This is a genomic window from Cyclobacterium plantarum, assembly GCF_011290685.1.
Classification (GTDB): domain Bacteria; phylum Bacteroidota; class Bacteroidia; order Cytophagales; family Cyclobacteriaceae; genus Cyclobacterium; species Cyclobacterium plantarum.
The window spans coordinates 1-105,544 of record NZ_JAANYN010000013.1; the positions used below are offsets into that span (position 1 = coordinate 1).

The 105,544-nt window shown below is 42.6% G+C and carries 96 protein-coding genes, 2 tRNA genes and 1 rRNA gene; 60 read left to right on the forward strand and 39 right to left on the reverse strand.

All coding sequences use genetic code 11. The features are described from left to right. Window positions 1-587: 587 nt before the first annotated feature. Entirely contained in the window at window positions 588-1,184 is a 597-nt protein-coding gene (locus G9Q97_RS21485; protein ID WP_166150778.1) for a hypothetical protein, read from the forward strand. A 197-nt stretch (window positions 1,185-1,381) separates the two neighbouring features. On the opposite strand, the gene G9Q97_RS21490 is transcribed toward G9Q97_RS21485, so the two are convergent. Both G9Q97_RS21490 and G9Q97_RS21495 read right to left on the reverse strand, forming a co-directional pair. Next, window positions 1,382-1,966 carry a flavodoxin family protein gene (locus G9Q97_RS21490; protein ID WP_166150780.1) on the reverse strand — a complete coding sequence of 195 codons (585 nt, stop codon included), beginning with the start codon at window positions 1,964-1,966 and terminating at the stop codon, window positions 1,382-1,384. Window positions 1,967-1,995: 29 nt separating this feature from the next. Further along, window positions 1,996-2,211, reverse strand: a complete 216-nt coding sequence (locus tag G9Q97_RS21495) for a hypothetical protein (RefSeq protein ID WP_166150782.1) — start codon at window positions 2,209-2,211, stop codon at window positions 1,996-1,998. A 352-nt stretch (window positions 2,212-2,563) separates the two neighbouring features. On the opposite strand from G9Q97_RS21495, the gene hemH reads away from it, so the two are divergent. Next, window positions 2,564-3,595 carry a ferrochelatase gene (hemH, locus tag G9Q97_RS21500; protein WP_166150784.1) on the forward strand — a complete coding sequence of 344 codons (1,032 nt, stop codon included), beginning with the start codon at window positions 2,564-2,566 and terminating at the stop codon, window positions 3,593-3,595. 34 nt (window positions 3,596-3,629) lie between these two features. On the opposite strand, the gene G9Q97_RS21505 is transcribed toward hemH, so the two are convergent. After that, on the reverse strand, window positions 3,630-4,214 hold the full coding sequence (locus tag G9Q97_RS21505; protein ID WP_246255818.1) for an HD domain-containing protein: 585 nt from the start codon (window positions 4,212-4,214) through the stop codon (window positions 3,630-3,632). Between the two features lie 155 nt (window positions 4,215-4,369). On the opposite strand from G9Q97_RS21505, the gene G9Q97_RS21510 reads away from it, so the two are divergent. The 4 genes from G9Q97_RS21510 to G9Q97_RS21525 all read left to right on the forward strand — a co-directional run bounded on the left by G9Q97_RS21510 (window position 4,370) and on the right by G9Q97_RS21525 (window position 8,153). Next, the gene (locus G9Q97_RS21510) at window positions 4,370-5,086 is read left to right on the forward strand and encodes an HAD-IA family hydrolase (RefSeq protein WP_166150786.1); all 717 of its coding nucleotides are present in this window, start codon (window positions 4,370-4,372) and stop codon (window positions 5,084-5,086) included. A gap of 5 nt (window positions 5,087-5,091) precedes the next feature. After that, entirely contained in the window at window positions 5,092-6,414 is a 1,323-nt protein-coding gene (locus G9Q97_RS21515) for a DUF5690 family protein (protein ID WP_166150788.1), read from the forward strand. 165 nt (window positions 6,415-6,579) lie between these two features. Beyond that, window positions 6,580-7,281, forward strand: a complete 702-nt coding sequence (locus G9Q97_RS21520; protein WP_166150790.1) for a M48 family metalloprotease — start codon at window positions 6,580-6,582, stop codon at window positions 7,279-7,281. Window positions 7,282-7,520: 239 nt separating this feature from the next. Continuing rightward, entirely contained in the window at window positions 7,521-8,153 is a 633-nt protein-coding gene (locus tag G9Q97_RS21525; protein WP_166150792.1) for an LON peptidase substrate-binding domain-containing protein, read from the forward strand. Here the strand turns inward: G9Q97_RS21525 and G9Q97_RS21530 are convergent. After that, window positions 8,142-8,867 carry a hypothetical protein gene (locus G9Q97_RS21530; RefSeq protein ID WP_166150794.1) on the reverse strand — a complete coding sequence of 242 codons (726 nt, stop codon included), beginning with the start codon at window positions 8,865-8,867 and terminating at the stop codon, window positions 8,142-8,144. The two genes, G9Q97_RS21525 and G9Q97_RS21530, sit on opposite strands and share 12 nt — an antisense overlap. 108 nt (window positions 8,868-8,975) lie before the next feature. Between G9Q97_RS21530 and G9Q97_RS21535 the strand changes: the two genes are divergently transcribed. Then, window positions 8,976-9,048: transfer RNA gene (locus G9Q97_RS21535), tRNA-Lys, on the forward strand. Window positions 9,049-9,252: 204 nt separating this feature from the next. On the opposite strand, the gene G9Q97_RS21540 is transcribed toward G9Q97_RS21535, so the two are convergent. Further along, complete coding sequence (locus G9Q97_RS21540) at window positions 9,253-9,609, reverse strand: helix-turn-helix domain-containing protein (RefSeq protein ID WP_166150796.1); 357 nt, start codon at window positions 9,607-9,609, stop codon at window positions 9,253-9,255. Between the two features lie 43 nt (window positions 9,610-9,652). Then, entirely contained in the window at window positions 9,653-9,922 is a 270-nt protein-coding gene (locus G9Q97_RS21545) for a type II toxin-antitoxin system HigB family toxin (RefSeq protein ID WP_166150798.1), read from the reverse strand. Window positions 9,923-10,136: 214 nt separating this feature from the next. Between G9Q97_RS21545 and G9Q97_RS21550 the strand changes: the two genes are divergently transcribed. Continuing rightward, window positions 10,137-10,946, forward strand: a complete 810-nt coding sequence (locus tag G9Q97_RS21550) for a DUF4412 domain-containing protein (RefSeq protein ID WP_166150800.1) — start codon at window positions 10,137-10,139, stop codon at window positions 10,944-10,946. A 523-nt stretch (window positions 10,947-11,469) separates the two neighbouring features. On the opposite strand, the gene G9Q97_RS21555 is transcribed toward G9Q97_RS21550, so the two are convergent. From G9Q97_RS21555 to G9Q97_RS21570, 4 genes are read right to left on the reverse strand one after another with little or no spacing between them, the layout of a single operon-like run. Then, window positions 11,470-12,210, reverse strand: a complete 741-nt coding sequence (locus tag G9Q97_RS21555) for a 3-keto-disaccharide hydrolase (protein WP_317168795.1) — start codon at window positions 12,208-12,210, stop codon at window positions 11,470-11,472. After that, window positions 12,211-12,645: a c-type cytochrome gene (locus G9Q97_RS21560; RefSeq protein WP_166150802.1), complete on the reverse strand. Its 435-nt coding sequence runs from the start codon at window positions 12,643-12,645 to the stop codon at window positions 12,211-12,213. It lies immediately after the preceding gene. Between the two features lie 17 nt (window positions 12,646-12,662). After that, window positions 12,663-13,718, reverse strand: coding sequence for a sugar phosphate isomerase/epimerase family protein (locus G9Q97_RS21565; protein WP_166150804.1), 1,056 nt, complete (start codon window positions 13,716-13,718; stop codon window positions 12,663-12,665). 15 nt (window positions 13,719-13,733) lie between these two features. Further along, a complete protein-coding gene (locus G9Q97_RS21570; RefSeq protein WP_187357743.1) occupies window positions 13,734-14,900 on the reverse strand; it encodes a Gfo/Idh/MocA family protein in 1,167 nt (388 codons plus the stop codon). Window positions 14,901-15,137: 237 nt separating this feature from the next. Here G9Q97_RS21570 and G9Q97_RS21575 point away from each other — a divergent pair, with 237 nt between their 5' ends. The 3 genes from G9Q97_RS21575 to G9Q97_RS21585 all read left to right on the forward strand — a co-directional run bounded on the left by G9Q97_RS21575 (window position 15,138) and on the right by G9Q97_RS21585 (window position 18,816). Then, window positions 15,138-16,418, forward strand: coding sequence for a nucleoside permease (locus G9Q97_RS21575; protein WP_166150806.1), 1,281 nt, complete (start codon window positions 15,138-15,140; stop codon window positions 16,416-16,418). A gap of 128 nt (window positions 16,419-16,546) precedes the next feature. Then, a complete protein-coding gene (locus G9Q97_RS21580) occupies window positions 16,547-18,226 on the forward strand; it encodes a GMC oxidoreductase (RefSeq protein ID WP_166150808.1) in 1,680 nt (559 codons plus the stop codon). Window positions 18,227-18,255: 29 nt separating this feature from the next. After that, window positions 18,256-18,816: a gluconate 2-dehydrogenase subunit 3 family protein gene (locus G9Q97_RS21585; RefSeq protein WP_166150810.1), complete on the forward strand. Its 561-nt coding sequence runs from the start codon at window positions 18,256-18,258 to the stop codon at window positions 18,814-18,816. A 32-nt stretch (window positions 18,817-18,848) separates the two neighbouring features. Here the strand turns inward: G9Q97_RS21585 and G9Q97_RS21590 are convergent, their stop codons facing one another. Together G9Q97_RS21590 and G9Q97_RS21595 are read right to left on the reverse strand one after the other, a co-directional pair. After that, window positions 18,849-19,046 carry a hypothetical protein gene (locus tag G9Q97_RS21590; RefSeq protein WP_166150812.1) on the reverse strand — a complete coding sequence of 66 codons (198 nt, stop codon included), beginning with the start codon at window positions 19,044-19,046 and terminating at the stop codon, window positions 18,849-18,851. Next, window positions 19,043-19,630, reverse strand: a complete 588-nt coding sequence (locus G9Q97_RS21595; protein WP_166150814.1) for a methyltransferase family protein — start codon at window positions 19,628-19,630, stop codon at window positions 19,043-19,045. Before G9Q97_RS21595 ends, G9Q97_RS21590 begins: the two co-directional genes overlap by 4 nt. Before the next feature lie 32 nt (window positions 19,631-19,662). Here G9Q97_RS21595 and deoC point away from each other — a divergent pair, with 32 nt between their 5' ends. Next, window positions 19,663-20,337, forward strand: a complete 675-nt coding sequence (gene deoC / locus G9Q97_RS21600; protein WP_166150816.1) for a deoxyribose-phosphate aldolase — start codon at window positions 19,663-19,665, stop codon at window positions 20,335-20,337. Here deoC and G9Q97_RS21605 read toward each other — a convergent pair. After that, the gene (locus G9Q97_RS21605; protein WP_166150818.1) at window positions 20,222-21,499 is read right to left on the reverse strand and encodes a Na/Pi symporter; all 1,278 of its coding nucleotides are present in this window, start codon (window positions 21,497-21,499) and stop codon (window positions 20,222-20,224) included. The genes deoC and G9Q97_RS21605 overlap by 116 nt on opposite strands. A gap of 311 nt (window positions 21,500-21,810) precedes the next feature. On the opposite strand from G9Q97_RS21605, the gene G9Q97_RS21610 reads away from it, so the two are divergent. From G9Q97_RS21610 to G9Q97_RS21625, 4 genes are all read left to right on the forward strand, one after another. Next, window positions 21,811-22,941 carry a hypothetical protein gene (locus G9Q97_RS21610; protein WP_166150820.1) on the forward strand — a complete coding sequence of 377 codons (1,131 nt, stop codon included), beginning with the start codon at window positions 21,811-21,813 and terminating at the stop codon, window positions 22,939-22,941. After that, window positions 22,941-23,393, forward strand: coding sequence for a nucleoside deaminase (locus tag G9Q97_RS21615; RefSeq protein WP_166150822.1), 453 nt, complete (start codon window positions 22,941-22,943; stop codon window positions 23,391-23,393). Before G9Q97_RS21610 ends, G9Q97_RS21615 begins: the two co-directional genes overlap by 1 nt. Window positions 23,394-23,510: 117 nt before the next feature. Beyond that, a complete protein-coding gene (locus G9Q97_RS21620; RefSeq protein ID WP_166150824.1) occupies window positions 23,511-24,116 on the forward strand; it encodes a superoxide dismutase in 606 nt (201 codons plus the stop codon). A gap of 208 nt (window positions 24,117-24,324) precedes the next feature. Next, a complete protein-coding gene (locus G9Q97_RS21625) occupies window positions 24,325-26,760 on the forward strand; it encodes an outer membrane beta-barrel protein (RefSeq protein ID WP_317168796.1) in 2,436 nt (811 codons plus the stop codon). 93 nt (window positions 26,761-26,853) lie between these two features. Here the strand turns inward: G9Q97_RS21625 and G9Q97_RS21630 are convergent, their stop codons facing one another. The 3 genes from G9Q97_RS21630 to xerD form a co-directional block, all read right to left on the reverse strand. Further along, complete coding sequence (locus tag G9Q97_RS21630; RefSeq protein WP_166150826.1) at window positions 26,854-27,318, reverse strand: MaoC family dehydratase; 465 nt, start codon at window positions 27,316-27,318, stop codon at window positions 26,854-26,856. A 68-nt stretch (window positions 27,319-27,386) separates the two neighbouring features. Continuing rightward, a complete protein-coding gene (locus G9Q97_RS21635) occupies window positions 27,387-27,872 on the reverse strand; it encodes a Clp protease ClpB (protein ID WP_222852057.1) in 486 nt (161 codons plus the stop codon). A 101-nt stretch (window positions 27,873-27,973) separates the two neighbouring features. Further along, the gene (xerD, locus tag G9Q97_RS21640) at window positions 27,974-28,879 is read right to left on the reverse strand and encodes a site-specific tyrosine recombinase XerD (protein ID WP_166150828.1); all 906 of its coding nucleotides are present in this window, start codon (window positions 28,877-28,879) and stop codon (window positions 27,974-27,976) included. A 128-nt stretch (window positions 28,880-29,007) separates the two neighbouring features. Here xerD and aroQ point away from each other — a divergent pair, with 128 nt between their 5' ends. The 13 genes from aroQ to G9Q97_RS25115 all read left to right on the forward strand — a co-directional run bounded on the left by aroQ (window position 29,008) and on the right by G9Q97_RS25115 (window position 38,218). Next, window positions 29,008-29,436: a type II 3-dehydroquinate dehydratase gene (gene aroQ, locus G9Q97_RS21645; protein ID WP_166150830.1), complete on the forward strand. Its 429-nt coding sequence runs from the start codon at window positions 29,008-29,010 to the stop codon at window positions 29,434-29,436. Window positions 29,437-29,441: 5 nt separating this feature from the next. Then, complete coding sequence (locus G9Q97_RS21650) at window positions 29,442-30,497, forward strand: aminotransferase class V-fold PLP-dependent enzyme (RefSeq protein WP_166150832.1); 1,056 nt, start codon at window positions 29,442-29,444, stop codon at window positions 30,495-30,497. 12 nt (window positions 30,498-30,509) lie between these two features. Then, window positions 30,510-31,091: a MarC family protein gene (locus tag G9Q97_RS21655; protein ID WP_166150834.1), complete on the forward strand. Its 582-nt coding sequence runs from the start codon at window positions 30,510-30,512 to the stop codon at window positions 31,089-31,091. A gap of 131 nt (window positions 31,092-31,222) precedes the next feature. Further along, window positions 31,223-31,297 (forward strand) — tRNA-Pro (locus tag G9Q97_RS21660). A gap of 65 nt (window positions 31,298-31,362) precedes the next feature. Further along, window positions 31,363-31,671, forward strand: a complete 309-nt coding sequence (locus G9Q97_RS21665; RefSeq protein ID WP_166150776.1) for a hypothetical protein — start codon at window positions 31,363-31,365, stop codon at window positions 31,669-31,671. 168 nt (window positions 31,672-31,839) lie between these two features. Beyond that, complete coding sequence (locus tag G9Q97_RS21670; RefSeq protein WP_166150836.1) at window positions 31,840-32,046, forward strand: hypothetical protein; 207 nt, start codon at window positions 31,840-31,842, stop codon at window positions 32,044-32,046. Continuing rightward, window positions 32,036-32,347 (forward strand): hypothetical protein, encoded by a 312-nt coding sequence (locus tag G9Q97_RS21675; RefSeq protein ID WP_317168797.1) that lies wholly within the window; start codon window positions 32,036-32,038, stop codon window positions 32,345-32,347. The genes G9Q97_RS21670 and G9Q97_RS21675 overlap by 11 nt, the downstream gene beginning before the upstream one ends. A gap of 578 nt (window positions 32,348-32,925) precedes the next feature. After that, window positions 32,926-33,159, forward strand: coding sequence for a thioredoxin family protein (locus G9Q97_RS21680; protein ID WP_166150838.1), 234 nt, complete (start codon window positions 32,926-32,928; stop codon window positions 33,157-33,159). A 124-nt stretch (window positions 33,160-33,283) separates the two neighbouring features. Continuing rightward, window positions 33,284-33,634, forward strand: coding sequence for a gamma-glutamylcyclotransferase family protein (locus tag G9Q97_RS21685; RefSeq protein ID WP_166150839.1), 351 nt, complete (start codon window positions 33,284-33,286; stop codon window positions 33,632-33,634). 3 nt (window positions 33,635-33,637) lie between these two features. Continuing rightward, a complete protein-coding gene (locus G9Q97_RS21690) occupies window positions 33,638-34,261 on the forward strand; it encodes a MarR family winged helix-turn-helix transcriptional regulator (protein WP_166150841.1) in 624 nt (207 codons plus the stop codon). 394 nt (window positions 34,262-34,655) lie between these two features. Further along, window positions 34,656-37,046, forward strand: a complete 2,391-nt coding sequence (locus G9Q97_RS21695; protein ID WP_166150843.1) for a TonB-dependent receptor — start codon at window positions 34,656-34,658, stop codon at window positions 37,044-37,046. Then, entirely contained in the window at window positions 37,046-38,008 is a 963-nt protein-coding gene (locus G9Q97_RS21700) for a PepSY-associated TM helix domain-containing protein (protein WP_246255819.1), read from the forward strand. The genes G9Q97_RS21695 and G9Q97_RS21700 overlap by 1 nt, the downstream gene beginning before the upstream one ends. Before the next feature lie 6 nt (window positions 38,009-38,014). Further along, window positions 38,015-38,218, forward strand: coding sequence for a PepSY domain-containing protein (locus tag G9Q97_RS25115; protein ID WP_246255820.1), 204 nt, complete (start codon window positions 38,015-38,017; stop codon window positions 38,216-38,218). 250 nt (window positions 38,219-38,468) lie between these two features. On the opposite strand, the gene G9Q97_RS21705 is transcribed toward G9Q97_RS25115, so the two are convergent. Then, a complete protein-coding gene (locus G9Q97_RS21705; RefSeq protein WP_166150845.1) occupies window positions 38,469-41,321 on the reverse strand; it encodes a ligand-binding sensor domain-containing protein in 2,853 nt (950 codons plus the stop codon). A 252-nt stretch (window positions 41,322-41,573) separates the two neighbouring features. Here G9Q97_RS21705 and G9Q97_RS21710 point away from each other — a divergent pair, with 252 nt between their 5' ends. From G9Q97_RS21710 to G9Q97_RS21725, 4 genes are read left to right on the forward strand one after another with little or no spacing between them, the layout of a single operon-like run. Beyond that, a complete protein-coding gene (locus G9Q97_RS21710; RefSeq protein ID WP_166150847.1) occupies window positions 41,574-44,654 on the forward strand; it encodes a SusC/RagA family TonB-linked outer membrane protein in 3,081 nt (1,026 codons plus the stop codon). Between the two features lie 5 nt (window positions 44,655-44,659). Next, a complete protein-coding gene (locus G9Q97_RS21715; RefSeq protein ID WP_246255821.1) occupies window positions 44,660-46,135 on the forward strand; it encodes a RagB/SusD family nutrient uptake outer membrane protein in 1,476 nt (491 codons plus the stop codon). A gap of 12 nt (window positions 46,136-46,147) precedes the next feature. Next, complete coding sequence (locus G9Q97_RS21720) at window positions 46,148-47,638, forward strand: PKD domain-containing protein (protein ID WP_166150849.1); 1,491 nt, start codon at window positions 46,148-46,150, stop codon at window positions 47,636-47,638. 5 nt (window positions 47,639-47,643) lie between these two features. Continuing rightward, window positions 47,644-48,768, forward strand: coding sequence for a glycoside hydrolase family 16 protein (locus G9Q97_RS21725; RefSeq protein ID WP_317168798.1), 1,125 nt, complete (start codon window positions 47,644-47,646; stop codon window positions 48,766-48,768). A 907-nt stretch (window positions 48,769-49,675) separates the two neighbouring features. Here G9Q97_RS21725 and G9Q97_RS21730 read toward each other — a convergent pair. The 3 genes from G9Q97_RS21730 to G9Q97_RS21740 form a co-directional block, all read right to left on the reverse strand. Then, window positions 49,676-51,685 carry a protein-disulfide reductase DsbD family protein gene (locus G9Q97_RS21730; protein ID WP_166150851.1) on the reverse strand — a complete coding sequence of 670 codons (2,010 nt, stop codon included), beginning with the start codon at window positions 51,683-51,685 and terminating at the stop codon, window positions 49,676-49,678. Between the two features lie 93 nt (window positions 51,686-51,778). Then, entirely contained in the window at window positions 51,779-53,170 is a 1,392-nt protein-coding gene (locus tag G9Q97_RS21735; RefSeq protein WP_166150853.1) for a dipeptidase, read from the reverse strand. A gap of 56 nt (window positions 53,171-53,226) precedes the next feature. Further along, window positions 53,227-54,162 carry a hydrogen peroxide-inducible genes activator gene (locus tag G9Q97_RS21740; protein WP_166150856.1) on the reverse strand — a complete coding sequence of 312 codons (936 nt, stop codon included), beginning with the start codon at window positions 54,160-54,162 and terminating at the stop codon, window positions 53,227-53,229. Window positions 54,163-54,285: 123 nt separating this feature from the next. Here G9Q97_RS21740 and G9Q97_RS21745 point away from each other — a divergent pair, with 123 nt between their 5' ends. The 4 genes from G9Q97_RS21745 (at window position 54,286) to G9Q97_RS21760 (ending at window position 59,428) form a co-directional block, all read left to right on the forward strand. Further along, entirely contained in the window at window positions 54,286-55,314 is a 1,029-nt protein-coding gene (locus tag G9Q97_RS21745; RefSeq protein ID WP_166150858.1) for a Fe(3+) ABC transporter substrate-binding protein, read from the forward strand. 32 nt (window positions 55,315-55,346) lie between these two features. After that, window positions 55,347-56,981: an ABC transporter permease gene (locus G9Q97_RS21750; RefSeq protein ID WP_166150861.1), complete on the forward strand. Its 1,635-nt coding sequence runs from the start codon at window positions 55,347-55,349 to the stop codon at window positions 56,979-56,981. A 20-nt stretch (window positions 56,982-57,001) separates the two neighbouring features. Next, entirely contained in the window at window positions 57,002-58,039 is a 1,038-nt protein-coding gene (locus tag G9Q97_RS21755; protein WP_166150863.1) for an ABC transporter ATP-binding protein, read from the forward strand. Between the two features lie 192 nt (window positions 58,040-58,231). Beyond that, window positions 58,232-59,428, forward strand: coding sequence for a redoxin domain-containing protein (locus G9Q97_RS21760; RefSeq protein WP_246255822.1), 1,197 nt, complete (start codon window positions 58,232-58,234; stop codon window positions 59,426-59,428). Window positions 59,429-59,535: 107 nt separating this feature from the next. Here G9Q97_RS21760 and G9Q97_RS21765 read toward each other — a convergent pair whose 3' ends face one another. From G9Q97_RS21765 to G9Q97_RS21775, 3 genes are read right to left on the reverse strand one after another with little or no spacing between them, the layout of a single operon-like run. Continuing rightward, window positions 59,536-61,071, reverse strand: coding sequence for a P-loop NTPase family protein (locus G9Q97_RS21765; protein WP_166150865.1), 1,536 nt, complete (start codon window positions 61,069-61,071; stop codon window positions 59,536-59,538). A 3-nt stretch (window positions 61,072-61,074) separates the two neighbouring features. Then, a complete protein-coding gene (locus tag G9Q97_RS21770) occupies window positions 61,075-62,175 on the reverse strand; it encodes a vWA domain-containing protein (RefSeq protein WP_166150867.1) in 1,101 nt (366 codons plus the stop codon). A 53-nt stretch (window positions 62,176-62,228) separates the two neighbouring features. Further along, window positions 62,229-62,708 carry a GNAT family N-acetyltransferase gene (locus tag G9Q97_RS21775; RefSeq protein ID WP_166150869.1) on the reverse strand — a complete coding sequence of 160 codons (480 nt, stop codon included), beginning with the start codon at window positions 62,706-62,708 and terminating at the stop codon, window positions 62,229-62,231. Window positions 62,709-62,836: 128 nt separating this feature from the next. On the opposite strand from G9Q97_RS21775, the gene G9Q97_RS21780 reads away from it, so the two are divergent. After that, entirely contained in the window at window positions 62,837-63,616 is a 780-nt protein-coding gene (locus tag G9Q97_RS21780; RefSeq protein ID WP_166150871.1) for a type III pantothenate kinase, read from the forward strand. Window positions 63,617-63,707: 91 nt separating this feature from the next. Continuing rightward, window positions 63,708-64,079 carry a DUF805 domain-containing protein gene (locus G9Q97_RS21785; protein ID WP_166150873.1) on the forward strand — a complete coding sequence of 124 codons (372 nt, stop codon included), beginning with the start codon at window positions 63,708-63,710 and terminating at the stop codon, window positions 64,077-64,079. 16 nt (window positions 64,080-64,095) lie between these two features. Here G9Q97_RS21785 and G9Q97_RS21790 read toward each other — a convergent pair whose 3' ends face one another. The 3 genes from G9Q97_RS21790 to G9Q97_RS21800 form a co-directional block, all read right to left on the reverse strand. Then, window positions 64,096-65,667, reverse strand: a complete 1,572-nt coding sequence (locus G9Q97_RS21790; RefSeq protein WP_166150875.1) for an Rne/Rng family ribonuclease — start codon at window positions 65,665-65,667, stop codon at window positions 64,096-64,098. A gap of 178 nt (window positions 65,668-65,845) precedes the next feature. After that, window positions 65,846-66,667, reverse strand: a complete 822-nt coding sequence (locus G9Q97_RS21795) for a tetratricopeptide repeat protein (protein ID WP_166150877.1) — start codon at window positions 66,665-66,667, stop codon at window positions 65,846-65,848. Window positions 66,668-66,687: 20 nt separating this feature from the next. After that, window positions 66,688-66,996, reverse strand: a complete 309-nt coding sequence (locus tag G9Q97_RS21800; protein ID WP_166150879.1) for an HU family DNA-binding protein — start codon at window positions 66,994-66,996, stop codon at window positions 66,688-66,690. 162 nt (window positions 66,997-67,158) lie between these two features. On the opposite strand from G9Q97_RS21800, the gene mutY reads away from it, so the two are divergent. The 5 genes from mutY to G9Q97_RS21825 all read left to right on the forward strand — a co-directional run bounded on the left by mutY (window position 67,159) and on the right by G9Q97_RS21825 (window position 76,499). Continuing rightward, window positions 67,159-68,241: an A/G-specific adenine glycosylase gene (gene mutY / locus G9Q97_RS21805; protein ID WP_166150881.1), complete on the forward strand. Its 1,083-nt coding sequence runs from the start codon at window positions 67,159-67,161 to the stop codon at window positions 68,239-68,241. A gap of 50 nt (window positions 68,242-68,291) precedes the next feature. Then, window positions 68,292-68,756: a single-stranded DNA-binding protein gene (gene ssb, locus G9Q97_RS21810; protein ID WP_166150883.1), complete on the forward strand. Its 465-nt coding sequence runs from the start codon at window positions 68,292-68,294 to the stop codon at window positions 68,754-68,756. Between the two features lie 57 nt (window positions 68,757-68,813). Next, window positions 68,814-70,163, forward strand: coding sequence for a gliding motility-associated protein GldE (gene gldE / locus G9Q97_RS21815; RefSeq protein WP_166150885.1), 1,350 nt, complete (start codon window positions 68,814-68,816; stop codon window positions 70,161-70,163). Between the two features lie 365 nt (window positions 70,164-70,528). Continuing rightward, on the forward strand, window positions 70,529-75,022 hold the full coding sequence (gene gltB / locus G9Q97_RS21820; protein ID WP_166150887.1) for a glutamate synthase large subunit: 4,494 nt from the start codon (window positions 70,529-70,531) through the stop codon (window positions 75,020-75,022). 1 nt (window position 75,023) lies between these two features. Further along, window positions 75,024-76,499, forward strand: a complete 1,476-nt coding sequence (locus G9Q97_RS21825) for a glutamate synthase subunit beta (RefSeq protein WP_166150889.1) — start codon at window positions 75,024-75,026, stop codon at window positions 76,497-76,499. A 306-nt stretch (window positions 76,500-76,805) separates the two neighbouring features. Here G9Q97_RS21825 and G9Q97_RS21830 read toward each other — a convergent pair whose 3' ends face one another. From G9Q97_RS21830 to G9Q97_RS21840, 3 genes are all read right to left on the reverse strand, one after another. Next, the gene (locus G9Q97_RS21830; RefSeq protein ID WP_166150891.1) at window positions 76,806-77,405 is read right to left on the reverse strand and encodes a TIGR04282 family arsenosugar biosynthesis glycosyltransferase; all 600 of its coding nucleotides are present in this window, start codon (window positions 77,403-77,405) and stop codon (window positions 76,806-76,808) included. A gap of 118 nt (window positions 77,406-77,523) precedes the next feature. Then, window positions 77,524-77,949 (reverse strand): DUF4890 domain-containing protein, encoded by a 426-nt coding sequence (locus G9Q97_RS21835; RefSeq protein ID WP_166150893.1) that lies wholly within the window; start codon window positions 77,947-77,949, stop codon window positions 77,524-77,526. Between the two features lie 89 nt (window positions 77,950-78,038). Then, a complete protein-coding gene (locus G9Q97_RS21840) occupies window positions 78,039-79,364 on the reverse strand; it encodes an NAD(P)/FAD-dependent oxidoreductase (protein WP_166150895.1) in 1,326 nt (441 codons plus the stop codon). 168 nt (window positions 79,365-79,532) lie between these two features. On the opposite strand from G9Q97_RS21840, the gene G9Q97_RS21845 reads away from it, so the two are divergent. The 4 genes from G9Q97_RS21845 (at window position 79,533) to G9Q97_RS21860 (ending at window position 81,480) form a co-directional block, all read left to right on the forward strand. Beyond that, window positions 79,533-80,240 carry a YebC/PmpR family DNA-binding transcriptional regulator gene (locus G9Q97_RS21845; RefSeq protein ID WP_166150897.1) on the forward strand — a complete coding sequence of 236 codons (708 nt, stop codon included), beginning with the start codon at window positions 79,533-79,535 and terminating at the stop codon, window positions 80,238-80,240. A 30-nt stretch (window positions 80,241-80,270) separates the two neighbouring features. Further along, a complete protein-coding gene (gene yjjX / locus G9Q97_RS21850; RefSeq protein WP_166150899.1) occupies window positions 80,271-80,840 on the forward strand; it encodes an inosine/xanthosine triphosphatase in 570 nt (189 codons plus the stop codon). Window positions 80,841-80,927: 87 nt separating this feature from the next. Next, window positions 80,928-81,242, forward strand: a complete 315-nt coding sequence (locus G9Q97_RS21855; protein ID WP_166150901.1) for a thioredoxin family protein — start codon at window positions 80,928-80,930, stop codon at window positions 81,240-81,242. Beyond that, on the forward strand, window positions 81,223-81,480 hold the full coding sequence (locus G9Q97_RS21860) for a DUF6952 family protein (RefSeq protein ID WP_166150903.1): 258 nt from the start codon (window positions 81,223-81,225) through the stop codon (window positions 81,478-81,480). Before G9Q97_RS21855 ends, G9Q97_RS21860 begins: the two co-directional genes overlap by 20 nt. A gap of 93 nt (window positions 81,481-81,573) precedes the next feature. On the opposite strand, the gene G9Q97_RS21865 is transcribed toward G9Q97_RS21860, so the two are convergent. Then, complete coding sequence (locus G9Q97_RS21865) at window positions 81,574-82,542, reverse strand: NTPase (protein ID WP_317168800.1); 969 nt, start codon at window positions 82,540-82,542, stop codon at window positions 81,574-81,576. Window positions 82,543-82,637: 95 nt separating this feature from the next. Here G9Q97_RS21865 and G9Q97_RS21870 point away from each other — a divergent pair, with 95 nt between their 5' ends. Continuing rightward, a complete protein-coding gene (locus tag G9Q97_RS21870; protein WP_166150907.1) occupies window positions 82,638-83,534 on the forward strand; it encodes a M28 family peptidase in 897 nt (298 codons plus the stop codon). A 2-nt stretch (window positions 83,535-83,536) separates the two neighbouring features. Here the strand turns inward: G9Q97_RS21870 and G9Q97_RS21875 are convergent, their stop codons facing one another. The 3 genes from G9Q97_RS21875 to G9Q97_RS21885 all read right to left on the reverse strand — a co-directional run bounded on the left by G9Q97_RS21875 (window position 83,537) and on the right by G9Q97_RS21885 (window position 88,836). Further along, window positions 83,537-85,252, reverse strand: a complete 1,716-nt coding sequence (locus tag G9Q97_RS21875; RefSeq protein ID WP_166150909.1) for a capsule assembly Wzi family protein — start codon at window positions 85,250-85,252, stop codon at window positions 83,537-83,539. Between the two features lie 7 nt (window positions 85,253-85,259). Beyond that, window positions 85,260-85,922, reverse strand: a complete 663-nt coding sequence (locus G9Q97_RS21880; protein ID WP_222852058.1) for a hypothetical protein — start codon at window positions 85,920-85,922, stop codon at window positions 85,260-85,262. A 388-nt stretch (window positions 85,923-86,310) separates the two neighbouring features. Next, on the reverse strand, window positions 86,311-88,836 hold the full coding sequence (locus G9Q97_RS21885) for a bifunctional UDP-N-acetylmuramoyl-tripeptide:D-alanyl-D-alanine ligase/alanine racemase (RefSeq protein WP_246255823.1): 2,526 nt from the start codon (window positions 88,834-88,836) through the stop codon (window positions 86,311-86,313). A 157-nt stretch (window positions 88,837-88,993) separates the two neighbouring features. Here G9Q97_RS21885 and G9Q97_RS21890 point away from each other — a divergent pair, with 157 nt between their 5' ends. Next, window positions 88,994-89,353, forward strand: a complete 360-nt coding sequence (locus tag G9Q97_RS21890; RefSeq protein WP_166150911.1) for a hypothetical protein — start codon at window positions 88,994-88,996, stop codon at window positions 89,351-89,353. An 80-nt stretch (window positions 89,354-89,433) separates the two neighbouring features. Here the strand turns inward: G9Q97_RS21890 and G9Q97_RS21895 are convergent, their stop codons facing one another. From G9Q97_RS21895 to G9Q97_RS21910, 4 genes are all read right to left on the reverse strand, one after another. Then, window positions 89,434-90,000 (reverse strand): DUF3244 domain-containing protein, encoded by a 567-nt coding sequence (locus G9Q97_RS21895; RefSeq protein WP_166150913.1) that lies wholly within the window; start codon window positions 89,998-90,000, stop codon window positions 89,434-89,436. A gap of 394 nt (window positions 90,001-90,394) precedes the next feature. Then, window positions 90,395-90,766: a hypothetical protein gene (locus G9Q97_RS21900; RefSeq protein ID WP_166150915.1), complete on the reverse strand. Its 372-nt coding sequence runs from the start codon at window positions 90,764-90,766 to the stop codon at window positions 90,395-90,397. A 100-nt stretch (window positions 90,767-90,866) separates the two neighbouring features. After that, on the reverse strand, window positions 90,867-93,050 hold the full coding sequence (locus G9Q97_RS21905; RefSeq protein WP_166150917.1) for a S9 family peptidase: 2,184 nt from the start codon (window positions 93,048-93,050) through the stop codon (window positions 90,867-90,869). Between the two features lie 144 nt (window positions 93,051-93,194). Further along, the gene (locus tag G9Q97_RS21910) at window positions 93,195-94,424 is read right to left on the reverse strand and encodes a PHP domain-containing protein (protein ID WP_222852059.1); all 1,230 of its coding nucleotides are present in this window, start codon (window positions 94,422-94,424) and stop codon (window positions 93,195-93,197) included. 141 nt (window positions 94,425-94,565) lie between these two features. Here G9Q97_RS21910 and G9Q97_RS21915 point away from each other — a divergent pair, with 141 nt between their 5' ends. The 4 genes from G9Q97_RS21915 (at window position 94,566) to G9Q97_RS21930 (ending at window position 99,272) form a co-directional block, all read left to right on the forward strand. Continuing rightward, window positions 94,566-95,012 carry a PA2169 family four-helix-bundle protein gene (locus G9Q97_RS21915; RefSeq protein ID WP_166150919.1) on the forward strand — a complete coding sequence of 149 codons (447 nt, stop codon included), beginning with the start codon at window positions 94,566-94,568 and terminating at the stop codon, window positions 95,010-95,012. Window positions 95,013-95,132: 120 nt separating this feature from the next. Beyond that, entirely contained in the window at window positions 95,133-96,470 is a 1,338-nt protein-coding gene (locus tag G9Q97_RS21920; protein WP_166150921.1) for a M16 family metallopeptidase, read from the forward strand. 18 nt (window positions 96,471-96,488) lie between these two features. Continuing rightward, entirely contained in the window at window positions 96,489-98,537 is a 2,049-nt protein-coding gene (locus tag G9Q97_RS21925) for a M16 family metallopeptidase (protein WP_166150923.1), read from the forward strand. An 18-nt stretch (window positions 98,538-98,555) separates the two neighbouring features. Further along, on the forward strand, window positions 98,556-99,272 hold the full coding sequence (locus G9Q97_RS21930; RefSeq protein WP_166150925.1) for a peptidase, M16 family protein: 717 nt from the start codon (window positions 98,556-98,558) through the stop codon (window positions 99,270-99,272). A gap of 35 nt (window positions 99,273-99,307) precedes the next feature. Here the strand turns inward: G9Q97_RS21930 and G9Q97_RS21935 are convergent, their stop codons facing one another. Together G9Q97_RS21935 and G9Q97_RS21940 are read right to left on the reverse strand one after the other, a co-directional pair. Further along, window positions 99,308-99,751, reverse strand: coding sequence for a DoxX family protein (locus G9Q97_RS21935; protein ID WP_166150927.1), 444 nt, complete (start codon window positions 99,749-99,751; stop codon window positions 99,308-99,310). Window positions 99,752-99,822: 71 nt separating this feature from the next. After that, window positions 99,823-101,469, reverse strand: a complete 1,647-nt coding sequence (locus tag G9Q97_RS21940) for a M61 family metallopeptidase (protein ID WP_166150929.1) — start codon at window positions 101,467-101,469, stop codon at window positions 99,823-99,825. 115 nt (window positions 101,470-101,584) lie between these two features. Between G9Q97_RS21940 and rpmH the strand changes: the two genes are divergently transcribed. From rpmH to G9Q97_RS21970, 6 genes are all read left to right on the forward strand, one after another. Continuing rightward, window positions 101,585-101,743, forward strand: a complete 159-nt coding sequence (gene rpmH / locus G9Q97_RS21945; RefSeq protein WP_092170336.1) for a 50S ribosomal protein L34 — start codon at window positions 101,585-101,587, stop codon at window positions 101,741-101,743. Window positions 101,744-101,786: 43 nt separating this feature from the next. After that, the gene (gene rnpA / locus G9Q97_RS21950) at window positions 101,787-102,170 is read left to right on the forward strand and encodes a ribonuclease P protein component (RefSeq protein ID WP_166150931.1); all 384 of its coding nucleotides are present in this window, start codon (window positions 101,787-101,789) and stop codon (window positions 102,168-102,170) included. Next, window positions 102,163-103,827, forward strand: coding sequence for a S41 family peptidase (locus tag G9Q97_RS21955; RefSeq protein WP_166150933.1), 1,665 nt, complete (start codon window positions 102,163-102,165; stop codon window positions 103,825-103,827). The genes rnpA and G9Q97_RS21955 overlap by 8 nt, the downstream gene beginning before the upstream one ends. Before the next feature lie 22 nt (window positions 103,828-103,849). Then, window positions 103,850-104,539, forward strand: coding sequence for a tRNA (adenosine(37)-N6)-threonylcarbamoyltransferase complex dimerization subunit type 1 TsaB (gene tsaB, locus G9Q97_RS21960; protein WP_166150935.1), 690 nt, complete (start codon window positions 103,850-103,852; stop codon window positions 104,537-104,539). After that, window positions 104,536-105,060: a DUF2480 family protein gene (locus tag G9Q97_RS21965; RefSeq protein ID WP_166150937.1), complete on the forward strand. Its 525-nt coding sequence runs from the start codon at window positions 104,536-104,538 to the stop codon at window positions 105,058-105,060. The genes tsaB and G9Q97_RS21965 overlap by 4 nt, the downstream gene beginning before the upstream one ends. Before the next feature lie 423 nt (window positions 105,061-105,483). Continuing rightward, window positions 105,484-105,544 (forward strand): 16S ribosomal RNA (locus tag G9Q97_RS21970); the annotation flags it as partial.

Genomic DNA, 105,544 nt, shown 5'->3' on the forward strand with positions numbered 1-105,544 from the left:
TTGGTACTTTTGGATCAAGCCAAAAGTACATTAAAAACATGGTAAAATACTAAAAATAACCTTTAACTCATAATTATTTATTAAACAATGAGAATTTTATATTCCCATATAATGCAAAAAACCTATCGTCATCCCGATTTCTGTATTTTAAAAAAGTTAATTTTCCCTTTGACAGTAAAGCCTGGTATCGTTAAAGATTTCAAGACAAGTAACAATTAACGAATTGATATTTAAGATGGTACCGAAAAAATCCCCTCCTGACTCTGGTTAGGGCAGGCTGTACCCTCCGTCGCGGTGGAGGGATTTTGGTTGCGATCGATTTGGGAATCCAAGCTTAACTTTTCCAAAGTTCTAAACTTTGGAAAAGTTTGGAGTTACAGGTGATTTTCATTTTTGCGTAAAAAATCCCCTATTTTCCAAAAAAAACCTATCATCATTCCGCTTGCTGCTTTTAAAAAAGGTAATTGTCGGAATAACGGTTTTATAGCAGTTATAGATAAATCACGAACGAATAATCAATAGAAACCCACAGCCAATCATTCTTACTTTTTTCAATTAAAAATCCTCCCTATTTTTCCTGAAAAACGATGAACAGGATTGTAAAAAAAATAGGCTTGGTCTTCTTTCTGGCCACCATGCAACTCTTGACCTCTTGCAGTAAAACGGAGGATCCAGCACCTGAGGCTGACTATTTTATGAAATTTAGGATCAATGGGGAATGGGTGGAGTATAGGTTGAGGGAGTACCATGCTGTGGTTTTTAGCTATGATGCCAATGGGGGTATTTTCAGCTCCCTGATCCAGGCCCTGGGGGAGGGAAGTACCGGGAGCAGTGACTTTTTCAGCATTACCCTATGGAGTGAGGAAGTGTTTGAAGAAAGGACCTATCAGCTGCAGGACGGGGTCAGGGCTTACGAAAGCTCTTTTTTGCCCAGTCTGATTTTTAGCCGGTCAGATTTACAGGGAAACATGTACAATGCAGCCCTGCTGCAGCAAAATTATCCGACCATAAGCGTTCCTGACAATGGCAGCCTGACATTGACCCATATTGGGAATGATCTGATCGAGGGTACATTTGAAGCTACCCTATTTGGTCCCATTAGCCCAAGTACAGGCCGTGGCGATACCGAGTTAAAGATTACAGAAGGATCCTTCCGCATGAAGTTGATCGTTAACCTGCCATAAAGGGGGGGCTAATTCAGTTGCCGGGGATTACAAATCTCCTGTTATCTGAGCCAAGGGATTACAAATCCCGCGGAGCAGTCCGAGAACGTGCTGTCCGACATTTGCAATGTCGGACGACAGATAATGCAGGATTTGTAATCCTGCTTACGCACACATTGCGGAAATTACAAATTCTGCGGAGCTGAATCCATTCGGGTCTACATTTCCATTTTCAATACCAACTCCGCCACTCTTTTTCCCAACCCTTCTGCTTTTTTCAAAAACAAGGTATCCACCTCTTTTCCCGTATAATCACCCTCCCCGGTAATTGCCGATGCACCAAATGCTGCCTCTGTTTCGGCTCCACCTATGATCAGCATTCCATGGACAAGCATGGCGCGTATCATGCCAAACATCACCGATTCTTCCCCCAGGGAAAAACCGCCACCCGTGACAAATACGGCACCAATTTTATTTTTTAAGGGCCTGTTTTCAAATGGCCAGCTATTGATAAATTCTTGCACCTGAGGGGCCATGTTGGCGTTGTACACCGGGGAACCCAAAATGATGGCGGCGGCATTCAATACCTCCTCCTCGCTCACTTCCCCAACGGGTTTGATGGTGTAGTTGACTTTTTCGACTTGTTCCACACCGATCGCCACTGCCTCCGCCATGGCTTGGGTATTGCCCGAACCGGAGTAATAAGCGATAAGGACGCTTGGAAACTCCTGCGCCATTACATTTCCGCCAAGGATCATAAAAAAAAATAAAATCAGGTGATGCCTGAAGTTTTTATTCTTCATGGCTATTTAAATTTTCAAGATCATCTAAATTAAAGTGTGTGTTTTCCATCTTTGATCAGGCTCCTAACCTCAAAATGCATCTTATCCATCTTAGGCCAGTCACTACCGACAAAGCCATAGGCAGCTTGCATCAGGTGAAGAAAGACATCCCTTTTTTCTTCCTCCGAAAGGTTTTTATAATGTTTTTGATGATCCGCAGCTTCCTCGAAACTTTGGATGGCAAAAGCTTTTTTGTCTAGTTTCATTATTTACTGGTCTTTGGCAGTAGCAATATAAGCATAAAAAAAGTTCTGGATTGTGAAAATTCACGTTATGGGGATTACAAATCCCCTTTATCTTGGCCACGGGATTACAAATCCCGCAGAGCAGTACGAGAACGCGCTGTCCGACATTTGCAATGTCGGACCTCAGATTATGCAGGATTTGTAATCCTGCTGACGTCCATTCTACGGGGATTACAAATCCCCTTTATCCGGACCACAGGATTGAAAATCCGGAGGAGCGGATCTGTACTAAAATGCCAACTTCTACTGGTATTTTCTAACATAAGCTTGTAATTTCGGTTTAGTGAAATAAAATAATGGTTAGCAACAACTCATGAATAAAAATAAAGCCAAAACAGGCATTTTATTGGTCAATTTGGGTACGCCAGACAGCACAGCCACTGCAGATGTCCGGAAATACCTTCGGGAATTTTTAATGGATGGCAGGGTGATCGATATTCCCCTTATACCCCGCTGGATGCTGGTCAACCTGATCATTGCCCCCTTCCGGGCACCCAAGTCGGCGGGAGAATACCGCAAATTGTGGACGGAAAGGGGATCACCCCTCTTGTTTCATACCGTAGATTTAAAGGAAAAATTGATCCCCATGCTGGACAGTAGCCAATACCAGGTGGAAATGGCCATGCGCTATCAGTCACCATCCATAGCAGATGGATTAAAAGCACTGAACAAGGCCAACGTCAAAGAGATTATCGTGTTGCCTCTTTTTCCCCAATATGCCTCAGCTACCAATGGCTCAGTAATAGACCGGGTCATGGAGCTTGCCAGAGAATGGCAGATCATTCCCAATATTCGCTTTATCAGCAATTTTGTGGAACATCCCCTGTTTCTGGAAGCCTGGGCAGAGTTGGGCAGGGAAATGATGGCCCAGGGTGAATACGACCGTTTTCTTTTCTCCTACCACGGTCTGCCTGAAAGGCAGATCAAAAAAGGGTCTGTAGATGGGTATTGCCAGTTGGGTAACTGCTGTGCCAACTACACAAAAAAGAACCAGTTCTGCTACCGGGCCCAGTGTTTTTATACTACCCGGCTGATCACGGAAAAATTGAACCTCCCTCCCGAAAAAGTTGTCACTTGCTTCCAGTCCCGGTTGGGAAAGGATCCCTGGATCAAGCCTTACACGGAGGATCTTATAAAAGATATGGCAGATAAGGGTGTAAAAAAGGTATTGGTTTTTTCGCCAGCCTTTGTGGCAGATTGTTTGGAAACCACCGTGGAAGTTGGAGAGGAATACAAAGAGCAGTTTATGGACTTGGGGGGCGAACAATGGGACCTGGTACCCAGTCTAAACTCCCGGGACACCTGGGTAAAATGTGTGAAAGATTTGGTGACCAAAGAAGATTAAGCAGGTTAGAACCTTTTCTCAGACCCTATCATTTTCAGGAATTGGTGGGGCCATCTAGAAGGTCTTTAGCCATTTTCCTGTATTTTTCCAGATCCGGAAGAGGAATGCCGGTAAGTTTGGCTTTTTCATCCCAGTCCCTCATTTTTAGTATCAGCTGATGGTTTTTATCTGCCTCAAAAGCCAGGGCTTCGGCTGCCGTCATGACACCCCCCTGAAACTTCAGGGTTTCCTTGCTGGCATCTGACAATTTTCTGAAGTATTCCGGGTTTTTATAGGTTAGGTAGCGTTTGGCAGCTACATGGCTTTCCACCAAAAGGGCAACCAACTCAGGAAATCCCAGTTCCCTCAAATATTCCGCTCCCAGCTTTTCGTGGTCCATTACGCCAAAACCATCCATTTCTTCCAATTCATTTTCCTGGGCAAATAAATGGCCCAGGTCATGGAAAAATGCTGCCAGAATCACTTCAGCACCATACCCCTCCTGCTCTGCAAGCTGGGCTGCCTGGCACATGTGTTCTATTTGAGATACCGGTTCACCGATATAATCGGCATGGCCATAAGATTCATACAAGGAAAAGACCGCATCAATCTTTGGCCAGGAGGACGATTTTGCCATCATCAAAATATTTTTTTTTGAAAATAATCATATTCTGCATGAATGCCTATACCGGTTAATTAAAAATTAACGCAAGCTTGATAAACAAGCGTTTTAATATCCGGTATATTTTAGGTATTTTGACAAGCAAAAATATAGCGCTACCACTCTTTCTATTTATGAAAAATCCCATCAAGCTGGCCGTATTTGACATGGCCGGAACCACGATTAAAGATCAAAGCAATGTAGCACAGGCTTTTCTAAAAGCTTTTTTTAATCATGGCTACAAAAAAGTAAGTCTGGAAGAGGCAAACGAAAAAATGGGTTACCCAAAGCCCCTGGCCATCCGGGAAATGCTTCAAAACCATATTTCACCCGGTGAACAGGTTACAGAAGCACTGATTAACAAGATTCATGATAGTTTTGTGGCGGAAATGATACAATTCTACAAGCATAGCCCTGACATAGCCCCTATGGCCGATGCCCTGGAAGTTTTTGAGTCTTTGCAACAAATGGGGATCAAAGTGGGGCTGGATACTGGCTTTAGCAGGGATATCGCTGATACCATCCTGAGCAGAATTGGTTGGAAAGGACATCCTCTGATTGACATTACGGTATGTAGCGATGAAGTTAAAAAAGGGCGGCCTCATCCGGACATGATTTTGAAAATGATGGCCGCCCTTGGTATTGGAAACCCACTTGAAGTGATCAAAATTGGAGATACTGAAGTGGATATCCATGAAGGATTAAATTCCGGCTGCCTGATGAGCATTGCAGTGACGACCGGCGCATATACCGAAGAGCAATTGAGGCCACATGGTCCTACGCATGTTGTACATGCCCTCAGCGAGATCCTGCCACTGGTGGAGCGGGAAATGGCTACACAACAGGATTAGGTCTCATGCAACGTATCCCTTTGCTGGAAAGGAAGCTGGCCGCTGTCCACCCCTTTTTAATGAGTGTGTTTGCCGCATTAATGGCTTTTTTGACCTATAGCTGCATGTATGCTTTCAGGAAACCCTTTGCTGCTGCCACCTTTTCCGGAGAAGAATGGTTGGGACTTGACCTAAAGGTATGGTTAATATTGATGCAAACCATTGGCTATATGGCCAGCAAGTTTTATGGTATCAAAATGATCTCAGAGCTAAATGCCAGTCACAGGGCCAGGTTGATCCTTGGCTTGATAGGCGTGTCCTGGATGGGGCTATTGGGTTTTGCCTTGCTGCCGGCCCCCTTCAATATAGGCTGTTTTTTAATCAATGGCTTTCCGCTTGGACTGATTTGGGGCCTGGTATTTCATTATTTGGAAGGCAGAAAATTTACTGAAATGATGGGAAGCATTTTGGCCATCAGTTTTGTATTTTCCTCAGGTTTTGTAAAATCGATTGGAAGATACCTGTTGGAGTCTTGGTCGATAGGACCCTTCTGGATGCCCTTTTTAACAGGAGCTATTTTCGTTCCCCTATTGGTTTTGACTGTCTTTTTGCTGGACCATACTCCAGCACCCAGCAATGGGGATATTGACTTGAAAACCCAAAGAAGATCCATGAACCGCAATGAAAGGAAAGCCTATTTCAGTCAATTCAAGGTTGGAATCATTTTGTTGGTATTGGTTTACATGATCCTAACCGCTTTTCGGGATATCAGGGACAATTTTGTGGTGGAAATCTGGAAGGACCTGAAAGTGGAGATTCCGCCGGAACTGCTTACGCAGACCGAGGTGCCGGTCACTTTGCTGCTATTGCTGATGATGGGCTTGCTGGTACTTGTCAAAAACAATTTAAAAGCCTTGTTTCTTTACCATTTGATCATCATCTCAGGATTTATTTTGGCCGTAATGAGTACCCTTTCCATGTTGTCGGGCTGGTTGGATCCATTTTACTGGATGGTGGCTACTGGTACCGGCATCTACATGGCCTATATTCCCTTTAACTGTCTGCTATTTGACAGGTTATTGGCAGCCTTTAAATATTCCGGAAATGTGGGATTTTTAATGTACCTGGTGGATAGTTTCGGCTATCTGGGATCTTGCGGCATTTTGGTATTCAAGCAATTCGGAGATTGGGAAGCCATGAGTTGGCTGAATTTTTATTCCCAGGGTTTGGTTTGGATGATGGGTTTTTGTGCGGTATTGATGCTGTTAAGCGGGGTGTATTTTTTCAGGAAATTACAGGGGCACCAGTTGCTTGCTGGCTTAAAAACTGTCCCGGAAATACTCAGATAGGTGTATTGCCAGCGATAACCATTACTGCCTGAGGCAGGCAAGTACTTTGAACTGGACCGAACGCATAAGGCAGCATCCTTTAAGCAATATCAAAATATTATCAGTGACTTTTTTGGATCAGAGCCTTTGATTATGTATTTTAAGAGGATAAAAGAAGTACAAAACATGACTTATTTAATATTCAATGCGTTTTTATCAATAAATTTTTTGTTGATTTACAATTCTATGGAAGTATTCAACAAAAAAGAGCCTGTGGCCAAGCCCACTGCTCTAGCTACTTCCAATGACGATTTGGAGCGTTTTTCCACCAATAAGAGCATCCCTCTTGAAATACGCGACATTACGCTGGAAGCTTTATCCTATTTTCCAGATCTTTTTGAAACAGAAATAGACTTCCAGTTCAAAAAAAACATACATGGCTCTGTGATGCAGGCACAACCGAAAGTTGGCTCCCTGCTATTTTCAAGTAAAAAAGAACGTGGATACCGGGTAAAGATCAGCCGCTACCTGGCATTGGAAGATGAGGCTGTACCGATCGAAAGCCTTCCCAAAGAAGTTTTATTGGGATGGATTGGTCATGAACTTGGGCACATACAGGACTACCTGGAAAGAAGTGCTTTTAACCTGTTGGGATTTGGTGTCAAATACTATCTTTCTAAAAGCTTCGTCAGTGAAGCTGAGATTGCTGCTGACAGTTATGCGGTCGCTTCTGGACTGGGGGAGAAAATCATTGCCACCAAAAATTTTGTGTTGAATCATGAAAAATTGCCTGAGGGCTATAAAACCAAAATTAGAACCTTATATATGTCTCCAGGGGAAATTCTTTCCATGGTAGATGCGGAAGAGGAACTCGAAGAAGAAAATTAATTGTTCCCTCAATCGATTTCCTTGTTGCCAACATACAGTGATTTGAAAGATCAACTGGGAAATAGTAAAGATTTTGCTCCATCAGAATCATTCTATTAAACAGTAGTCAGTCAATTTATTATTTTTTAGTCCTTACGGACAAACCTGGACCAAATCGGTTCTATTCGAAAACCATCATGTAAATCCGGAGTTAAGAATGGAACCATCACATGATTGGCAGCAAAAAAACCAGATTGATAATGACGCAAGAATTGGCCTTTTTTCCCCTCAAATTAGTCGCATTTCCTGAAGAAGAGCTCAATCTCCACATATTTGAGCCTCGGTACAAGCAACTCATCAGCGAATGTCTGGTGAATAACAAAAGCTTTGGCATATGCACCTTTATAGACAAACTGATGCCTCTGGGAACCGAAATGATGGTGCGCGAAGTAACCAAAAGGTATAAAGACGGAAGGATGGATATTAAAACCAAAGGGCTGAAAACGTTTAAAATTCTTGATTTTAACAATCCCCTCGAAGGAAAACTATATGCCGGAGGCAAGGTGGAAATTATTCCTTTGGATAAAACCAAAGCATCCATCGAAAAAAAGGAAGCCTTCGCCAGTGCTTTAGAAAGTCTTTATGAACTAATGGAGCAACCGCTGAATCTGGGGGAGATAGCAGATTTGAATTCCTTTGCCTATGCCCATAAAGTGGGCTTAAAATTAACAGAGGAATATGCACTCTTGTCGATAAACCATGAAGAAGAGCGCCTGGATTTCTTAATGCAACACTTTCAAAAAATCATTCCAATCTTGAAAGAAATTGAATCCTCCAAGCATAAAATCAAGATGAACGGACATTTCAAATATTTGGATCCTTTAAATTTTTGATACATCAGTTTTCCTGATAAAGGCTTTGCGGTTACCCCATTCGATTTGGTACCACATGTCCTGAGTGGAATCAATGGTTATGCGGTGGCCTGCCTGTACCCGTTTGACCAGTTTACCGGCAGCAGATGGCTGATCCATGATCAGAACCGTTGTGCCTGTAATAATGGCCATTTCAGGCTTTTGGATGAAATTATTGCTGATAAAGGTCAAAACAAGAAAAATCAGGGCAGGAATGTAAAATACAGATCTTTTTTCACGCATCAATACTATCAGGATCAGCGATAGCAAGAGTAAAAGGGCGAAGACACCCGTAATTTCCGTTTTGTAGTCCACCAAAATACTCAAAAACCTGGCTTGATCAGACACCTCATACCCTTCCAACCTGGTCTGATTGGTCAGTGATTTGATTTTTTCAATGACGGCAGGATTGGGATTGTGCTCATAGTATTTGGACAAATAGAGGGAAGCCTGTCCAAAATCCCCGATTCCTTCAGCTATAAAACCCATTTTTAGCAGCATGGCCGGAGAATAGGTACCCTCCTCATGGAGGATGTTTTCGTAGATTTCCAGCGCTTCCTGGTATTTCTTTTGCGAGAACAAACTGTCTGCACGCTGAAGGGGCATGGAGGCCTGAGCCTGACAATCAGCCTGATAAAGCGAAAGCAGGGAAAAAGGCAACAAAAAAGCAATAAAGATCCATCTAAGATTTGGCATTATCAATCTAGTCCGTTAAATTTGCAGTCCAATTACGGGAAAGCGAGGCGCAAAACCAAGTTTTCTTTGGAAATAATCAACAGGTTTTCCTGTCAAAATGAGTTTAATGATTCCGTAGCTCAGCTGGTAGAGCATAACACTTTTAATGTTAGGGTCCTGGGTTCGAACCCCAGCGGGATCACAAAAGAAGGAAAGATTGTGTAGCAATATGCAATCTTTTTTTTATTCAGATATTCCATGGGGTGAGAAGTTTACCCCGACGGTCGACCTAAGGAGACCAAGCCGGGGAACCCCAGCGAGGAGGACAAGCCGTTAATAAAATGTCCCTTAGGACATTTTTAGGCTTGGGCCAGGCTGCAGGGTCGGTTCGTTAAAATAATATCCCCTAGGAAAGTAGTATATCGGCAGGAATATTCAATTCTTTATGGAATATTCTGGCCAGGCCCAGGGTCAATGGCTTTTTGCCGTTTAAAATCATGGAAACATAACTTTTGCTCCCCACTTTGCCAATAAGGTCTTTATTCTTTAAGCCCAATTCTTCCATTTTTAATTTAATGGCCTCAATAGGGTCAGGAAGAGGGATAGGAAAATTTCTGTCCTCATAATCTTTGATCAATAGCAGGCAGACTTCTACTTTTTTGCCCTGAGGGGAATCAGGTTTTATTCCCTTATCAAATAGCCCATCCACCCAATCAAGGTACTGCTCGTATTGCTGCTCGGATTTAATTACATGGAGCTCCATATCATCTTTTTTTATAGTTTACTGTATTAACATTAATATTATCTTATTCCTTATGGGGTCCAAACCATTTGATTTGGACTGCCCTGAAATCAAAAACAAATCTAACTACCAAACGGAAATGGTTTCCCATGATATTGAAAACAACCCGGTCATCACCCACCAAACTCACATTTCCATAAGCCGCTTTCAGTTCATTAAAATTGCTGAAATCGGACCTTAAGATTTCATGGTACCACTCAAAGAGCGCAGATTTGGCTTTTGGATACTTTTCAGCGTACGCCAATAAGGTTTTGCGGGTAATTATATTAAACACACCCAAAAGATGGCAAAAAGTTCACTAATAGAAAACCTTTTTCCTGCGGTTTTACAATCAATTATGAATTTTCTGTAAATCGGCTCTTTAAATGATGTATTTGTCATCGGTTTAGCCATTTGTTTTTGTAAGCCAATCTGCTTATTTTTAATTTAACATTATTCAGGGTTCAAAATACTGCCTGTAGGTTTGATGCCCACCCTCTTTGTTAATCATGACTAGCGGACTTTACCATATAGCACTTCTTTGCCTTTTTTCGCTTGCTTCGACATTCATTCCTTCATTTAGAGATATTATCCAGGATCCAACCTTATCAATAGTGCCAGCGGAGAAGGTTTCCCTTTTCAAAAGCGATAAGAAATCCGAATACCCAAGCCCCAATAACCAAACTCCGGCCCTGGAACCCTTTGTTGGAAGTTTTGACCTTATCGCCAGTCAGGCTTTCCCCAATGGAACTACCCGGGCAGATACCATGTCTTTTTATTTTGGCCGGGAAAAAACCGCCATAATCATCCATGCCAAAGGGAGTCAGCCCGATATGAGGATGGTATTCCATCCTTCAGCTGCCAGCATAACGGCCCTATTCGAAATGAAAGGCAGAAAAGGGGGTTATGTGCTGCCGATGAATGACAAGTATTGGCCCGGGATGAAGCATGCCAACGGCAAGGTTAAAATCATAGCAAATGCCCAGCCCGGCTATACGGGAGAAACCAGGACCATAGAAGGCTATTCCTGCGAAAAGGTGCTTGCCGAAAGCAGCGATTACAAAGCCGAGATGTGGATCACCAAAGACATACCCCTCAACATGATGCAAATCTTAAGCTACCAAACGGTAGGAGCCGGAAAATCCCAGGACGAGCTGAATCAGTTTGAACAATTTGGGGTAAAGGGCCTTCCTCTTCAGGTAAACCTGAACAGCAAACAAGGGAAAGCAGCAGTTCAACTCAACCTGATCAATTTTCAGGATTCGATAGATGATGCCATTTTCAGTTCAGAGGGCCACGAACTATCCAATGTGGAATAATTGATTTCTACAGGCTGTTTTTTGGATTGGTTTTTACAGGGATAGATAGGCTACCAAGGAACACCTTGAAATGGTCCACTTGCTGGATAGGCACCATAACTTTAAATCGCTTATGGACCAATATTTATCCAACTGGTAAAAACTAAAATAAGCCTTGAACAGGCTCCCGCTCAGTAATGTCGATTGGAGTTATTAAGGTACCATGGGGGAGTCAGTCCGAATTTTTCAGTTTGCGGTTATTACATAACTTTCTAAAAATTCAAATTGTAAGGAATTGAAGATGTTCGAAGAAATCCCCTTGACCCCGCCGGAGCAGAGGAACTTACTTATAGAAATCCGAAGAAGATGGCGATCTGCTTTTGCATGTAAACTGGCAAAATGTACTTCATCTAGAATCAAACTCAGGTTTTAACTCAAACATGTGAAAAAAAATGCTCTAGATTCTCAAGGCTGTTCTGGCTATCAAAATATAAAAAAAAGCCGCTGTTTACAGCGGCTTTTTTATGCTTATAATAATCTAAAATTACAATCTTTTGATGCGGATATTCCTGAACCAGACATCGTCATTGTGGTCCTGCAAGGCGATTTTACCCTCCTTGAAGGTAGCGAAATCTTCCCATTGGGCAAACTTGCTATCTGCCACCATGGCTTTCCATTGGTCATCCCAAAGTGTGGTTTCCACTGTTTTTACGCCATTCAGGAAAAACTGCAGTTGACCGTCTTCAACTTTGATTTCTGATTTGTTCCATTCCCCTACAGGTTTGGCAGCTTCCTCGGTAGATTCAATCAGGTCGTACAGGTCACCGGTACGATGAGTGATTATTTTTCCATCAGGGTGGCCATCGTTGTCCAGCAATTGGTATTCGGGTCCGGTGAAATAGGGAGCTCCATATTCACCATTGTCCTGTACATGAAACATAATGCCACTATTGCCATTTTCGGAGATTTTCCATTCTACCTCAAGGTGAAAATCACCAAAACTTTCTTTGGTGACCAAATCACCTCCGGTAGCGCCATCTTCCTTCTTTTGGGCATTAAAGTATAGGACACCATCCGCAGCTTCCCAGGCTTCCCCGGGTTGATCTTTGCCATAACCTGTCCAGCCTGTAAGGCTGTTGCCGTCAAAAAGGCTGATCCATTCTTCTTCAGTCACAATAATCTCCTCGATATTTTCCTCATTAGCGGTATTCTCCTGTTTAGATGGACCACAGCTCCAAACTGCCAGGGACATAACCGCTAGTGATAGATTTGTTTTATTCATCATTTATTTTTTTAGCAAGAGTACATACCTGACCATGTCTTTGGCATCGTCTTCAGACAAAGCCGGATGGGCAGGCATAGGAATTTCTCCCCACTCACCCACATTACCAGCAATGACCCTGCCGGCAAGCAGTTCTACATTTTCTTCAGTACTCTCATATTTTGCGGCTACATCGGCATAAGATGGACCCACTATTTTTCTTTCAATCATGTGGCAACTTGGGCAGTCATTTTGCTGCATCAATTCCACACCTCTGATAAAAATGGGGTCATCTTTGTACTTTTCTTCCAGATTCACCTCTTTTGGTGGTTCGGGAGCAGGTGGAGGTGTACTGGATGTTGATTCAGACTCGGAACTTCCGCCACCGGAGCCACCGCAGGATACAGCCATCATTGCACTTGCAAGGATGGCCAGGCTTAGCTTGATATTTAACTTCATTGTTTGTTATAGATAGATTAATTGATTCCTAATATTTTTTTATTCAGTCCTTCATCAGCACCGGTGGAGGCGAAATCGTCAAATGTTTTCTCCGTTACCCGGATAATTTTATCGCTGATAAATTTGGCTCCTTCTATGGCACCGTTTTCAGGGTGTTTCAAAGCGCATTCCCATTCCAATACTGCCCAGCCATCAAAACCGTACTGAGACAATTTGCTGAAAATGGCATTGAAATCTACCTGTCCGTCTCCAAGAGAACGGAACCTTCCGGCCCTTTCCACCCAGCTGGAATAGCCGCCGTAGACGCCTTGCCGGCCTGTAGGGTTGAATTCAGCATCCTTGACATGAAACATTTTGATCCTGTCTTTGTAAATGTCAATAAATTCAACATAATCCAGACATTGTAAAACAAAATGGCTGGGATCATACAGGATATTGGCCCTTTTATGATGATTTACTTTTTCTAAAAACAGTTCAAAGGTAACACCATCGTGCAGGTCCTCTCCGGGATGCAACTCATAACACACGTCCACTCCGTATTTATCAAATTCATCAAGAATGGGAAGCCATCTTTTGGCCAATTCTTCAAATCCGGTGTCCACCAGACCGGCCGGGCGCTGCGGCCAGGGATAAACGGTATGCCACATCAGAGCTCCACTAAAAGTGGCATGTGTGTTCATACCGAAATTTTTGGAAGCTTTGGCTGCCCACATCAGTTGCTGCACGGCCCATTCCTGCTTTCCCTTGAGATTTCCTGCCAGCTCTGCAGGTGCAAAAGCATCAAACAATTCATTGTAGGCTGGATGTACGGCCACCAATTGACCCTGGAGGTGGGTAGAAAAATCAGATATTTCCACTCCGGCGGCCTTAACGGTAGCCTGGATTTCTTTGACATAATTCATGTCCTCAGCTGCTTTTTGCAGGTCAATAAGTCGGGCATCCCAGGTAGGGATCTGTACGGCTTTGTAGCCAATACTTGCTGCCCAGGTACAAATGTCCTTCAGGTTATTGAAAGGTGCTACATCATCTGCAAATTGCGCCAAAAATAAGGCTGGTCCTTTAATGGTTTTCATAAGGGTCTTTGTTTTTTAAAGTTCAAATTTAGTCCATTTTTCGTTAGATTTCCCACTCTTTACCACATGTTCTACAAAAGCCATGCCCCGGAGTCCATCTTCGGCTCCCGGAAAGTCTTCCCATTCCTTTAAAGGCTGTTCTCCATTCTTCCTGGCATACAATGTTCTGGCAAAATTGCGGTACAAGTTGGCAAAGGCCTCCAGGTAACCTTCCGGATGTCCGCCAGGGGTACGGATATTTTCCATCGCCCAGGAAGAAAGGTAAGGAATGTTTCCTCCCGTACGGTAAATCTGGTCGGGAGCTTCCGGGTGCCTTACGATCAGGGAATTGGCATTGTCTTGTTCCCATTCCAGACCGGCCTTATCTCCAAACACCCTGATTTTGATATTGTTTTCTGCTCCGGTAGCAATCTGAGTTGCCATCAAAACTCCTGAAGCCCCATTATCGAATTTCAGCAATACCGCTCCATCATCATCCAGGGTCCTGCCTTCCACCACTATATTTAAATCAGCGCAAAGTTTTGTCAGCTTAAGGCCACTCACATATTCAGCCAGGTTAAAGGCATGCGTACCAATATCTCCCATGCAATTGGCGATGCCGCTTTTTGTGGGGTCCGTCCTCCAGATCGCCTGCTTGTAATCCGTCTTTTCCAGAGTAGTCCAAAGCCAGCCCTGAGGATATTCCACATAAACCTTCCTGATTTTTCCCAATACTCCGCTTGCAATCAGGTGTCGGGCTTCTTTTACCATAGGATAACCAGTATAGGTATGTGTCAGACAAAATAAAAGTCCCGTATCTTCAATAATTTTATTGAGCGCCTTGGCCTCTTCATAATTAAAAGTCATGGGCTTATCCAACACCACATGGAAACCATTCTCAAGGGCTTTTTTGGTAGGATCAAAATGCACGTGATTGGGAGTAACAATAGCGACAAAATCGATTCTTTCTTCCTCAGGCAATTGCTTTTCTTTGGCAAACATTTCATCATAGGACCCATATACCCTTTCGGCAGGCAAAAAGAGTTCCTTGCCTGTCTCGGCCGATTTTTCAGGACTGCTGCTAAAAGCTCCTGCAGCCAGTTCAATAATACCATCCATGGCAGCGGAAATTCTATGGACTGCCCCTATAAAAGAGCCGGGTCCACCACCAATCATACCCATTTTAAGTTTTCTTTTGCTCATTATTCTGATCTTTGGTTTACTGGTTTTTTTAGTTCGGTTTAAACTTCTATATTTATTTTCGGGTGAAAGAAATGCAACGATTACCAGCTTGAGCAAAAACACCCGAATGCCAGACTGAGATTACCTCTCTCACTTTCCGAAATGATAAATTTACATTAAATTGGCTTAAATTTAAATAAATCCCACAATAGTTTGAAGGCTGATTGCCCCCTGCAAAAACCATAATCCTGAATAAACATGACGACCAACAACCGATTTAAGCTTTCCCTGATGATGTTTCTGGAGTTTTTTGTCTGGGGATCCTGGTATGTTACTTTGGGGACTTTCCTGGGGAATAATCTGGAGGCTAGTGGGGCACAACTGGCAGCTGCCTTTTCCACCCAATCATTTGGTGCGATCATAGCTCCTTTTGTCATCGGCCTGATAGCGGACAGGTACTTCAATGCAGAAAAAATTCTCGGTATTTTGCATTTGCTGGGAGCAGTCTTGATGTACCTGATGTTTATTTCAGACAGTTTTGCCGCATTCTACCCCTATGTTTTTCTGTACATGTTGATTTATATGCCAACGCTGGCTTTGGCCAATTCCGTTTCATTCAGCCAGATGAAAGACCCTTCCAGGGAATTCAGCAGTATCAGGGTTTGGGGCACCATTGGTTGGATTGCTTCCGGTTTGATGATCAGCTTTTTCTTTGTTTGGGACAGCCCGACGGCCATTGGTGAGGGCCTTTTGCGGAATACCTTCCTGATGTCTTCCATTTCTTCCCTGGTTCTGGGGTTATTTGCTTTTACCTTACCGGCAACGCCCCCTGCAGCGAAAAATAATGAAAAGCAATCTGTATCAGAACTGCTTGGCTTGGATGCCCTGAAGCTATTAAAGGATAAAGATTTTGCCATTTTCTTTATATCCTCGGTTTTGATTTGTATTCCACTGGCCTTTTATTACCAGAATGCCAATCCCTTTTTGTCAGAAGTTGGTCTTTCCAATCCTACAGGTAAAATGACTATTGGACAGGTGTCGGAGGTTTTGTTTCTTTTATTGATGCCATTCTTTTTCAGGAAATTTGGTTTAAAAACCACTTTGGTGGTGGGCATGTTGGCCTGGGTGGTCCGCTACGTATTTTTTGCTTTTGGTGATGCAGGGGAAGGGACTTACTTGCTGATCATTGGTATTGCCCTGCATGGTATCTGTTATGATTTCTTCTTTGTATCGGGTCAGATTTATACCGATTCCAAGGCAGGACCCAAATATAAAAGTGCAGCGCAGGGCCTGATCACTCTGGCCACTTACGGTATAGGCATGCTGATTGGCTTTTGGATAGCGGGATTTGTGTCCGATATGTATTTTTCGGATGGGGTTCATCAATGGAAAAATATCTGGTTGATCCCTTCTGGGATTGCGTTCTTTGTCACCATTTTGTTTGTGGTTTTTTTCAAGGACAATGACTTTAAGAAAGCCAATGCGCTGCGGCGGGACAAGAAAAACATTCAGCAATCCAGAGAGTTATCAACAGACTAGAGGATATCAAGGTGTAATTTAGAGTATTTATAAATAAGCGAAATTAAAAAGAGTAAAAGGATAAAATCATACGAATTCTTTAAAAATATCAATAGTATTGCAATACCTAAAATAAACAATTCATTTATATGGCTAATCAAAGTTATGATGCTATTGTCGTTGGTTCCGGAATCAGCGGCGGATGGGCAGCAAAAGAGCTGACTGAAAAGGGAATGAAGGTTCTCCTTTTGGAAAGAGGTCCTAATGTAGAACATGTTAAGGATTACAAAAATGCAACCAAAGCACCCTGGGAGATTCCTCACAGGGGTAGGAGAACCATTGAAATGTTGGAAAACCATCCCAACCTGAGAAGGGATTATGTGCTGAACGAACTCAATCTGGACTGGTGGGCGCATGAAGATGATTCTCCATATATTGAGAAAAAACCATTTACCTGGTTTAGGGGCTACCAGGTTGGGGGGCGTTCCCTGCTTTGGGGACGGCAATCTTACCGCTGGGCCGATATAGATTTTGAAGCCAATGCCAAGCAGGGCATTGCTGTAGATTGGCCCATACGGTATAAGGATCTGGCACCCTGGTACAGTTATGTAGAAAAATTTGCCGGTATTTCCGGAAACAAGGATGGTTTGGACATTTTGCCTGATGGAGAATTTATGCCAGCTATTCCCTTAAACTGTGTAGAAAAGGATGTTTCTGAGCGATTGAAGAACCACTTTGGTGGATCCAGGGTGATGACCAATGCCCGCGTGGCCAACATCACCCAGCCTCTTCCAGGAAGACCTGGCTGCCAGTATCGGAACAAATGTTCTCTGGGTTGCCCCTTTGGAGGCTACTTTAGCACACAGTCTTCTACCCTACCTGCAGCAGAAGCTACAGGAAACCTCACGCTCCGGCCATGGTCCATTGTGACCAGGGTTTTGTATGACAAAGACAGCAAAAAGGCGACAGGAGTAGAAGTCCTCGATGGGGAGACCAATGAAACTTATGAATTTGATGCCAAAGTCGTGTTTCTTTGCGCTTCAGCCTTTAACTCTACGGCTGTATTGATGCGATCTGCCACCGATATCTGGCCAGAAGGGCTGGGCAGCAGCTCCGGCGAATTGGGCCACAATGTGATGGATCACCACTTTCGTCTGGGAGCCAACGGTACTGTGGAAGGCTATGAAGATAAGTATTATTTCGGCAGAAGACCGGGAGGCTTTTATGTACCCCGCTACAGAAATGTTGGGGATGAAAGCAGGGATTATGTCCGTGGTTTCGGTTACCAGGGAGGAGCCAGCAGACAGGGCTGGAGCAGAACCGTCGCGGAGCTTGATTTTGGGGCTCCTTTAAAGGCCGAACTTACCGAGCCGGGAGCCTGGACCCTGGGCATGACTGCCTTTGGCGAAATACTTCCCTACCATGACAATACCATCAAACTCAGTAAAACCGAGAAGGACAAATGGGGCATGTATGTGCTGGAAATGGATGCAGAAATCAGGGACAACGAAAAGAAAATGCGTGTGGACATGATGAATGATGCTGCCGAAATGCTGGAAGCAGCAGGCGTTAAAAATGTAAGCACCTATGACAACGGTTATACCTTCGGACAAGGCATACACGAAATGGGTACAGCAAGGATGGGAAGAGATCCCAAATCCTCTGTCTTGAATGGCAACAATCAGGTATGGGATGCGAAAAATGTATTCGTTACAGATGGGGCTGCCATGGTATCAGCTGCAGCTCAAAATCCTTCCCTGACTTACATGGCCATGACCGCCAGAGCAGCAAACTTTGCAGTGGAAGAATTGAAGAAAGGCAATTTGTAAAACCCAAAAAAAGAAACAAGATGACTGTAATGAATAGAAGAGAGGCACTCAAAAGTGTGGTACTCATGATGGGGGGAACTATGGTAGGAGCCAATGTGATCCTTACCGGATGTGCTCCCGAGAAGCAAATAGAAGGATTGGATTTCTCTGAAGAGGAACTGGCCTACATGGATGAAATCGGAGAAGCTATCATCCCTACTACAGATACCCCGGGGGCCAAAGCTGCGGGGATAGGGGGCTTTATGGCTATGATGGTCAAAGACACTTACACAGAAGAACAGCAAAAAAGCTTCATCAATGGGCTCAATAGCCTGAAAAGCAATTTTAAATCAGAAGCAGGAAAGGACTTTATGGAAGCATCGGTAGAAGAGAGGACAGCCTTTCTGAACCAGCTCAACAAGGCTGCCATGGATCCGGGTGCCGAAAACAACGAAGAGGCAAAATATATTCTGATGATCAAGGATTTGACATTGCTGGGTTACTTTACCTCAGAAATAGGCGCTACCCAGGCCTTGCGTTTTATAGAGACACCTGGTAGGTATGACCCTTGTATGGAGTACAAAAAAGGAGACAAAGCCTGGGCCATTTAAAAGAAGCCCTGTTTTCATTTCATCAAAGCCCGCTATAATTGGCGGGCTTTGTGTTTTTTATATTGAAACCAATAATAGGCGGGAAATATCAGGGCTTTAAGCCGCCAATCGTTTTTTTCGTGAAAGCTGAGCCGGGTATTCTGATTGATTTTTCTGTACAGCAGACTGGCCAATAGCAGGTGGGTCAATACCAGCAATAGCAGCACGGAATATAGTATAAGTTCATTCATTTTTTAAATCGGGGGATAAGTGGAGGCACCTTATTTTTGTAGTGGGTATAGGCTTCACCATATTGTTCCTGAAGTTTTTTTTCTTCAAAGTAAATTCCAAAAGGCAGGTAGAGTAAAAGTGCCAGTAAATGGATCAAAGAGGCCAGATTGGGTAAGTAGAACCAGTATCCTAAAAAGATGAGGATTAGTCCTGTATAGAGGGGGTGCCGCATGTATTGGTACCATCCCACGGTGATCAGCGGTTCTTTTTCTTTCAGGTCATCATGTGGTTCTAATCCCAGAAACCTGCTTGTTTTACTATGTTTCATGCTTTTCACGGCGATGATGGTTCCAAAGGTGGCCAGCATAAAGCCCAGGTAGGTTGTTAAAGGTGAGGAAGCCAATAGCCAAATGGGCTCAATGGATCCAGCAAGTAGGAGAAGGGCAAAAAAAACCATGGTGGCAAACAGGCTATAACAGAACCTGTACCATTTGTATCCCATTCCCATCCAGGCTTTAACTTTTCTTTTTATATTGAGACTTGCCAGGAAAGTGTGGCTAATGTAGAAAAACAACCAGCCCAGGCTGAGGATAAAATATTCCATAAAGATACGAATATCTATAATTTGACTGATTAATGAAAAATTTACATCGATATATTGAGCACACGGCCCTTCATCCTACTGTTGATGAACGAACGATAAGCCTGTTGATAGCCATGGCTAGAAAATACCAGTTCAGGGGAGTATGCGTACCTCCTTTCTGGGTAAAAAAAGTCAAGCGGGAATTGGCAACGGAAGATATCCAGGTGGTAACAGTTGTAGGTTTTCCATTTGGATATGGCATGACCCAGACCAAGGTATTTGAGGCACAGCAAGCCATTCGGGATGGTGCGGATGAGTTGGATGTGGTCTGGTCGCTTTCGGCTTTTAAGTCCGGAATGACCTGGACTAAAATAGAGCTGGCTCAATTGGCCAACTGCTGCCACGATGAAGAGAAGTTTTTGAAAGTAATCGTGGAAACAGCCTACCTGGATGAGACCGAGTTGCGAACCGCATGCGACATTTGCAGGGATGCAGGAGTGGACTTTGTCAAGACATCCACCGGTTTTGCTCCTGATGGGGCAAAGGCTGCCACCATAAAACTAATGCGGGAATGCCTTCCCAGCCAGGTAGGCATCAAGGCAAGTGGTGGTATCAAGACCCTGGAGCAGGCACTCGAAATGATAATAGCCGGAGCGGACCGGATTGGGACCAGTAGTGGTCCGCAGATAATGGAAGCTTACCTGTCTGATCAGCCTCAAATTGAGTGATTTCTTTTACTACAGGTTGTCGGGATTTATTTACCGGATCTGGTTTAGTTTCTGTTTGGTTAAAATAGATCAAAAAGAAGGGGATGACAAAAAAAGTGAGCAGTATATAGGCAAAGCCTACTATCCGGGTATTGGCCGTTGTTTTCCCAAAATTTTTTGCCAGTCTCACCGGTATCTCCCTGAGCCCGGGAAAGGGTAGGAATATTAAGGTACCTATCAGATTGAACAAGACATGAACAATGGCCACGCTGATCGCTGCTTCTGTTTTATAAAATGCGGCAATTACAGCAGTAATGGTAGTGCCCACATTGGCACCCATAATAAATGGAAAAACCCTTCTTAATGCCACTTTTCCAGTTGCTACAGCTGTAACCATAAGGGAAGTGGTAATGGTACTGGACTGTACGGCAGCAGTAATAAACATGCCATAAGCAAAGGAGCGGAAAGGAAAATTGAAAATATGTTTTCGGATCTTTTTGAATTTTGGTGTAATCAGTGACTTATAGGCCAGGGAGGAAAGCATTCGGATGGATCCTGCCAGGATCAATACTCCCGTGAATAGGGAAAGCAGTGGCCAATGTAATATTTCTGAAAGGTAAATGCTTAGAGGCCGGAGGAAAAACCCCTGATAGGCCACGTCTCCATCCAAAAGCTGGCTTTCTCCGACAATGCCATGGGTGATCCAGGCAGCCATTTTACCCAAAACGCCGAAATAGATTTCGAGGGGCAAAAGTATAATTACGGAAATGATATTGAATATATCATGGAGAACGCCGGCGGAAAGCGCTTTCCGAAAGGATTTTTTTTTCATGATATAACCGAAAGCCACCAGGGTACTGGTAAGGGTAGTGCCAATATTTGCCCCCATGATCAAGGGCACAGCCTGGGCCAGGCTCAGGTTGCCGGAAGCCACCAATACCACTACCATGGCAGAAACCGTAGAACTCGACTGGATCAGGGCTGTCGTTAACAGGCCAATAAACAAGCCCACAAAAGGGTTGAAGGTAGCCATAAACAGGGTGTTGGCCACATCATTGTTAAGCCTTGCCAGGGCATAGGTCAAAAAGTCAATGGAAAACATGAAAAACAGCAAGCCCAGGACTACCGTGCCCGCGAGGATCACATTTTTTTTATAAGTATTGCCTTTGGGAGTAATGGTCATTTAAAAATGCAAATTGATGAGGCCAATTGAAGCTGCAAAATACGTATAGAGAAAAGAGAATTACACGCTTTTCAGGTAAAACTTATGTTAAAATTAAAATTACAGAAGTGGCTCAGGTAGAATTGCTTAAAAAATGCCCATTTGAATGGGTAAGAAATAAAATCTTTATATTTTTGGCCTGTGTTGACATTTTCCCGAATGATTTGGGAATGCTTTTCTTGCACCTATTGAGATGGACTTAACAATTTGGTAACACCTTCCTTAGAAATTCTTGTTTAATTTGCATCCTTAATTATAGCCAAAACCAACATATGGCCAAACTAAAAGATCAAAACATAAACCAGGATGCTTTATCAAAAGCAGCTTATTCACTTTTTGACTTCACTAAAAAGGAAAAATCTTTTTTACTGATCATCTGTATTTTGGTTTCAGTGGCAGGGATCATTACCCCATATACCTATGCAGCCATGTGGTTTGGGTTTATGTTGGCTGCCTATTCTGCCATTGCCAATGACAGCATACAGACCATAGGTACCTTCATTGCTTCCAACCAAAACCGAAAATGGTATTTCCTTTGGCTATTTATGGGATTGATTTTTGTAGGAACAGTTACCTACAGTTGGTTTACATACAATGGGGACGTGAGTTACGAGCGTTTGCAGGTCGATGGTCTGGACCAGGCCCCCCAAAGTTTTGTTTTTCTTCAGATTGCCGCTCCTATTGTGTTGTTGGTCATGACCAGGTTGAGAATGCCTGTGTCCACAACTTTCCTTTTGCTGAATGTATTTACCTACAAGGCAGGCACCATTTTGGGGGTCATGCAAAAAAGTTTTATCGGGTATTTCCTGGCCTTTATCATGGCCATTATTGTTTGGTATGTGTTGGAAAAGTTTGTAACCAATTACCTCAAGGGCAAGCCCAAGAATTATTGGTATTTCCTGCAGTGGGTCACCTCCGGCTGTTTGTGGGCCGTGTGGATCATGCAAGATGCTGCCAATATCGCTGTTTTCCTTCCCAGACAACTCAATGTTTGGGAGTTTTCGGCCTACACAGGATTTGTTTTTCTGGGCCTTGGGGTGCTGTTTTACATGAAAGGGGATAAAATCCAGGGCATCGTCAATGAGAAGACGCGGGTCACTGATGTCAGGGCAGCAACTATCGTGGATCTTGTCTATGCCATCATTCTCTTTTATTTTAAGGCTTACAGCAATATGCCCATGAGTACCACCTGGGTGTTTATTGGTCTTTTGGGAGGCAGGGAATTGTCGATTGCTCTGGCCAAATCCAAAAAACTAAAGAAAAGGAAGGCCCGTTTGGTCAGGGCTTACCGATTAGCCAAGAATGATTTGGTCAAGGCAGGGATCGGGCTTATTGTTTCCCTTATTTTAGCACTCATTATCAACGAAGGGGTAAGGAAAGAAATTTTTGATATGATTTTTTAATGGTTGAACCGGAGATTTTTTCCCATGAATATTGGATGCAGGAGGCCTTGAAACAGGCCCAAATTGCCTATGAAGAGGGAGAAATTCCCGTGGGGGCAGTGATGGTAGTGAAGAACCGGATCATTGCCAAAGCGTATAACCAAACCGAAAAGCTCACCGATGTGACCGCCCATGCGGAAATTCTGGCCATAACCGCCGCCGAAAATACCCTTGGATCCAAGTACCTTACTGAATGCAGGTTATATGTCACACTGGAGCCATGTGTCATGTGCGCAGGTGCAGCCTACTGGGCTCAATTGGGAGAATTGCACTATGGGGCGGCAGACCCTAAAAGGGGGTTTACCCGTTTGGGTTCAAACCTGCTTCATCCCAAAACCAAATCATCGAGGGGACTTCTTGAGGATAAATCAAAGAATTTGTTGCAGGCATTTTTCAAAAATCTCAGAAATTAGAGATTCAAAGGAATAAAAGAACCATTTTTGAAGTTCATTGGTTTGTATTGGTAGGTTTTTAGAATGAACCCAATACCATCAACTAAAATTAATGTTTAACTTTAAAAAATTAAGATAATGGCTTTTGAACTTCCAAGTTTACCTTACGAAAAAAATGCATTGGAACCACATATTGATGCCAAAACCATGGAAATCCATCATGGCAAGCACCACAATGCCTATGTAACCAAGCTTAACGATGCCGTCAAAGGATCTGATCTGGCTTCTAAGAGCATTGAGGAAATCATGAAAAATATATCCTCTGCATCAGGAGCAGTTAGAAACAATGGCGGAGGGCATTACAACCATTCACTTTTCTGGACCGTGCTCTCTCCAAATGGAGGTGGTGCCCCTTCTGGTGAACTGGCGGCAGCCATCGACAAAAAATTTGGCTCTTTTGACAAGTTTAAAGAGGAGTTTTCTAATGCAGCTGCTACCAGGTTCGGTTCAGGCTGGGCATGGTTAAGCGTCAGTAATGGAGCACTGCAGGTAAGTTCCACTCCCAATCAGGACAATCCCCTGATGGATATCGCAGAAACCAAAGGAACACCAATCCTTGGATTAGATGTTTGGGAACACGCTTATTACCTGAATTATCAAAACAGAAGGCCGGATTACATTGCTGCTTTCTGGAATGTAGTGAATTGGGATGAAGTGGCTAAAAAATATGCCGCAGCCAAGTAATTGAAGATTAACTTTTAAACCATTACCTAACCCTCCGGGAATTCCCGGAGGGTTTTTTGTTCGGATAGCGAACAATAAAAGTGTTCGGTATTGAGACAGTCAAATATTTACAAAATTTCATAAAACACTGAAAAACAAATAGATATGTAATTTTTTTGATTTTGGCACCTTTTTCCCATGTCATGGCATAGAACGAATGTAAATGACCATGAACTTTAGAAAGCTTATTTTTGCCACCTCTTTTTTCTTTTTACTGGGACTGAGCCACCTGGCAGCCCAGGAGATGATGGCTACCGTTTCAGGAACGGTACTGGACGAAAGGGGAGACCCACTTCCTTTTTCCAATGTTGTTTTATTGGAAACCGGGTCTGAGGATTTGGTTACAGCTGCTATTTCTGATGACACGGGTCATTTTACCTTGCAGACAAATGTTGAAAAAGAGGTAATCCTTAGTATTTCTACCCTGGGTTTTGCGCCTTACAAAAGCAAGCCGTTCTTATTGAAAGCCGGTTTGAAGAAGGACTTTGCTGAAATTCAATTAACAGCGGAATTGTCTGCACTGGATGAAGTGACGGTAAATGCCGCCAGGCCAAATGTATTGATTCAGGCAGACAAAACCATCGTCAACGTGGCAGGTACGGTAATGGCTGAAGGTAATACGGTTTTGGATGTGGTAGGGCGGTCTCCGGGAGTGTTTGTAGATGCTGATGGTAACATTAGCCTGAATGGCAGGACAGGTGTTATTGTGTTGATAGATGAGCGGCAGACCTATATGAGTGCCACAGACCTGGCCAATTTTCTTCGTGCCATGCCAGCGGACAATATTCTGAGCATCGAGGTGATCAACAATCCTCCGGCAAAATACGATGCCGAAGGAGCGGCTGGTGTGATCAACCTGGTACTTAAGAAAAATAATGTAAACGGCACCAATGGAAATGTCCAAATTGGCAGCCAGTACAACGGCATGCATACTCCCTCAGCAGGGGCTACCTTGAATGTCAAAAAAAACAGGTGGACTTCCAATGCCAGTTTGAATTACAATGAATGGGGGAGGTTCATTGATCTGAATATCCTCAGGAGATTTCAGCTGGAAAACGGTCTGTCAGTTTTTGATCAGACGGCAAGATTGAAACTTTTAAGAAGCAACCTGTTTTTCTCGGGAGGGACAGATTACCGTATCAATGACCAACACAGTGTGGGAATCAACCTGCAGGTATCCGGTCAAAAGGGTACCGAAGATGGCAATTCCCTTACCAATATTTCGAACCCTGAAAATACAGACAGGAACTTCCTGAACGCACTCAATGATTCAGACTCTGACAATTTCAGGGTCTTTGGTAACCTGCATTATATTGGCAAGCTGGATACCCTTGGGACCAGGATTACAGCCGACCTGGACTATACCCAAATGGATGCCAGTAGCCTGAGTATGCTGAACAATAGTTACTGGGTGAATGAAAATACCGGGGCCGGTACCTCGGACCGGATCCGGACAGGGAATGAAATGGTGTATACCATTTATACTGCCAAGGCCGATTTTACCAGGCCTCTGGGAGAAGGAAAGGAGTTGGAGGCCGGTCTTAAAGGAAGTTGGGTAAATTCTGATAACCAGCTGGATATTTTCAAAAGTGTGGAAGAGGGGGAATTTACCCGGGATCCCAACAGTAACCATTTTATTTACAAGGAACAGGTATTGGCAGCATACACCTCTTACAAGGCACCTATTAGCGAGAAATTGAATTTTCAGGCAGGATTAAGAGCAGAATATGCTGAAATAGAGGGTAATTCCGTTACTTCTTCACAGGTAAACACCCAGGAGTACCTGAATCTTTTTCCCAGCATGTACCTGCAACACCAGGTAAATGACAATTATCAAATTGTTTACAATATTAACCGCAGGATTACCAGACCCCATTACAGGCAATTGAACCCCTACGTTTTTTACATTGATCCATTGACCACTGAGGAGGGAAATCCGCAACTGAGGCCCCAATATGCCAATAATTTTGAAATGAATCATATCATCAAAAGCGCTTATCAGGTTTCCCTGTCTTTTTCTCAGACAGAGAATGCATTTGGGCAGATCATGGTGCAGGACGATGAGACCAGAAAAACCAGCATTCAGATGCAGAACCTGGACCGCACGCAGAACCTAAGTCTGAGAGCCATCCTCCCGGTAGAGTTTGCAGATTGGTACAGCAGCAGCAATATGTTGCAATTTAATGGCAATACCTTTCAATCCCAATTAGGGGATGAGCTTCTGGATGAAAGACAATTTTCCTTTATGGCCAGGACCCAGCACAACATTAATTTGCCCAAAGGATTCAAGGTGGAGTTGATAGGAATTTACAGGAGTCCTTTTCGTGACGGACAGTTAAAAATCAATGCCATGAGCTGGATGGATGCCGGGGTAACCAAAACATTTCTTGACGACAAGATAAGCCTTACCGTAAATGGGACAGATATTTTCAGGACCATGAGATTTAAGGGTAATATTGATTTTCACCGCATCAACACCGATGTGCAACAGTACAACAGCATGCAGAGTGTGAGGTTTACGCTACGCTGGAAATTTGCTCAGGGAGAACAATTTAAAGTTTCCCAAAGAAGTGGTAGTACTGAAGAAAGAAATAGACTGGAATAAGTTTAGATTAGGTTTTTAACAATTATAAAGACAGCACCTCATAGGTGCTGTTTTTATTTAAACTTCTATTGCAATGTCCGGGGAATTTTAAGTTTACAGGAAATGGTACAGAAAAATCAGGTGAGCGGAAAGTGCCGGTTTTCTTTCTCCCTTGATCTCGATTTTCACCTGCATTTCCGTTTTGATGGTACCCCTGAGGTCGCTGATATTGGCCAGGCTTGCTTTCATCCTGATCTCGTCATTGACTTTTACAGGATTGGCAAATCTCAGGTTCTCTATACCATAATTGACCATCATTTTGAGGTTGTTGACCTGTACGATCTGGTTCCATAAAAAAGGTACCAGGGAGAGGGTAAGGTATCCGTGGGCAATGGTGCCCCCAAACGCACCTTCCGCTTTGGCCTTTTCGGGATCGGTATGGATCCATTGGTGGTCCAAAGTGGCATCAGCAAACAGGTTGATCTGTTCCTGATTTACCTTGTGAAAATCCGATACCCCCAGCTCCTTACCAATGTATTGTTGAAAGTCTTCAAAACTATTAATGATCAGTTTGCTCATATCTTTATTGGGTTTGAAAAAATGAAATTATCAAAACCCCCCGGATTATAAAACAAAAATGATGGAATTCAATATGCTTTTTGTTTTTTCCGGTAATACATAAAGCCAAGCACCATACTGCTTAGAAAAAAAATGAGTGTGGTCCACTCGTAGGTTCGCATTTTTTCTTTTTCCTCCTGTATGTCTGCATCCTTTTCACGAAGGGCCCTTTTGAGTTTAACGATATCGGCTTCGGCTTTGTGTGCAATGAATTTATAATCCTCTTTTTCGTTGCCTATGGTAGTTGTCTGAATGTCTTTGAGCATTTCCAGCTCCTGCATGATCTGGTTGTCCTTGTGAATGATGCGTCCCATCCATTCATTGGTGGTCATCATGTCTTTTTTTGTTCGATTACCAAAAATCCCGGATTTCTGGTTCTCAGATTCCTGCCATTCCTGGTGAAGGATTTTTCTTTCCTGTACCAGTTTATTGAGTTTTTCCTGAGCATCCGCCGGCATGGGAAAGGTTATTAACCAGATGAGTAATCCAAAGAAATAAAAGACTTTATTTTTCATGCTGATTTGGCATTTTTTATAACTGATTCTGATTTTGAAATTCCGATTTCAAAAAACATGCCTAAAATCAATTGACTATCTTTTCCTTTTATTTTAAAACCTTAATTTTTATTTCCGGGAAGAAATTCGTTCAATACCTGCCGCAGGTAATCGCGGTCCAGGTGGGTATAAATTTCCGTGGTGGTAATGCTTTCGTGACCCAACATTTCCTGCACCGCCCTGAGATCTGCACCACCTTCCACCAGGTGGGTAGCAAAGCTATGTCTGAAGGTGTGTGGGCTTACATTCTTCTGTATCCCGGCCTCTTTTACCAGTTTTTTGATAATGAGAAACACCATCACTCTGGAGAGTTTTTTTCCTCTGCGGTTTAAAAAAATATACTCTTCATGGCCTTTGGCAATATTTTGATGCACCCGGACCTCCTCCAGGTAAAGGCGCAGGTATTTAGCAGCAGACTTTCCTACAGGCACCAGCCGTTCCTTATTGCCTTTTCCTGTTACCCGCAAAAACCCGATATCCTGGTAGTAATGGCTGGTTTTTAAATGAGTCAGTTCGGAAACCCGCAGCCCGCTGCTGTAAAGCATCTCTAACATGGCCCTGTTGCGATGCCCTTCCGGCTCCCCCATGGGGATGGCTTCCAGCAGTTTTTCGATTTCAATATAGCTCAGCGTGTCTGGTAGGGTCCGGGTTAGTTTTGGAGCCTCCAGAAGCAGGGCCGGGTTGTCCAGGATTTTATCCTCGTACATCAGGTATTTGAAAAAAGCCTTGATACCGGAGATGATTCTTGCCTGTGAAAATTCAGATATATTTAACCCGGCCAAATCATTCACAAATTGCCTCAGGTGATAGAGCTGCACCTGTTCAGGGGCAATGTCGGGAAAGTTTTTTTCCAGATAGGCCGCGACCTTTTCCACATCCTGCCGGTAAGCCAAAATGGAATTGTCCTGAAGCGAACGCTCGATTTTCAGGTAATAGCCAAAGGCTCTGATCTCCTTTTCCCAAGTCATCCCGTAAAATTAATCCTTCCCGGATATTTTGTCCTCATTTTCTTAAAAACAATGGATTATCTCCGCTAGTTATTTGACGATTGCTTACATTTGCCTTTCCAGTTATAGACAAGAAAATCAACAGAAAATTGAAAATCGCTATTATCAACGGTCCCAACCTCAACCTTTTAGGTAAGCGGGAGCCGGAAATTTATGGAAGCAGCTCTTTTGAAGATTATTTTGAAAAATTGACCGCCAAATATCCTGATTTAAAACTCTCTTATTACCAGAGTAATGTGGAGGGCGAGCTGGTCAACCGACTTCATGAAGTAGGTTTTGATCACGATGGTATTTTAATAAACGCAGGCGCCTACACCCACACCTCTGTGGCCCTCTCGGATGCCATTGCGGGAATACAGACACCCGTATTGGAAGTTCATATTTCCAATATCTATAAGAGGGAGGAATTCAGGCACAAAAGCATTATCTCAAAAGAATGTGTGGGGATGATTGCCGGCCTGGGATTGCTGGGCTATGAATTGGGATTGCAATATTTTATACAGAAAGAAAATCAATAATGGCTATGCTCACATTTGCTCCGGGACCATCTAAAGTTTTTGACAAATTACCTGAATATTTTCAGGACGCTTATAATCAGGGAATCCTCAGTGCCAACCACCGCAGTGCGGTATTTATGGATTTGTACAGGGATACTGAAAATTTGTTGAAGAAAAGGCTGGAAATACCTGCAGATTACAGGCTGTTGTTTACTTCGAGTGCTACCGAAAACTGGGAAATCATATCCCAGTCCCTGGTAGAACAGGCCTCATTCCATGTTTTTTCAGGATCTTTTGGTAAAAAATGGTTTGATTTCGCCCAAAAAATCATTCCCGAAACCGACTCCTTGAAGTTGGATAAAAACACGGTATTGGAAGTAGCTGACCTGGAAGTTTCCGATGCTTTTGATTTCATAGCCATTACCCAAAACGAAACCTCCAATGCCACGCAGGTGAGCAATGAGATCATTGCGGGCCTGGTGAGGAAATTTCCCGATAAGATGCTGGCGGTGGATACCACCTCCTCCATGGGCGGAATTTTCCTGGATTTCAAGCTGGCCGATGTCTGGTATGCCTCCGTACAGAAATGCTTCGGCCTGCCTGCGGGGCTTGGGCTTTTGGTACTCTCTCCCAAAGCCATTGCCAAGGCAAAAAATAAGGGGGAATATGGGCGGTACAACAGCCTGAATTTCATGTTGGAAAATGCAGCCAATTACCAAACCCATTATACGCCTAATGTACTGGGTATTTACCTGTTGAACAGGGTATTGCAGGACATGCCGCCTATCCAGGAAGTACAGGAAAAGACTGAAAAAAGGATGCAGGCCCTGGAAAAACTGGTGGATCAATCGGCCAAACTGGCTTTTTTGGTAACCAATCCCGCATCAAGAAGCCGAACGGTTTTGGGCGTAGGAGGTGAAGAGGCTTTTATCAAAAGCATCAAACAGGCCGCTGAAAGCAAAGGCATGCAGATGGGGAGTGGTTATGGTCCTTTAAAGCCTACCAGTTTTAGAATCGCCAATTTTCCGGCCATAAATGATGAGGAGTTTGATAATTTGATCCGTTTTTTGGAAAGCTACTGAAGGTAAACCCACATGTTTGATTTCAGAGAAATTCTTTCTGTTACCCTGATTCTTTTTTCCGTAATCGATATTTTGGGTTCTGTGCCCATTGTGATCAATCTCCGGAAAAAGGTGGGTCACATACAAAGTGGAAAGGCCACTATTGTAGCGGGAGTTTTGATGGTTTTGTTTTTATTGCTGGGTAAATCTATACTTAGCTTGTTCGGAATTGGCGTGGAGGATTTTGCCATTGCAGGGGCCCTGATCATTTTTGCACTTGGGGCTGAAATGATTCTGGGAATAGAGATATTCAAACCGGACCCGGAGGCAGGCTCCACCAGTACTTCCATTGTGCCCATCGCCTTCCCGCTGATTGCCGGGGCAGGTACCCTGACCACCATACTTACCCTCAAGGCGGAATTTTCTCAGGCCAATATTGCCGTAGGGATCGTTCTGAATCTGATCATTATCTTTGTGGTACTCAAAAGTACCAACTGGCTGGAGCGAAAATTGGGGCAGACAGGCCTGGATGTTTTGCGGAGGATATTCGGGATCATTTTGTTATCCATAGCGATCAAGATTTTTAAAAGCAATGTGTTTCCGGATATGCCATAATGGGGTCCTGGCAGGTTAACAGGCAGGGGGATTTTACGATTAAATTATCTCATATTTTCGCTTTCAGGTTTTTGATTTGATGAAAAAAGGATTACTTTTGCAATCGCTTTTGGAACAAAACTGAAAGTTTTCGGGGTGTAGCGTAGCCCGGTCATCGCGCCTCGTTTGGGACGAGGAGGTCGCAGGTTCGAATCCTGCCACCCCGACACATAACAAACCTATCCGATTCAGGGTAGGTTTTTTTTTGCCCTTTCGGTCCAACTCCCCAAAGGTGTCAAGAGGAGAATCGGGGTTTGAAATCCGGGGGAAGGGAGGATTTGCGGGGGGTAGTTTGTGCATGTCCTATCATGGTATACGTTTAGTTTTTCATGTCCCAATTTCCGTGTTTTTGACTCATGTATCTTCCGGAAGGAAAAATATTTCTCCCTCAAAGCCATTCAATGACCTGGCACTTTTACCTCCACCAATGGAAAAAGTGGAAGCTATCCAAATCCTCAAACAGGAAGACAAAGCATCATGCCATTCCACCGCAGCCCATTTTTTGAAAGTGTTTGTTCATAAAGGTCAAAAAATAAGGTGAATGTGACACTTGGTTTACTTGTCCGAAATTCCTAAAAAAATTATTGAGCTTATTGAACGGATACTTATATTTAGGTATTATATATTAGACAAAGAATCTATTCTTCAAGCCAGAGTAGACGCAAAACCTTAAAATTAAAAAGATGTTTCTTTAATAATAACAAAGGATATGAAAGTATTATTGGATATAAAAGACGAGAAAGCTGCCTTCATAATGGAGCTGCTCAGCAACTTCAAGTTTGTAAAAGCCAAGCCGCTCACCCCCTACAAATCTGAAGTATTGGAAGGATTAAAAGAAGCGGTAGATGAGGTAAATCAGATCAAATCAGGGAAGAAAAAAGCACAACCATTAAGTGATTTTCTTAATGAATTATAGGGTAGATACGATTGCTCCTTTTCGAAAAGAGGCCAAAAAGCTCATCAAAAAATACCCTTCCCTAAAAAATGAACTTGTGGAACTGGGCAGTAAACTTTCCAATGACCCCACCACTGGTACTGCCCTTGGCAATAATTGCTTTAAAATTCGGCTGTCCATCGCTTCCAAAGGAAAAGGCAAATCCGGAGGGGCAAGGCTGATTACGCATTTCTACCGGCTCAGGATATGGTATTTTTGCTTTCTATTTACGACAAGTCTGACCGGGAAAATATCTCTGACGGCGAGATCAAAGCACTACTGAAGTTAATTCAGTAAAAAAATCATACATACCCGGCTCGTTGGCTATTTCTGGTTCCCTATATTTACAGGTTAATGAACGGTAATAAACATCTATTAAAATTAATGAATACCACTGTCTACTATCGTTTAAAACCGAATTTGGGCGTAATAATTCAATATTTATTGTTGGAATCCTAAATATCATTTTTCCCAAGACCGGGCTTAAACCTGGGAAACCCCGGAACCCATTACTTGCTAAAGAGAAGTAACGGATTTGTTTCAGCAAAAATACTCATTAGGGCCTGAATTCCTCTTCCATGCTAAAAAGTGCGAGCTGCAGGAGCCAGTTTATGATTGAATTACGTAATCTTTGGTTTGATTTCGGTTATTTCTTTGCCAATACCGTTCCGAAATTTGTATTTTTAATCAAAATGGAATCAGGATGCGCAATAGGAATCTTAAAAAGGTAAAATTGGTACTTTCGAGGTCTCAGCTATAGGGCTGGGTTGCATAAAAAAAATTATATCATTTGAATAGTAAGGAATCCTTACTATATTTGGCAAGGCAATATCGCCTGTTAACACTTTAAACTTTATTCAAATGGTAAAATCAATTTTCTATCACGCAGGCTGTCCCGTATGTGTCAGCGCAGAACAGGACATTGTAAATCTCATTGGAGCCGACAATGTGGAAGTCGTTCACATTGGCGAAGACCGAAGCCGAATATCCGAAGCGGAAAAGGCAGGAGTAAAATCAGTTCCTGCACTGCTTACTCCAAACGGAAATGTGCTTCACCTCAATTTCGGGGCATCTATTAATGACCTGAAAGGCTAAAAAAATTTGTTCTTTTAAGTTAGGATTCCTAATTAAAATGGGGTTCCTGACTTATTTTCAGCCATAATAAATACCCCTCAAATTGAAAAAATGATTGATTTGATTATTGAAGTAGAAAAATGCAATGGAAAAAACAATACATTTATTATTTTCTTATGGTACTTTACAGTCAGAGAAAGTGCAGCTTGAAAATTACGGCCGAACCTTAAAGGGGAAGCCGGATATATTGACCGGATATAGGCTCCATAAAATACAAATAACAGACTCTTCGGTACTTGCCAAAAGTCAACTCGAATACCATCCAATTGCTATAAAATCAGAAAATAAGGCAGATTTTATAGAGGGCTTACTATTTGAGATAACGGAGTCCGAACTTGCAAAAACCGACAATTACGAAGTCAGTCAATATCATAGAATACGCGAAACAGTAGATTCAGGGAAAAAGGCCTGGATATATGTGGCAAAAATTGAATAAAAGATGAAGCAATACTCACCATTTAATTTAAACGAGCAAAATCAAAAGGTCGAAAGCCGAATTGTAGTGGCTTTGGAGCGAATATCGGAAGCTTTCAGGGTTTTGCTGTGGAACGAAAGCAAAGGAAATGCGCTCAGTCCCATACAAATGCAGCTTCTAATTTTTATTTCTTTTCATTCCATGGAGAAATGCAAGGTAGGCTACCTGGCAGATGAGTTTAACATGACTAAAGCCACCATTAGTGACAGTGTAAAAGTACTTTTGGCCAAAAACCTGGTTAGCAAAGAAACAGACCCTGTAGACATGCGGAGTTATTCGCTTTCGCTTACAACAGAGGGTAAGAAAATCGCAAAAAAAGCATCCCTTTTCGCCTCTTCCATGGAGCCACCTATCGGAAATCTATCGGAGGAACAGCAAACAATCATGCTCAACGGATTGCTTAAATTGATTTATGACTTGAACAAATCTGGCATCATCACTATTCAACGCATGTGTTTTACCTGCTCCAACTATCAACTTAAAGAGGGGGTGCATTACTGCAAACTTCTGAAAAGCTCACTGGCAGAAAATGAATTGCGGGTGGATTGTCCGGAACATGAATTGCTTCCCACCACAAAAAACAATTGAAGCTAAATGTATTTTTTCAAAAATGTGATTGAGATTGAACCCGAAGATGGTGATTTTGCAGTTTTAAAACTACAAAGAACGGCTCTAATAGGTGTATGAATACTATATTAATTCAATCTCTTTTCCATTTTCTATTAAACCGGAAAATACCACTTCCCCTGAAAATGATAAGGACCTTATCCCAATTGCTTGGTCTCCCTGCTGAAGTTCCAATACAAGAGTTTCAATCCGAAATGGCATAAATTTTTCACCTCCGTACTGAGTAAATTTCTGAATACTTTTCCAATAGAGATAGAAAATTTCTATCGTTTCAATTAATTAAGATTATTTCCAAATAGCATTGTTTAGAATTAATCTTATTAATACTTTTGTCCTGTCAAAATTTATAAATACAATGAAGAACAAGTACTCCTTATTGATAGCCGTTATTTCACTTTTTGCTTTCTCTGTAGCTTACGGCCAAACCGGAACTGTCAGCGGCAGGGTAACAACAGGGGACAACAAGCCCCTGGAATTTGTAAATGTGGCCGTCGCAGGCATGGACAAAGGAGCCACTACCGATCGGCAGGGGCGCTTTTTGATCAGGGATCTGGAAGCAGGGACTTATTCCCTGCAGGCATCTTTCGTAGGCATCAAAACCCAGAAGAAAAGCATTGAATTGAAGCCGGGACAAAGGCTGACTGTAGATTTTAGGCTGGCAGAGAGTTCAACCGATCTCTCGGAGGTATTGGTAACCGATTTCAATGCCAACCGCTTTTACTCTGATAGCAACTTCACCGTTTCCAAATTACCTTTAAAAGACCTGGAAAATCCACAGGTTTACAATTCAATCAGTGGCAAATTATTGAAAGAACAGGTGGTAACGAACATGAATGATGCCCTCAAAAATGCCACTGGAGTAACCCGCTTATGGGAATCTACAGGACGTGGTGGTGATGGTGCGGAATACTATACCATGCGGGGCTTTTCTGTACAACCTACCATGGTCAACGGCATGCCCAGTGTGAATAATGGAGGACTTGATCCTGCCAATGTTGAAAGTGTGGATGTGATCAAGGGGCCATCAGGAACCCTTTTTGGAAGCCCGATGATCTCCTACGGAGGCCTGATCAACATTACAACCAAAAAGCCTTTGGACCAGGAAAGAAGGGAAGTGGGTTTCGTGACGGGTAGTTTTGGTTTAAACCGCCTGACAGCTGATATCAATGAGCCGGTATCCGAAACTTCAGCGGTCCGTTTGAATGCTGCTTACCAAACACGAAACACTTTTCAGGATGCAGGTAGCAGTCGATCCTTTTTTATTGCCCCCTCCTTCAAATTCAAGGCAAGTGAAAAGCTCAGGTTTCTTATCAACACCGAATTTCTGGATGCCGTTTCTGTTAATGCACCCATGATTTTTCTCAATCGTTCCAATCCTTTGACTTTTTCCAGTATGGAACTTTTTGACAGGAACTATGAGACCTCCTTTACGGGAAATGGATTGGATATCAAAAATTCCTCTTACGGGATTCAGGCACAGGCGTTTTATGAAATCAATGATTCATGGACCTCTCAAACCGTTTTGTCCAGAAGTTCCACCAAAACGGATGGCTATTACCACTATCTTTTTGACAACAGTGACGGAGATTCCTTTACCCGGTATATTTCTGACAGGAATGGGCAGACCATCACCACAGACGTACAACAAAATTTTATCGGTGATTTCATGTTGGGGGCGTTCAGGAACAAGACAGTTATCGGAATCGATTATTTCAGGTCTTCTGTTTTTAACGGCAGTACAGGCTGGGTGGGCAATGGCGTCGTAACCCTTTCAGATGGGAACGATACAGGTGTGCTGACCCGGGCTGGGGTGGATGACCTGGTGAAGGATTCATTTGAGGGCAACTCTACCGGAAGCAGTGAAGTGCTTAGTGCATACATTTCCAATGTCATTCAATTTTCTGATGCGCTTTCCCTAATGGCCAGTCTGCGTATTGACAATTTTAATGGCAAAACCGATTACTGGATAGAAGAGGAGGTTAAAAGCCAGACTTCTCTTTCGCCCAAATTGGGTATAGTCTATCAAGTGGTCCCGGAGAAAGTTTCGCTTTTTGGCAATTACATGAACGGATTTGTCAATCTGGCTCCTGCCAATGTAAGCAATGCGGATGGGTCAAATCCCAGACTTAAAATTTTTGATCCGGAGCAAGCCAATCAGTATGAATTTGGAGTCAAATCCAATATTTATAAAGATAAAATCTCCGCAACGGCAAGTTATTACAACATCGGTGTAAAAAACCGCCTGATGACCGATCCTGATAATATCAACAATTCTATCCAAGGGGGTGAAGTGGTAAGTAAAGGGGTTGAATTCAGCCTGATTGCCAACCCGATAAACGGACTGAACCTGGTTGCAGGCTACAGTAATAATAACACCGAGGTAACCGAGGACAATGAGAATAGTGGGTATTTAGGGCTCAGGCCTGAGGAATCAGGGCCGGCAGAACTGGTTAATTTCTGGGCCAGTTATACCATTCCTACCGGACCTTTAGCAGGAGTGGGCGTCGGTTTTGGTGGAAACGCAGCGAGCGAGCACCTCACTTTAAACAGGGCCAATATCGGTACCTTTGCGCTGCCAGCCTATCAGGTGTTTAACGCAGTTGTCTCTTATGCAGGTATTGGAAATCAGTACCTGGTGTCCTTAAAGGTAAATAACCTGACCAATGAAAGGTATTATTCCGGTTGGTCCACCGTGACCCCTCAGCAATTAAGAAATGTAGCCTTTAGCCTCAATTACAGATTTTAATGAAGATCAAAAAAGCAATAGGAAAAATTCACCTTTGGCTCGGACTTTCGTCCGGGCTTGTGGTGTTTATAGTAGCGATTACCGGCTGTATTTATGCCTTTCAGTCAGAAATTCAGGATTTAACCCAGTCTTACAGATTTGTAGAACCACAGCAAAGTCCTGTTTTACCCCCTACTCAAATTTGGGAAAAGGCTGACCAGGCATTGCCCGATAAGCACCTGCATGCCGTACTATACCCAAAGCCTGATCGATCCGCCCAGGCCATTTATTATAGTTTTGAGGAGGATTACTACTATTTCGTGTATGTCAATCCCTATACCGGAGAGGTATTGAAAGTCAAGGATGAATTTGCTGACTTTTTCCGCCTGGTGTTGGATGGACATTTTTATCTCTGGCTCCCCCCGGAAATCGGACAGCCTGTAGTGGCTTCTTTTACGCTGGTGTTTTTGGTCATGATGATTTCCGGATTGATCCTATGGTGGCCAAAAAATAAAAAGGCTAAAGGCCAGCGTTTTTCATTAAAGCTAAACGGGAGTTGGAAAAGAAAGAATTACGATCTGCACAGTGTCATCGGCTTTTATGTGATGGCCTTTGGGTTGGTATTTGCGGTCACCGGTTTGGTTTGGGGTTTTACCTGGTTTAGGGACGGGGTCTATTCAGTAGCTTCTGGAGGGAAAGATTATGTGGAATATTACACGCCAGAATCCACCTCCTCTCAATCCTATCAGGGAGATTTGCCTGCCCTGGATCAAGTCTGGCTCAACATGAGAGCAGCTTATCCGAATGCAGACTGGATAGAAGTACATCCTCCTGAGACGGAGAATGGGGCCATTGCCGCCAATGCCAACCCGGATGCTGGTACTTATTGGAAGATGGACTACCGGTATTTTGATCCGAATACTTTGGAAGAATTACCCGTGGACCATATTTGGAACCGTTTTCACGAAGCCACCGTTGCCTAAAAAATCATGCGGATCAACTACGATGTGCATGTGGGTGCCATTTTGGGTTTCCCTGGTAAGGTGTTGGCCTTCTTATTGAGCCTGATCATTGCCTCTTTGCCCATAACCGGGTTTTTGTTGTGGTACGGGAGAAAGGTCAAGGCCAAAAAGGGTAAAAAGCCAGAAAGGGTGGAACAGCAAAAACAGGAAAAAGTGCCTGTCTTGAATTGAATGGCATTTGCCTTGTCTATTAATTTCCTTGTTTTGGATCAAATGTTCCAGCCGTCTACAATTGGTTTTTATTTGATACATGGCCTGGCTGATTTCTTGAGAAGTAGAACAATTGCCTTATAACTGTAGACTATATGTGGTTGGCCAGTATCACTGGCTCTTTCCAAATCATTTATCCTTGAATGACTCAAATCCAAATCCCACAACAGACCTTCAATGAATGGTATAAATGCTTGATTTAAATAAAATTTTAAAACTTCAAAATATACTCCTGCAGGTTGTCACTGCGCTCCAGATTGAGCTTTTTGCGCAGGCGGTAGCGGGCAATTTCCACACCACGTATGGAGATATTCATCAGGTAGGCGATTTCTTTTGTGGAAAGATTCATCCTGAGATAAGCACTCAATTTGATTTCCTGTGGACTTAGCTTGTCATATTCCTTTTTAAACCGGCCCATAAAATCGCCATGTACCTGGTCAAAATGAACCTCAAACTGCTCCCAGTCCTGATCTTTGGCAATATTTTTTTCAATGTTTTTGATGACCTTCTGTATCTCCTGCTTCACCTCCTGGTTTTTGCTTTTCCTGGTGATGGCATTCAGGTTATTGCGCATGTGGTCAATAAACCCATTTTTTGTGATCAGATGCATGGTGGCAGCTGCCAGCTCCTTATTTTTTATCTGAATTTCCTGTTTTAATTTTTCCGTTCGCAGCTTTTCCACTTCCTTTTGGCTAACCTTCAATTCGGACTCCTTGGCTTCAATGGCTTGCTTAGAGGCTGTTTTTATTTGAAGGGTTTTCTTTTGGTACCTTTTCTCTATTATGCGGTAAGCCACTAAGAAGTTTACAAGGAAAACAAAAATATAGACCATGTAAGCCAGCTTGCTCCTGTACCAGGGAGGCAAAACCTCAAAGCTAAAGGTGCTTACAGGGCTGATCGCGCCATAAATGTTCCTGCTGCGTGCATGGAAGACATACTTCCCCTCTCTCAGGTTAGTATAGGCTTTTTCCCTTTTATCTATCCATTCTCCATAGTCCTCTTCTAATCCCTCCAGCCAATATTGATACCTCAGGTCTTTTTCATTATTGGGGGTAGGATTACTGCTTTCGAAGCGGATGTTTGCCTTTTTATACGGAATTTCAGTCATCCCGGAAGAGGGCAGATGCTGACTAACATTGCCTGCAAAAATCAAAGAATCAGAGGGACCAGTAAGGTATACTGCCCTGATTAAGGTAGGGAAAACGGGGGGTTGGAAATTATTGTCATTAAGGCTAAACCGGATAAATCCTTCATTGGCAGCAAAAAGCACTTCATTTCCCCTGATGGCAGAAATGTTTGGCAAGTCATCATTGAGCAGGGGAAGGAGCGGATTGAATACCTGAAAATGTTTGTGATAGCTGCCATCAACTTTTTTTTCTAAAACCCCCATTTCAGTCTCTCCGATGAAAAATATATTTCCCATCTGATCCTCAAGCAGGTAATGAAATAGAAAATCATTTTCAAAGTAAGGATCAAATATAGGGTCTCTTTCAAAAACCTGTTGGAGTTCATTGAAGCGAAATACCCCTGCCTGGGTGGTATAAATCAGCCTGTTTTTGACTTTCCATACATTGTTAAAGATGTTGCTGGGTAAGCCCTTTTCAGTACCGAAATAGGCTACTTTAACAGCCGATAAAGTGGAGTCCAACCGGAGTTTATATATTCCTTTATAGCCATGGGCCACCCAAATATCTCCATTTTCATCTTGTTCGATCACCCTGCTTGACTCGTCAAACCCTTTGATTTTTCTTAAATATGTGAGGTCCTCATCCCTTTTTTCATAGAGGTGCAGGCCCTGGTAGCTTCCGGCAAGAATCAAATTGGGGTAATCCTTCAATAGCTGAAAATTCCAAATACCTTCAGGACCTGCTATTTTTTCTGCCCGGTTATTCCTTATGCTTAGGGCACCGTCGTTATGAGCAACCAGCAAAAGATCCTGTAAGGATTTGATTTGATATACCTGACCATTGGTATTGGGGATCAATTCCATACTCTTGGATCCATCAACATTGGATTGCTGTACATAGACTCCATTATTGGTTCCCAGATACAATGTTCCCTGCTCATTGGTGGCATGGTAACCTGTACCGGTAATCCCGGAATATTGATTGATTTTTCCGAAAGGCAGACTTAATTGGATCATGGATAAGCCATTGTTGTGCCCCAGCCATAAATTACCCGATAGGTCTTCAAAAAGGGAAACGATTGAATTGTTATTCAATCCGCTTTCCTTATTCAATTTCATCAATTCCTTTCCCTCTGTATTGATCAATAACAAGCCGTCAAGTTGGGTGGCAATGGCAATATGGCCATTACTCAACCGTAAAACCGCATTAATGGTCAGCTCAGGAGTAGTCTTCCAGTTAGCAACAGACCTGCCTGTGAGTTCATTAATTCCATTGTCACGGGTAAAAACCAGGTATTTGCCCGATCCTGTCGGAATCAAGCCGGTAATTAATTTATCACTGAAGTAGGAGTTTACAAGAGAAAAGGAGCCATTTTCTAATTTTTTTAAACCAGTCTGTCTCTCGTTTACAAACAAGGTGTTATTACTGAAATAGAAACTTTCAAAAGCGGATTGACTTTCCAGACTAAAATTAAAGCGATGGTTGTGATCGAAAACAAAAATTCGATCTGTGGCACAGAAGTAAATGTGTTCATTTCCCAGAAAAACTTTCCAGACCTCCTCCAGGTTTTGAAAGGATTCCGGAAGGGAATCTTTAAGAGACTTGAAGACCAGTTGCCCTTTATCATTGGGGCTGAAGGTACCAAATTCCCCCTGTCCCGAAACATAGATTATGCCGTTTTCATCCACCTGTACATGCCTGGTTTTGGTACTATTCGGAAGAGAGAACCTTCTCCAGGTGGTGCCATCATGGACCAGTAAACCATAGTTGTTCGCAATGTACAGCAAGCCGCTCGCATGCTGGGTAATCGCATAATTCTGTATACCTCCCTGATATTCCTGACTGGAGTAGTACCTGGTAAAAGGCAAGGCCAATGACTGACATAGCACCTGTTGTGTCAGGACAAATAAAAAAAAGAGGCCCAAAGTTGCTCTCATTATGGAAGTAAATCTGATCGTAAATGCAATATACCCAATTTAAATTTGATGTAATAGAGCTAATTAAGGCATAAGGTATAAATGTAATTAAAAACCCTGTTTAAATATCATTAAACCCATATTTATTCTCTTTTTGTAGGGTTTTTGTGAAATATGAAAAACCACCTTGATGTAGTAATGTTGTATAGGCAATTTTCCATTTAAAGTAGCTTATTCTCAATTTTGGACTGATGTAAATCCAAATTTAATCAAATGAAAAAAGTCTTATTACTGTATTATGCCATGTGCTTGTCCCTGATCGGGATGGCACAATCCAATGAGATCATTGGAAAGGTAACAGACGAATCGGGATTTCCCCTTCCGGGAGTAAGTATCTTAAAGGTGGAGTCCAGCGTAGGGACCGTTACAGATATTGATGGAAATTTTACCATCAATGTCAGTACCGGTGAGGTACTTCAGTTTTCTTATCTGGGATTCAAATCCCAACGACTTACTGTCGGATCGGGTAGAGAATTGAATGTAGTATTGGAAGAGGATGTTTCCAATTTAGATGAAGTAGTTGTTATCGGTTATGGCTCGGCCACTAAAAGGGAGTTGACCGGAGCTACGGCTCAGGTAAAGGGGGAAGCCATTGAAAAAATGAACATGCCCAGGGTAGATCAGGCCCTTCAGGGTAAAATGGCGGGTGTCAACATCAGCACCAATTCCGGTGCCCCCGGAGGTACTTCAAATATCCGTATAAGAGGTATCGGTACATTTGGGGACAATGACCCTTTGATTTTGGTAGACGGTGTTATTTATGATGCCGCCGGCTTGAATGCCCTGAATCCCAATGACATTGCCTCCGTGAATGTGTTGAAGGATGGTACCGCTGGTATATATGGTGTCAGGGCTGCCAACGGCGTTATTTTGATTGAAACCAAAAAAGGTAATCTGGGAACCAAGCCCAGGTTGGATTTCAATGCTTATTATGGGGTGCAACAAACCGCCCGTAAGCTAGACCTGTTGAACGCACGGGAATTTGCCATTTTGAAAAACGAGGCTTATGCAGCCGGCGGTCTGGCACTACCTTTCAACAATGTGGAATTGGGAGAGGGTACCAATTGGCAGGATGCTGTTTTTCAGGAATCACCCATACAGGAGTATAACCTGACTGTGACGGGCGGTTCAGAGAAAACTTCCTATTCCATAGGAGGAAGCTATTTTGCCCAGGAAGGAATCGTAGGTGGGCCAAAGGCCAATTTTGAAAGGTACAATGCCCGGATCAATTTCACCACGGAAATTGCCCCGAAAATTAAATTCACCAATGTTTTGCTCTTTACCAGGGAGCAAAGCAGTACTTTACCTCAGGGGGGAATTGGTTCCGTATTGTACAACACCATCAACGCTTATCCTACAGAACCGATAAGGGTAGGGGACAGGTACTCCTATCTGGAGAATGTCAATGACATCATCAACCCTCTGGCCCAGATGGAAAATGCTTACAACGACTCCTACGTCAATAAGCTGGTGGGAAAGGAAGAAGTGGAATATGCCATCAACGATCACTTTACCTGGACCGGAAGGGCTGGCTACAACTACGCCATGGTGGATGCCAAAACTTTTAATCCTTTGGTATGGTATGGACCGGGAAAATTTGCCAATTCAGCAAGAAATGCTGATTTGGATCCGGTTTTGGTGGACGTAGGCGGCCTGGAAATCGAAAGAGGTGCCAGTGTATTCGAGTCCAGAAACACCTTCCTGGATTACAACCTGGAGACTTTCCTGAATTATAACAGAACCTTTGCTGAGCTACATCGGGTAAAGGGCATGATAGGACTTTCCCTGGTAGGAAACAGAAGCGAAGGCTTAAACGGTACAGGTTTTAATATTCCGAACAACGACCTGAATTTTGCAGATATTTCTGCCAATCAGGCTCCGGGAGGATTTCTGAATGGAGTGGGTTCTTTTCAAAGCAGTCAAAGACTGACCTCAGCTTTCATTAGAGGTGAATATGATTACAAACAACGCTACCTTTTTTCTGCTATCCTGCGACGGGATGGTTCCACCAATTTCGGTCCAAACAACAGGATTGGATATTTCCCGGCTATTTCCGGGGCATGGGTCATTTCTGATGAACCGTTTTTCAATGCCGGAGCCATAGATTTCATGAAACTCAGAACAAGCTTTGGGGTTTCGGGAAATGATCAAATAGGTTTGTTCCGCTACAGGGGCCTGCTCAATGGTTCTGCAACCTACGTATTCAACGATCTGATTGTCAATGGTGCCGCTATCGGAAATACCAGCAATCCAGACCTGAAATGGGAAACCACCTATCAAACGAATATAGGTTTGGATTTTTCTCTTTTCAATAACCTGGATTTTACGGCCAATTATTTTATCAAAAACACAAAGGACCTGCTTTTCCAGCCCGATGTGTCCGCCCTTTTGGGGGCATACGGACCCGGAGGTGCACCGCCCGTGATTAATGCGGGAGATGTGTTGAACAGGGGGGTTGAGCTTGAGCTGGGATATGCCACCAACCGGCAATCCGGCGTGAATTTCACTGCGGATTACAATGTGACCTTTTTGAAGAATGAGGTAACCGCTGTACCTCAGGGATTTGAATTTATTCCCGGTGCGGGTTTTAGCGTGGGAGGAAATGTGGCCAGCAGATTTCAGGAAGGTTTTCCAATAGGATACTTTATCGGTTATCAGACAGATGGGATTTTCCAGACCCAGGAGGAAATCATATCCAGCCCTGTGGTACAGCCTGGTGCTCAGCCAGGAGACCTGCGTTTTGTTGATCAAAATGGGGATGGGGTAATCAGCTTTGGAGATGATACTGATCGTACTCAGATTGGCTCTCCCATTCCTGATATGGTCATGGGTTTCAACCTGACAGCGGATTTTAAGGGTTTTGATATAGGAGCCAATGTATATGCCGCTTTGGGCCAGGAAATCATCCGGAATTATGAAAGGCAACAGCCATTTGCCAACCAGTTGTCCTATACCATCAACAGGTGGACAGGACCGGGTACAACGGATACCTACCCAAGACTGACTACGGGAGCCACCAGAAATAATGTTTTCTCCGATTATTTCGTAGAGGATGGGTCGTTTTTGCGGCTGAGAAATGTACAGTTGGGATATACACTTCCACTTTCCATAACCGAGAAAATAGGGGTTCAGTATTTCCGCTTTTACCTGGCTGCCAATAACCTGGTGACCCTGACAAATTATCAGGGATTTGATCCCGATGTAGGTTCAGGTAACCCACTCTTCGCCGGTGTGGACAATGGGATTTACCCCCAGGCAAAAACCTTTATGGCTGGTTTAAATATTAAATTCTAAGCAAGATGATGAAAAATATATATCAAGGGTTACTTATCCTGACATTGGGAATGGTGACCGCATGCGATAGTTTATTGGATATTGATCCTGAATTTACCCAGGATGCGGAAAACTTCTTCAATACCGAAGAAGATTTTGACAGGGCCATCATTGGCGTTTATGACATGATGCAGCCTGCTTACCTCAACATGTGGATTGGCGAAATCGCTTCAGACAATGCCATTGCCGGCGGAGAGAGTGTGAATGACTCAAGGGGCCTGCACGAAATAGAGAACATGACCCATGGGGGCGTGAATCAGGAACTAAGGGCAGTGATGCGGGTAAATTACACCGGAATTGCCCGTGCAAATTATATTTTCGAAAATCAGGACAATATAGATTTTGACGGAAAGGCCCTGATTCTGGCAGAAGCCAAATTTATGCGGGCCTATTTCTACTTCAATCTGGTCAATTATTTTGGGGATATGCCACTGATCGTAGACCGGAGAATTTCCATCAGTGAAATTCCCAATGCTGAGAGAACCCCCAGGGCAGCCATTTACGAACAGATAGAAAGTGATTTGGGAGAGGCTATGGAAGTGCTTCCCTGGACCTTTAGCGAAACCGGCCGGTTGACCAGGGGAGCGGCCATGGCCATGCTGGGTAAGGTGTTGCTGTACCAAAACAAATATGCGGAAGCCGCAACCATTCTGGGAGATCTGATAGCCGATAATCAGGGGGGGTACGAACTATTCCCGGATTACAGCACCCTATTCTTAAATGAAAACAGAAATGTGTCAGAGGATGTGTTCACCATTCAGTTCAGCGGATTGCAGGGTGGAGATTACGGTTGCCTGGTTTGCCTGAATGGCAATGCAGCAGTTGGATTTCAAAGTATCAGGCAATATGATGGCCCATTCTATGCTGATGGGAATAGTTACAATCTACCGACTCAAGACCTTTACGATGCATTTGAAGAAGGAGATATCCGAAGGGAAGCCACAGTTTTGGACCTGGATGCATTTATCGCTGCTCAGCCCAATCCTGATGAAATCACCTACGCTATTGGAGGTGGGGGCCATACAGGTTTTTACAATAACAAATACATCAAGAGGCTTGATGAGCGGGGTTTGCCGGACGATGATCTGACCAGTCCCCTGAATTACAGGGCCATTCGCTGGGCGGATGTTTTGCTGATGGCAGCAGAAGCTTTTCAAAGGTCTGGTAATGACGAAAGGGCCAGGACTGAACTCAATAAAGTCAGGGCACGTGTAAATATGCCGGATGTAAGCAGTAGCGACGATGCATTATACCAGGCCATATTGAACGAAAGAAGGTACGAACTATCGGGAGAAGGCTTCAGGTTTTTTGATTTGGTCAGGACCGGTCAGGCCGGCGAAAGGATTGATGGTTTCATCACAGGTCAACATGAAGTTTTCCCCATACCTCAGGTTGAAATTGATTTGGCAGGAGGTATCTGGGAACAAAATCCAGGATATTAAACAGTAATACCCATGAAAAAATATATCAATTACATCAAATTTATGTTGCCATTACTTTTTATGGCGGCATGTATAGAGGAATATACGCTGGAGGAAGCCCCTCCTACACAGGAAGACGCTGATTTCAGTTTTGAACCTACTGCAGAAAGTGACAATATCCTCCAGTTTACCGCTGCCAATGATTTCTTTATCATGAATTGGGACTTGGGAAATGGCAGTTCGGGTTCTGGTAAAACAGTTACAGGTACCTTTCCCACAGCAGGAACGTATACCGTATCTTTAACTGTATTCAATGCCGGAGGAAGTGTTACGGTAAGTAAGGAAATAGAAATAGCCGAGACCGATCCATTATTACTGGACAAACCCCTGTACAATATGTTAACTGGAGGAGCTGAAGCTACCGAAGGTAAGACCTGGAAAGTTGATGCCGGAAGGGCGGGACATTTTGGAGTGGGACCCAACCCTTCACAGGCGGGAGACTTTCCTGAATATTATCAGGCCCAACCCAACGAAAAGGAAGGGTCAGGCATGTATACAGACCGTTACACTTTCTTTTTGGCAAATTTTGATTTTCAAATGGAGACCAATGGTTTTGTTTACTTGAATGCTGCTCAAGGGAGTGAGTTTTCTGGTGCTTTTGATCCGGGTGTTGGAGATCTTTCAGCTCCCTATGAGGCCCCTGAAGGCCTTAAATGGAGTATTGCGGAGCCAGAGGGTAGCTATCCCGAATTGACGATTTCTCAGGGTGGCTTTTTGGGCTATTTTGCCGGGGGAAGGACCTACCAGGTAGTGAACATAGAAGAAAATGAAATTCTTTTGCGCTTTGTGGATCAGGCCAACACAGATCTCGCATGGTATATCCGATTGATACCAGAAGATTTTGTACCTGAAGAAGAAGTCAGTCCTGAACCAGAGCCAGAACCTGTAGATCCTGGGATCTTAACATTAAACAGCCTTATAGGGGAAGGCACAAAAACCTGGAAACTCAAACCTGCTGCCGGAGCATTTGGTGTAGGTCCAGCCCCGGGGAGTGACGAATATTTTCCCAATGGACAAGACATTTCCGGAGAACGGGCTTGTTTGTTCAATGACCGTTTTATCTTTCAGGAAGGTGGGATTTATGCGTATGATCCGGTGGATGACATCTTTGGAGAAGCTTATATGGGATTAGAAGAAGAAGGATGCCAGCCCGTGGCCAACCTTTCTGGCACGGCAGGTGAAGCATGGGGGGCAGGAACACATACCTTTAGTTTTACCGAGGCTACTGAATCTGAAAATGCCCGCATTACGGTCACCGGAACCGGAGCTTTTATTGCCTTGCCAAAAGCCTTTAACCAGGGGGAATATGAAGCAGGGCCTCCGGCAGAAGACAGGTCGGTATCCTATGAGGTGATCGGATATGTCAATGAAGATGGTCAGGAAGAATTGACTTTGACCATAGACATCACTGATTCAGGTGGTGTATTCTGGACTTTTGTACTTATTCCTGAAGTTGAATCATGATGCTTATGATGACGAAATTATTTCAGACGGTTTCATTATTGCTCACCTTATTTTCTGCAAGCAGTTGCAATCAGGAAGAAGTGGACCAGCGGGTGTTGCTGCCACAAAACCTGGAGGTGACCGTAGAAGAGGGAGAAAATGGATTGGTACAGGTAAGCTTCACCGCTGATCAGGCCAACTTCTTCCGGGTGAGTTTTGGTGCTGGAAATGATATGCCGGAGCGGGTAAGTGGAAATCAATCCAGCTACCGATACGATTCCCCAGGGGAGTATACCATTATAGTACAGGCCCATGCCACTGAAACAGATTTCATTAAAGAGGAGCGAAGCGTTACCATTACCGAACAAATGCTGGGCATGGGTTTTCCAGACTCAGGCTTCACGTCTCCCATGACTTATGAAGGCTATGCTTTGGTCTGGAACGATGAGTTTGAAGCGCAGACACTTTCCTCGGACTGGGTTTTTGAAATCGGCGATGGTTGCCCTAACCTATGTGGATGGGGTAACAATGAGCTGCAGTATTACCGCAGGGAAAATACGGAGCTGAAAGACGGCTACCTGGTGGTTACCGCCAGGGAAGAAAATATGGGGGGTAAAAACTATACTTCCTCCAGGCTCAAGACACAGGGACAGCAAAATTTTCAGTTCGGAAGAATCGATATCCGGGCAGCCTTACCTCAGGGACAAGGTATTTGGCCGGCTTTCTGGATGCTGGGAGAAAATATTAATGAGGTTCCCTGGCCTGCTTGTGGAGAGATCGATATCATGGAAATGATCGGAGGTAATGCCGATGGCAGAGACAATACCGTTCATGGTACCCTGCATTGGGATAATAATGGCAATTACGCTTCCGATGGCGGAAAGCTATCCCTTTCCGATGGAGCTATCCTGAAAGATAATTTTCATGTTTATTCCCTGATCTGGGAGGAAAACCAAATCACCTGGTTGCTGGATGATGAGGTATTTCATTCAATGGACATTTCACCGGCTGCTATGGACGAGTTCAGGGAGCCTTTCTTTTTGCTGATCAACATGGCAGTAGGTGGTAATTGGCCGGGCAATCCCGATGCCAGTACCCGTTTTCCACAGCAACTGGCGGTGGATTATGTGCGGGTTTTTGAGCGGGAGTAAATTTATTTGATTGCCAATTGGTTTAAAAAAAGGCGGTTTCCTAAGAAATCGCCTTTTTTTTGCCTGGCAGAATAGAAATCCGCTAAACAGGTTTTGTAAACCTGATTAGGTTTGTTTCAGAGAATCCAAATTCCATAACCCTTATATGTTTCTATGCTTTATATGGTTAAAAAAAAAGCAGGAACCATATAAGGAATATAAGGGCATTGAAGGGGACTTGCGTTAGCAAAACGATTCTTTTTTCTCATCAGGTGTAATCAACAGCCCAAAACATGTCCATTCAAAAAACATCTGGCCAGGTAATTCCAGAATCCTTATATGTTCTTCTATGCCTTATATGGTTAAAAGAAAAGGTAGGAACCATATAAGGAATATAAGGGCATTGAAGAGGGCTTGTGTTAGCAAAACGATTCTTTTTTTCCTGGTCAAGAGTACCCAAAATCAGGAAGAAAGTCCATTTAAAAACATGTCACCAGGTAAATCTAAATCCCTTATATGTGCTTCTATGCCTTATATGATTCAAAAAAAAGGCAGGACCATATAAGGAATATAAGGGCATTGAAGAGGGCTTGTGTTAGCAAAACGATTCTTTTTTTCCTGGTCAAGTGTAACCAACACCTGAAACATGTCCATATAAAAAATATATTACCAGTTAATTCTAAAACCCTTATATGTACTTCTATGCCTTATATGGTTTAAAAAAGGCGGGAACCATATAAGGAATATAAGGGTACCTGCATTAAGCTAAACAATACTTTTTTTTCTTGGTCAAGTGTAACCAACACCTGAAACATGTTCATATAAAAAACATATCACCAGTTAATTCTAAAACCCTAATGTGTGCTTCTATGTCTTATATGGTTCAAAAAAAAACAGGAACCAGAATTTTGAAAGAGCCGCTTATTTCCTATTGCCGCCTTTCAAATTCATTCTTGGCAGCATCCAGAAAATCGATAAACTTTTGAATATCCGTCTCATAGGCAATGGGGCTTACCAGCAATTCTTCCTTATGGTCCAGGATCACATAATAGGGCTGGGCGTTGTTGTTAAATCTGGTGATTTGAAAGTCTGCATTCTGTTTGCCTATGGTGCTTTTGACCTTGTTGTCATAGCTTGAAGTATACCATTCCGCTTCAGGAAGTTCGTACCGTTCATCAATGTATAGGGCCACCATAACGAAATCTTCCTTCAAACGGCTCAGCACCCTGGGGTCTGACCAAACACGGGCTTCCATCTCCCGGCAATTGACACAGCCATGTCCTGTAAAATCAATAAACAGGGGTTTATCCTGTCTTTTGGCAGCAGCCAATGCTTGCTCATAATCAAAATAGCCCTGTATTCCATGGGGGAAATGGAGAAAATCGGCATATTTGGGCACTTCATCCAGGGTTTGATCTGATGACAAGGAGTTTTCTCTGCTGATTTTCACCAGGTCAAAATCATGGGATGACAAAGGTGGCAGGTATCCACTCAGGGCTTTTAATGGCGCTCCCCACATGCCCGGAATCATGTACAGTACGAAAACAAAAGTAACCATGGCAAGAAGGAGTCTTGGAACCCCCAAATATTCCATGGGACTGTCGTGTGGCAGGCGTAATTTTCCCAGCAGGTAAATGCCCAGGAGAGCAAAGATGACGATCCAGATGGCCAGGTAAATTTCTCTGTCCAGCATGCCCCAATGGTATACCTGATCAGCAATACTCAGGAACTTAAATGCGAGAGCAAGTTCCAGGAAACCTAAAACTACCTTGACAGAATTGAGCCATCCACCCGATTTTGGCAAAGAGTTGAGCCATTCGGGGAAAATGGCAAATAAAGTAAATGGAAGGGCAAAAGCCAGGGAAAAGGCAAACATGCCCAAAATGGGCTTTAACAAGGCTCCGCCCGCAGAACTTATCAGAATTGACCCAACAATAGGTCCGGTACAGGAAAAAGACACAAGCACGAGGGTAAAAGCCATGAAGAAAATGCCCACCATGCCCCCTTTATCCGCCTTGGCATCCATTTTATTTACAAAGCCTGTTGGCAGGTTGATCTCAAATAAGCCAAGAAAAGCCAGGGCAAAGAAAATGAATACGGCAAAAAAGAAAACATTGGGAATCCAGTGGGTGGAGAGCCAGTTGGCAAATTCAGGACCCTGTATGGCAGCCACAATGGTACCCGCTATGGTGTAAATGGCAATGATGGAAAAACCATATATAAAGGCATTTCTAAACCCCTGAACCTTGGATTTGGCCCTCCCCGTAAAAAAAGTTACGGTCATGGGTATCATAGGAAACACACAAGGTGTAAGCAAAGCGGCCAAACCTGCAAGGAAAGCAATGACCAGAAATCCGATTAGCGACTCCTCCGGCCGTTCCAGAGAAATACTTTCCGAGGATTCAGCTGAATCTTCCAGCTCATTAAAAACGCCGGCATCGGCTTCACCTGACCCGGGCACGGAGGCCTGTGCATTGCCCAGGGCAATGCTGAATTCCTCCTGATAATTGATGCACTGATTGGTAATGTCAGAACACATTTGGTATTCCAGGGTACCCTTGATCAGTGCATTTTCCGCTTGTATTAACAGGGTTTGCCGGAATTCCCCTTCTTTTTCGAAATAAGTAACATCACCTTCCCATATTTCATCATATTTTGTCTTTGGGTCAATGGCCTGCAGCTTACCAAGCGGGCTGATCCCGGTGGTGTCTTCCCAAACGATTGCTGTCAGGATAGGGCCAAGGTCAGGGTCAAAATCATTGGAATAGATGTACCAATTGATTGGGATGTCTGCTTCAAAGATCAGGTTTACTTCCTCCCCAGTCTTTGGCTCAGGGTTTTCCAGGGCGATATCCCATTTAGGGGGAGCAATCACCTGGGCCTGTAAGCCATATGTAAAAAGGAAAATAAATAGGAAGACTAATTTGTTAGAATGCATTATGGATAGATTAATTGCCTTATGGTCCGGTACCTTTTGCTAATTAAAAAACGGGATGATAAGTTCCTGTTTTACTTCAATAAGCGCAAATGCTTATTTTTTCTTACCCAAAAGGTTAAAATGCTTGAAGAATAAAGCGATGGTTTCAATGCCTTTGAAATAATTATCCAGTCCGTAATGTTCATTGGGGGAATGAATGGCATCTGTGTCCAAACCAAAGCCAAGCAAAATTGGATCCAGGCCAAGAACTTTTTGAAACAATGCCGTGATGGGAATGGATCCACCTTCTCTGGTAGGAATCGCTTTCTTTCCGAAAGCCTCCTGTATGGCGGCTTCTGCTGCTTTATATCCAATGGAATCTGTAGGAACCACTGCTGCCTGACCTCCATGGTGAGGTACCACTTTAACTTTTACTGCGGGAGGAGCAATGCTTTTAAAATGGTTTTCAAAAAGTTTTGCGATGCTTTTGTGGTCCTGATCGGGCACCAGGCGCATGGATATCTTGGCTGAAGCCTTGGATGGGAGTACCGTTTTGGCGCCTTCCCCTATGTAGCCACCCCAAATGCCATTTACATCCAATGTGGGTCTTATGCCTACCCGCTCAATGGTGGTATATCCTTTTTCTCCGTATGTTTCTTTGATATCCAGCTTTCTTTTAAATTCACCTTCGTCAAAAGGAGCCTGATTCAATTTGTCCCTATATTCTTTTCCATATTCCTGCACCTGATCATAAAAGCCGGGAATGGTGATATGGTTGTTTTCATCGTGCAGTGAGGCGATCATCTTACAAAGCACATTGATGGGATTGGCGACTGATCCGCCAAAGGTGCCGCTATGCAGGTCCTTGTCGGGCCCTGTAACTTCCACCTGCATGTAGGCCAGCCCCCTTAAACCTACAGTCACAGAGGGATGCTCCAATGAGATCATGGATGTATCGGATATCAGGACCACATCCGCAGCAAGTTTTTCCTTGTTTGCCCGGACAAAGATGTCCAGGTTTTCGGAGCCTACTTCTTCTTCCCCTTCAATCATGAATTTGACATTACAGGATAGCTCTCCACTGGCCAGCATGGCTTCAAAAGCCTTAACATGCATGAAAAATTGCCCTTTGTCATCTGCCGACCCTCTCGCAAAGATGGCACCATTGGGATGAAGCTTGGTCTTTTTGATTACAGGCTCGAAAGGAGGAGAATCCCACAATTCCAGGGGATCGGCGGGCTGCACATCGTAATGTCCGTATACCAGTACAGTGGGTGCTTCCGGATCTGTGATTTTCTCGCCATATACGATGGGATAGCCTGCTGTTGGGCATATTTCTGCTTTGTCCACACCAGCTGCTTCCAGGCTTTCCCTCACAAAATCAGCGGCTTTAAAAACTTCATTTTTGTAAGCGGGATCTGCACTGACAGAGGGGATTTTTAACAGATTCACCAATTCTCCCAAAAATCTCTCTGAATTCGATTCAATATATTGTTTTAATGGCATGCCTTAAATTTGCTTGATTTGAAGACCGAAATTAAAACATTTTGAAGGATTTCACCTCATAATTTGAAATTTACAAGCTTACCATTTTTGTGGGAAAGCATGTGTTTGGGAACAACGTATTGAATCTCCTCAAATAGCAAATTCACCAATTTCTGCTTTAAAAAACTCCGGGTCAGAATAAGGCTGACTTCTCTGATAGGGGCATCGCCTATGAAGGGGCGCAAACGACTGGATTCTTCTTCACTCAGCCCATCAGTAGCTAGTTCCGGGAGAAGGGTAATGCCCTTATATCGGTTAACCATATTTTTCAAACCCTCAAGAGACCCGCTTTCATAATGGAAGTTCATCCGTTTGAATTTGTTTTGATCGCAGAGGTTGAGCACCTGATCCCGGAAACAATGCCCTTGTTGCAAAACCCATAGATCCTCCGCCATGATATCAGCCGCAGATACTTCAGACTGATCCAGCAAGGGATGGTTCTTTGACAGGTAAGCATAAAATTTCTCGTAAAAAATGGGTTTTTCTACAATTCCGGGCTCCTGTAAAGGGGTTACCACCAGGCCGATATCCAACTCATCATTTTTAAGCTTTTTGAGGATATCTTCCGTCACCATTTCCTGAACTTGCAACTGTACTTTGGGGTATTTATGAATAAAATTTTGAATAAACAAAGGCAGGAGATAGGGAGCCAAAGTAGGAATGACACCCATTTTTATCAATCCGCTAACATCTCCCTTTAATTGGTAAACCAGTTCTAGTATTCCCTTGCTTTCTGAGACCACTTTTTTGGCCTGGCCGATGATCATTTCCCCGATTTCCGTTGGAATAACAGGCATTTTTGATCGATCAAAGATGATGATGCCTAATTCTTTTTCCAGTTTGCTTACCTGAGCACTGAGGGTAGGTTGGGTTACAAAGCAAGCCTCAGCAGCCTGGCCAAAATGGCGAAACCTTTCTACAGCCAATATGTATTCCAATTGTTGAATAGTCATTTTTCTAGCCCCGGGTGATTAAACCTTGCCATTTTTATGATGGCGTAAATATAAAAATCTTTTTCCTTTTATTTAGATTTGTTTTAAATAATACCTAATTTTGCCTCAAAATGCAGCACGATTATGGACAACTTTAAAAGTTTATTATTATTTGCTTCTATCTTCTTGGTAGGTATCATCTCTTGTAAAGAAAATACCGGTGAAGAAGTGAATGTATACACCCACAGGCATTATGATGCAGATCAGCAGTTGTTTGATGCCTTTGCCGAAGAAACGGGGATAAAGGTAAATGTAGTGAGTGCCAGTGCTGATGAGCTTATTCAAAAGCTGGAATTAGAGGGGGAGGGATCACCCGCAGATGTGTTGATCACCGTTGATGCTGGAAGACTACACAGGGCAAAGGAGAAAAACCTGTTTCAGGCGGTTGATTCAGAAGTACTCAATGCGAACATTCCCTCCAAATTTCGCAATCCGGAAGGCATGTGGTTTGGGTTGACTTATCGGGCACGGATTCTTGCTTATCACAAAGAGCGGGTCAATCCCGATGACCTTGATTCTTATGAAAGCCTTACTGAAGAACAATGGAAAGGAAGAATTCTAACCAGGTCATCAGAAAACATATACAATCAATCTCTTCTTGCATCCCTTATTGTGGCACATGGAGCTGATGCAGCAGAAGAATGGGCTGCCGGACTATTGAACAATATGGCGAGAGACCCCAAAGGTAGTGATAGGGATCAGGTAAAAGCCGTGGCTTCTGGAGAGGGTGATGTGGCTATAGTGAATAGTTATTATATAGGAATAATGTTGAATGATGCCAATGAGGAAACAGTAAAGGCCGCCAAACAGGTGGGCATTTTTTTCCCAAACCAGAATGACAGGGGTACCCATATCAATGTTTCCGGAGCGGGCGTCACCCGTCATGCACCGAATAAGGAAAATGCCATCAGGTTGATAGAATTTTTATCCGGGGAGAAGGCTCAGGGAGTATTGGCCAATGTAAATTATGAATATCCGGTCAATCCCAAAGTAGCACCATCTGAATTGCTTCAGAGCTGGGGCGACTTTAAGGCTGATGAAATTAACCTTTCTCTTTTAGGGGAGAACAACAGTGAGGCAGTAATTATTTTTGATAAAGTAGGTTGGAATTGATCGAAACTGCAGTGGGAGGCAGGATTTAGTTCGTGGGATTAGCCAAAAGAAGGTTTTATTGGTGGAACAACTGGATGACGGGTACTTTGCTGGTGCTGTTATTGATTGCTACCCCTTTGCTTACCATTTTCGTCAAACTTTTTACTTCGCCGGGAAGCAGCTGGTCTCATTTGACGGAGAATTTACTGGTCGGGTATCTTCAAAACACCCTCCTTTTATTGATGGGTGTGGCTACGATCACTTTTTTGTTGGGTGTTTCTCTGGCCTGGATAGTGACCCACTGTGAGTTTCCCTTGAGAAAGCATTTTGAATGGCTCCTGATTTTGCCATTGGGGTTCCCGGGGTATATCATGGCGTATACCTATACCGGACTCCTTGATTATTCGGGTCCTTTGCAGGCTTTTTTGAGAAATCAGTTGGATATTCAGGTGGTGGGGAGTTTACTGGATATCATGAATCTTCCAGGTGCTGTATTTATTCTGTCCATTACCTTGTTTCCCTACGTGTACCTCTTGTCAAGGGCTTCTTTTTTACAGCAGTCAAGAACATTTCAGGAGGCAGCGGCCTTATTGGGTAGCAATGATTGGTATACTTTTATCAAAGTCGCTTTGCCCATGGCGAGGCCAGCAATAGTAGGAGGGATAGCTTTGGCCTCTATGGAAGTGCTGAACGACTATGGTACAGTGAAGTATTTTGGTGTGGGTACTTTTACCACCGGCATTTTCCGTTCCTGGTTTTCCATGGGGGACGTAACCACCGCTATTTATTTGGCTGCAATCCTCATGCTATTGGTATTTTCCATTCTATTTTTTGAAGTCATTCAAAGGGGGAAAAAACGGTTTTCCCCCATCAATTTTATGAGTAAGCCCTTGATAAGGGTCAGGCTCTCAAGGGGAAAAAGAGGGGTGTTAACTGCAGCCTGTTCCCTGGTTTTTCTGATCAGTTTTTTTATTCCCTTTTTGCAGATCATTCAATGGGTTTGGTTAAGCTATGAGAAGTCAATGAATTCTGACTTTTTTTACCTGGTATTGAGGAGCTTTGGTCTGGCTGCTGTTTCCGGTTTATTGGTTGCTGTTTTTTCAGTGGTATTGTTGTACAGTTTGCGACTTAGTCCCTTTAATTGGCTCAAGAACCTGACGAAAGTTGCGATCCTGGGATATGCCATTCCCGGAGCGGTGATCGCTATAGGCATCATGGTGCCGGTGATAGGACTGGATCACTGGTTGAGGGATTATTTGTTTATGGGAAATGGGCAAATGATCGTTTCCGGAACTGTTTCGGTATTGCTATTTGCCTATATGGTCCGCTTTATGGCAGTAGGTTATCACCCTCTTGATGCCGGGTTTCAGAAAACCGGTATTCAGGTCAATGAGGCCAGCCGGCTTTTGGGTCAGAATTCCTGGAAAACACTCTGGAAAATAGAATTGCCTTTGGTCAGGGCCAGTTTTTTTAGCGCCATCTTGCTGGTTTTTGTAGATGTTTTAAAAGAATTACCCTTAACTTTGATTCTTAGACCGTTTAACTACCATACCCTGGCGACCAAAGCTTTTGACATGGCCACTAATGAAATGATAGCAGAATCGGCTAATTCTGCGCTGATCATTATCCTCACCGGAATATTGCCCATAATATTTCTTAACAGGATGATCCGCAATGTTAACATATAGACAAAATCAGAAATTTTTGCATGGGTATACTCAGGCTACAGGGCATAGATAAACAATATACTACATCTGAAGATTATGCGGTAAAGAACATTTCCTTTGAAGTAAAGGAAGGTGAAATACTTGCGCTGGTGGGCGCAAGCGGTTCTGGTAAAACAACGCTGCTCAGGTTGATTTCCGGGTTGGAGCACCCGGATAGCGGTGCCATTGTATTGTCTGGTAAAACCATGGTGGAAGACAGCAAGTCTGTGCCGGCAAACAAAAGAAAAGTGGGCATGGTATTTCAGGATTATGCCTTATTTCCACATCTGAATATTCTGGAAAACGTAACCTATGGCATTAGGAATGCCAATCAGGATGCGGAAAAGTTGGCCAAAGAATCCTTGCAACTGGTAGGGCTGAAAGAGAATTTCAAAAAGTACCCACATCAGCTTTCCGGAGGTCAACAACAGCGGGTTGCCCTTGCCAGGGCTCTGGCCCCAAATCCAACCATATTGCTATTGGATGAGCCATTTAGCAACCTGGATGCCATGCTAAAGGATCAGGTAAGGGAGGAAATGAGACAAATTATAAAACGAACAGGAATTACTGCCATTTTTGTTACCCACGATACCCGAGACGCATTATCTACGGCAGACCGCATTGCCATCCTTCACAAAGGTCACCTGCAGCAATTGGATACTCCCCGGAAATTGTATGAAGATCCGGTCAATGCTTATGTGGCCAACTTCTTTGGAAGACGAAATCAAATTTTGGCCACTGCGACCGAAGATGGTTTTTATACCCCTTTCGGCTTTATCGCTGACGAAAGATCCAGGATATTTCAGGATAAAGTAAGGATACTCTTTCGCCCGGAAGAAATAAAATTCAAAAAAAGCCTGAGACAGGCACTTATTGGAACAGTTCTCCATTGTGCTTATTTTGGGGATCACCAGATGGTAAAGCTGAGTGATGAAGCTGGAAAGTCCATTTATGTCAGGGCCAGTCCTACCCGGCATTTTCTTATTGGAAGCAGTGTTTTTTTTACCATAAGGTCCTTTAAAGCAGAGGATGCCTATTAATTGCTTCAACTTACTGGAACTATTTATTAGGTATTCAGTAGGGTAGGAATTTTAATAGACAGGTAATTTTTTTCATTCGTTTACACTGAGCTTTAGTTTCTTATGGTTTTATTTAATAGGTATATTGATTAAATTTAATTTTATCAATAAACCTATTCCAATATGACCTATTCAAATTCATTAGTTGTATCAATGAAATCTTTCACTTTCCTGTTAATGGTTTCCCTTTTGTCTGCTTGTGGGGAGGGGAAAGAAAATTCGGGTAAAGAAGAGGAGTCTACTGCTGCTGCATCTCCATTTTTCACACCGGATCCTAAGGTGGTGGAAGAAAAGCCGGTGGCTACGCTGGCCATTGGGGAGCAGGCACCAGATTTTAAGCTGCCTGGGGTGGATGGACAATATTATAAATTGTCAGATTTTGATGATAAAGAGGTGTTGGTCATTAACTTTACCTGTAACCATTGTCCCACAGCACAGGCATATGAAGAAAGGTTCAATGATCTGGTGAATACTTACAGTGAGCAGGGAGTGCAGTTTATTGCCATATCTCCCAATTCTCCCATTGCCGTACTTCCTGAAGAGCTTGGCTATACTGATCTGAACGATGATTTTGAGAGCATGAAGGTCAGGGCTGAAGAAATGAATTATAACTTCCCCTATCTTTACGATGGGGATGAGCATCATTTTTCAACAGCTTATGGCCCTACTGCAACACCCCATATCTTTGTTTTTGACAAAGACAGGAAACTGACTTATCAGGGAAGAATAGATGCCTCTGAAAAACCCGGGACGGGGCAGGCTGAAGATGCCAAATATGCCATTGAAAAAACCCTGAAAGGAGAACAATTGGCTGAAGACAAAGCCACAACTCCTGCTTTCGGTTGTTCCATTAAGTGGGCCTGGAAAAATGAGTACACCCTAAAGGTTAACGAAGACTGGAAGAAAAAGCCAGTGGAACTGAATAAGATCAGCTTGGCAGACCTGGAGGAATTATTGCAGAATAACAGCGATCAGTTGAGGTTGGTGAATTTCTGGGCAACCTGGTGTGGCCCCTGTATTGTAGAATATCCGGAGTTTATCGAAATACAGCGGATGTATGGTAACAGGGATTTTGAGTTTGTGTCCGTAAGTCTGGATAATCCGGAATCCGCCGACAAAGCCTTAAAATTCCTCCAGAAAAAACATTCAGCTACCACCAATTATCTGGTGGATACTGACGACAAGTATGCCATCATAGATGTGGTTAAAAATGATTGGGATGGTAGCCTCCCACTGACCTTATTGATAGAACCAGGTGGAAAAGTCCACTACAAGGTACCCGGAACCATCAAACCCCTGGCACTCAAAAAAACGATCGTAGATCACCCCTTGATTGGGCGGTATTATTGATAAATGGAAAGTTTGTATTTTTGTAAGCCCGAGGGATTTAAATTGAAGAAGGGAAAAGCCCCTAAAGAAGAAGGGAGGGAAAAATTTATTCCCTCCCTTTTTTATCTTTAATTGAAATCATCGTCTTCATCTTCCTCATCCAGGCCTGGTGCACCCAGATCAAACATGCTGCTGAAAAGATCTTTAAACTGCATACCGGTATCCAGCAGTTTTTTACTCAATTGGCTGTATTCCGCCAGGCCGTGAAGGGCAAACTCCATGTAGAATTCCTTTTCTTTTTCCGGTAGGCCTTCCACAAATTGTGTTGTTATTTTTTCCAGCCCAGGGACTTCAAGAAGGGCTTTTTTATATTCTTTATCGCTCTGGCTGGCCAAAATATCCAGACTGTTGCCCTCTCCAAACCAGGACAAGGGAAGGACATAAGGGTTGCCTTCTTTTTCCTTATCTTTTTTCTTTTGCTCTGGTGATGGGAAATATTGTACAAAAAGATTTCTTATGGCTTTTCCGATCAGGTTATAAGCCACCAATCCGGCACCTTCCTGTTCTCCCTCGTACACGAGCTCCACTTTGCCGGTAATTGCGGGAATCACCCCAATGAGGTCCACTATTCTAACCATGGTGTTGGTTTCCCCATTGAGGTAAAGCCTCCTCTCTGCGGCAGAGATCAGGTTTTCGTAAGCAGATATCGTCAACCTGGCCGATACCCCACTTTTTTCGTCTACGTATTCACTTTCACGGGCCTCTACCGCAATCTGTTCGATCAGGTCTTTCATCAGCTCAGGAACATGGATTTTTTCCAATGGCCTTCCTTTCAGTTTTGCTTCCTGCTCAGTGATTTTTCTGCCAATGGCAATACTTTTTGGGTAGTGGGTGATAATTTGGCTTTCTATCCTGTCTTTAAGGGGTGTGACAATGCTACCACGGTTGGTGTAATCTTCAGGATTTGCAGTAAAGACAAATTGGATATCCAGAGGTAATCTGAGTTTGAAGCCCCGGATTTGAATATCGCCTTCCTGAAGGATGTTGAATAAGGCTACCTGAATTCTGGCTTGTAAATCCGGCAATTCGTTGATTACGAAAATAGACCGGTGGGACCGGGGAACCAAACCAAAATGGATGACCCTTTCGTCGTTGTATGAAAGTTTCATGGTCGCTGCCTTGATGGGGTCCACGTCTCCTATTAAGTCCGCAACGGATACATCGGGAGTAGCCAGTTTTTCTGTATACCGGTCTTCTTTTGCCCACCAGTTTATCGGGGTATCGTCTCCCTTTTCTTCAATCACCTGTCGCGCAAATGTAGAAATGGGCATTAGCGGGTCATCATTCAATTCAGACCCTTTTACCACCGGAACAAAATCATCAAGCAGGAGGGTCATCATTCTGGCTATTCTTGTTTTGGCCTGCCCCCTCAGACCTAGCAAGTTGATGCTGTGTTTGGAAAGTATGGCCCTTTCTATATCAGGTATCACCGTATCTTCATATCCCCATATGCCTTCAAAAACATTCTCTTTATTTTTTATTTTCTTGATCAGGTTACTTCTTAGTTCTTCTTTAATGGTTTTGTGTGAATAACCTGAGGCTTTTAACTGGCCTAAAGTTTTTATTTTTTGTATCTCTTTGCTGGTCATTTTTGTGTATTCCATGCTTTAAAAACGTTTGGTTCGGTTTCGCCTGTAATCTTCGAAAATCAAATGACCCAAGCCTTTCAGGTTACTGTAATAGGCATTTCCATTGTTAACCGTCGTGAATTCCTTTACAAATTCTTTGAGGTAAGGGTCAGAGGCAATCATAAAAGTGGTTACAGGAATTTTTAATTTTCTACATTGAGCTGCAAGTTTCAGGGTTTCTTTTAGGATTTTGCTATCAATTCCGAAGCTGTTTTTATAATACTTGATGCCAACTTTCATACAGGTGGGTTTTCCATCTGTAATCATAAAAATCTGCTTGTTTGGATTTTTTCTTCTTCTCAACAGATCCATGGCCAATTCCAAACCGGCCACTGTATTGGTATGATAAGGACCTACTTGCAAGTAGGGGAGATCCTTTATCTCTATTTGCCAGGCATCATTGCCAAATACGATAATATCCAGCGTGTCTTTAGGGTAACGCGTCTTGATGAGTTCAGCCAGTGCCATGGCTACTTTTTTGGCTGGTGTAATCCTGTCTTCTCCATAAAGGATCATGGAGTGTGAAATATCAATCATCAAAACGGTTGATGTCTGGGTGCGCATTTCACTTTCCACCACCTCCAGATCATCTTCAGTCAATAAATAGTCTCCGGAAAAACCATGATTGGCCTGGGCATTCCGCAGGGAATCCGTCAGAGCGATCTGATCCAGATTATCCCCAAACTGAAAAGGCCTTCGGTCCGAGCCCCTTTCCTCTCCAGGTCCGGTATGGGTGGTTTTGTGTTGCCCTCCTTTCCCTTTTTTCAACTTTCCGAATATTTCCTCCAGCGCGCTTTTCCTTATGGTCTGCTCGGATTTTCCGGTGATTTTTAATTCTCCCTTACCCTGCTTTTCATCCAGATAGCCCTTGCTTTTTAAATCCTCTATAAAATCACCAATCCCATATCCTGGTTTGGTCATGTTATATCGTTTGTCCAGATTGGTAAGCCAACTTAAGGCTTCTGCCACATCTCCACCAGTCATGGTGATTAGTTGTAGAAATATATCCAAAAGCTGTTCAAAGGAATTTTTATCCGGGTCTTTTTGGGGAACGAATTTAGTGAATCTGAATCCTTTCATATTTACACAACAAGAATTAGGCTCCTTGGGTTTTAACTTTTCTAAATACCTTTTCAGGATTGAATCAGTGAGGTTATTTCCTCCGCCTGCAAATGGCAATTGAGCCATTCTTCTTCAAAGCTGGCACCGTATTTTTCGTAAAACTTAATCGCAGGTTCATTCCAATCCAAAACCTGCCACATCATTCCGGTACATTTTTCTTCCAGTGATTTTGCCAGTACCCTTTCAAAAAGCAATTTGCCGGCTCCCTTACCTCTTTCCTGCTCGGTGATGATGTAATCTTCAAGGTAAAGCCTTTTCCCCTTCCAGGTACTGTACCTGAAATAATAAATTGCCGTTCCAATGATCGATTGATCTTCGTCCCTAACTACCACAAAAAAACCAAAAACAGGTTGCGGACCAAAACCGTCTTTTTCCATCATTTCCAAAGTATTGGTCACTTCTTCAGGTGCTTTTTCATACAGGGCCAGCTCCTTGATCAGGTCAAATATCGCTGGCAGATCTTCTTTTTTTCCTTCTCTAACAGTGTACATGATTTGAAATTAATAAAAATGGATCAGATTAGCTGTAAAATCGGGTGCTTACTAAAAAAATAAATATTTGTCTTGAGCAGGGGATTCCTGTATCAGTTTTTATATTTGAAAACGTAATCGTATACGCCATGTTTTTATCAGTAGATGCAGGAAATTCAAATATTGTTTTTGGAATTTATGAGGAAAGCAGTGATTCCTGGCTTAATGTACTTCGGGTAGAAACCACCAAAAAATTATCCGTTTTACAATTGGAAAAAGCTTTGGGTTTGTTTTTTCTGGAGAACGGCCTGCATCCTGACTCCATCGATGGCATTGGGTTGAGTACTGTAGTCCCTGATTTAAAAACAGTATTGTTGAGATGCATGGAAAATTTTTTTGGTCGGATGCCATACCTGATCAATGAAAAAAGCTATGATAAGCTCCTGGTTAAAACTACCAATCCTGAAGAAATAGGGTCTGATTTGATGGCCAATATTACAGCTGCCTATGACTGCTTCAAAGAAGCTTGTATCGTTGTGGATTTTGGCACAGCCCTTACTTTTAGCATCATAGACAGTCAGGGCAATGTGATCGGGATCAATATTGTGCCTGGTATCAAAACGGCTATAAATTCATTGTTTACCGGTACGGCCAGATTGCCAAAAGTAAGCCTGGAGATGCCCGATTCCGTATTGGGGAAAAACACCGTCCAGGCCATTCAGTCAGGTATTTTTTATGGATATACGGGATTGGTTAAAGGAATGCTGGCATCCATTTCAGCGGAAACTCAAATGAAATTTAAGGTCCTTGCTACCGGAGGCCTGTCTCCGGTGATGCAGCACCTGTCAGCCGAATTTGACCTCATGGACATCCACCTGACATTGAAGGGGATTTATCAGATTACAAGGATAAATTGTAAAAAAGATTGACTTTTCAAAAAAATTTGGAGATCTAATTTGGAATTGGCTATATAAAATTTTAGTTTAAATCTTTTCAATTTCCACCATAAAACCAGATACTATGAATCCTCAACCACAACCTTTTGATTATTATCTTGATGTATTAAAAAACAAATATGCTCAATTTGATGGGCGCGCCAGAAGAAGTGAATATTGGTATTTCGTTTTGTTCAATGTACTGGTGAGTATTGGAATCGGCATTGTGGGGACTTTTCTGGACAGTAATTTCCTCAGTATGATTTACAGTTTGGGTGTATTTATTCCAGGTATTGCAGTGGCAGTGAGAAGACTTCACGATACCGGCCGGTCGGGATTGTGGATTTTGATAGGGCTCATTCCGATAATCGGACTAATTGTGCTTATCGTTTTTATGGTCGAGGATAGCAAACCGGATAACCAATATGGTCCCAACCCAAAAATAGCGGTTCAATAATAAAAAAAAGCGGGTCTTATTCAGACTCGCTTTTAACAATAACTTCTATAGGTTCTCCTGAATGATCCAGGAATTTGTACTCCGTCACCGGTAGTGAAGAATCTTTAATCAGACTGATCCATTTGTAATATTTAAAAAACCATTGTACCCTTTTGGAAATCATGCCATGTGTAAAATAGGCATATAAATAGGGATGCAAGGCTATTTTAATCTTCGATTCGTTTTGATGTGTTGCAAGATGTTCTAAATCTTTTTCCAATTTGTCAGCCACCAATATGGAAGCCTGAATTTTCCCTGTTCCATTGCAGGAAGGGCAGGTCTCTTTTGTGACAATGTTCATTTCGGGCCTGACTCGCTGCCGGGTGATTTGCATCAATCCGAATTTGGTAAGCGGGAGTACCGTGTTTTTAGAGCGGTCATCTCTCATGGCATCTTTCATCGCTTCAAAAATGGCCCGCTTATTTTCTGCCTTTTTCATATCGATAAAATCGATAACGATGATACCCCCCATGTCTCTAAGCCTCAATTGTCTTGCAATTTCTTTTACAGCCACTAAATTGGTTTTAAGGCCTGTATTTTCCTGATCACTTTCCTGATTGGACTTGTTGCCACTGTTTACATCCACCACATGTAGGGCTTCGGTATGCTCAATAATGAGATAACCGCCCTGAGGTAGGCTAACAGCAGATCCAAACAGGCTTTTGATCTGTTTTTCAATACCAAAACTTTCAAAGAGCTTTGCTTTTCCGTTGAAAAGCTTAACAATTTTTTCTTTTTCTGGAGCAATGGATCTTATATAAGATCGCATCTGATCGTAAATTACTTCGTCCTCTACCGTGATTGCGTCGAAAGATTCGTTGAGCAGGTCTCTGATAATAGAAGAGGCCAGACTCATTTCTCCGATGATTTTGTCTTTTACCTTGGCTTTTTGCAACTTACTCATACCTTCTTCCCAGGCCTCAAGGAGGTTTCTGAGATCTTTATCCAGCTCTGTGACAGATTGTCCTTCTGCAACAGTACGGATAATAACCCCAAAATTTACGGGTTTGATGGATGTGATAAGTCTGGATAACCTTCTTCTCTCTTCGGCACTACGTATCTTTTTGGATACATTGACCGTGTCAGAAAAAGGTACCAACACCAGGTATCGACCAGCAAGGGAGAGCTCACAGGATAATCGCGGGCCTTTTGTTGATATCGGTTCCTTGACCACCTGAACAAGAACCTGATTGTTTTTTGACAAAACCTGGGAAATTTTACCCAACTTGTCTATTTCAGGTTCGTTTTCAAAACCTTTCAGGTTTAATTCCTTTCGGTTTTTATTCCGGATTAGTTTTACCAGTTTGTTTAAACTGTTTACCCGTGGTCCAAGATCTTGATAATGTAAAAAAGCGTCTTTTTCAAAACCTACGTCTATAAAAGCGGCATTCAAGCCATTGACGATTTTCTTTACAGTTCCAAGATAAATATCACCAACCTTAAACTTGTTGTCTTCCTCTTCAACGTGAAGTTCAATCAAGCTTTTGTTTTTCAACAAGGCGATGCGACTACCATTTTGAGATGAATCAATTAATAATTCTGAACTCAAATTGTGTCTCTGTTATAAAATAAAAGAACGTGTTAAATGATTCAAAGAAGTACACTTACTTCTTCTTGTGTCTGTTTTTCCTTAATCTTTTCTTACGCTTGTGCGTAGCAATCTTATGTCTCTTCCTTTTTTTACCGCAAGGCATAATTTTATGGTTTAAAGTTTAACAATATTATAACTATAATCTATCTAAGTAATTCTCTATTCCGGACAGGATCTGAGGATCATCCGTCTTTCCTTTTAAAGACTGCAATTGCTCTCTGGCCCGGTCTTTTTGGTTGGATTCAAATAAGCTAACCCCCAAATAAAACTGACCCTGAATATTGTTAGGATGATTGGCTACCAGTTTTTCGAATCGCTCCACAGCCCTTTTATACTGTCCGCTTTGCATGGATAGTATGCCCATGTTAAACAAAGCTTCTTCATTATCCGGGTCCTCTTCAAGAATTTCCCTGAGCATGGTTATTCCTTGCATGGGATTGGAAGAAGACACGTATGTCATGGCTATCTTGGTTTTCAGATCAAGTCTTTCAGGTTGGCTTTCCAATACTTTTCCAAGATACTCCCTGGTGTTTTCTGCCAACCTTTCGGTTTTGGCATCATCCATAGAAAACCCAAAAGCCTCATAATAAGTATTACCCGCCTTTTCCCAGTTTTCAATACCGGGTACTTTTTCAGCAATTAAACTGTAAAAGTAAGCGGCACTATCAATTTTTCCACCAGCTTCATAAACTTTGGCAATGGAATCTGCAAAGATAACAAAATTTTTGTCATCAGGTTCACCTTCCATCTCCGCCATGAGGTTTTCGATTACTTCCAGATCACGTTGATCCAGTGAACTGTTGTGAGTGTCTCCATCAGTAGAAAAATCAGATCCCAAACCACCACCGCCTTCAGCAAGTTGCTGCTCCTCATTGTCCACGACTACCATTGGCAATCTGTAAAGCAGGTAAGTAAGCAGCAATCCGGCCAGGACGAAAACAATTTGGGATCTTTTCATAAGTTTAATTTTCCAGGTAATTATTCCTGGGGTGCCAATTCTTTAACGGTTTGGCTGTTCTTGATTTTTTCAATAAAAGATTTGGAAGGTTTAAAAGCGGGAACATAATGCTCATCTATTACGATAGCCGTGTTTTTGGAAATGTTTCTCGCAATTTTTTTAGCTCTTTTCTTGTTGATAAAGCTGCCAAAACCTCTGACATAAATGTTATCTCCTTCCGCCATTGAATCCTTTACAACTTTAAAAAACGCTTCAACGGTTTGTGTAACATCGTCCTTTTGAATTCCTGTCTTCTCTGAAATCTTTGTGATTACCTCTGCTTTAGTCACTGTCTTTAAATTTTATTGTGTAATTCAATAGAGGCTTAACCTCCTATTAACCAAGTAATTTTGGGAGTGCAAATTTACAATAACCATTCCAATTAAAAAATAAAATCAATAAAATTAGCTTGTTTTGCTAAATTAAAATGAATCAACAAACCTTTGTTAATTTTGACATTTTCCTATTTCACTGAAAAACTTCTTCGTTGGTATCCGGTTCACCGTCGGGATTTGCCTTGGAGAGGCACAAAGGACCCATATATCATTTGGTTGTCTGAAATAATTTTGCAGCAGACCCGAGTGGCTCAGGGACTGCCCTATTTCCGTACTTTTGTGGAAAAATTTCCCACAGTGTCACAACTGGCAGCAGCCCCTGAGGAAGAAATACTGCGCACCTGGCAGGGGCTGGGCTATTATAGTCGGGCCCGCAACCTGCATGCATGTGCACGGGAGATTGTGGATAAATGGGAAGGCAGCTTTCCGGACAATTACACGGACCTTCTGAAACTAAAAGGTGTTGGTCCATACACCGCGGCCGCTATTGCCTCCTTTTCGTATCGGGAAGCAGTAGCAGTAGTAGATGGAAATGTGTACAGGCTGCTTTCACGGTATTTTGGCATTTATTCCGATATAGGCTCTACTGCCGGGAAAAAAGAGTTTGAAACGCTTGCCAACCAAATAATTCCTGAAAAGCAACCGGACCAATACAACCAGGCAATTATGGAATTTGGTGCCCTGCAATGTGTGCCTAAAAACCCGGATTGCGGTAGCTGCCCACTTAGGGTAAATTGCTTTGCCCGGAAAAACGATATGGTGGCAGCATTGCCGGTCAAGGAGAAAAAAGTAAAAGTGAGATCCAGGTATTTTATTTATTATCACATACAGGCAGGAGGGTACACTGTGGTAAACAGGAGAGGACCCAATGATATATGGCAAGGCCTTGTAGATTTTCCTTTAGATGAATGTCAATCCATGGAGGAAATCCAATCACCTCAACCTGAAAATCTGTCGCTTTTCAACGAACTTTCTTCTTTTGGACCGGTTTTTGGGCTGTCGGGAGAAAAACCACTAAAGCACCTTCTTACCCATCAGAAAATTTTCGCTTCCTTTGTGAAAGTTACCTTGAGACCCGGCCAGAAGGAGGCCTTGGAATCCTGGGCTGAAGGTAAAAATTATTCCCTGGTAGATGAAGAGAGATTAGAGGAGGTGGGCAAACCGAAATTGATCTTGAGGTATTTGAATCAAATCAAATAATTGATTATATTTATTTAGCTTTTTGTACCAACTAAAAATCACAAAAAAATATGGCGGGAGTTAATAAAGTTATTTTGATAGGCAACCTTGGAGCTGACCCTGAAGTCAAGCATCTGGAAGGAGATAAAGTAGTCGCCAACCTTAGGTTAGCGACTACAGAAGCCTATAAGGATCGCTCTGGTAACCGGGTGGAAAATACGGAATGGCATGACCTGGAGCTCTGGGATGGACAGGCAAGGGTAGCAGAGCAATACCTTAAAAAAGGTAGTCAGATATATGTAGAAGGAAAAATTAAATCCGATACCTGGCAGGATGAGCAGGGCAATAACAGGAAAAAAATCAGGATCAGGGTGCTTAGTTTCACCATGTTGGGATCCAGAAGTACAGGGCAGGATGGAGGTCCATCGGGCATGGAAAATATGTCTGGCAATGCTGCAGGCAGCAACCGAAATCAGGTCGCTTCAGAGCCATCCATTGATAATGAGGAAGATGGAACAGATGATTTACCATTTTGATAGGATAGGGTTTCGGTTAAAATCCTTAGCTTTGCAAAAAATAAGATTAGTTTATTAATGGACGACCCCTACCCGAGTTTGCTGCTGTTGGCCGACTTACTGGCTGTTTCACCGGTTTACCTGGTAGCCAATACGATTTTGTTTTTCGTTTTATTGGTCTTATCAGCCTTGGTTTCCGGATCAGAAGTAGCTTTTTTTTCATTGGACCATGAAGATGTGGAATCCATTCAGGAAGTGTCTGATGAGCGTTCGAAAAAAATAATTGCACTGATTGAAAACCCTCAAAAGTTATTGAGTACCATATTGATTCTCAATAACATGATCAATATCAGTATTGTGACCCTAACCACATTTTTTACCTGGTCGGTTTTTGGGACTGATACTTCAGGGATCATCATTATCCTATTCCAAACCATAGGTGTCACCTTTGCGATCGTTTTTATCGGTGAGATAATACCAAAAGTATATGCCAATTCTGCCAGGGTTGCTTTTTCCAGGCTGACGGGGAGTTTCATTTATTATTTTTCAATTCTGCTGAGCCCTCTATCTTATATGCTGATGGCAATGAGCAATGTGATAGAAAGACGCATAGAAAGAAAAGGGTATTCCCTGTCTGTGGATGAGCTACACCAGGCTCTGGAAATTACTTCCCTGGACACCAGCAATAATGAAAGAGATATATTAAAAGGAATAGTAAATTTCGGGACCTTATCCGTAAAACAGGTAATGAAGTCCCGAATGGATCTGACAGCTGTGGACCTGGAGATGGATTTTCATGAATTAATGGATAAAATCAACAAAAGTGGCTATTCAAGAATTCCGGTTTATGAGGATACCATTGATCATATCAAGGGAATACTTTACATCAAAGATCTTTTGGAACATATTGAAAAGGATGAACATTTTCAATGGCAGGACCTGATCAGGAAAGGGTATTTTATTCCCGAAAACAAAAAGCTGGCAGATTTGCTTAAAAACTTTAAAAACAAGCGGGTTCACATGGCCATCGTAGTCGATGAATATGGAGGCACCTCAGGGCTTGTTACCCTGGAAGACCTGATTGAGGAAATCATTGGTGATATCAATGATGAGTTTGATGAGGTGGAGGAATACTTGTTCAAAAGGCTGGATGACAGAACTTATTTGTTTGAAGGTAAAATTTCCCTTAACGATTTCTGCAAGAAGCTGGAATTGGACATTCAGCTGTTTGATGAGGTTAAAGGGGAGAGTGAATCTCTTGGAGGCTTATTACTGGAGCTGAATTCCAACCTTCCCAAAAACGGAACCAAGATCAGGTTCAAAAATTTTGAATTTACCATAATGGCAGTGGACACCAGAAAAATTAAAAAAGTTAAAGTGGTGATGGATGAGCCTTTGGATAAAAATATTCCAGACCAGGCAGACTGATAGGTTCCAGAGGATCGGACTATTGTAAGATTGAATTTAATTTTTGTTGGAGAGGTTTATTTTTCTGATTTTTTTTTTGTAGTTTTAAAATTGCGGAATTCAAACTTAAAGGGTTAAACAGGGAGGGAGTCTTAATAAAAATTGGCTTTAATTTAAACCATAAAATTCAATATTAACATAATATAAGCTTAATTAGCTTAAAAATAGAAGGTAAACTCTTATTCTCTAAATCATAATTTTTTATTTAGTTCTCGACTATTATTTCATTTTTGTGTTACCTTTATTGTCTTGAATTTAAAAAATGAAAAATTTATTATGAATTTTTCAAACTGGATTCAGTACCAATTACAAATAAATATAACAGAATGAATCAAGGATTATATCGTTCACAATTCGAACATGATGCCTGCGGAATTGGCGCTGTTGTTAATGTGAAAGGGCAGAAAAGCCACGAGACGATAAGTGATGCTTTGCTGATGTTGAGCAATATGGAGCACAGGGGAGGAAGAGGAAGTGATCCCAAGACCGGCGATGGTGCAGGTATCTTGATCCAACTTCCCCATACCTTTCTTAAGGAAATCACTTTAAGGCTTGGTTTTGAGTTGCCTGAGGAGGGAAGCTATGGCGTAGGTATGGTTTTTTTTCCCAGAAATAAGCAGTTATATAAAAAGAGTAAAGCCAGTTTAAATACTATTATAAAGGAATTGGGATTCGAACTCCTGGGCTATAGGGCAGTTCCAACCGACGAAACCATTCCAGGCTCAGGTGCATTGGAAGTGATGCCCAATATTGAACAGGTTTTTGTTCGTCATTCTAACCATCTCTCTGGCCTGGATCTGGAAAGGAAATTATATGTATTGAGAAATTATGCCACCAGAATCATCAACTCCACTATTCCCGGTGTGAATGATGCTTTCTATTTTGCCAGTTTCAGCAGCCAAACGGTAATTTACAAGGGTCAACTGAGAACTGATCAGGTGTTGACTTTTTACAAAGACCTGCAAAACAATAAATTAACCTCTGCCATTGCATTGGTACACTCCAGGTTTTCTACCAATACCTTTCCCAATTGGCGACTAGCCCAACCGTTCAGGTTTCTTTCTCATAACGGTGAGATCAATACCATCCGGGGCAACCTGAACAAAATGAGGTCCAAAGAGACCCTTATGAAGACCAAGTTGTTTTCCGACGAGGAACTTCAGATGTTGATGCCGATCACCAATGCCAAGCATTCGGATTCGGCCAACCTGGATGCCATGGTGGAATTACTGACCTTGAGTGGAAGGAGCCTGCCCCACGTAATGATGATGTTGGTTCCGGAAGCCTGGCAGGACAACAAAACCATGGATAAAAAGAAGAAGGCCTTTTACAAATTTCATGCTTCCCTGGTGGAGCCTTGGGATGGACCTGCCGCTTTGCTTTTTACCGATGGCAAGTCGCTGGGCGCTACCTTGGACAGAAACGGTCTTCGTCCGTTGCGGTATTTTGTCACTTCTGACGATCGCTTGATTCTTTCCTCTGAAGCTGGCGCCTTACCTATCAGAGATGCCACCATTGTAGAAAAAGGGAGGGTAAGCCCCGGAAGAATGCTGCTCGCCGATTTGGCTAAAGGAAAAGTGGCATTTGATGAGGAGGTAAAGGAAGAAGTTTGTAACCGAAAGCCTTACGATTCATGGATCAGAAAAGAAAGGTTAAAATTAAGGCTGATTCCTTCGCCTGAAAAACTTTCTTTACCCTATTCTACCGAACAAATCCGAAAAAGACAGACCATATTTGGATATAGCCAGGAAGACCTGAAGGTTTTGCTGGCACCCATGGCTGATACTGCCTACGAACCTATTGGTTCCATGGGGGCGGATACGCCTTTGGCAGTGTTGTCAAAGCAAAGTCAGCATATCTCCAATTATTTCAAACAGCTTTTTGCCCAGGTTAGTAACCCTCCTATTGATCCTATAAGGGAAAGATTGGTGATGTCCTTATTCACCAGAATCGGGGAGAGTTACAATATTTTGGAAGAAAGCCCCACGCATACCCGTCAGATCCATATTTCACAACCAGTACTTCTCAATGAAGACCTGGAAAAATTAAGAAATTTGGAAAATAAAGGGTATCGCTCAGCGACATTGCACGCTCATTTTGTTGCGGATCATCAGCCCGGCCGATTGCTTGAGGCATTGAATAAATTGTGCCAGGAGGCAGAGGATGCCATTAAAGAGGGCAAAAACATTCTGATAATTTCGGATAGGAATTGCCAATCCACCACTGCCCCAATACCTTCTTTGCTGGCAGTAGGGGCTGTTCATCATCACCTGGTCAACCAAAAAATACGTACAAAAGCAGGTATTGTGGTAGAGGCAGGTGACATTAGAGAAACCCATCATTTTGCCACGGTCATTGGATATGGAGCCAGTGCCATAAACCCTTATCTGGCATTGGAAACACTGCTCTATCTCAACGATAATGAGATGTTGTCCAGGAAGATTCCCCAGAAAAAACTATTTGAAAATTACAAAGAGGCGATTGGAAAGGGTTTACTAAAAGTATTATCCAAAATGGGTATCAGTACCCTTCAGTCTTATCAAAGTGCGCAAATATTCGAAGCGATCGGACTGGGTCCTGAAGTAATTGAGAGGTGTTTTAAGGGAACAGTAAGCCGAATCAGCGGGGTTTCTTTTGATGAACTGGCGGATGAGGTACTGGTAAGGCATCATGCTGCTTACGAAACCGAAAGCCCTTTATTGGAAGCAGGCGGTATTTATCAATGGAAAAGAAGGGGTGAAAAACATCTTTTCAATCCTGAGACCATACACCTGCTGCAAAAATCTACCCGACTTGGAGATTTTGAGCTGTATAAAAAATTTGCCCAAAAGATCAACGATCAGACCAAGGATGCCCTGACTCTGAGAGGTCTTCTGGAATTTAAGAAAAGAATTTCCATTCCATTGGAGGAGGTAGAACCTGCAGAGGAAATCATGAAGCGGTTTGCCACCGGTGCCATGTCCTTTGGCTCTATTTCACATGAGGCTCACTCTACTTTAGCCATTGCCATGAACCGAATAGGGGCAAAGAGCAATAGTGGAGAAGGTGGAGAAGATGAAATCAGGTTTGAGAAAAAACCGAATGGAGACTGGGAAAGATCTGCCATCAAGCAAGTGGCTTCCGGAAGATTCGGAGTGACGAGTAATTACCTGACCAATGCTTCAGAATTACAGATCAAGATGGCTCAGGGAGCTAAGCCAGGTGAAGGAGGGCAGCTTCCCGGACACAAGGTGGATGACTGGATCGGAAGAGTAAGACATTCGACCCCTGGGGTTGGTTTGATTTCTCCCCCCCCACATCATGATATTTATTCCATTGAGGATCTTGCACAGCTAATTTATGATCTCAAAAATGCCAATAGGAAAGCCAGAATCAATGTGAAGCTGGTTTCTCAGGCTGGAGTAGGAACAGTAGCAGCGGGCGTGGCGAAAGCACAATCTGATGTGATCCTTATATCTGGAGCAGATGGGGGAACGGGAGCCTCACCCCTGAGTTCTATCAGGCATGCAGGCCTTCCCTGGGAGCTTGGCTTATCAGAAGCACACCAAACCCTTGTAAAAAATAATTTGAGAAGCAGGGTTACCTTACAGACGGACGGACAGCTGAGAACAGGAAGAGACCTGGCGATTGCGGCCCTGCTGGGAGCCGAAGAATGGGGAATTTCCACTGGAGCTCTGGTCGTAGAGGGCTGTATCATGATGAGAAAATGTCATCTTAATACCTGCCCGGTAGGCATCGCTACCCAAAATCCGGAGCTTCGTAAATTATTTACGGGAGACCCGGAGCATGTGGTAAACTTCTTCCGCTTTTTGGCTGAAGACCTTCGGGAAATCATGGCATCACTCGGTTTCAGGACCGTAAATGAGATGGTTGGTCAAAGTGATGTATTGAAAGCAGCCAATGGACAAATGAACCATTGGAAATGGGAAAAACTTGACCTGAGTCCTATTTTCCATAAAGTGGAGGTACCTGACCATGTTGGGATATACAAGCAAATTGATCAGGATTTCAGGTTGAAAAGAGTATTGGATAGAAAACTGATCCAGGCGGCTACACCTGCATTGGAACAAGCCAACCCTGTGAGGGGAAACTTTGAAATTAAAAATGTGGACCGTACAGTGGGTGCCATGCTGTCCAATGAGGTATCCAAGTTCTTTGGAAGCCCGGGCTTGCCAGACAATACCATTCACTTCAGGTTTAAGGGATCTGCCGGGCAGACTTTCGGAGGCTTTTTGGCTAAGGGAATAACCTTTGAATTGGAAGGAGAGGCAAACGATTATTTTGGTAAAGGTTTGTCAGGAGGTAAACTTGTCATTTTCCCAAGCAGGAATGCCAATTTTGTGGCAGAGGACAACATTATTATAGGTAATGTGGCCTTTTATGGTGCTACTTCCGGAAAAGCTTTTATCAAGGGTAAGGCAGGAGAGCGCTTCTGTGTAAGGAACTCTGGTGTGGAAGCGGTAGTTGAAGGAATAGGAGACCATGGTTGCGAATACATGACTGGTGGCCTTGCCATTATCCTCGGTGAAATAGGTAGAAACTTCGCTGCTGGTATGAGTGGTGGAATTGCCTACATTTTCAAGGAAAACCTCGGCAATATCAATAAAGAAATGGTGGATATCGATCCACTCAACGAGGATGATTATGCTACCATCAAATCCTCTTTGCAGGACCATGTGGAGTTAACCTCCAGCAATATTGGAAACAGGATATTGGAGGATTGGGAAAACAGTAAACAGCGGTTTGTCAAAGTTATTCCCCGGGACTACAAGGAGGTACTGAGAAAAAGAGCGTTGGAAAATTCAAAAACATTAGTATAATATGGCGGATAAGGAAGGTTTCTTAAAATATAAAAGACAGCTACAAAGCTCAAGATCCCCAAAAGACAGGAAAAACGATTACAAAGAGATTTACAAGCCTTTGGACCCAAAGGTGCTCAACCAACAGGCAGCACGCTGTATGGATTGTGGCATACCTTTTTGCCACAATGGCTGTCCTCTGGGAAATGTAATCCCTGATTTTAATGATGCGGTTTACCACAAGGAATGGGAATTGGCCTACCAAATACTCAGGGGCACCAATAATTTTCCTGAATTTACAGGAAGGATCTGTCCAGCTCCCTGTGAGGCAAGTTGTGTATTGGGGATTAACAAAGATCCGGTAGCCATAGAACTGATTGAAAAGAGCATAGCTGAAAAGGCGTTTGAACTCAATTTGGTCAAGCCTAAAATTCCGGCCCATAGGACGGGTAAGAAAGTGGCTGTGATCGGTTCCGGTCCAGCAGGCCTGGCAGCAGCAGATCAGTTGAATCAGGCAGGACATGAGGTGACCTTGTTTGAAAAAGACAAGGAAGTAGGTGGACTGCTTCGCTATGGTATTCCTGATTTCAAATTGGAGAAATGGGTTATCGACCGTAGGGTGGATGTGATGAACGAAGAAGGTGTGATTTTCAGCAAGGATACCGAGGTAGGCTTTAATATCAAGGCAGACAATATCCTGCAAAATTACGATGCGGTGGTGCTTTCTACAGGTGCCCAGCACCCCAGGGACCTGAAAATCAACAATCGGGATGCAGAAGGTGTGCATTTCGCCATGGAATTTTTGGGCAGGCAGAACCAGGTAATCTCTGGTGAATTGGAGGAGAATCCAATCAATGCCAAAGGAAAACACGTTATAGTAATCGGAGGAGGAGATACCGGAAGCGATTGTATCGGTACTTCCAACAGGCATGGAGCGGCTTCTGTTACCCAATTGGAATTATTACCAAAGCCTCCTCAGGCCAGAACTACCTTAAATCCCTGGCCAGAGTGGCCCATGACGCTGAGAACATCCAGCTCTCATGAAGAAGGGGCTGACAGGGTTTGGTCCGTACTGACCAAGGAGTTTACCAAAGATGCTAAAGGAAGAGTCACTGGCCTGACCGTAGTGGACATAGAATGGAAGGAAGAGAATGGCAGAATGCAGTTCTTTGAAGTGGAAGGCACCCAAAAAACACTGCCATGTGACCTGGCACTTCTGGCCATAGGTTACCTGGGTCCCAAATCAGGCTTGTTGGAAGCTTTTGATGTGGACCTGTTGGAGAATGGGCTTCCAAAGTCAAAAAATTATCAAAGTTCTGTACCCAAGGTGTTCCTTGCAGGAGATATGCGCAGGGGCCAATCTTTGGTAGTTTGGGCCATCGCGGAAGGCAGGGAATGTGCTGTGGAGGTTGATAAATTCCTTAGTGGAGGCAAATCCTCTCTGGCCAGAAGGGATCAATCCTTTTATTCTTATGAGGAAAGTGAGGCCGAAGCCTGAAAAAGAAATTCAGATTTTAAAAAAATACAAAAGGCAGTTTGAGAAAGCTGTCTTTTTTTATGGAAAACCTGGTATTGCTTTTCATTAATTTTCGGCTGAATTGGTTGCCTATCGGAAATCATTAGGCCATTTGATCTGGTAATTTATAAACACAGCGGAAAAATAGGTAGCATGTTTATATCCCAGGCTTTCAGCGATAGGATTGATATTCATGGGAAGGTCATTTTTGAGCAAAATACTATTGTTATTAGTAAATTGAATTCATTCCAATCTATCAAATATTGTTGGTTTCATTTTAGTGAAACATTAAAACTGGTCCAGCATGTCCTTTAATTCTCCCAAATCTTCATACCGGTCCACATCATTGAGCGTGTCAAGCAGGCTGGTGGACAGGCCGGCATCTACAGCCTTTTTCAGCGTGGCATGCAATACCGTGGAAGTACTCCAGGAAATACCCTGAAATAAATGAGACCTGAATTTCTTCATACCCAATAAGTAATACCCTCCATCCCGGGCAGGGCCAAGGACCACATCATTTTTTCCCAGGGCCGAAAAGGCTTGATGCAGGTGTTTGCTTTTCAGCTCATAGCAATCCGTTCCGATTACCAGTACCTGATCAAAACCCATTTCAAATACTTTCTGAAATGCCAGGGCCATCTTTTCTCCCAGGTCATTCCCTTTTTGGGGAAAAAAGAAATAGCCTTGTTCCGGGTATTCATGAGCAACAACAGGTCCCTGGTGGAAAACAAAAATGCTTGCACCCATTTCTTTAAGCTGTTGGTGTGTATGTCTAAGCAGGAAGGCGTATAGCTTGGCTGCTTTTTCTTCTCCAATACTTTTGGCCAGCCTTGTTTTTACCTTACCGGCTTCGGGAAATTTCTGGAAAACAATGATTGCTTTTTTCATAAATATTCCCAAATTAGAACAATAAAATGGAAGTCCATAAAAAAAACCGGTGTCATTGACTACCGGTATTTATCCATTAATTAAACCCAAAAATAGATTGCAATTCAATCTATAACCTTTAGCCGGGTCTATTGCCTCCACGAGCTCCCCGGTCCATCATTCTTTTTTCAGGGCGCCTGCGCCCTTCATTTATCCTTTGGCTGTTTTCTTGCCGCATAGCTTCCCATTTCTCCTGCTGTTCCGGAGTAAGGATTTCATTAACTTTTGCTTCATGGGCCTCTCTTTCTGCTTTCATGGCTTCCCTCCTTGCTTCCATGGCTTCTTTTCTCTCCACCATCTCATTTTTTCGCTTTTGGGCATGTTCCAGGTGTAAGGCATGAATTTCTTTTTGCTGTGCTTCATTCAACCCCAATCTTTCGCTCATCCTTTCTGTCATCCGGTCGGCCAGGTTTTCTGGGGAAAAATCCCTGCCTCGCTCTCTTTGTGCATTTACCTGAAATAGAGTAGCTATCATTACTGCGGAAATCATTAATAATTTTTTCATGGTCTAACTAATAATTGGTTTATAAGTCTTAGACCATGGAAAAGGGTAAGGGTTTAATCGGCCAAATGTTAACAAACGTTAAATTTGATTTATTTTTTACTTTCTTCTACCAGTTTTTCTCTGTCCTTTGGCTTTACGTAGGTTGGGCGGATGAGTAAGCGAAGAGAGGGGTCAAAAGACAAGTAGTTCCAGGCCCAGTCCAGAAAGATAAAAATCCGGTTTTTTACCCCCAAAATGGCCATAAGGTGTACAAAAAGCCATGTCAACCAGGCCAGCATGCCCTGGAATTTAATGAAAGGCAATTCCACCACGGCCAACCTGCGTCCAACAGTAGCCATGCTTCCCAGGTCTTTGTAAGTGAAGGGCCTGGGATTGCCGCCTTTTGCTTGAATGATCAGGTTGTTTCCAAGGTTTTTGGCTTGCTGGAGGGCCACCTGGGCCACCTGCGGATGTCCTTTAGGAAAAGCCTCCGTCATTTGCAGACACAAGTCTCCAAGTGCATAAATATTTTCAGTCCCAGCTAACTTGTTATATTCATCAACCAACAAGCGGCCGTTTTTGAAGGTTTGTTGGTCTGTTAATCCTTCAATGCCGTTGGGTTTTATCCCTGCCGCCCAGAGCAGGGTTTGCGTTTTAACGACCGTTTCACCATTAATGATCACGTTTAATCCATCATAGTCTTCTACAGCTGTTTTTAGCATGACCTCAACCTTCAGATTTTCCAGGTATTCTCTTGCCTTTTCTCCGGAAGTAGGAGACATGCCAGGTAACAATCGGTCTCCTGCCTCCATCAGGACCACCTTCATATTTTTAAAATTTAGCTGAGGGTAATCTTTGGGAAAAACTTCATTGCGCAATTCTGCCATTGCCCCGGCCAATTCCACTCCTGTAGGGCCTCCTCCAACAATAACCACATTCATCAGGGCTTTTCTTTCCTCCAAATCGGTGATATTGATGGCCCTTTCATAATTGGATATGATTTTATTTCGGATAAATAGTGCCTCTGATACCGATTTCATGGGAATGCTGTTTTCCATGATATTGAGCAATCCAAAGTAGTTGGTATCTGCGCCCATGGCCATAACAAGGTAGTCATAATCCAAATATCCAATATTGGTATACAGCCTGTTTTGATTTTGGTCAATTTTTTTTGCTTCGGCAAGCCTGAAGGTTACATTTGGGGTGTTATGGAAGATTTTCCTTAAAGGAAATGAAATGGCACTCGGTTCCAAACCTGCTGTGGCAACCTGGTAGAAAAGGGGTTGAAATTGGTGGTAATTGTTCTTGTCCAGCAAAATCACCTGAAAAGCTTTGTTCTTTAAAATTCTGGCTAATTTGAGACCTGCAAAGCCTGCTCCGATAACCACAATTTTTGGATAAGCAGATTCAGGCAGGTTTGGAATTGGTTCTTGCATGGTACTGGCTTTAAAATGACGTTGGCTATTATTTAAACGAAACTATTGGGTTAGGGTTTGAGGTTTGGAAGGTAAATTTATGGTTTTGCAGGAAAAGTTCTTTGTTTACGTGAATGGTAGTCCAATTCAAATTTTTAATTATTTTTACAAACCTGAAATAAAAAGTATATGGGAAGAGCATTTGAATTCAGAAAGGAAAGGAAATTCAAAAGATGGAGCAAAATGTCCAAGGTGTTTACCCGCCTGGGCAAGGAAATCGTAATGGCTGTCAAGGCAGGTGGCCCGGACCCTGTCAACAATGCCAAATTAAGGACGGTGATTCAAAATGCCAAGGGGGCCTCCATGCCCAAGGACAGGATAGAAGCAGCGATAGCCAGGGCAAGCAATAAAGATGAGAAAGATTATGAAGAGGTAGTTTATGAAGGATACGGCCCTCACGGCATTGCAGTAATTGTAGAAACTTCCACGGATAATATCAATAGAACAGTGGCCAACATCCGGCATTATTTTACGAAAGCAGGTGGTTCACTGGGTACATCTGGATCCGTAAGTTTTATGTTTGAAAGGAAAGCTGTTTTTCGTTTTGAAAAGGGGGCTTGGGACCTGGAGGAATTGGAACTGGACCTGATTGATTATGGATTGGATGACATTGATGAAAATGAAGGCGAAATATTTGTTTATACGGCCTTTGAAGACTTTGGCAACATGCAAAAGGCCCTGGAAGACAAAGGTATAGAAACCATTAGTGCGGACATGCAGCGTTTTCCCATGTCTACCACAGAAATAACCCCAGAGCAGGAGGAAGATATCAATAAAATGATAGAACGGATGGAGGAAGATGACGATGTAAACCAGGTATACCACAACATGGCCTAAAACCAATTATTTTCAACTTTAATTCACCCAATGGCATTCCCTAAAAGAAGAAACCTGCAGGACCAGAAAAGGCAAAAGTTAGTTATTGTAGGAAGCAAAAACCCTGTTAAGATCAAATGTACAGAAAACGCATTTCAATCCATTTTTGAAGACTATTTTATCGTACAGGGTCTTAATGCAGACCCGAATGTAAGTGCCCAGCCCATGGGAGATGTAGAAACTTATACAGGAGCGTATAATCGTGCATATGAATCCAAAAAAGCTTTTCCGGAAGCGGATTTTTGGGTGGGGATTGAGGGAGGAGTTGATGAAGTGGGCGAGCAAATGGTAGCCTTTGCCTGGATGGTCGTAATGGACGGCAGCAATAAAATCGGAAAAGCCAAGACCGCCACGTTTTTCCTCCCGGAGGCATTGTCAAAATTGATCAGGGAAGGCATGGAACTGGGAGAGGCTGATGATCAGGTTTTCAAAAGAACCAATTCAAAACAAAACAACGGGGCTGTGGGTATACTTACCAACGGTATTGTCAACAGGATGGAATATTACCAACAGGCCGTTACCCTTGCATTAATACCTTTTGTCAATAAAAGCATTTATTGAATGTCACATAAGACTCATAGATATAATCAATTGGATTTTAAAAATAATAGTTACTAACTTTGCGGCTTATTTAAAACCAAATATTATATGCTACAAGAACTAGAATCAGATAATTTAGCTCAAATTATTCAGGACAACGAGAAAGTTGTGGTGCAATATGGTGCCACCTGGTGTGGGAACTGTAGGATCATGAAACCCAAAATGAAAAGGTTGAGCAAAAATTTTGAAGATATTACCTTTCTTTATGTGGATGCAGAGAAATTGCCAGAATCCAGAAAACTTGCTCAGGTAACCAATTTGCCAACTTTTGCTGTTTTTAATAAGGGAGCTATTGTCAATCAGGTACAAACGAATAAAGAAGAAGTTTTAAAAACATTGATCGATGAGATTACCAATAATTAAACATGTATTGCAATTTATTGAAGAGAATGATGAAGATTGGGTGGTCGAGACCATCGAATTATTGGAATCAATGACTGAAATCAGTAGCCTTAAGGATGAAGAACTGGATGTAATGGGTGAATTGCTCTCCAATCTTTACGGTACCCTTGAGGTGAATCAAATGATCAAAGAAGGGACCGATAAAAAAGAAGCCATGAATACTTTTATGAAGCGGGTAGTGGGTTCAATTGATAAATAAGTGCACTTTGAAAAGGTAGAAAAGTTGTTTATCACCCAAAAATCAATCTACTAAAACGAAGTGTAGGGTATGTCCATAGAGGCATACCCTTTTTTATGGTACTATTTGTCGCAAAAAGCTTCTTAAGGCCTTATTCCAGTCAGGATCAGCATCCCATGTTTCCCCTATATACAACTCATTTCTAACCAAAAACCGGATATAATACTTCACCACAATTCTATCGGGGTTTTCAATGTCCTGAACAGGTACCCCCATACTTTGCATCAAATCAGCTTCTCTTCCTTCCTGTTTCATCAGAATAAACTGAATTCCCTCAGCGATCAGTTCCTGATTGGATTTGGCACTAGTCAGGAATTCCACCTGATAAGGGTAATTGTTGGAAAATATGGACTCCAAACCTTCTCTTTCTGCCCTTTGCTCTGCCTCTACCTGAGCCTCTGGTTTTCCATAAATGTCATGTCTGAATGTAGTCAGGAAGCCTTCATTTCCAGACGCTCCTGTTAGCAATATGCCCAATTTAAAGGCATCGAGGTTTAGTGGTGCCCTGGGTATATAGGCACTTCCGGCAGCACTTGCTTCCAGACCAGGTACTATAGGATATTCTGGCACCTCTATGACCAAAAAATTTTCACTTTTTTTACCTGTGCCGATGGATGCCAATTCCTCTTTTAGCCCTTCCAAATTTGATGAGGTACCCGACCAGCTGTTTCCCGGAGAAATAATATTTGCATTGCCCGAAAACGGGAAAATATGGCCGTAATAATCACCATTATTTTTTCGGATTAGCAGAACAATGTTTTTTACCAATCTTTGATTGAAAAAAGCGGCGTAGGTATTTTTTATGGCATCTGATAAAATGACTTCTTCCAATTCATAATAGGCGATGGGATCTCCACCTGCCCGTATAAGTGCAGGATGAACTTCCTCAGCAAGGCCTTTCCAGGTTAGAGCAGGAGCTGCGGTACCTGAGGCGGAAATTAAAACGACCGATTTCCCGTTTAAAAATTGATCTACTGTGGTGGATTGGCCATAACTTTGCAGGGAAAAAAAAGCTAGAATCACTGCTAGAAAAAGATATTTCATACACAAAATCACATCCACATGTTAAAGTTTAGTATTTTCACGAATATACACAAGCTCTATTAAAATCTTTTGATATGAAAACGATTGTGCCACTTATTTTATTATTTTTTGGGTTTGGTCCCCTGGAAGTATGGAGCCAGAAAATTGATCAGCAGACTTTAATTGAAGATATTCAGTATCTTTCTTCGGATGGCCTTGAAGGTAGGGCAGCAATGAGTGAAGGAAATATCAAAGCAGGGAAATTCATTGCAGAGCGTTTCAAGGCCTTGGGTTTAAGTAGTCAATTTCCAGGGTTTGTCCAGAAATTCAGGCTTGAAGCCGGCAATCAGGACCTGGGCCAGGGCACAAACTTTATCGGCTTTATTCCGGGCACAGTCACCGATGACATTCTGGTGATCATGGCCCATTATGACCATTTGGGAAAGAAAGGAGAGGTGATTTTCAATGGAGCCGATGACAACGCCTCTGGTACAGCGGCCCTTCTGAGCATCGCGGCTTATTTGGCAGAAAACCCTCCCAACCATTCGGTAATGATAGTGGCATGTGATGCGGAGGAAAAGGGACTATTGGGTGCCAGAGCCCTGGTTAGGGATTTTCCTTTTCCTTTGGAACAGGTGAAAGCTGTAATCAACATGGACATGATCAGCAGAAGTGATGACAATACCCTCTATGCGGTAGGCACCCGGTTTTATCCTCAATTCAGAAGTCATTTGCTTGACGCAGCGGGAAATTCTCCCATTCGTTTGGTATTGGGGAATGACGGAGCTCCAGGAGAGAAGGACTGGAGCAAGGCATCCGACCATGGCCCTTTTCATGAACGAGGAGTGCCTTTCATTTATTTTGGAGTAGAGGATCACCGGGATTACCACCAGCCAACTGATACTTTTGAAAATATCCAACAGGATTTTTTCATCCAGGCCAGCGAAATGATTTTAGAAACCATTATCGGTATCGATCAAAGTATACCTTGATCTCATTTGATGAGGTAGGAAATTCCGATGTTACCTACAATGGTATTTTGGTCAAGACCAGGCACGAAATAAATTTCAGGATGATTTTCCAGATACCATTTGTAATTAAGGGTAGTCACATACTGAAATTTTCCGGAGACCAGCAGGTTATCGAACCTCCATTCCGCCAATATTGACGGGACAATGTCCACATATTTCCTCCGCCAATCCTTGATTTCTTCAAAACGTTTGTAATAGAAATCGTTGTTATGGTTAATATACTCCAGTTGAAATCCTAATCGGTTAAAATTTTTCACCCAGGAAACGTCCAGAGAAAGCACGTTGCTGCCGGGACCATAACCAAAACCCAAAACCTGGCCCTTGTGTGTGTAGCCATGCCTCACATGAGGATGGGTATACCAACTGTTTTTGGCAAGGATTACCTCCCTGATGGTTTGACCGGTTTGGGTCATTTCCATGCCTATTTGAAAAAACTCTTCAGTATTTTTTAGAGGAATCAGGTTGATAAAACCAAAAGTAAATGCCCTGTTTTTATCCGGATTGATAAGAAAATCTGAAAGGCTTCTGCTGTTACCATTGGAGCCGTATTCACCGTAAAATTCAAAATGACCACTGGCATCCATCCACCTGAAATAACCGGCACTGAGCTGGTTCCTTTGGTCTACATCAGGCCTGGAAATGCTTTCCGGTCCTTTTTCTCCGTTAAAAACGGGCAGGTAATCGGCCAGGTTTTCCTGATCTGTATGGTACATTTGAGAGACAGAACTAAAGCCAAGAAAGAGACCTGGCAACCACTTGGGTTGGTAAGTCAGCACCAGGCCTGATAAATACCTCCAATCCTCATCCGGTCTTTTGGGAACGTAAAGCGGAGTATTGGCATAAATATAATTATGGTGTGGAGGTTCAAAACCAGAGGCCTGTAATTTCCCTGCGATCAATTGACCTTCAAATCCGCCGATAGCTGTTTGGACCGGCTTTCTGGTATTTAAGGTGAGGTGAAGAAAGCCGGGAGCATTGTTGCTCATCAAGAGGGACGACCTTCTGCCAGGACCCCACCAGAGGTTTTCGTTGGATATGCCCAATGAAAACTCCCTTACATTTAGCCTTATGCTTGATTGTCCCAGCCCCAATTGGGTATAAGGAGAACCCCCAAACCTTTCCGGTATATCAGCAGTATTGAGCCATTCGTAATATTGCAGCCAGGTACTTCCCCAATGATCCAGTGGGAAGCCCTGAAAATCCTGGTTAGCAGCATGCAGGACTTCAGGTTGGAACTGAATGCTCAAGGGCCCATATTCAAAAAATATGCCTGCATTAAATAGGTATTGCATGCCCTTATTGGGAATCATGGGGCCGTCATTGACGCCAAAGGCGTATTCCGCATTATACTGTCCTCTAAACATCAGAGGAAGTACCTGAAAACGGCCCTTTTTATCTTTCGTGCTAAAATTGAATTCGGATAAATCCTCATCGGTAAAGGTCTCATCCAGATCAAGCCCATTCGAAGTATCAAATACCTCGGTAGGGTATAATGGGCGGATCATAAAACTACTTTCTTCTGATAAATTCCCCAAAAGCTGTTGCCTGCGCATATAGTCTCCATAAACCGGCAGGTTGAGGCTAACACTTTGGCTGAAAACCCGGGAAGGGAATACCACACAGCTTATTAAAACGAGGAAACAGACCAGAGAATAGGGGGAAAGGTATTTATTGCTCATTTTCAATTCAATTTAGCGTCATGGTGCTCACCTGAATTCTTGCAATGGACCAGCTCTCATCGCAAACCGGATCGGCCGCATTTTCCTGTTTCAATTCATCTCCGCAGACGATTTCCAGATTACTTGCCGAGTGGCTGATGATTTTGGTGATTTGGTAGCGGCTGGTCCAGCCCAGGCTGTTTTGATATTGGCAACGACCCGGAAGATCGCTGCTCTCAGCTGCTGTTTTGGGTTCATAAAACCGGGGATAATTATCCGGGTAAGATTGGTATAGGCAATAGGTGGATTCACAGGGGCTGTTGGAGAAGGTGGTCCGCAGCACTTCCTGTCCGTTCAATTGCATGTACCAGAAGTCAGGACCACCAATATTGTCCGGATTTCCGTCCCAGCTATCATGAAGTAAAAGGTCAATTGTCACTTTGATGGCGTTGTGGGCAGGGAGATCCGGTAGGTTCAGTAGAATCTCTTCATTGTGGAAATAGCCCAAAACCGTATCCCCGTTAAAATCAAATAATCTCCCACTTTCAAAATTCGACAAGTCGGATTGAGAAAAGTCATTATCATATATTTTCACCTCTTCCTGTAGCCTGGTCTCGCAAGAGAACCAACAGCCAACAAAAATAATTTGAAGTAGGGAAACGAGCTTGTTTTTTATCGAAAAGGACAACATCAGGGATGTTTTTTTTAAATAACAGAATGTAAAACGTTTTGTGCATTAGGATTTTTTTCCACTTATCCCAAAACTCCGGGAACGGATCTGATCCTTTTGCATTACCACCTGGGTTTACAAGAAATCAATAGCATGAAATCGAGCATGACGAATACGTCACACAGTGGTATGATTTTAAAGCATGCGAGATTCCCCGTCCGACTGGCATCATCCGGGCGGTTATCTGACCACTTAAAGACGACTTACAAACAAATGAAATCAGACACTAGATTGACTCAATTTTATTTCAAGTTTACGGATTAAAACCTAATTCAACCTCAGAATTAAATCACAAATAAACGAAAATATATCCAATACAGCAGCTGTTTTGGACGAAATACACTTAGATTCAATCCAGGATATATTGTCTTTTGACGCGCATGCCTATTCCCGTGAGTAATTCGTAGGGAATGGTGCCTATTTGAGCGGCTAAATATTGTAGTGAGGGTTCTTTGCCAAACAGGATTACCTCATCCCCTTCTCTCACCTGCAAACCTGAAACGTCTACCATGCACATATCCATACATATATTGCCAATAGTATTAGCCCTTTTTCCCTGTATCATTACAAATGCTTTCCCGTTGCCAAAACGCCTGTCATATCCATCTGCATAGCCAATTGCCAGAGTTGCGATTTTCCCGTCTTGTATCAATTTCCCTTGCCTCCCATATCCTATGGTTTCTGCTTTGGTCAATTTTTTTATTTGAGAAACTACTGTTTTTAAGGTGGCAACAGGCAGCAGTTTCTCCTGCTCAAGTTGGTTGATCTCTACTCCATGTAATCCTATTCCCAGCCGAACCATGTCAAAGGCCTGATCCGGAAAACGGATGATGCCCGCAGAATTCAGGGCATGTCTTATTGGACTACAGGCAAGGGTACTCATGATGACTTTACTGATCCGGTCAAAGGTCCTGAGCTGTTTCCTGCTGAAATCTTCATGTATGGCCTCATCTGCACCAGCCAAATGGGTAAATAGTCCCGCTAATTTGATTTCCTTGTGCTTTCCGAGTAGGGTCAGGATATCTTCCAGATCGGCTTCAGTAAATCCCAATCGGCTCATGCCCGTGTCCAATTCCAGATGAATGGAAATACCATTCGGCTGGCCAAAGGGTGAAGAAGTCAAATCCTGTAAAGTTCGCCTATTGTAAACAACAGGTTCCAAATCATAATCCTGAATCAAATTTAAATGTTGCATGTCGGGATTCATGACCATTATGGGAAGGGTGACACCCTTTTGTCTGAGGTATACCCCCTCATCAATATAAGCAACTGAGAGATAATCGGCGCCGATTTTTTGCAGGTGGTTCGCAATTTCTGCAGATCCTCCACCATACGCAAAAGCTTTAACCATCACCATTATTTTGGTTTCCGGGCGAAGAATGCGCTTATAAAAATTGAAATTATGACGCAAAGCATTTAGGTTAATTTCCAAAACAGTCTCATGTACCTGTGCTTCCAGCAATTGAATAATCTTTTCAAAATGAAAATCCCTGGCTCCTTTTACCAAAATCAAATCTTTATCCAAATTGAAACCCAGAATATTTTCCAATAAGCTAGCGGTATCTGGAAAAAAAACGCTTTGTTTTGGGAACAAATGCTTGTAATGGGAAAAGTGCTTTCCAACACCTGCAAATAAATCAATTTCGTAATGCTCCGATAAACCTGCAATTTTCTGAAAAACAGCAATCTCATCACCTTCCTGGAGCATTTCTGAAAGGATCAATATTTTTCTTCCTGTAGGTTTCCTTTGATGCGCCATAAATTCCAGGGCAATTTCCAGTCCGGCCACGTCATTGTTATAACTGTCATCAATTAAGAGACACCTGTTAATTCCGGACTTTAGGGTCAGTCTCATGTCTACTGCGTGCAGCAACTGCAAGCCCTTTTGTATATTTTCAGGCTTCATCCCCAAGGTCATGCAGGATACGATCACATGCCTGATATTTTCCAGCGACGCGGAATCTCTGAAAGTAGTAAAAAAGGTGTAGGTCTGTAAATCTCTGGCCACCATAAAGATTTTAGACCCGTTTTTTTCCGGTCGAACAGAAAGCGTATAATCCGCCCCGGTTTTATCCGACCAACTGATCAGCCTATCGGGATCAAAACCATTTTTGAGGAGGTGATTTATTCTTGAATGGTCTTTTCTGTAAATCAGGTATTTAACCTCAGTGAACAGTTTGCATTTTTCTTTTATTTTTGTTTCCAAACTATCAAAGTTCTCATCATGAGCACTGCCGATATTGGTAAAAATACCAAGTTGTGGTTGAATGATTTGCTTTAGACGGTCCATTTCTCCCGGTTGGGAGATTCCTGCCTCCAGCAAAGCTATCTGATGCCGGGATTGGATTTCCAACGCCGATAATGCAACTCCTATCTGACTGTTGTAGCTTTTTGGGCTTTTAAATACCTGGAAACCCTGAGATAATACTTGTGCCAACCATTCTTTTACGATGGTTTTACCATTGCTACCCGTAATGCCTACTACCGGCCCCTTAAATGCTTCCCTGTTCATCACCGCTAATGCCTGTAAGGCATTGAGGGGTTTTTCCACCAATAAAATGTTGGAATCTTCAAGCTTGTCTGTATTTTTTTCCCCAGCTAAGGGAAGAATAAAATTTCTAACATTTCGCCCGTGTGCATCCTCAGCAAAATCCGAACCTTTCTGCCTCGATCCATCCAGGGCAACAAAAAGGGTTTCCTCTCCCGATTGGATTTTCCTGGAGTCAATGGTAACCTGGCGAATTTGGTCGCTGCCTGATAAACCAAGGAACTTTCCTCCATAATTGCCGGCAAATTTTTTTATATTGATAGGTTGAATCATCTTTACCCTGATTATTTTGGTTGCCCTGGTAAATTTATCACAATAATTACTCATTTATGTAAGTTTTACCAGCTTTGTCTATTGCAACATGTTAAGCAGGAAATTGAGTGGAACGGGGGGGCTCAGGTTTGGTCCACGATAAAAATTTTTGTATTTTTATAACATTATTACAAAAATAAAGGTTGATAAGGCATATGAACAGCAAAACATCATGAGTTCACAAAATTTAATATTGAAAACAGCTTTTAAAGCTGTAATATTCGGCTGTTTGTTTTGTGTGTTTTTTACCGTCAACTTATTTGGGCAATCGGAGAAGGATGTAGTAATCGCTGATCCAACCAAGAAGGAAAAAGCTTATCACCCCTCGACCTCAGAAAATGAAAAAAGAACAAATCAAGAGACTTTTTCAGGATATTCAGCGAAAAAAGACCAGGATTTGTTGAGGGAAAGTAATAAGTATAAGGATCATTCAGAAAAAAGTGATTGGAAAAAGGAGGAAGTAAGCGAAGAAGTATCAACATTATCCTTTAACATTTTTCTTTACGTTTTGGACAGGTTCAAGGAGGATTAATTGGTTTACACATCGTTTCTTTGAACAAATAAAAAAAGCCCCAGATGATAAATCTGAGGCTTTTTTTGCAGTGCTTTTTTTCAATCGAAATACAAGTATTTGATTTTTCCATCTGCACTCAAAACCCTTATGTAAACCTCTTCCAGCTTCAGGAATTTTAGGTGGTACTTTTTAGAAAAGCCACCTGTTTCCTGGATGTTATCCCTGCCAATTATTTTACCACTATGGTCGAAAATGGTTACTTCCGTTCCTGCCTGTTCTACTCCCAGAACTTTCAGGGAGAAGGTCTTTGCATCAATGGGTTTAACATAGGCCAAAAGCTTTTTCTCTACCTTCTTTTTATTTTCTAATTCAAAATCTATGGTTTCTTCTTTTGTATTAAGCTTTATTTTATAATTCCCCTCAGGCACCTTAGACATGTTAAAAGGGATGTTGGTTGGTCCTTTTACTATAAATAAATTTCGTTCTATCACCTTTCCATTGGAATTAATGATAGATACATGTATTCTGCCTACCGCTTCAGCCAGACTAAGCGTAAATCGTTGTTCGCCTACTTCTATGGAGGAAATTTCCATTAGGCTTTTTTCTGATGCCAGGCTTCCGAATGCCAGGCTCATGGTCATCAATAATGTTACTAGAGTTTTCATGGTATGTGCGTTTTGTTTTGGTTGCTTTTGCATGAGATCATACCAAACCTGTACCATGAAAATTTCTATTTATCCAAAAAATATTTTCCAAAAAGAATATTAATAAACTAAAACCCTGAATACACCATTAGTTTAGGCGCTACTTGTACGATAAGCGTACAGTTTTGGTAAAAAACGTCTGGTTTCAATACACTTTTCACCTCATTTCATGGAGGAAGTGACTTGAAAAAATAAAAAAATAAAATCAAGTATTTTTTTAAAACAAAAATACCTGGATCAGGAAGTTTTAAATTTAGAGGAATTAGTGTTCGATAACGTACGTACTCTTGTAGTTATCCGAACAATTGAAGGAATTTTATTGGTAGGTAAACCCTTGTGGGGGAAACATTGAAAATCAGTATCTTAATGGTTTCTTTCTCCTTTTAAACCCACCTTTTTTTCTTTTATTGGTGGTGTAAAAATTATATAGAAAATTGACGGCAATAAGGGTGACCGTTAGGGGTACGAAAAAAGAAGGCAACATACCTTTGATGCCCAGGAGAATAAAAAGTGTAGCAATGATTCCTATTTTGAATGAAGTATGGCTTTCTGGATAAATACCGCTGACCAGGGCAAGACTACTTATTTCGATTATTATGAGGATGACGATCATCCAGGTAAATATTGTAGAAGCAGTGTTTCCGGAACCAATGTAGTACCAGGCAAGCAGTCCAATTACTGCTACCAGGCTCAGACTATGAAGAGTGGTATTTACGTTTTCTTTCATGATTTTGGGGTTTATTGCCATCCTGAATATAGAATAATTTCCCCAGAAGCCAAAAGAGGGACCGAAAATTACTTTGCGTTTCCATTCAAGTTATCTTGTATTACAAATTTTCCTTTATGAACGCTGTCATCATTTGATACAGGTGCCAGCTTGTATTTCCCCCACTAATACCATGGCTGCGGTTAGGGTAATAAAAAGTGTCAAATTGTTTATTCGCAGCAACCAATGCGTCTACCAAGTCTACCGAATTCTGAAAATGGACATTATCATCTCCGGTACCGTGGATGAGTAGAAAATTCCCATTCAATTTGTTCACATGATTGATCGGACTGAAATTGTCATAACCCGCAGGATTTAACTGAGGGGTTTGCAGGTATCTTTCGGTGTATATGGTGTCATAATAACGCCATGTGGTAACAGGCGCCACAGCTATTGCCATTTTAAAAGTTTCATTTCCTACCATCAAGGCCAATGAAGACATATATCCACCATAAGACCAACCCCAGATGCCAATCCTTTCTTTGTCGACAAAAGGCATGGTGGCCAGGTGTTGGGCGGCAGCGATTTGATCCTGCGTTTCCAGATTTCCCAATTGACCATAGGTACTGTGCTTAAATGCTTTTCCCCTTCCACCTGTGCCCCTGTTGTCCACACAAGCGACGACATAACCTTCAGCGGCCAGGTGTTGGTGCCACCAGTCCCGGGTACTGCCCCATGCGTTCATTACATTCTGAGAACCCGGTCCCCCGTAGACATAAAGCAATAAGGGATAGGTTTTGGAGGGGTCGAATGCCGGAGGCTTTATCATATAACCATTCAGGGAAATACCATCCGGAACCTGAAAGGAAAAAAAAGTTTTTGGGTTAAAGTGATAAGAAAGCATTTTTTCCTGAAGATCCTGGTTGTCTTCCAATAGTTTTATCTGTTTTCCTTTATTGTCATATAGGCCTATTTGAAGGGGCTTGTTTGCATTGCTGTAGGCATCAATGAAAAACCGGTGGTCCGGACTCATATTAATGTTGTGGGTACCATTCTCAGGACGGAGCAAATTTTTTCTTTTTCCGTTCAGGGTAACGGAATAAAAATGGCGTTCCATAGGAGATTGTTCGGTCGAAACAAAGTATACTACTTCCTCTGATGCATCTACCCCTATCATTGAAGTTACTTCCCAATTCCCTTTGGTTATTTGCCTGATCTGCTCGCCTGCCAGGTCGTGATGGTAAATGTGTTTGTAACCGTCCTTTTCTGAAGTGGTAATGAATCCCCTTTCTTTTGGCAGAAAAATAAAGTTGTCATTGTAATTCAAGTCTACATAGGTGGCGGATTTTTCTGATAAGATCAATTTGGAGTTGCCGGTATCCACCTCGGAAAATAAAATGTCCTTTTGGTTTTGAAGCCGATTTAATCGGATGATAGCCAAAATTTCACTGTCATCTTTCCAATACATTCTGGGAAGGTAAATGTCCGTTTCTTTGCCCGTATCCATGGTTTTGGTTTGAGTCGTTTTAAGATCATATACCTTTATGTTTACCTCCGCATTTTTTTCTCCTGCCTTGGGATATTTATAATGATAATCTTCGGGATACAATTTCCCCCATTTTTGCATGTTGAACTCAGGAACCTGCCTTTCATCAAATCGGATGTAGGCAAGCTTTTCCCCGTCAGGAGACCATTCAAAAGCTTTTGCCATCGAAAATTCCTCCTCATAAACCCAATCGGCGGCTCCATTGATAATGGCATTTTTTTGACCGTCCATTGTGACCTGCACTTTCTCCCCAGATTGCAGGTCCTCATAGAATAAATTATTCCCTTTGACAAAGGCTACTTTTTTATTATCAGGAGAAAGGCTGGCATAGGAAATTTTTTCTCCATTTTCCAATTGTCGAAGCTTACCTGTTTTCAGATCCAACAGGTGATAGGTGGCCTTGCTTGACCTGCGGTAAATGGAAATTACCTCTGATGCGAGAAGGGCCATGCTTTCTTCCGGATTAAAGGCGTACTCTGTAAAATTCAATCCAATTTCGCGGCCATCAATCAATACGGCTGTTTCTTCACCGGTAGCCAGCTTTATTTTTACCACCTGGGAATGGCCGTCCACCAATCTGAGGGAGCTGTAATATTGACCGTCCCGCATCCAGTTGATGCCCTGAACCGTTTGTGGAAGGAAGGTTTGCTTTTTGATTACATCCTCCAGGCTTATTTTTTTACCCTCCTGTGCAAAAAGAAATTGTGGGATGAGAAAAGCCAGGAGGAAAAGGGCCCCAATTTTAGAATAATGATGCATGTATCGTTTTATTTGTGGGTATTAATGCCAAAATTCCAGGATTAAATGAAAGGATCAATTGATTGTCGTTAATTGTCCGGATTTGGCATTCATTATATTTTTAAACAGCCTGCCCATTGAATTTTGGACTGTAAGACGAAACTTTTATTCCGGTTGCACAGGTTGCGTCCAGGCAAGCTGGTTGGTCATGTTTTCTACAGGATTGGGCTGGGGTTCGGAAGAGGTGATTTTGCAGCGGACAAAAAGCATGTCCTGGCCTACCTCAAATTCAGCTGAATTACCTTGAACAGTTTTTAAAACCCTGGTTTCTTTTTCTCCTTTTTCACAACCTATAAATTCCAGGGTATAGTTTACGCCTTCTTTGGCCTGGGCCACCACCTGTAAGGTATTGTTGGTGTAGTTAAGCGTTTCCAGGGCTACTCCCGTTGATGCATAAAAATCTCCCTGCTCAAGGGCATGGATCAGGGAAGCCGGGGAAAGGGTATCCGTTTGGACCATCACCCAGCCTCTGCCAGCATTGGCCAGTTTGCTGGATTGTTCATGATAGCTATGGCTATCGTCAGTAGCCAGTCCAAAAAGAAGGGGTTGTTTCTTTTCCAGGTAGGCGATGTTTATGAAATCCCACATTTCCTCATATCCAATCCGGGTCGAATCCCCCAGGTTATTGACGGAAGGATGTCCGTTGTACACTTCAAAAAACCTTTCTCCCTTCAGCCGTATCATGTCCTCAAGGGTAATGGCCCATCTGAAATTGGGGTGATTGATATGAACCATCATGGGCTTTCCTGAAACTTTCCGCTGCTCCAGGACAGCATTGATATTATTTTGTAATACTTCTACCACACTTCCACCCTCTCTGGGTTGAATCAATTTATCCAGGTTGGTGGCATTTAGGTGCAGGGGTTTGCCCTCATAGCCGGCTGAAATCTCCTCTGCCGGCAACATGATAAATCGTTCTGCTTCGTGGTACAGCGGTGCGTATTCATCAAACGTCTTCAATTTCACCTTAAGGTCTTCGCCTTCTTCTTCATAAACTACCCATTCCTCACCATAGGCTGCCAGGTAATCCTGAAAAGCCGTTCGATACAGGCTATCCTTTCTGATGTTGACCCATTTTTCTCCCTCCTGAAAAATATTGTGGTCGGATAGAGCCACAAAATGGTAGCCTTTTTCTTTGTACCATTGCATGATCACTTCCGGAAATTCATCCCCATCACTCCAATAAGAATGGGTATGCAGGTTACCTTTATACCAGTTTTGCTTTTCGGCCTCCTGCACATTACCGGATGAACAGCTAAATATAAATAAGACAATTAGTAAATTAGCACTTCGCCTGCCGATTTCGGCAACAATGGTTTTGAATAATGGAAGCATTAGAAATCAGGTTGATTTAAGGGGTGAATATATCGAAACCCCGGGTAATATCAAATCTGAAAGAAAGCTATTGCCTGTGCGGATAGGTAGGATGAAAGCATTTTGGTATATTTAACCCTTCAAGCATACTTAAATTTATCTATGGCCATCCAACAAAAACTGATCAAATACCTGAACGAAATACTCAAACATACCCATGATGGGATCAAAGGATATAAAGATGCCGCAAGGAATATTGAAGAGGGATCCCCTAAAGACTTTTTCATAGAGCGGGCAAAAGAAAAGATAGTGTTGAGGGATGCCCTCAATGAAGAAATCTACCGATTGGAAGGAAAACCCCTTGAAGAGGGAAGTTTCCTGAATTTGTTTCAAAGATCCTGGAAAAATTTTAAAACCTCGCTGGACCACGACAACCAAAAGGAAATTGCAAAATACTGCCTGGAAGCTGAAAAGAAAGCGACCAGGGAGTTTGATATTTTATTGAGAAATCCAGAACTGGTTTCAGAGACTTTTTACTCCTTGCTGGAACAGCAAAACGAGAAAAACCTTGCTGCCATAAAAGCGTTATTAGAGAGGATCAAGCCCTGAGGACTGATGTTTATTGGCATAAAATTAGCTCTTAACGAAAATATTAACCGATAAACTTTTAAATTAAGGGTCAAATAAAATAGGAAATCCATTAACGACAAAACATTTAAATAACTGTCTATGAAAAAACATATTATTTGGCTTATTGGTGTGTTTTTTTATCACACTATTGCTTTAGGTCAGACCAATATAGATTTCAGGGAATTTTCCCTGGATAATGGTCTTCATGTAATCATGCATAAGGACAATAAGACACCTATTGTAGTAACATCCGTGATGTACCATGTGGGATCTAAAAACGAGGATCCGGAAAGGACCGGTTTTGCGCATTTTTTTGAACACCTGCTTTTTGAGGGCTCTGAAAATATTGAGAGGGGACAATATACCGATCTGGTTGAAGGTAATGGAGGTGCATTGAATGCATTTACCAGCAATGACATTACCTATTATTACGAATTAATGCCTTCCAATTACCTGGAATTGGCACTATATCTGGAAAGTGAGCGCATGCTTCATGCTAAAATTGATGAGGTGGGTTTGGAGACACAGCGAGAAGTGGTAAAGGAAGAGAAAAGGCAGCGTTATGACAACCAGCCTTATGGTACCATACTTCCTGAAACATTGGAAAGAGCCTATACCAAACATCCTTACCAATGGGCACCAATAGGATCTTTGGAACACCTGAATGCCGCAAGTCTTGACGAGTTCATGCAATTTTACAACGATTTTTATGTGCCAAACAACGCCATCCTAACAATTGCAGGAGATATTGATTACGATCAAACAGAAGCCTGGGTAAAAAAATATTTTTCTGAAGTACCGAGGGGTGAAGAGGAAATATACAGGCCGGATGTAAAGGAGCCCAGGAAGACCGAGGAAATCAGAGATGTCATCTATGACAATATTCAGATACCCGCCATCATTCAGGCGTACAATTTACCGCCCAAAAATCACCCTGATGCCTATGCGATGGAAATGCTGTCAACCTACCTCACTGGGGGTAAGTCTTCCTTGATGACCAAAGAGCTTGTTGATAAACAACAAAAAGCCCTGGTGATTGCGGCCATTCCGCTGGATCTGGAAGATGGGGGGATTTTTATCATGTATGGTATAGCCAATATGGGCGTTGAACCCGAGGATCTTGAGCATGAAGTGGATTTGTTGATACAGAAAGTTCAGGAAGAAGGCATTTCGGATCAGGATTTCCAAAAACTCCAGAACATTATTGAAAATGATTTGGTCAGTAAAAATTCTTCTATTGAAGGGATTGCCCAGAATCTGGCTGAATCCAAATTGTTTTATGGAGACACCGGTTATATCAACAGGGAATTGGAAAAATTCAGGGAAGTCAGTAAAGGTGACATTCAACGTGTGGCCAGGGAGTATTTAACTTTAGATGGCCGGGTAGTTCTCTATTATTTGCCAAAATCACAGCAGACCGCCGCAAGCCAGGATTAAACCAAAAAGCCGAGAAAAATGAAAAATCGATATTTAACTCTTTTCGCCTGCTTATTTGTTTTTCAACTGCAGGCTCAGGTTGATCGCAGTGTTTTGCCCAAACCGGGACCTGCGCCCACCATTGAATTTACCGACCCTGCTACTTTTACCCTGGAAAATGGGTTAAAAGTTTTTGTGGTACCCAATGACAAACTGCCCAGGGTTTCCTTTTACATGATATTGGACCGGGACCCTCTTTTTGAAGGAGAGAAGGCTGGTCTTACGAGTTTTGTAGGGGATTTGATGATGGCGGGCACCGAATCCAAAACCAAGGATGAACTGGATGAAGCAGTAGATTTTATTGGAGCTTCCCTCAGTGCCAGTTCCACTTCTATTTCTGCTTCTTCCTTGAAAAAGCATCAGGAAAAGGCATTGGAATTAATGACAGATGTTTTGTACCATCCTGTTTTTCCTCAGGAAGAGCTGGATAAACTTAAAAAACAATCCCTGACCAACCTTGCTGCTTCAAAGGATGATCCGGATTACCTGGCGAGTGTGGTTTCGGGAGCACTTGTTTACGGAACCGACCACCCCTATGGGGAACCCCTGACTGAGGAAACGGTAGAGAATGTGACAGTTGAAGATGTAAAGGGCTATTATAATACATTTTTCAAACCAAACATCGCCTATCTGGCCATAGTAGGAGACATTGACGAAGAGGAGGCCCGGAATCTGGTGGACAAGTATTTTGTCTCCTGGGAAAAGGCCGATGTTCCTGAGTTTGACTACCCAACCCCTACACCTCCTTCTGAAAACCAGGTAGCTTTACACGATCGTTCCTCCGCAGTTCAATCTGTTATAAATATAGCATACCCTGTGGAAATGCACCTTCCCAATGATGATTACATGGCCACAAGGGTACTGAACTTTATATTGGGGGAAGGGTTCAATTCCAGATTAAACGGAAATCTTAGGGAAACAAAAGGCTATACCTACGGGGCCAGGTCAAGTTTTGGATCGGATAAGTTGATTGCCCGTTTTTCTGCCAACACCTCCGTTAGGAATGCCGTTACCGACTCCTCCGTGTATGAAATGTTGTACGAAATCCGGAATCTGGCAGAAAATGGTATCACTGAGGAGGAGCTTGAAATGGCAAAAGCCAATTTAAGTGGGAGGTTTGGTCGATCTCTTGAAAATCCCAATAATATTGCTTCTTTCGCCATTAATATTGCGAGATATGGACTTTCTAAAGATTATTACAGTAGCTACCTGCAGCGGCTGGATGCCCTTACCGTTGAAGACATCAATGAGGTAGCCAAAAAGTACATGATGCCAGAGAACTTGTACATAACCGTGGTTGGTAATGGGGCAGAGATTAAGGAAGGTTTGTCCCGGTTTGGGGAAGTCAGGCTATACGATGAAACCGGAAAAGAAGTTCAGGAAATTGAATTGTCCGATGCAGATAAAACGGCCTCTTCAGTCATAGATGATTACCTGGCGGCCATTGGAGGGAAAGAATCTGCAGAAAATATAAAATCGGCCAAAGTGGAAATGTCAGCAGAAGTACAAGGCACCAAATTGGACATGGTTGCCCTTCATGACATGGAGGGACAGCGAATGATCCAAAAGGTACTGATGATGGGCAATGAGGCTTCCAAAACAATCCTTAAGGATGGTGAAGCCACCGTAAGTGGAATGGGGCAGTCGCAAACCCTTACTGATGAACAATATGAAGATTTGAAAATGGCCTCCTTATGGCTGATACCAGAATTGTATTATGAAACAATGGGCTACACCATATCTTTAGATGGTGCAACAGAAATTGAAGGGCAACCTGCTTACAAAGTGGTGATTTCAAACCCCACTGGTGGCAAAGTGACAAACTACTACAGTATGGGTAGTGGACTTAAGCTCAGAAGTGAAAATCAGATTTCAGGAGAGACTACTTATAAGGATTATCAGGAATTCGAAGGGGTAAAGATACCTGTTTCAATGGCTATTAAAAGTCCGATGATTCCTGTGCCGCTAAATTCCAAAGTGAATAATATAGAAATAAATGTATCTTTGTCCGATCAGGATTTTGAATAATTTTAAAAGGATTTTGTAGTGGTTAGACTTGTTTTTCTACTCCTTTCCGGAGTAATGCTTCTCTTTGTAAATGGTAAATGGGTTAAGGATGAAGCGGTAAAACCTTCTCTGGGAAAAACTCCCGGAGAAGTGATAGAGGCTTATGTGCAAGCGATTGGTGGGGCCGACAAAATCAATCAAATTAAAACACTTGTGTTGGTAATGGAAGCTACGGTTCAGGGTATGGAGGTGGAAATGAGTACCATTCGCGACATGGAGCAGATGCGGATGATGCAACAAATCGTGATGGAAGGGAATGTGGTTCAGAAAACTGTAGTAAAAGGCAATGAGGGGTATATGAGTGCCATGGGCCAGGTTCAAAATTTAACAACAGATCAACTGGAAACCCTGAAAACCAATATTTTTGCTTTCCCGGAATTACATTATGAGCGAATGGGTTTTACCATGACCATGGGAGAAAACGAAGAAATCAATGGAGAAGAAGCTTATACTTTGCTCTTAAACAATGGAGAAGGTATGAAGAGCAAGGAATTTTTTAGTGTTGCAACCGGGCTGAAATTAAAAATGGAGACAGATATTGCCGGAGATGTGGAATTTATGGATTACCAAGAGATCGAAGGCATTCTTTTTCCCATGAAAATCAATATTTCAAATCCCATGATTCCAGTCCCACTGGAAACAAGAGTGATCGATATTCAAATCAACCAGGCCCTGGATGATTCGATGTTTGAATAAAAACTTAGATCGGCCAATTTAGCCGATCTAAGTTTTTAAGCGTTTTTGTGATTTTCCATGTATTCATCTACAGAAAATTTACCTGATCCGAAAATCAAAAAAACCAACAGAAGCACCAAGACAGTAAGGGAAACCCAAAACTCCCCGCTATTGGTCACTGAAAGAAAACGGGAGTCCATGTTAGCAAAGAATACCGCTCCTATCAATATGGGAACCTGTACTACTACTGCCCATCTTGTAAGCAGCCCCATAGCTATCAAAATTCCGCCTACCAGATGAGCAAAGGCAACATAATGCGCAAGGGCCATGTGAAAGAATCCTATATCCATTTCCCGGATAAGGTTCATCAGTTCATCAGTATTGGAGATGAACATGATCCCCTTGTATAGGATAAATAAACCCAAAGCAATCCGGATGAAATCTATCCACCTGGGATGATGCCTGTCTGCCCAATGTTCGATTTGATGTATTGTATCCATAGCCTGATATAATTGGTTTACAGCTGTTTATACGCATATAGATAAGTTTTGTTTGGACAGGAGCCTATTGCTTAACTATCTATGAATTGGCTGAATGCTGCTGATTGTCCTGTTAGGACAAGTTTGTAATCCATATAAAAGCTTGTTTCATCAGAAGTGGGAAGGAAGGTGACATTTTCCTTCTTCCATCGTTCAAAAGTCACATGGAGGCCATTTTCTTTAATTTGATAGGATATAATGCGGTCACCAGTCATCAGGTGATGATAGGCCAATGATTTGGGATGAATTTTCAGGATCTGACCTTTTTTATTGATTTTCAGGCCAAATTCGCTTTCCATTTTATTTTCTTTCGGAATTTGCTTCATTTCCAGACCAATAGCCGGGAGTAGCGATACTAGGGTGGGCAGCAGGTCTTCTTTACCAAAGACGAACCGGTCAAAAAAGGAGGATATTACTTCAGGATGTTGGGCAAAGGAGACGACAATGGCTTTAAAATCCTTTAAAGTGTATCCTTTATGCGAAGTGCCAAAATTGGTCCACATTGCTTTCATTACCTCATGCATTCGGTGACCACCTTTCATTAAGATCAGGTCCAGGGCCAATGTCAGCAACGCTCCATGCGTGTAAATGCTTACCTTCTTATCCGGAACACCTGCCTTATAACCGTCAAGCCAGAGGTCCCAACTGGATTCCGTTATGGATTGATTTTCCCATCCCAGGTTTTCAAAACCCCTTTCAAAAAGTTTTTCCAATGATTCCAAATATTCTGAAATACTGAAATAGCCGGATTTCAGCAAGTAATAATCCCCCATAAAAGTAGTCACGCCTTCAGCTACCATTCCTTCGGAAAGATAGGCCTCCTTTGAAAAATCATAGGGCTGTATGGCCTTGGGTCTTATCCTGCATACATTCCAAAAATGATACAATTCATGGCTGCAGACTCCTATGAGTCGGTCCATACCAGATTTTTGACCCATTGCTTCATCCGGTCCTATGGTAATGACCGTTGAATACTGGTGTTCTACTCCATGGTAATGGGGAAATGGGAGTAAATGAATTAAAAAATGATAATTTTCTGCTGGAAACTCTCCAAAATCAGCGATTTGTTTTTCTGTGAATTTTTCAAATTGGTTTAAAAGAATATCCCAATCAAAATAGATCTTCCCGGATATCCAAAGGTGAAATGTACTGTCCTTGACGGTATAAGAGCGATGCTGCAAATCGGCTGAAGCGATCAGGGGGCTGTCCACCAATTCCTGGAAATTTTGGGCCAACAAAAGATGTTTTTGTGGTTGGGGTAAAGCACATGCCAATAGGTATTCCTCGGGCAGGTCCATTTTCACTTCAATGGATTCGGCTTCACGTCCTTCAATTTCGAAAGCAAGATTGATAAAATTGACATAAACCTGTTCAGCATCTGTCCAGCTTCCCCCTGCATCCATTTGTGCAGCATGGTAGCTGTAGCTTACTTTGTAGATTCCTTTTTCTTGAGCCTGGAAATCCCAAAGGTCTTTGGTTCTTTTATGGCAAAGGACCTGGCCTTCAGGCCCGGTGACGTTTAAATTTTTAAGGAATTGTGCATAGTTGGCGATTTCGTAACGCCCGGGCCTCCAGCTTGGTAGTTGTAATGCCAGGTTTTCTCCTTTTTCACAGTTGAGTTCAAGTTGGATATTTAGGAGTTGTGAGGCAGGATTTGGTACGGAAAGTGAGTATATCATTGCAAGTAAAGCTAGGTTCTAAACAAAAGTAAGCCACTGATTTGTAAATAAAAAAATCCTACCTATCTTTGCACTCCTTTAAAAATCAGAGTCAACTCATTAAAATATAGCAATAATGAAAAGAACCTTTCAACCCTCCAGAAGGAAAAGAAGAAACAAGCATGGTTTCAGAGAGAGAATGTCCACTGCAAATGGCAGGAGAGTACTTAAAGCCAGAAGAGCAAAAGGCAGACATAAATTATCGGTATCTTCAGAGAAGACCCTTAAGAAGTAATGTTTTTTACTATCTTTAAGAGATAGCTATTTAATGCGATTTTATGGATTGTAAATTTTCAAAACAGGAAAGATTACATTCTAAAAAGTTAATCAAGGAACTTTTTGACAAAGGTTCCTCTTTTTTTTTATATCCCTTTAAGGTTATTTACTTTGAGCCAGGTGAGTTACCCAATCATCAGTTTTTGGTTTCTGTTTCAAAAAAGAGGTTTAAGAAAGCCGTCGATAGAAATTATATCAAGAGAAGGGTAAAAGAAGCCTACCGTCAAAATAAATTTTTGTTGAAGGAAGCAGATACAGATAATCCCAGGAAACTTATAGCACTGGTTTACGTTTCTCAGGATTTGATGGGTTTCCATGATATTGAGTCAAAGGTCATCAGAGTCCTTAAAAAAATTCCGCAGATTAAATCTAAAAAAAATGCATAAATTGGTTCAAAACAAGGTATTCCTGGGTATTTTGGCCCTATTGGGGACAGCAGTAATACTTCTTTCCTTTCAACCGAAGAATGATAAGCTTTTCAGTATTGCCAAGAACCTTGACATTTTTGCTTCCTTGGTGAGAGAATTGGACTCTTATTATGTGGATGAAATAGACCCGGATGATCTTGTCACGGTAGGGATCAATGCGATGTTGGCAGAATTGGATCCCTACACAGAATATATTCCTGAGGAGGAATCCGATGATTTCAGGATGATGACCACAGGGGAGTACGGCGGAGTAGGCGCTTTAATTGGAAACAGAACAGGCATCAATATGATATTGATGCCCTATAAAGGCTTCCCTGCTCAGGAATCTGGCCTTCGGGTTGCTGATGAATTGCTAAAAGTGGATGGAGTAGACGTAGTTGAAAAAAACACTTCGGAGATATCTGAATTATTGAAAGGTCCTGCCAACACAGAGGTGGAAGTAATTGTAAAACGTGGTGAAGAGACGCTTTCTTTCAACCTTACAAGGAAAAAGATTGTTATCAGCAACGTTCCTTATCATGGGATGGTAGACGAGGAGACAGGATATATCAAACTGACAGATTTTACTACCAATGCATCAAAAGATGTGGGTATCGCATTGCAGGATTTAAAGAATGCAGGGGCAAAAAAGATAATTTTGGATGTAAGGGATAATCCCGGAGGGATTCTCAATGAGGCAGTGGACATCGTAAATCTTTTCATTCCCAAAGGCAGAGAAGTGGTCAAAACGATAGGGAAGCTTGAAAATGTCAATGCAGAGTATAAAACCAGATTCTCCCCAATGGATAAAGATATCCCCCTTGTGGTAATGATCAATGAAAGAAGTGCTTCCGCTTCAGAAATTGTCGCAGGTGCATTGCAGGATTATGACCGTGCAGTACTGGTAGGAAGGAAATCTTTTGGTAAGGGTCTGGTCCAAAGCACCATCCCATTATCCTACAATTCCCAGGTTAAACTTACAACTGCCAAATATTACATTCCCAGTGGGCGCTGTATTCAAGCCATTGATTACAGTACTAAAGATGAGGATGGCATTGGGAGTTACGTAGCGGATTCACTGAGAAAGGAGTTCAAAACCAAGAATGGAAGAACTGTTTTTGACGGGGCGGGAATTGAGCCGGACATAGAAGTGGATTCACGTTCCTTTGCCCCCATTACCTATAGTCTGGTTACCCGGAGTTTGATTTTCAATTTTGCCAGCGAGTTTTCCCTGAAACATGATTCCATACCTGATCCCAGAAAATTTGAAGTCAGTGATGAGTTGTACGGTCAATTTGTGGAATGGCTTCAGGATAAAGAATACGATTATACCACTCGTGTTGAAAAGACCATAGAAGACCTGGAAAAGTATGCCGAGCGTGAGAAGTATTTTGAGGATATAAAAGATGAATTGGCCTCCTTAAAAATAAGTGTCAGCCACAGCAAGGAGCAGGACCTGATTACGTTTAAAGATGAAATCAAGAATGCTTTGAAGGATGAGATTGTTTCCAGGTACTATTATCAGGGAGGCATTATCGCAGCTTCCCTGGACGACGATCCTGAACTACTTCAGGCAATGGAAATATTGGAAGATACAAACCACTATGATCTGACCTTGTCTTCTAAAAAGGACTAATGTCAAATTATTCGGTATAATTATGTGTAAAATTCTATCCATAGAAACGTCCATTGCTGTTTGTTCCATTGCCATACATGACAATGGTCAACTTTTGGCTTTGATGGAATTGTTTCAGGACAATGTCCATGGTAGCAAACTAGTGCCCAGCATCAAGTCTCTGATGGACCAATCCGGATTGGGTTTGAAAGATCTTGGTGCAATTGCGGTATCACAAGGTCCGGGATCCTATACCGGCTTGAGAATAGGTGTAGCTACAGCAAAAGGTCTTGCCTTTGCACATGACCTGCCCTTAATCGCTGTGGACAGCCTCGATGCACTTGGCCGGCAACTTGCTCACCAGGTTGAGGAAAATTCTTGTATTGTTCCTATGATAGATGCCAGGAGGATGGAAGTTTACAGGAAGATTTTGGATCATACCGGGGAAACTTTGGTTGACCTGCAGCCAGAGGTTTTGGATGAGCATGCCTTTCAGGAATATTTGTCACGGAGCAAGGTTTACTTTTTAGGAAATGCGAATGCAAAAACCAGATCTGTGATCAGTTCTTCAAATGCTGTTTTTGTGGACAAACTCAATTCGGCAAGCAGTGTGGGGGAAATTGCCTTTCAAAAATACAAGCTGGGTTTGTCAGCAGATATTGCGTATTTCGAGCCGAACTACTTGAAGGAGTTTATGGTTCTTAAGTCAAAGAAAAATCCATTGTTATCATGAATGAGAATGATATTGTAAACCGGGTAGCCAACAGCCCGATAGTTACCATAGACCTGGAAAACTTTTACCAGAAAGGAGAGCGTGTGCAGTTTGATCTTGCCCCCTTTCTTTATCAGGGCCTGGTGGTTAAAGAATTGGATTTTCGACAAAGTATGAAAGAACTGGATTGGTCGGTATATTCCGGCAAATTGGTTGCGGTACATTGTTCGGCAGATGCGATTATCCCTACCTGGGCGCTGATGCTTGCGGTAGTTAACCTCCAGGAAGTGGCTAAAGATGTGGTTATCGGGGATTTGAAGGAGTTGGAGATTCATTTAATGGCGGGTGCTTTAAAAAACCTGGATGTAGAGGGTTTGAGGGACCGGCCGGTGGTGATCAAGGGCTGCAGCAAATTGCCTGTACCGGATTACGCCTACGGTGAAGTGATACGCCTAATTTTGCCGGTTGTGAAGAACATCATGTTTGGTGAGCCATGTAGCACGGTACCGGTTTACAAGCGGCCAAGAGAAAAGAAGATTTAAAAAAGAAATGCGCCTGTTCTTGAGTATTTTACAGGCTTTTTTTAAATAAAAAACCCCACTTTTTTGGGGAATTCCCAAAAGAGGTCTATGTTTGCAATCCCATTTGAGAAAAGCCTGAATGGAAAAGTGAAAAAGCTGCTATTTTTGCGTTTTCAATAGAAAAAGTAAAACCAGATTTTACAGAAACTTTTCTCTATTAAATTTGAAAATTCAAAATTTTAAAACGACATTTGCATTCCTGTTTGGGACATGTTCGTAATAATGACTGAATGATTTTCAGCAATTGGGCAAAAAGTTGCCCGCTAAGTTCTTTGAAGTAGTGTAAGACAGAAAAATTTAAAATCTGACGATTCGATTCAATTCGATCTGGAAAATACAGTGGAAGATCATTGCTTTGGCGATGGTTGACCACACACAAACTTTACAATGGAGAGTTTGATCCTGGCTCAGGATGAACGCTAGCGGCAGGCCTAATACATGCAAG

What these genes read in the sequence shown, in the direction of transcription:
- G9Q97_RS21485 (WP_166150778.1), top strand. Translation starts at nt 588, where the DNA reads ATGAACAGGATTGTAAAAAAAATAGGCTTGGTCTTCTTTCTGGCCACC.
- G9Q97_RS21490 (WP_166150780.1), bottom strand. Translation starts at nt 1,966, where the DNA reads ATGAAGAATAAAAACTTCAGGCATCACCTGATTTTATTTTTTTTTATG.
- G9Q97_RS21495 (WP_166150782.1), bottom strand. Translation starts at nt 2,211, where the DNA reads ATGAAACTAGACAAAAAAGCTTTTGCCATCCAAAGTTTCGAGGAAGCT.
- hemH (WP_166150784.1), top strand. Translation starts at nt 2,564, where the DNA reads ATGAATAAAAATAAAGCCAAAACAGGCATTTTATTGGTCAATTTGGGT.
- G9Q97_RS21505 (WP_246255818.1), bottom strand. Translation starts at nt 4,214, where the DNA reads ATGATGGCAAAATCGTCCTCCTGGCCAAAGATTGATGCGGTCTTTTCC.
- G9Q97_RS21510 (WP_166150786.1), top strand. Translation starts at nt 4,370, where the DNA reads ATGAAAAATCCCATCAAGCTGGCCGTATTTGACATGGCCGGAACCACG.
- G9Q97_RS21515 (WP_166150788.1), top strand. Translation starts at nt 5,092, where the DNA reads ATGCAACGTATCCCTTTGCTGGAAAGGAAGCTGGCCGCTGTCCACCCC.
- G9Q97_RS21520 (WP_166150790.1), top strand. Translation starts at nt 6,580, where the DNA reads ATGACTTATTTAATATTCAATGCGTTTTTATCAATAAATTTTTTGTTG.
- G9Q97_RS21525 (WP_166150792.1), top strand. Translation starts at nt 7,521, where the DNA reads ATGACGCAAGAATTGGCCTTTTTTCCCCTCAAATTAGTCGCATTTCCT.
- G9Q97_RS21530 (WP_166150794.1), bottom strand. Translation starts at nt 8,867, where the DNA reads ATGCCAAATCTTAGATGGATCTTTATTGCTTTTTTGTTGCCTTTTTCC.
- G9Q97_RS21540 (WP_166150796.1), bottom strand. Translation starts at nt 9,609, where the DNA reads ATGGAGCTCCATGTAATTAAATCCGAGCAGCAATACGAGCAGTACCTT.
- G9Q97_RS21550 (WP_166150800.1), top strand. Translation starts at nt 10,137, where the DNA reads ATGACTAGCGGACTTTACCATATAGCACTTCTTTGCCTTTTTTCGCTT.
- G9Q97_RS21555 (WP_317168795.1), bottom strand. Translation starts at nt 12,210, where the DNA reads ATGATGAATAAAACAAATCTATCACTAGCGGTTATGTCCCTGGCAGTT.
- G9Q97_RS21560 (WP_166150802.1), bottom strand. Translation starts at nt 12,645, where the DNA reads ATGAAGTTAAATATCAAGCTAAGCCTGGCCATCCTTGCAAGTGCAATG.
- G9Q97_RS21565 (WP_166150804.1), bottom strand. Translation starts at nt 13,718, where the DNA reads ATGAAAACCATTAAAGGACCAGCCTTATTTTTGGCGCAATTTGCAGAT.
- G9Q97_RS21570 (WP_187357743.1), bottom strand. Translation starts at nt 14,900, where the DNA reads ATGAGCAAAAGAAAACTTAAAATGGGTATGATTGGTGGTGGACCCGGC.
- G9Q97_RS21575 (WP_166150806.1), top strand. Translation starts at nt 15,138, where the DNA reads ATGACGACCAACAACCGATTTAAGCTTTCCCTGATGATGTTTCTGGAG.
- G9Q97_RS21580 (WP_166150808.1), top strand. Translation starts at nt 16,547, where the DNA reads ATGGCTAATCAAAGTTATGATGCTATTGTCGTTGGTTCCGGAATCAGC.
- G9Q97_RS21585 (WP_166150810.1), top strand. Translation starts at nt 18,256, where the DNA reads ATGAATAGAAGAGAGGCACTCAAAAGTGTGGTACTCATGATGGGGGGA.
- G9Q97_RS21590 (WP_166150812.1), bottom strand. Translation starts at nt 19,046, where the DNA reads ATGAATGAACTTATACTATATTCCGTGCTGCTATTGCTGGTATTGACC.
- G9Q97_RS21595 (WP_166150814.1), bottom strand. Translation starts at nt 19,630, where the DNA reads ATGGAATATTTTATCCTCAGCCTGGGCTGGTTGTTTTTCTACATTAGC.
- deoC (WP_166150816.1), top strand. Translation starts at nt 19,663, where the DNA reads ATGAAAAATTTACATCGATATATTGAGCACACGGCCCTTCATCCTACT.
- G9Q97_RS21605 (WP_166150818.1), bottom strand. Translation starts at nt 21,499, where the DNA reads ATGACCATTACTCCCAAAGGCAATACTTATAAAAAAAATGTGATCCTC.
- G9Q97_RS21610 (WP_166150820.1), top strand. Translation starts at nt 21,811, where the DNA reads ATGGCCAAACTAAAAGATCAAAACATAAACCAGGATGCTTTATCAAAA.
- G9Q97_RS21615 (WP_166150822.1), top strand. Translation starts at nt 22,941, where the DNA reads ATGGTTGAACCGGAGATTTTTTCCCATGAATATTGGATGCAGGAGGCC.
- G9Q97_RS21620 (WP_166150824.1), top strand. Translation starts at nt 23,511, where the DNA reads ATGGCTTTTGAACTTCCAAGTTTACCTTACGAAAAAAATGCATTGGAA.
- G9Q97_RS21625 (WP_317168796.1), top strand. Translation starts at nt 24,325, where the DNA reads ATGAACTTTAGAAAGCTTATTTTTGCCACCTCTTTTTTCTTTTTACTG.
- G9Q97_RS21630 (WP_166150826.1), bottom strand. Translation starts at nt 27,318, where the DNA reads ATGAGCAAACTGATCATTAATAGTTTTGAAGACTTTCAACAATACATT.
- G9Q97_RS21635 (WP_222852057.1), bottom strand. Translation starts at nt 27,872, where the DNA reads ATGAAAAATAAAGTCTTTTATTTCTTTGGATTACTCATCTGGTTAATA.
- xerD (WP_166150828.1), bottom strand. Translation starts at nt 28,879, where the DNA reads ATGACTTGGGAAAAGGAGATCAGAGCCTTTGGCTATTACCTGAAAATC.
- G9Q97_RS21650 (WP_166150832.1), top strand. Translation starts at nt 29,442, where the DNA reads ATGCTCACATTTGCTCCGGGACCATCTAAAGTTTTTGACAAATTACCT.
- G9Q97_RS21655 (WP_166150834.1), top strand. Translation starts at nt 30,510, where the DNA reads ATGTTTGATTTCAGAGAAATTCTTTCTGTTACCCTGATTCTTTTTTCC.
- G9Q97_RS21670 (WP_166150836.1), top strand. Translation starts at nt 31,840, where the DNA reads ATGAAAGTATTATTGGATATAAAAGACGAGAAAGCTGCCTTCATAATG.
- G9Q97_RS21675 (WP_317168797.1), top strand. Translation starts at nt 32,036, where the DNA reads ATGAATTATAGGGTAGATACGATTGCTCCTTTTCGAAAAGAGGCCAAA.
- G9Q97_RS21680 (WP_166150838.1), top strand. Translation starts at nt 32,926, where the DNA reads ATGGTAAAATCAATTTTCTATCACGCAGGCTGTCCCGTATGTGTCAGC.
- G9Q97_RS21685 (WP_166150839.1), top strand. Translation starts at nt 33,284, where the DNA reads ATGGAAAAAACAATACATTTATTATTTTCTTATGGTACTTTACAGTCA.
- G9Q97_RS21690 (WP_166150841.1), top strand. Translation starts at nt 33,638, where the DNA reads ATGAAGCAATACTCACCATTTAATTTAAACGAGCAAAATCAAAAGGTC.
- G9Q97_RS21695 (WP_166150843.1), top strand. Translation starts at nt 34,656, where the DNA reads ATGAAGAACAAGTACTCCTTATTGATAGCCGTTATTTCACTTTTTGCT.
- G9Q97_RS21700 (WP_246255819.1), top strand. Translation starts at nt 37,046, where the DNA reads ATGAAGATCAAAAAAGCAATAGGAAAAATTCACCTTTGGCTCGGACTT.
- G9Q97_RS25115 (WP_246255820.1), top strand. Translation starts at nt 38,015, where the DNA reads ATGCGGATCAACTACGATGTGCATGTGGGTGCCATTTTGGGTTTCCCT.
- G9Q97_RS21705 (WP_166150845.1), bottom strand. Translation starts at nt 41,321, where the DNA reads ATGAGAGCAACTTTGGGCCTCTTTTTTTTATTTGTCCTGACACAACAG.
- G9Q97_RS21710 (WP_166150847.1), top strand. Translation starts at nt 41,574, where the DNA reads ATGAAAAAAGTCTTATTACTGTATTATGCCATGTGCTTGTCCCTGATC.
- G9Q97_RS21715 (WP_246255821.1), top strand. Translation starts at nt 44,660, where the DNA reads ATGATGAAAAATATATATCAAGGGTTACTTATCCTGACATTGGGAATG.
- G9Q97_RS21720 (WP_166150849.1), top strand. Translation starts at nt 46,148, where the DNA reads ATGAAAAAATATATCAATTACATCAAATTTATGTTGCCATTACTTTTT.
- G9Q97_RS21725 (WP_317168798.1), top strand. Translation starts at nt 47,644, where the DNA reads ATGATGACGAAATTATTTCAGACGGTTTCATTATTGCTCACCTTATTT.
- G9Q97_RS21730 (WP_166150851.1), bottom strand. Translation starts at nt 51,685, where the DNA reads ATGCATTCTAACAAATTAGTCTTCCTATTTATTTTCCTTTTTACATAT.
- G9Q97_RS21735 (WP_166150853.1), bottom strand. Translation starts at nt 53,170, where the DNA reads ATGCCATTAAAACAATATATTGAATCGAATTCAGAGAGATTTTTGGGA.
- G9Q97_RS21740 (WP_166150856.1), bottom strand. Translation starts at nt 54,162, where the DNA reads ATGACTATTCAACAATTGGAATACATATTGGCTGTAGAAAGGTTTCGC.
- G9Q97_RS21745 (WP_166150858.1), top strand. Translation starts at nt 54,286, where the DNA reads ATGGACAACTTTAAAAGTTTATTATTATTTGCTTCTATCTTCTTGGTA.
- G9Q97_RS21755 (WP_166150863.1), top strand. Translation starts at nt 57,002, where the DNA reads ATGGGTATACTCAGGCTACAGGGCATAGATAAACAATATACTACATCT.
- G9Q97_RS21760 (WP_246255822.1), top strand. Translation starts at nt 58,232, where the DNA reads ATGAAATCTTTCACTTTCCTGTTAATGGTTTCCCTTTTGTCTGCTTGT.
- G9Q97_RS21765 (WP_166150865.1), bottom strand. Translation starts at nt 61,071, where the DNA reads ATGGAATACACAAAAATGACCAGCAAAGAGATACAAAAAATAAAAACT.
- G9Q97_RS21770 (WP_166150867.1), bottom strand. Translation starts at nt 62,175, where the DNA reads ATGAAAGGATTCAGATTCACTAAATTCGTTCCCCAAAAAGACCCGGAT.
- G9Q97_RS21775 (WP_166150869.1), bottom strand. Translation starts at nt 62,708, where the DNA reads ATGTACACTGTTAGAGAAGGAAAAAAAGAAGATCTGCCAGCGATATTT.
- G9Q97_RS21780 (WP_166150871.1), top strand. Translation starts at nt 62,837, where the DNA reads ATGTTTTTATCAGTAGATGCAGGAAATTCAAATATTGTTTTTGGAATT.
- G9Q97_RS21785 (WP_166150873.1), top strand. Translation starts at nt 63,708, where the DNA reads ATGAATCCTCAACCACAACCTTTTGATTATTATCTTGATGTATTAAAA.
- G9Q97_RS21795 (WP_166150877.1), bottom strand. Translation starts at nt 66,667, where the DNA reads ATGAAAAGATCCCAAATTGTTTTCGTCCTGGCCGGATTGCTGCTTACT.
- ssb (WP_166150883.1), top strand. Translation starts at nt 68,292, where the DNA reads ATGGCGGGAGTTAATAAAGTTATTTTGATAGGCAACCTTGGAGCTGAC.
- gldE (WP_166150885.1), top strand. Translation starts at nt 68,814, where the DNA reads ATGGACGACCCCTACCCGAGTTTGCTGCTGTTGGCCGACTTACTGGCT.
- gltB (WP_166150887.1), top strand. Translation starts at nt 70,529, where the DNA reads ATGAATCAAGGATTATATCGTTCACAATTCGAACATGATGCCTGCGGA.
- G9Q97_RS21825 (WP_166150889.1), top strand. Translation starts at nt 75,024, where the DNA reads ATGGCGGATAAGGAAGGTTTCTTAAAATATAAAAGACAGCTACAAAGC.
- G9Q97_RS21830 (WP_166150891.1), bottom strand. Translation starts at nt 77,405, where the DNA reads ATGAAAAAAGCAATCATTGTTTTCCAGAAATTTCCCGAAGCCGGTAAG.
- G9Q97_RS21835 (WP_166150893.1), bottom strand. Translation starts at nt 77,949, where the DNA reads ATGAAAAAATTATTAATGATTTCCGCAGTAATGATAGCTACTCTATTT.
- G9Q97_RS21840 (WP_166150895.1), bottom strand. Translation starts at nt 79,364, where the DNA reads ATGCAAGAACCAATTCCAAACCTGCCTGAATCTGCTTATCCAAAAATT.
- G9Q97_RS21845 (WP_166150897.1), top strand. Translation starts at nt 79,533, where the DNA reads ATGGGAAGAGCATTTGAATTCAGAAAGGAAAGGAAATTCAAAAGATGG.
- yjjX (WP_166150899.1), top strand. Translation starts at nt 80,271, where the DNA reads ATGGCATTCCCTAAAAGAAGAAACCTGCAGGACCAGAAAAGGCAAAAG.
- G9Q97_RS21855 (WP_166150901.1), top strand. Translation starts at nt 80,928, where the DNA reads ATGCTACAAGAACTAGAATCAGATAATTTAGCTCAAATTATTCAGGAC.
- G9Q97_RS21860 (WP_166150903.1), top strand. Translation starts at nt 81,223, where the DNA reads ATGAGATTACCAATAATTAAACATGTATTGCAATTTATTGAAGAGAAT.
- G9Q97_RS21870 (WP_166150907.1), top strand. Translation starts at nt 82,638, where the DNA reads ATGAAAACGATTGTGCCACTTATTTTATTATTTTTTGGGTTTGGTCCC.
- G9Q97_RS21875 (WP_166150909.1), bottom strand. Translation starts at nt 85,252, where the DNA reads ATGAGCAATAAATACCTTTCCCCCTATTCTCTGGTCTGTTTCCTCGTT.
- G9Q97_RS21880 (WP_222852058.1), bottom strand. Translation starts at nt 85,922, where the DNA reads ATGTTGTCCTTTTCGATAAAAAACAAGCTCGTTTCCCTACTTCAAATT.
- G9Q97_RS21885 (WP_246255823.1), bottom strand. Translation starts at nt 88,836, where the DNA reads ATGAGTAATTATTGTGATAAATTTACCAGGGCAACCAAAATAATCAGG.
- G9Q97_RS21890 (WP_166150911.1), top strand. Translation starts at nt 88,994, where the DNA reads ATGAGTTCACAAAATTTAATATTGAAAACAGCTTTTAAAGCTGTAATA.
- G9Q97_RS21895 (WP_166150913.1), bottom strand. Translation starts at nt 90,000, where the DNA reads ATGAAAACTCTAGTAACATTATTGATGACCATGAGCCTGGCATTCGGA.
- G9Q97_RS21900 (WP_166150915.1), bottom strand. Translation starts at nt 90,766, where the DNA reads ATGAAAGAAAACGTAAATACCACTCTTCATAGTCTGAGCCTGGTAGCA.
- G9Q97_RS21905 (WP_166150917.1), bottom strand. Translation starts at nt 93,050, where the DNA reads ATGCATCATTATTCTAAAATTGGGGCCCTTTTCCTCCTGGCTTTTCTC.
- G9Q97_RS21910 (WP_222852059.1), bottom strand. Translation starts at nt 94,424, where the DNA reads ATGCTTCCATTATTCAAAACCATTGTTGCCGAAATCGGCAGGCGAAGT.
- G9Q97_RS21915 (WP_166150919.1), top strand. Translation starts at nt 94,566, where the DNA reads ATGGCCATCCAACAAAAACTGATCAAATACCTGAACGAAATACTCAAA.
- G9Q97_RS21920 (WP_166150921.1), top strand. Translation starts at nt 95,133, where the DNA reads ATGAAAAAACATATTATTTGGCTTATTGGTGTGTTTTTTTATCACACT.
- G9Q97_RS21925 (WP_166150923.1), top strand. Translation starts at nt 96,489, where the DNA reads ATGAAAAATCGATATTTAACTCTTTTCGCCTGCTTATTTGTTTTTCAA.
- G9Q97_RS21935 (WP_166150927.1), bottom strand. Translation starts at nt 99,751, where the DNA reads ATGGATACAATACATCAAATCGAACATTGGGCAGACAGGCATCATCCC.
- G9Q97_RS21940 (WP_166150929.1), bottom strand. Translation starts at nt 101,469, where the DNA reads ATGATATACTCACTTTCCGTACCAAATCCTGCCTCACAACTCCTAAAT.
- rpmH (WP_092170336.1), top strand. Translation starts at nt 101,585, where the DNA reads ATGAAAAGAACCTTTCAACCCTCCAGAAGGAAAAGAAGAAACAAGCAT.
- rnpA (WP_166150931.1), top strand. Translation starts at nt 101,787, where the DNA reads ATGGATTGTAAATTTTCAAAACAGGAAAGATTACATTCTAAAAAGTTA.
- G9Q97_RS21955 (WP_166150933.1), top strand. Translation starts at nt 102,163, where the DNA reads ATGCATAAATTGGTTCAAAACAAGGTATTCCTGGGTATTTTGGCCCTA.
- tsaB (WP_166150935.1), top strand. Translation starts at nt 103,850, where the DNA reads ATGTGTAAAATTCTATCCATAGAAACGTCCATTGCTGTTTGTTCCATT.
- G9Q97_RS21965 (WP_166150937.1), top strand. Translation starts at nt 104,536, where the DNA reads ATGAATGAGAATGATATTGTAAACCGGGTAGCCAACAGCCCGATAGTT.